The organism is Ruminococcus sp. (assembly GCF_024691275.1).
Taxonomy (GTDB): Bacteria; Bacillota; Clostridia; order Oscillospirales; family Ruminococcaceae; genus Ruminococcus.
In genome coordinates this window covers 1-89,355 of record NZ_JAILNU010000084.1, presented here as the reverse complement: position 1 = coordinate 89,355, position 89,355 = coordinate 1, and the positions used below count along the sequence as shown (strand labels likewise).

The window sequence follows — 89,355 nt, the reverse complement described above, 5'->3', positions numbered from 1 at the left end:
TTGTGTAACATCCATATCCTTGACTATATTGATTCTATGACGTCCGTCCAATTTATGCTCATAAAGCCATTTAGCATAATTAACAGCAAATTCTTCCACCTGATCTGCATTACAGATGTCTTCATTTACAAATATAATGTCAGAAACGCCGAGTTTCCACTGGAAATCTCCATCTACCACCTCATTTTTCTTAATATCGCAGGCGTTGACTTTGAAAAATGCAATGACCTGATCCGAATCAAAATAATCCTTCATAAAGTCGTTTGCCATTTCTTCAGCATAGTCAACGATCGACCTGTCGCTGTAATCATCGGTAAAACCGTCCTTTGTCGCCTTGACTGTAACGGTGTTTCTGCCGTAATCATTGCCTAATAAGCGAGGGTAGGCATACAGCGTTTCCGTCTGATTTGCCGCCGGCTCAAGGTATCCCGCATAGATGAACTCCTCGTCATACTTATCATTGAGGTAGGTTATCATCTCGTAGATACGCTGAATCGAGCGAAGCTGAGCGTCTGTCAGCTGGTCGGCTTCTGTGGGAAGTCCCTCTGCCGCAAGAACCTCTTTCTGCCAGTCGTTAAGTAGTTCCGTCTGTGTTGTCGGTGTGGTTTGTGTTGCTGTTTTTCCGCACGAACCAAAGCATACTACAGCAATGATCGTTGCGATAAATAGTGTGATTATTTTTTTCATGGTTGTTCCTCCTATATAATTATTCTTCTATATTATAAATGATTTTCACTTGAATGACAAGATGACAAATATAACTAAAATAGTGACATTTGTCACTAAATATCCAAAGTCATACAACAAACCAATATTTATTATTGACATCATCATACTTGACATTGACAGGGTTTTTGTGTATAATATACTCGTAAAATTGATATAGGGGGGCGGTATTATGCCAAAAACAAACAGAGACAAGGAACTGGACAAAATGTACAGGGATCTTCTTGAGACCCGTGACAGTATGCGTTCCGCAAACAAGAGCGACGGAAATCGTCTGCTGACTTTCTTCATAGGACTGCTCATGCTGGGCGGAGGCTTGTTCATGATATTCCAGAATATCTCCGTATCAAGTTCGTGGGGTTACGGCGGTCACTTTTTCAGTATCGGCGGATTTCACCTTTCAAACGGGCTCATTATGCTGCCGATAATCGTCGGCATAGGAATGCTTTTCCTGATGGATAAGAAGATATTCGGCTGGATAGTCCTTTCCATAGGAATAGTCATAGTGCTTCTGAGCGTTATGCTGACAACTCACCTTTCGTGGAGGACCACAAGCGCGTATGTCTTCATAATCATGTTCGGTATGACAGCAGCAGGCGGAGCACTTGTCCTCAAGGAACTTTTCAGAAAAGACTGAACAGGCTGCTCAGTATTATCACTAAGGAACTCCCATAAGAACCATACTCATAAAAAATATAGCCCCGAGGCATTGTCTCGGGGCTTTTCATTACATATGCTGTTTACTTATTATTTCAAGCAGTCTCTGCGGGACTGTTTATGTAATCCACTATAGGCTCGAGGTACTTCGGATCGGAACAATCGCAGGACTTTGAGATGTGTTCAAACATAGCTTTCTCATCAGGAGTTTTATTCTTTTTACCTTTGAGCATTGCGACAAAAGTCTTCATAAGGACCTTTGAGCCCATGGACATCTTACTATAGTCGATACCGCCCTCGCAGTAAAATGCCTTGACATATTTCCGCTGCTCATCGTTGAGTGCTCTCTTTAGGAGCCCATCAACTCCCGAATATGTTATAGGACTTGCTCCCACGCCGAAAATAGCGAGCTTCTTCCCCTCCCATTTACTGATCCTTTTAAGGAACCAGTCTGCTTTGTGTATTTTTTCAACAGCTACCCAACCGCCGTAGATTATAGCGTCATAAGGCTTGAAATAGGAATCATCTTTTTTATGAGCCTCTTTTACCGTCATAGTCTCAGCGCATAATTTTTCTGCAAGCCATTCAGTGTAGCGTTTAGTGAAACCTGTCTGTGATGAATAAATTATCAGTGTTTTCATAATTTTTTCCTCATATAAATCTCATGGCTTCTGTAATAATTATCAATCTATAGCAGCAAAAGCTCCCTTGAGATCATCAAGGATATCTTCTACATTTTCAAGACCGACAGAAAGTCTGATAAGTCCGCCGTTTATGCCGCAGGCAACGAGCTGCTCGTCTGTAAGCTGACGGTGTGTTGCACTTGCAGGGTGAAGGACGCAGGTACGGATATCGGCAACGTGAACTTCATTTGAAGCAAGCTTGAGTGAATCCATAAATTTAACGGCAGTATTTCTTCCGCCCTTGATAACGAACGAGATAACGCCGCTCGTACCGTCAGGGAGGTACTTCTTGGCAAGCTCGTGGTACTTATTGCCTTCAAGAGCAGGATAGTTTACAGATTCAACGTGCTCATTTGCCTCAAGGAACTTTGCAACAGTCAATGCATTTTCGCAGTACTGCTTCATACGGATATGAAGTGTTTCAAGTCCCAGGTTGAGGTAAAATGCGGACTGAGCTGAAGGATAGCAGCCGAAGTCACGCATAAGCTGCATTCTTGCTTTTATAATGTATGCAGCCTTGCCGTAAGTTTTGGTATAGATAGTGCCGTGATAGCTCTCATCAGGCTCTGTGAACTCAGGGAACTTGCCGTTTGTCCAGTCGAAGTTGCCTGAATCAACGATAACACCGCCGCCCTGGACAGCATGGCCGTCCATATACTTTGTAGTGGAGTGGATAACGATATCAGCGCCGTACTCGAAAGGTCTGCAAAGAATAGGTGTCGGGAAGGTATTGTCGATGATGAGCGGAACACCGTTCTCATGAGCTATCTTAGCGAATTTTTCGATATCAAAAACAGCAAGTGCAGGATTTGCGAGTGTCTCGCCGAAAACAGCCTTTGTATTAGGTTTGAAGGCAGCTCTTATCTCGTCCTCGGAAGCATCTGCATTGACGAAGATGCACTCGATACCGAGCTTTTTAAGGGTATACGCAAAGAGATTTACAGTTCCGCCGTAAATAGTAGCTGCTGAGATAAAGCTGTCTCCTGCTTTTAAGATGTTAAGGAGCGAAAGCAGTGAAGCCGCCTGTCCGCTGGAGGTACACATAGCACCGATACCGCCCTCGAGAGCAGCGATCTTATCCTCGACCGCCATAACAGTAGGGTTCTCGAAGCGTGAATAGATAAGGCTCTTGGTAGGATCATCGAATACAGCAGCAACGTCATCTGTAGAGTCGTACACATAAGTAGTACTCTGTACTATAGGCACAACTCTCGGCTCTGTATTCTTAGGTGTGTAACCTGCGTGCAGGCATTTGGTTTCGATCTTCATTGTTAAGATACCTCCTGAAATATATATTACCGCGTTTTCCCCGCAATGAACCTTTGCACTCTTGGTACACAGAATTCAAGGACGGCGCAGTATTTGTCGATAATGGTTATTATGTATGTCTCTTTGTATCTTGGCATAGGTCTTGTTGCAGGCCACATATGCTTTTCAATCATATCGCGTTCAAGGCAGGTGATATGTGTTAACTCAGCAGCATTCGCACACGCTTCCATAGAATGTTTTTTGCTGTGAGAAGCCTGACCTTTTATTTTAGAAGCGTTATACTCCTTGCGGTCATAGAAGAAAAGATCGTGGAGCAGTCCCGCTCTTGCGGCAGAACGAGCATTCAGTTTGAATTTTCTGCAAACAATATAACTATAATAGGATACGTTGACACAATGCTGAAAACGGGTAGTTGAAACATGATGAGTGATATTTTTCAGCTCCTGCACCTGCTCGCTTCCGATGAGATCGCTTACGCAGTCATAGTAGCTGTTATCCGTCAGTTCCTTTGAAGAACATATTGCTTTTAGCATCGGGCATACCTCCTCAGATAGGATATCTCCCTCATAATATATCAATTATACTATATATTGCCGAAAAAATCAATACAATAGCAGGCAAATTATACCAACTTTTTGCGCAAATTATCGGAAACAGCAAAAACTCAGCCAAACCTTACAACTTACTGCCGACATAATTATGAAAACATACAAAAACATCGTCAATATGGATAAAAATTCGACGCCGATTTGTGCAGCACTTACAAAAACGCAATTTTTTTTAAATTCACTGCAATAAAGTCTTGCAAAATCAATAATGTAGTGTTATAATCAAATGTGAACTGCGGTAAACGCAGAATTTTGTAAAGGAGGTTTTTTAACAATGGCGTTAAAAAATCAGTATCTTATCGACTTATTAGAGACAGTTAAGAAAAGAAATCCGGGTGAGCCTGAGTTTATCCAGGCTGTTACAGAAGTACTTGAAACTCTTCAGCCTGTTGCTGAAAAGAGACAGGATCTCATTGATGCAGGCGTTTTTGATCGTATCGTAGAGCCTGAGAGACAGATAATGTTCCGTGTTCCTTGGGTTGACGACAACGGCAAGGTACAGGTAAACAGAGGTTTCAGAGTACAGTTCAACTCTGCTATCGGACCTTACAAGGGCGGTATCAGACTTCACCCATCAGTATATCTCGGAATCATCAAGTTCCTCGGTTTCGAGCAGGTATTCAAGAACAGCCTTACAACACTCCCTATGGGCGGCGGTAAGGGCGGTTCCGACTTCGACCCTAAGGGCAAGAGCGACGGAGAGATCATGCGTTTCTGCCAGAGCTTCATGACAGAACTCTGCAAGCACATCGGCGCTGACTGCGACGTTCCTGCTGGTGATATCGGAACAGGCGGACGTGAGATCGGCTTCATGTTCGGTCAGTACAAGAGAATCCGCAACGAGTTCGTTGGCGTTCTCACAGGTAAGGGCCTTACATACGGCGGTTCACTCGCAAGAACAGAGGCTACAGGTTACGGTCTCTGCTACTTCACAAACGAAATGCTTCAGGCTAACGGCAAGAGCTTCGAGGGACAGACAGTTGTTATCTCAGGTTCAGGCAACGTTGCTATCTACGCTACAGAGAAGGCTACACAGTACGGCGCTAAGGTTGTTACTGTTTCCGATTCTAACGGCTACATCTACGATCCTGACGGAATTGATCTTGCTCTCGTTAAGCAGATCAAGGAGGTTGAGCGCGGCCGTATCAAGGAATACATCGGCAGAACAGCTCACAAGAACGCTGAGTACCACGAGGGCAGCGTTTGGACACTCAAGTGCAACGCAGGCGATATCAAGCTCGACATCGCTCTCCCATGCGCTACGCAGAACGAGATCAACCTCGACGGTGCAAAGGCTATCGTTGCTAACGGCGGTTACGCTGTAGCTGAGGGTGCTAATATGCCTTCAACTCCAGAGGCAATCGAGACATACCTTTCAAACGGCATTCTCTATGGTCCTGCTAAGGCTGCAAATGCTGGCGGCGTTGCTACATCAGGTCTCGAAATGAGCCAGAACAGCGAGAGACTCAGCTGGACATTTGAAGAAGTTGACGAGAAGCTCCACGGCATCATGAAGTCTATCTTCAAGGCTTGCGATGAGGCTGCTAAGGAGTACGGCATGGTTGGCAACTACATGGCTGGTGCTAACATTGCAGGCTTCCTCAAGGTTGCTGAGGCAATGAAGGCTCAGGGCTGCGTTTGATCATAAACAACTGATAGTGACTCATCAGTTAGAGCAGTAAAGTAAATATACCTCCCGTTGTGCTAACCAACGGGAGGTTTTTATTTTAAAATTGCACAATGCAGAACGGGATAAATTGGTCAAAACATAGAATTTTGCATAAATCACAATTATACTTTCGATTATTCTTGAAATATGTACATAATGTGGTATAATACTATTATATCTATATAATTATATCTTTAGCCTGGGGGTACCACATGAAAAAGAACATCATAACAATCGAACGACAATACGGAAGCGGCGGCAGCAACATCGGTAAACTTACTGCTGAAAAACTCGGCATAAACTTCTATAACCGCCAGATACTGGAAATGACTGCCGAAAGATGTGGGATATCTCCCGAATACCTTGAAAACGCAGAAGAAAATGTCCCCACAAGCTTCCTTTATTCGCTGCTCATCAATGCGAATCCAACAAGAGCAATGGAAGAAAATCTCCCGTTGTCCGATAAAGTCTTCCTCATGGAGAGCCGTATCATAAACGAGATAGCCGAAAAGGAAAAAAGCTTCGTGCTCGTCGGCAGATGCGGAAGCTATATACTCGAGGAAAAGGGCTGCTTCAGCGTCTACATCTACTCCGATACAAAGTCTCGCGTAAAACGAGCTATTGAGCAGTATAACGTCAAGGAGAACAAGGCGGAGTCCATTATGAAAAAGGCTGACAAACGCCGCGAGACATTCTACAATGTCAACACGGGCAGAGTATGGCAGGATAAAGATCAGTATGCTCTTTGTCTCAATAGTGCCGAACTGGGCGACGAGCTCTGCGCAGAGATCATCGTGAAAGCCTTCAAAGAATACAACAAAAACGCACAGGAATAATTACAGCCGCGCATTTGCGCGGCTTCTTGCATATATACGCTCTTTTGCGGTACAATAACTGCAAAGGAGCTGTTTTTATGTCTGTTATACTTATCCGTTCACTCATACTCTATCCGCTGGTCATATTCGCCGTAAGACTTATGGGAAAGCGTCAGCTTGGCGAATTACAGCCATCAGAGCTGGTAATAACCATACTTGTATCGAATATTGCAACACTCCCCCTCGAAGACGTAAATATCCCCGTTATCGTAGGAATAACACCGATATTGTCACTTGTCAGTTTTGAGGTGATAGTATCTTGGCTGAACCTGCACTTTCCTAAGCTGCGAAAGCTCATATCGGGCAGTCCTAAGATCATCGTCCGCGGCGGCAAGATAGAGCGCGATATTCTCCGCGAGCTGCGCTTTTCTGCGGACGATCTGCTCATGGCTCTGCGCAGCAAAGATATCTTCGACCTCAGCGACGTACAGTTCGCCATTGTCGAGACTACAGGCAGCGTTTCCGTCATGAAGAAGCAGACAGAGGATACTCCGACCCGAAGTGACATGAAGATAGCTGCCGACTGCACCGATCCGCCCGTGATGATAATATCCGACGGCAAATTTGTACCGCAAGCCCTTGAAACTCTGCGTACAGGCAGGGCATCTGTAGAAGCTCTGCTGAAAGCAAACGGGCTAACAGTCAATGAGGTTTTCATAATGACCGCAGACTGCGACGGAAACTGCTTTGTTGCCGACAAAAACGGAAAAGCTCCTAAACATCTCACACTTGGAGGTAATAACTGTGACAAGAGTTAAGATAAGCGCTTTTATCCTGGTAATGCTGATAGGACTAAGTACCCTGTCAGGCACATGGATAAACCAAAAATGCAGCAATATGCTGTCAGAGCTCTCCGCAGCGAACGAGCTTTTCGACAAGGGCGATATGGAAAGTGTAAAGGCAGCCGTCCAAAAGCTCAGGGGTCAATGGGAGCAATTCCGAAAAAAAGCCTCCGTGCTTCTGAAATACGAAAAGCTTGAGGAGATAGACCGCCTTTGCTCGCGGATAGGAGAGCTTGCAGGAAAAGACGATGCAGAGCTGACCGCTGAGTTTGCTGAGCTGCACGATATGCTTGAAATGCTGAAAAGCGGTGAAACGCCGCTTCTCACAAGTGTATTCTAACGAAAAAGGGACGGTCATTCCGTCCCTTTAAAATGTCTTATTCAAACAGAAGTAATACGTATTCCCTCAGACGGAATATCGTCAAAGTTGAAAGTATCGTCGATATCTATTTTATCTTCCCTTAAACCGTTCTCTTCAAGGCCTCTTTTCCAGCCAGTACATGATACTGTATTTTTTGCGGTGTCAACGCTGAATGAAAGCTCGAAATCTTCACAGTTCCAGCAGTTTGACTGACTGAAACAAAATGGTATTTCAACGCCGTCATGCTCAATAATAAACTCATAACAACCGTACTTGCCTGCACGTATCCTGATCTTACTGCCAAATACGTGTACTTTTTCGCTTCCGTCTGCTTTCTTGCAGCTGATATTGCAGTCCGAAAGCGGTACTTTTTTGCCGTCAATAGTTACAGAAACTTTTCCCTTTATTCTGCTGAAAGGGTAAACATACCCGAAGAATGCAGATGGAGCAAAAAACCTCAGTGCAGTCAATGCTATAACAACTACAGCAAAAATTGGAAGAAATTTTTTGATATACTTCTTCATTTTATCTTAACGACCCCCAACTCACAAATTACTTTTCAAGAGTTCCGTGTGAGAGCGACTTGAGGTAAGCATTGATAAATCCGTCAAGATCGCCGTCCATAACTGCCTGGATATTACCGTTTTCAAAGCCTGTGCGGTGATCCTTTACAAGTGTGTAAGGCATGAATACATAAGAACGTATCTGTGAACCCCATGCGATCTGGTTCTGAACGCCCTTGATATCCTCGATCTTTTCGAGGTGCTCACGCTCCTTGATCTCGATGAGCTTTGAACGGAGCATCTTCATAGCGTAGTCCTTATTCTGGTACTGGCTTCGCTGAGTCTGACATGAAACAACGATACCTGTAGGCTTGTGGATAAGACGTACAGCCGAGCTGGTCTTGTTGACCTTCTGTCCGCCTGCGCCGCTTGAACGGTAAACCTCCATCTCGATGTCCTCGGGACGGATATCAACTTCGATAGAATCGTCAATTTCAGGCATAACTTCGAGAGCTGCGAAAGAAGTATGTCTTCTGCCCGAAGCGTCGAAAGGTGAGATACGGACAAGTCTGTGAACGCCTGATTCCGACTTCATATAGCCGTAAGCGTTGTCGCCTTCAATAAGGATAGAAGCGGACTTCATACCTGCGTCATCGCCGTCGAGGTAATCAAGCAGCTCCACCTTGAAGTCGTGGCGCTCAGCCCAGTGATTGTACATACGGTAGAGCATTTCGGCCCAGTCCTGAGCCTCTGTTCCGCCTGCGCCTGCATGGAATGTGAGGATAGCATTGGAATTATCGTACTCGCCTGTAAGGAGAGTGGAAAGCTTCTCGTCTTCAAGCTTTGTCTTGAAGATCTCCGACTCGCTCTTTATTTCCTCGATGTCACTCTCATCATCAGCTTCGATAGAAAGCTCGATAAGGGTTATGAGATCTTCGAGGCTGTTATTGAGCTTGTTGAACTTCTCGATCTTTCGCTCAAGAGACTTCTGTTCCTTGAGGACTTTCTGGGAATTTTCGAGGTCATCCCAGAAACCTTCCTTTGCAGTCTCGTCGCCAAGCTCCGCAACTCGTTTCTTTGCGGCTTCTATATTCAGAACGTCTGCGAGCTCCGCCATTTCCTTGCGGTAGCCTGTCATTTCGACTCTGAGTTCATCAAGTATTATCATAGTTTCAATTCCTTTCAAACATAGATATATACATTATATCATATTTTTTTTCAGACTGCAAGAGGTGAAGCAATTATTTTTTTATTATTGTGAAGCAATTATTTTTTTATTATTGTGCAGTATCATGCCGAAAAAGCTTATCCTGACATTTTTATGAAATTAACGCTCCCCTATTGACATATCAGTTCAAATCAAGTATAATATGATTTGAAAATGATTATCAAATTCAAAAGGATAAAGGAGCGGATCTATGGAATTCACTCGCAGAAAGGCTGCACTGTCCGTTGCAGCAGTAATGTTTGCAGCTATGTTTACAGGCTGCGGCAGCACAAGTGCTGCTGAAAAAAAGGAAAAGCTGAGCATCGTATGCACCGATTTTTCCGAATACGACTGGACAAGGAATATTGTCGGAGAGAGCGGCAATACCGATATCACATATCTCCTTTCAAGCGGTATCGACATACACAACTATCAGCCAAGCGTTGACGATATGATGACGATCTCCAATTGCGATATGTTCATATATGTTGGAGGAGAGTCCGAAAGCTGGGTCGATGACGCACTAAAAAACTCCGCAAACAAGAATATGAAGGTCGTAAAGCTTTTTGACACTGTACGGGATCAGCTCAAAGAGGAAGAGCTGAAAGAAGGAATGGAGGGCGAACACGAGGAACACTCCCACACAGAAAGCGAGCCGGAATACGATGAACACGTATGGCTGTCGGTGCGCAATGCACAGACCATATGCAGCATAATATGCGATGATCTCTGCGAACTTGATGCGGCAAATGCAGACAAATACAGATCAAACCTTTCTGCCTACAGCGCAGAGCTGAGTTCTCTTGACAAAGCTTTCAGGGATATGGCTGACAATGCGTCAACAAAGACTGTACTTTTCGGGGATCGTTTTCCGTTCCGCTATCTCGTCGATGACTACGGCATTGATTACTATGCCGCTTTCGCAGGCTGTTCGGCAGAGTCGGAAGCCAGCTTCGAGACTGTGGCAAAACTTGCGGGAAAGCTTGATGACCTCAAACTGGATACTGTATTTATCATAGAGAATTCCGATGATTCACTTGCAAGATCAATAATCAACAACTCAAAAAATAAAAATGCTGCTGTCGAGAAGCTCAACTCCTTACAGTCCGTAACTGACAGCGATATTGCGGACGGAGCTGCATATATCTCGATAATGCAGGATAATCTCGATACTTTGAAGAAGGTGCTTGATTAATATGGGAGCATTACTGAAATGCGAAAACGTCTCTCTCGGATACGAGGGGGACGTTGTTACGAAAGGTCTTAATTTCACCGTTAACAGCGGTGATTATTTATGCATAGTCGGAGAAAACGGCTCCGGAAAGAGTACGCTCATAAAGGCTCTGCTCGGTCTGAAGCCTCAGCTCAGCGGCAATATCGAGCTGTGCGGCGAGGTCGGCAAGAACGAGATAGGCTATCTGCCTCAGCAGACTATGGTGCAGCGTGATTTTCCGGCCTCAGTCCGTGAGATAGTCCTGTCAGGCTGCATGAACCGCTGTGGACTGCGTCCGTTCTACAATAAAGAAGAAAAAAAACTTGCACACGATATGATGCACAGACTTGAGATAGAATCCCTTGCCAAACGCTGCTACAGAGAGCTTTCCGGCGGTCAGCAGCAGAGGGTGCTCCTTGCAAGAGCTTTATGTGCCGCAAGAAAAATGATACTTCTCGACGAACCTGTCACAGGACTTGACCCAAAAGCTACAAACGAGATGTATGAGCTCATCGGCAGTCTTAACAAAAAGGACGGCATCACCGTAATAATGGTATCCCACGATATGAACGCAGCCGTAAGATACGCTACGCATATACTCCACGTTGGCAGAAAGCAGCTGTTTTTCGGCACAAAAGATGACTACCTCACCAGCAAGACAGGACAGGCTTTCCTGACAGTAATGGGAGGTGATGACGATGAGTGAGATACTCGATAAACTCCACTCTTACTTCCAGCTCCCTGTTATACGCTATGCAATGATAGTCGGACTGCTTATAGCTCTCTGCTCGTCGCTTCTCGGCGTAACGCTGGTAATGAAGCGCTTTTCATTCATCGGAGACGGTCTTTCCCACGTTTCTTTCGGAGCTATGGCTGTTGCCACCGTGGCAGGTGTCACCAGTAATATGCTCATAATAATGCCTGTGACTATTGCTGCCGCGATACTCCTCCTGAGAACAGGCAGCAAGACAAAAATAAAAGGCGACGCTGCCATCGCTATGATATCTGTGGGAGCACTTGCTATCGGATATATGCTAATGAATATCGCTTCACAAAGCGGAAACAAACGTACATCGAGCAACGTCACAGCCGATGTATGCAGTACCCTCTTCGGTTCAGCGTCAATACTCACTCTCTCCATCACAGACGTATGGATATGTGTCGGAATGTCGGTTGTCGTAGTCGCAGTATTCCTTATCTTCTACAATAAGATATTCGCTGTAACATTCGATGAAAGCTTTGCCAAGGCAACAGGAGTGCGCTCGGATATGTACAACCTGCTCATAGCAGTTGTCATAGCGGTCATTATCGTATTCGCAATGAATTTCGTAGGCTCGCTGCTCATTTCCGCGCTCATTATCTTCCCTGCCCTTTCGGCAATGCGAATATTCAAGAGCTTCAGGAGCGTTATAATATGCTCTGTGATAATCTCACTTTTCTGCGCAGCAAGCGGTCTTATAATCGCAATACTTGTCGGAACACCTGTAGGTTCGACCATAGTTTCCGCAGATATCTGCATATTCTTCGCATTCTGTCTCGCATCATTCATAATGAAAAAAGGCAGATAAAAGCCTTAACGGCACTCCCGAAGCACCTCGGGAGTGCTTTTTATATAAAAAGTTCTGTTAATACAGTAATATATTCTATATCCCCGATTTTTCAAAAACTTGACAAATCCACTCGAAATATGTTATCATAAAAAATGTACACTCAGGCGAAAAGTGCCTGTCTGCGGCGAAAGCCAACGGCTTTGCGCTGTTTTATTTATATGTTATATAAAGGAGGTCACGCTATGGAAACCATTAACGAAATAGCAGCACGTATCCGTGAACTGCGCGAGGTCTGTGACTATTCACAGGAGAAGCTCGCAGAGGAGCTTAACCTGACCGTGGAACAGTATGCAGGCTATGAACAGAACGGTGATTTTCCTATCAGCGTCATCTATGAGATTGCAAATAAGTTCGGAGTCGATTTCAATGAGCTTGTAACAGGTGAGCCAAGCCGTATCGACACATTCCAGGTCGTCCGCCGCGGCAAGGGCAGAAGCATAAGCCGTTTCCCCGGATATCGCTTCAAGGATCTTGCTTTCCGCTATGCAGACAAGATCATGCAGCCTCTTCTCGTAACACTTGAACCATCAGACGAGCCCGCTAAGCTCGTTACACATACAGGTCAGGAATTCAACCTTGTTCTGAAGGGAACAGTCGCAGTTATATTCGAGGATAAGGAAATAATCCTCAACGAAGGCGACTCGATCTACTTCAACCCTACTTACCCGCACGGACAGCGCTGTGTAGGTGACAGCAAGGCAAGATTCCTCACTATGATCGCTGAATGATAAGTATATAATCCGTTAAAAAGGAGTATTCGTTACTATGCTTTTAGACCGTTACCTGCCTCGTATAGAGTTCGACTCGTATGAGGATTTTAAGGAAAATTACCGTGTTAATGTTCCTGAGAACTTTAATTTCGGCTGGGATATCGTTGATGAATGGGCAAAGCAGGAGCCTGATAAGAAGGCTCTTATATGGCTCAGCCATGACAAGAAGGAAAAGACCTTCACCTTTACCGATATTTCAAAGCTCTCAAACCAGACCTGTCACTATTTCAGAAGTCTCGGACTTAAAAAGGGCGATGTAGTTCTTCTTATACTTCGCCGCCGCTGGGAGTACTGGGTAATAGCTACAGCTCTCCATAAGCTGGGAGTTATCCTTATCCCTGGAAATCTTCTGTTTACAACACATGATATCGCTTACCGCGGCAATATGGCAGAGATATCCGCTATCATTGCCTGCGATGACGAGTATATCCGCGGACAGATAGACGCTGCCGCACCCGAGATAAAGACTCTCCGAAAGAAGATAGCAGTTGCCGAGCCTCGTGAAGGCTGGGACTTCTTCGAGGACGAGATTGCCAAGTATCCCGACACCTTTGAGCGTCCTACAGACGATCAGGCTACAAAGGCAACTGATACCATGCTGATATACTTCACATCAGGCTCTACAGGAATGCCGAAGATGGTATGCCATAACTTCGCGCACCCACTCGGACATATCGTTACCGCTAAATACTGGCATCAGGTACAGGAGAACAAGCTCCATATGTCTATTTCCGACTCAGGCTGGGCTAAGTTCGGCTGGGGAAAGATCTACGGACAGTGGATATGCGGCGCAATACAGTTCGCATACGACTTCACAGGCAGATTCAATGCCAAGGATATCCTTGAAGTTATCAGCCACTACAAGCTCACAACATTCTGCGCTCCGCCTACAATGTACAGATTTATGCTTCAGGAGGATATGACAAAGTACGATCTTTCGTCTATCCAGAACTTCTGCAACGCAGGCGAGCCCCTCAACCCCGAGGTATTCAACCGTATCTACGAGCTCACAGGCAAGAAGATGCGCGAGGGTTTCGGTCAGACAGAGGGTACCGTACTTATCGCAAACTTCCCGTGGATAGACCCTAAGCCTGGTTCAACAGGAAAGCCTTCCCCACTTTACAATATCCACCTTCTCCGTCCCGACGGAACAGAGGCTGACGACGGTGAAGAAGGCAGCATCATGGTATGCGGCATAGACAAGGAGCGTCCTACAGGTCTGTTCTGCGGCTATTACAAGAACCCCGAGCTCACAGAGGCTGTTCTCGGCGGTGAGAACTACGACACAGGCGACGTTGCATGGCGTGACTCCAAGGGCTATTACTGGTTCGTAGGAAGAAACGACGACGTTATCAAGTGCTCGGGCTACCGAATCGGACCATTCGAGGTAGAGAGCGCACTCCTCACCCACCCTGCTGTCGTTGAATCAGCTATCACAGGAGCTCCCGACCCTATCAGAGGACAGGTAGTAAAGGCTACAGTCGTTCTCGCTGAGGGATATACACCTTCACCCGAGCTCACAAAGGAGCTTCAGGATCACGTTAAGCATGAGACAGCTCCTTACAAGTATCCCCGTGTTATCGAGTACGTAAAGGAACTGCCGAAGACTCTCGGCGGCAAGATCAAACGTGCTCAGATACGTCATCAGGACGAGGAAAACACAGCAAAATAAATCATTAACTTTCAGCAGCCATAAAGAAGCACCCGCGACTTTATGGCTGTTTCTGAATTATAATAAATCAGTAATTATCAGAACGGGACTCTTGCTAATTACTATTCTCTGATTTCCGATCACTGCAAAAGGTTTTAAACTTTTTTTGTAATTACCCCACTTTTATAACATATCGTACGTAAACTATTTATACATGGGGGTGGCAAATATGACTTCTGATGCGCATCAAATCATATCCCGGGTCTACAAGGCTAAAACCGACAGCCACGCGGCAGACGAGCTTATCTCAGCTTATATGCCTTTTATAAAGTCGGAAACTGCCAAATTTCTCAATCGTCCTCCCAATCAGAGCGATGACGAGCTTAGTATCGCCATGTTCGCTTTTTACGAGTCGATACGTAATTACTCAAAACTGCGCGGTTCTTTCCTGAAATTTGCAGCTTTGCAGATAAAAAACCGCCTGATAGACAATTACCGAAAAGAAAAAAGGAACAAAGGGCAGATATCGCTCGATGTTTCCGAAGACGATAAAGCAGACCTGAAAGATACTATCCGTGATGAACACGATACATATGCCGAAAACGAGCTCCGCGAGGCTACTCAGCAGGAGATCTCGGAACTCTCCGCTCAGATGGAGAGCTTTGGCGTTTCAATGAGCGATGTTGCTGATAATTCTCCGCGTCAGCACAGAACTCTCGAAATCTGCCAAAAGGCTATCTCTTATGCGCGGAAAAATCCCGATATACTTGAGGAATTCCTCAGGACTAAGCGCGTCCCGATCGCAAAGCTCGCAGAGGGAGCAAAAGTCGAAAGAAAATCACTTGAAAGACACAGGCGTTATCTTGTGGCAGTTCTGCTCATATGTACGAACGGCTACGAGATCATGCGCGGACACATCATGCAGGTACTAAAAGGTGGTGAATAAATATGAAATATATCGTTATGGAATGTCACGAAGGATACGCAATACTAATGGACGAGGATTCACGTTTTGTCAATGCTGCCAATCTTCACTATAAAGTCGGGCAGTCCGTCACAAACCCGATAATCATGGACGAACAGCAGCGTTCAGGACGTATAAAAATATATGTGACCCGCTTCGCAGCAGCTGCTGCCTGTATCGGAGTGCTTGCAACAGCAGGTACTCTGTACTACACACATAACCTGAAACCGTATTCAACTATCCTTATCTCATCTGACGCAAAGATCAGAATGTCTATAAACCGAAATGGCAAGGTAATTGAAATAAAGAGCGATGACGAAGATGGAAAAGAACTCCTAAAGGACTACGACGGCAAAGGGAAGGATAAACTCACCGCAGCAAATGAGATAATCGAACTTGAAAAAGAAAAGGGCATGATATCCAGCGGCGACACGGTAAATATCTATGTTGATTCGGAGAAAAACGACGGCTACAACACGTTCAAATCCGACCTTGAAAAAGAGAATTCAGACATAAATGTCAAAGTCCGCGGACTTGATCCGCCTGCACCGTCCGCAAAGGAAAAAGTAACGATCGCAAAACCTGATCCTGCAAAGGAAGCAGTTGCTCCGGAACCGCCAAAGCCTGAAAAGGACAGCGTAAAGTCTCCCGAGCCACCTGCTCCCGCTGACGTAACACCACCTGCACCTGCTGATCCTCCATTACAGCATCAGCCTGTCACACCAAATCCAGACACTAAACATGAACCTCCTGCTCCACCATCTGATCCTGAGCCGCCAAAGGCTCCCGAAAAGCCTGCCGCACCTGAAAAGGGTGCAGGCCCCGAAGCTCCCAAGCCCGATGAAGCTGCCGAGCCTCCTAAGCCGCCGGCTCCTGCCGAAGGAGAAAAGCTGCCTGAGGAGCATAAAAAGCCGCTCTCGATCATAGAAGATGCGCTTAAAGATATACAGCAGAACAAACCCATCACACTTGAGGGAATGCGTCCTGCGTCTCTCCACAGCGAACCCGAACCAAAGCAAGACATCGAAGCTCCTGCCGATCCGCAGAAAGAAGCACACCCTCCGACAGATGCTCCGCTGCCATTGCACCCCCAGTTGCCTTCTCCGTAAGGAAACATGAATAAATATAGAGGAATTGTAAAAGAAGGTACTGAAAAGTGCCTTCTTTTTCTTTTCATGTTTCCTGTTAAAAACTCCGTATCAGGTATATTATCGTTAACGGTATGAAGCTTTCGCAAAAAATCCCCTAAAAAATATGGCTATATTTCGGCATTTGCGGCAACTGCAAAAAAAATTTCCGAAAAATTTTTCAGATTACCCCGTTTTTTGTGATCGTGCTCCGTAAACTGTTAACAAAAGGCAAACAAAACAATACAAAACACGCCTATAGGCTCCCACGAGGAGAAAAAATATATTTTAAAGGAGTAATTATTATGAGAAGTAAAAAGCACATTTTCGCTGCACTCGCTGCAATGTCAGTAATGGCTTCAGCAGCAAGCTTTAACGCATTCGCAGCAGAGACAGATGAAGCAGCAGTTACAACTGCTGCAACAACAACAAACGCTGTAGTTACAACAACTGCAATTGAAGTTGCAGCACCTGAGCTTCCTGTACCGCCTGTAGCTCCCGCTGAGCTTGACGACGCTGAGAAGCCTGAGGCTCCTGTTATTATTGACGTAACAGACTTTATCGACCAGATCCGCAGCTTCATCGAAGCAAATGATATTGATGTCCTCACAGATACTATCCTTGAAAACTGGGACGAAATCGAGAAGGTAGACGTTCACTTCCACGCTAACGCAAAGCCAGAGGCACCTGTAAAGGCTGACGAAGATGAAGATGCTGAGAAGCCGGAGGCACCTACAAAGGCTGATGAAGATGAAGATGCTGAGAAGCCTGCTAAGGCACTCAAGCCTGTTCACCTTGACCTTACAGACCTTTTCTTCCAGTTCCGTGATGTAATTGACGCAAGCAAGATCGACTTCGTTGACGATGCAACAAAGGAAAAGATACTGAATGCTAAGGACGTACACGCTGACGTTCACTTCAAGAAGGCTGAGCCTGAGAAGCCTGTACCGCCTGTAGCTCCTGTTATCGACGATAACGCTGAGAAGCCTGAGCCGCCGACAGCTCCTGCTATCGACGACAATGCTGAGAAGCCTGAGCTTCCTACACCTCCGGCTCCTCCTGTAGCTCCTGACGAGAACGAAAAGCCTGTTCCGCCAACACCTCCAACACCTCCAACACCACCTGTTGCTCCTGAAGCTCCTAAGGGACCAAAGCACGAGCACCTCGGACCTAAGGAGAGAGAGGCACTCAATGCAGCTGAGGCTCCTACAGAGGCTCCTACAGAAGCTGAGATCAGCGAATAATCGCTGCTTATATATAGGACTGTCTTACCTCTGAAGAGGTCCCCATAAGGCAGTTATCTTAGATCTATCCAATCCCAATCCCCTTTATCCCATACCCACTTGATAAACTGTATAACGGTAAGTACAGTGATACAAGTTCTAAAGTGCGCATCACAGGAGATACTCCTGTGATGCATTTTTTTGTCTTTATCTGACCGATACTTGCTGTATATCATGCTGAATGTTGCTATTTTAAATAATATATGTTATAATACTTTTATACATTTCCGACTATAGGAGGATAACCATGAAAGTAAGATTCCACCTGCCTGATTTTGCAAGGCTTTTTAAATTCAATGTAGTGTTTCTCACAATGCTGGAAAACAGCCCCGAATTCTTCCGCGACGGCATTGAGATAGCATCTGTATACGGCGTATTCCCACCGTCGCTCTGGAACGGCGGCAGAGTTATGCACGGTATGTGCCAGAAGGACTTCGTGAAGGGAGTTACCAACTATTTCAACCGTAAAGGCATACCGCTCCGCTTCACGTTCACTAACCCTGTTATCGAAAAGAAGCACCTCAGCGATGAATTCTGCAACATGGTCATGCACATTGCTGACAATGGTATGAACGAATGTATCGTCGTATCACCTATACTTGAGGACTACATACGCAAGAACTACCCCAATTTCAAGCTGACAAGCTCTACCTGCAAGCGCCTGACCGATCCCGAAGCACTGTACAGCGAGGTAGAAAAGGATTATCACTTAGTAGTGCTTGACTATGACCTGAACAACAAGTTCGATATTCTCGAAAAGATACCTAACAAGGAAAAGTGCGAGATACTGGTAAATGCCTGCTGCACCCCTGCCTGTGCGAACCGCTCGCTGCACTATCGGACTATCGGCACTGAGCAGATAGCCTACGCAAATCACGTCAGAAAGTACCCTAACGTGCCTTTCGATTCAAATAAGTTTGCTGCCGAACACCCCGAAGCCAAGGCTATATTCGAGTGTCAGTGCGAGCACAGGAGTCTTTTTGATATCAAGTCACTGAGTACGCATATCACTCCCGACGATATCTGGAACAAATACGTGCCTATGGGCTTCAATCAGTTCAAGATAGAGGGACGCACATTTGATATGTTCAATCTCATGGAGCACTACCTCTACTACATGGCAAAGCCTGAGTATATCGACAAGGCTCGTCTTACATTCCTGCGCAATCTCAGCCTGAACGGAGCAATAATCATTCCCGATCAGGTCTGATAACGGTAAAAAAATACAGTTTTACGCCTTCCATTCGGGAGGCGTTTGTACTTGATGAATGATTTTTGCAATTTACAGCAGTTGTTCACACATTTTTCACACTCCCCTGTTATAATAACAATGTATCTTATCCGTGTACTCGGAAAGGTAACATCTTTTAAGGAGAAAACTGAATATGAAGAACACTGTTTCAACTCTGCTGGAGCAGAAGCAATCGGGCGACAAGATCACGATGCTTACTGCCTATGACTACACCACAGCAAAGATCTTTGATGAATGCGGCGTAAATGCTATCCTCATCGGCGATTCACTGGGAATGGTGATGCTGGGTTATGAGAATACCCTCCCTGTAACTATGGAGGATATGATCCACCACACCGCAGCAGTATCAAGAGGTGCGGAAAATGCTTTTGTAGTTGCCGATATGCCTTTCATGTCCTATCAGGTAAGCGTTCAGGACGCTGTTGTCAACGCAGGACGGCTCATCAAGGCGGGCGGCGCAAACGCTGTAAAGCTTGAAGGCGGCGCTGAGGTCTGCGAGCAGATAAAGGCTATCGTAAATGCCTCTATCCCGGTCGTAGCTCACCTCGGTCTTACCCCACAGTCGGTAAACGCTTTCGGCGGCTTCAAAGTACAGGGCAAGAGCCTCGGCAAAGCAAGAAAGCTTGTTGATGACGCGCTGAAAATACAGGAAGCAGGTGCCTGTGCAGTAGTCCTTGAGGGTATCCCCGCAAAGATCGCGGATATCATCACAAAGAAGCTTTTTATCCCGACAATCGGCATCGGCGCAGGAAACGGCTGCGACGGACAGGTACTGGTATATCAGGATATGCTGGGACTTACCACAGGTCATACACCTAAATTCGTAAAGCGCTTTGCAGAAGCAGGGGCACTAATGCGTCAGGGAGTTTCGGACTACATCAGCGAAACTAAATCAGGAGCTTTTCCTGCGCAGGAACATACCTATGCTGTTGATGATGAAGTTATAAATGAGCTTATGAAGGAGTGTGACTGATATGAAGATAGTTAAAACTATAGATGAAGTACGCAGACAGGTGAAGGAATGGAGAGCACAGGGGCTCACAGTAGGTCTTGTTCCTACAATGGGCTATCTTCACGAGGGACACGCAAGTCTTATCGACGCTTCACACAGAGACAACGACAGAACAGTTGTATCGGATTTCGTAAATCCTATGCAGTTCGGTCCGACGGAGGATCTCGAAAGCTATCCCCGTGACATTGAGCACGATGCAAAGCTTGTGGAAGAACACGGCGGCGACCTTATATTCAATCCCGAGCCTGAGGAAATGTACCACGAAGGATTCTCTTCATTCGTTGATATGACCGTTCTCACACAAGAACTCTGCGGACTCAGCCGCCCCGTACATTTCAGAGGTGTCTGCACGGTAGTTTCAAAGCTTTTCAACATCGTTAAGCCTGACCGCGCTTACTTCGGCAAGAAGGACGCGCAGCAGCTTGCAGTTATCCGCCACATGGTGGACGACCTGAATATGGACATCGAGATAATCGGCTGTCCTATCGTCCGCGAATCTGACGGTCTTGCAAAAAGCTCAAGAAATACATACCTCAGTGAAGCTGAAAGAAAAGCTGCACTGGTACTCTCACAGGCAATATTCCTCGGCAAGGATATGGTAAAGAACGGCGAGAAGAACTGCTCCGTTATTATAGATGCTATGAAGAAGCATATCGAAGCCGAACCCCTTGCACGTATCGACTATGTAAAGATCGTAGACTGCGCAACTATGCAGCAGATAGGCGCTCTCGACCGCCCTGCTCTCTGCGCGATAGCTGTATATATCGGCAAGACCCGCCTTATCGACAACTTCTTCACTGAAGACGTATAAGGAGGCGGCAATGGAAATATCAATGCTCAAAAGCAAGATACACCGTGCTGTCATCACACAGGCTGAACTCAACTACGTGGGCAGCGTTACTATCGACGAAGACCTCATGGAGGCAGCAGGACTTTACGAATACGAACACGTTCACATCGTAAATGTCAACAGCGGCAGCCGTATCGAGACCTACGTCATCGCAGGTGAACGCGGAAGCGGTGTTATCTGTCTCAACGGTGCAGCTGCACGTTCGGGGCAAAAGGGCGATCTTGTAATAATAATGTCCTACGCAGCAATGACTCCCGACGAGATAAAAACTCATCGCCCGAAGGTAGTCTTTGTAGGCGATAAAAATGAGATAGTAAGAGTTGCCGATTACGAAAAACACGGCGAACTCGGCTGAAAAAGAATCCATATAGAAATATTGCCCTGAAGCAAATGGATATGCTTCGGGGCTTTATTATATTTGATCTAAGCCGTTAGCCTATAACCTATGCCACGCCTTACACTACAAATAGTATTCTGTTTAGCTGTTCCCTGAAAACTGTGAACAGCTGTCAGAGGTGACGGACCTGTTAAACCTGCCTACGGACTCTGCCGATAGAAAAAGCCATAGTGCTTCTGACCAAACATCAGAGATACTATGGCTTAAAACGTCTATATCTGAGCAGCTTGCTTCTTATTTAAGAAGTCTTTTCAGCTCGGAATAATCATTATCGGGATGCTTATTCTCAGCTATATCCACAAGCTTGCGTGAAACCGCCATATACATATTCCTGTCCACATCATTTTCCATGCAGCGGATATGCTTGAGCACTGTTTCCACGTCATTGCGCTCAACAGGTCCCGTAAGAGCCTCGGCAGGGCCTACTGCAAGTATGCGCTTGATATTATTCATAATTAGCGGCTCAAATGCAGATATAGCCTCTGATTCTGTAAAGCCGCATTTTTCCAGGAGCGAAAGACTTTTTGCTGCCAGAGCACATACAAGATTGCTTGAAATTGCACAGGCAGCATGATATTCGATCTTGTTCTCCCCTGAGATCACTCTTGTGCGGTTGCCGAATTTCCTGAAAAGCTCCGACCAGACATTCACATCATCATTGTTGCCTTCAATGCAAAAAAATGCCTTGTGAAGCTCCTTGAAGGAATCGTACTTGCTGCTTACGGGAAATAACGGGTGTATCGAACAGCAGCTCGCACCATATGACGAGATATCACGAAAAGCTTCCGAAGCCGAGATCGAACCGCTGCAGTGGCAAAGCTGCTTTCCCGCTATTCCCAGCACCTTCACGCGGTCATAAACTTCTTTTATCGCTCCGTCAGAAACGGTAATAAAAAGCACATCACTGTCGCCCACCAGTTCTGAAAGCTCCTCATAGCCCTTGCTTCCTGTGAATTTTGCTGCCTCCATAGCAGACTGGATACTACGGCTGTAATACCCTGTCAGGAAAATGCCGTTTTCCGAGAAATATCTTCCGAGAGAAAAACCGACCTTTCCGGCACCTATAAAACCTATCTTCATTTTAATATCCTCCTGTAACCATATATTGTTACTTTTCTAATTATAGCATGATTTCTTACAGGAATTCAAGCACTTCAGGTGGATTTTACGCATAATATTCGGCTTCACAGCGTTGAATTTCGCTTAAAAATATAATATAATAAAAAAGTGAAATTTCTTGTTACACTTTGACACGTTTGTGCAAGTATGTATTATGAAAGCACTTACAGCGCTCAGGCTTTTTTAAATAAACAAAGGAGTGGTTCTATGACTGATAATGAATACCGTAATATGTACAACAAAGATCCTCGTACAGCTCAGACTGCACTGTTTGACGAATACCTCAGCTATGTATACGCAATAGTTTACAATAAACTGAGAAGCTGCGGCAGCAGAGAGGATATAGAAGAATGTGTGGGAGATGTCTTTTCCGCAGTATTTATAAACTATGACCGCAATGGAAAATTCGACGGTGACCTTAAAGGCTTCATCGGAACTATAGCAAGCCGAAAAGCTATACAGATGTACCGAAACCTTACACGAAACAGCGGCACCGTTTATATCGAAGACGAAACCAACGAGATCGCCGATACCGAACGTGTGGAAGAAAACGCAGAGCGCAGCGATATGCGCAGCACACTGCTTCGTGCGATAAAAAGTCTCGGCGATCCTGATTCCACTATAATACTTCAAAAATACTATTACAATATGAACTCAAGTGAGATAGCCGACAAGCACTCTATGTCCCCTGCATCTGTCAGAATGAGATGCAGCAGGGCTATAAAAAAACTTAAAGAGTTTCTTGCAGCAGAAGGCTACGATATGAAGGAGGGTAATATATGAATAACAAGAAAATTGATTTCAATGTACTGGAAAATGCAGATATGAACACTGTTGAAAAGATAGGTGCTGATAATATGAATATAGACAAGGACGCTCGTGACAGAATGCTGAAAAATGCGATGAAAAAGTACGAAGACAGCAAAAAGCAGCTCAATGCGCTCAACAGCAGCAATTCTGAAACGTCCGATGATAATGATTCCGTTACAGGAGTTGAAACATACAACCGCAAAAAAATATCCCATGTAATATACACTGCTTTATGCTCGGCAGCAGCACTTGTTATCGTTGGAGGAAGCATTTTCATGCTCAACCGCAACAAGCCTTCGGGCCCGAATATCCCCGATCCTGTTACTACACCAACTACGACTGTATCGGCAACTTCGGAAGAAGAAAACACTACTGTAAACACAACTGCAAAAAATACTGCGAAAACTACTTCAAACGTTATTACAAAAACCACTGTGGCAACTTCTGCGGACAATGCAGCAGATACTACTACAGCTGCGGCAGATACCCCTGCTGTAACTACTGTTGCACCGATTGCAGCTTCCGATCTGAAGCCTTACAAAAACCCTCATCCCGACAGCAGCTATGTATCCGATGAGGAGATCGAAGCTGCAAGATCCCGTGCAATGAACAGGATCATGCATGAAAGCATCTGCTATACTATAAACGGCAAAGATGAAATGGAAGAGACTGCTATGTGGGATATCCAGACTGCATCATTTGATATCAACGACGACGGTATTCCTGAATTATTCGTAAGCAGTCAGACGATCTCCTCAAATATCACGCTCATGTTCGTTTATGACGGCAGCGAATATGTTCAGGCAAAAGTAAACCTTCACTTATGGACAGGTACTCCCGAAGTGTCATATATAATGACAGGTACCATCAAAGTATGCCACAGGGAGAATCTTATCAGCTTAGGTGCAAAAGAAGGATATGAATATCTCCAGACCGTCGAAGTATCAGCTGATAATACCTTCAATGTATTATCTGAATACAACTACTCAGGTTATTACAAAGACGGAATAATGGTAATAGAAAAAGGCGAGAAAAACTTTAGTGACAACTCAGCTTACGAAACCTACATCAATGAATACAACTCTCATGAATGGAGAAATCTCGAATATGAATTTTATGCCGAGAAAAACGATCATGCTGTAAAATTTGAGGAAGCAAACAGAGCTCCGTCAAATAACGAAGGTCAGTAAGCTGAGCAGTATCAGAATAAATAATAATCCAACTGCCGCCCTCCATTCGGAGGGCGTTTCTTTTGCCTTGACAAATACGTATTTTCACGCTATACTATATCCGCAAAGAGATTTAATGATTATTTAAGATTTTCCATGTTATTATAATATCACAGAAAGCGAGGGATAATATGTATCTGAGAATACTAAAAAAAGACCTTAAACGGAAAAAGACCATGAACACTATCCTGCTGCTGTTTGTGATACTCGCAACTATGTTCGCAGCAAGCAGCGTCAACAACATCATCACAGTAATGGGAGGTCTTGACAATTATTTCAGGAAAGCAAATATGAGCGATCATTTCATCATATCAACAAACGGCAATTCAGATGAAATATCAAAACAGCTTTCCGAAAAGCCAAACATCAAGGAGTTCCGAAGAGAAGACCAGCTGTTTTTCAACGATACTGCTCTGACCCAAAACGGCAAGAAGGTCGCTGAGCTCGGAAACAATCTTATGCTGCTCAGTATAGACAATGCCCAACTGAATTATTTCGATGAAAATAATGAGATAATAAAAGATGTTCCTGAGGGAAAGGCTTACTTCACAGGAGCACTCGTTGTAAATACCGATATCGGGATAGGCGATGAGTTTCAGCTGAAGATCGGAGATACCGTACTTACCCTTCAGTATGCAGGCATTGGCAAGGACGCTTTTCTCGGTTCTGTCATGATGAACAATCCGCGATTGATCGTCAGTGATGCCGATTATGAGAAATTTCTTTCCGACGCGAAAGCAAGAGAAAATAACAGCGGCTCTATCTTCTATATAAACGGATATGACAAAAAAACTCTTGAATCGGACCTCTCGGATATACAGGGAACTCTTTTCAACAAAGGCATAAACATTATAAAGACATCATACCTGATGAATACACTTATTGCAGGGATACTTCTCATAGTAAGTATTTGTCTCATACTTGTATCATTTGTTGTACTGAGCTTCACGATAAGCTTCACCGTTAACGAGGAATTCCGTGAGATAGGCGTTATGAAAGCTCTTGGTCTGAAAAACAGCTCGGTAAGAGCACTTTATCTTGTGAAATATCTGGGCATCTCCCTGATCGGAGCTGTTATCGGATATGCTCTGAGCGTACCTTTCGGAAATATGCTTCTCGACTCTGTAAGTGACAACATTGTGCTTGAAAGCGACAACTCGGTCATTATCGGTATCCTTTGCAGCATCACGGCAGTCCTTATAATAATACTTTTCTGCTGGCACTGTACAGCAAAGATAAAGAAACTTTCACCCATAGATGCCGTAAGGAGCGGTCAGACAGGCGAAAGATTCAAGAAGAAGGGAATTCTTGATCTTGGCAGAAGCAAACTCTGTACTACGGGCTTCATGGCTTTCAACGATGTTTTGAGCAGTCCGAAGCAGTTCGGTATAATGACAAGCGTTTTCACAGTATGCCTTCTCCTTATAATGTGCCTTGCAAATTCCGCAAACACACTTGCAAGTGAAAAGCTGCTGGCGCTTATGTGTTCTATTAAGAGCGATGCATATATGACCGACTCGGATATGCGCTCACAGATCATGTCAGGCGGAATGGGATACTCAGAGATGTGCAGCTACATAGAGGACACTCTTGCCGAGAACGGTATGCCCTGCAAAGTTCACGCAGAAGCCCTTCTCTATCCGACCATTGAAACATCAAAGGGCAAAAAAGCATCACCTATCTTTAATTACGACAGAGAAACAAAGGCTTCGGAATATACCTACAGCGAAGGGTATGCTCCAAAATACAAAAACGAGATAGCACTTACTTATACAATTGCCGATAAGCTTGAGGTCGGTATAGGTGATAAAGTTAATCTTACCATAAACGGGAAAACAGACGAATACATCATATCCGCTCTTTTCCAGAGCATGATGCAGCTTGGCGAATCGGGAAGATTCCACGAAAGTATGGATATCCCCGATGAACTTATCGCCCAGACGATGGGATTCCAGATAGACTTCGATGACTCCCCTGATAAAGATGAAGCCGAGCGCCGCATTGAAAAGATCAAGGATATCTTCGGAACAGAGTTCGTCTTTGACGCAGACGGATTCGTAATGCAGTGCATAGGCTCAGATGTGAGCGACATGATAGACAGCGTAAAATTACTGGTACTTTTAATTACTGTTGCTATAATCATAATGATATCCGTACTTATGGAGCGCTCTTTCATATCAAAGGAAAAATCCGAGATCGCTCTTATGAAGGCAATGGGATTCAGGTCAGGCTCGATCATAGCTCAGCACACTCTGAGATTCTTCATAGTCTCAGTTATCGCATCTGCACTTTCGATCGCGCTGTGCCTTCCTTTCACAAAGCTGTGCATAGATCCTATATTCGGTATAATGGGAGCTGTAAGCGGCGTTGAGTATAACTTCAGGTTCGCGGAAGTATGTGTGTTATATCCGATCATCGTGATCTCGGCAACTATCCTCGGAGCATTCCTGACAGCTCAGTATATGAAGACTGTCAAGGCATCCGATACAGCCGATATTGATTAAAAAGAATGAGGAGATCAGTATGAAAAATATTCTTGAGGTCACAGACCTTTGCAAAACATATATCATAAACAAACGCCAGAACAATGTTCTGAGGAACGTTTCGTTCACTATCCGTGAAGGAGAAATGGTGGCTATAATGGGACCTTCGGGCTCAGGAAAATCCACTCTTCTTTACACTGTCTCGGGCATGGACAAAATGACAGCAGGCAGCGTCAGATTCTGCGGCAGAGATATCTCCGAGATGAACGAAAATGCGCTCTCAAAGATGCGTCTGGACGATATGGGATTCATCTTCCAGCAGATGTACATGATGAAGAACCTTTCGGTGCTGGATAATATCATACTCCCCGCAGTAAAATCCGACAAGATCAAGGAGAGCCGCAAGGATACCATGGAGCGCGGTCAGGAGCTCATGCGCAAGCTGGGCATCATTGAGATAGCCGCCAATGATATCAATGAGGTGTCAGGAGGTCAGCTGCAACGCGCCTGCATCTGCCGCAGCATGATAAACAAGCCGCAGATGATATTCGCAGACGAACCTACAGGCGCTCTCAACCGCACATCTTCCGAGGAGGTCATGGACGAGCTTACAAAACTCAACAGTGAAGGAACTGCCATAATGCTCGTAACTCACGATGCAAAAGTTGCTGCAAAATGCTCCCGTGTGCTGTTTATAGTTGACGGGAATATCAAGTGCGAGTATAATATTAACAGAGCACTTCCGCTGCGCGACCGTGAGCGTGAGCTGAATAACTGGCTTCTGGAAATGGGTTGGTAATATGGTTGATATTCTCATAATCGAGGATAATAAGGAACTCTGCACATTGCTCTGCGATTTTCTTCGCGGAGAAAACTATACGGTAAGCACTGCTGACAGCGCTGAAAAGGCGATTTCGCTTTATGAGAAATACGGTGCAAAGCTTGTCCTGCTGGACATCAATCTGCCTGAGCTTGACGGCTTTGCAGTGTGCAAAAAAATACGCGAAAAGGACAATACTCCGATAATAATACTCACCGCAAGAGTGAGCAAGGAAGACAAGCTGAACGGTATACTCCTCGGAGCTGATGATTATATCGAAAAGCCCTACGATATCGACATACTTATCGCTAAGATCAAGGGCATTTTCAAGCGAAGGCTCGCCCTCGATGTCATAAGTGACGGCGATATCACCATTAACCTTGCGGACGGTATCGTAACCAAAGGCAATGTTCCGCTCAGCATGACCGCAAAGGAAACTGAGCTGCTCCATCTACTTATTGCAAATAAGGGACAAACACTCAGCAAAGAGTTTCTATTCAATAAGATATGGGGCTGTGACAGCGAATCAGAACTCCAGACACTTACTGTGCATATAAAATGGCTCAGACAAAAGGTGGAAAATGACCCCAAGTCCCCGAAAAAGATAATCACTGTATGGGGCAAGGGCTACCGCTGGGAGGGCTGAGATGAAACGCATCGACAAGCTCATCATAGGCGTTATGCTGGCAATGGCAGCGATCATTGCTGTTATCAATGTCATTATGCTGAGATCGGACACTTCTCATTCTCAGATCTACAAAGTCGAGCTTAACCGCATAGAACATGAACTCGCCGCCGGACAGAATGTCTCCGCAGACGATTACGAACATATCATCTCCATAAAACAGTACGACGGCAGCAGTGATTTCTATAACTCTGAAAACGAATACGTTATCCGCGAGATAAACAGCTCGTTATACCGCATAGAATACAGCAGCGATACGACAAAGAGCAGCTCTGCGCCGCTTACTGCGGTAAATATTTCCGCTGCCGCGATGTTCGTGCTGATACTCGGTACGCTGCTTTACATCAGACGCAGCATAGTCAGACCATTCTCGAATGTAAGCGAACTGCCGTATCAGCTGGCAAAGGGCACCTTAGCCGCTCCACTGAAAGAAAACAAAAGCCGATACTTCGGCAAATTCATCTGGGGACTGGATATGCTGCGCGAACAGCTTGAAAGCTCAAAGACGAAAGAGCTTGAACGCGCAAAAAAAGAAAAGACCTTTCTTCTCTCGCTCTCACATGATATCAAAACACCGCTGTCCGCCATAAAGCTGTACTCAAAGGCTCTGTCAAAGGGGTTATATACAGAGTCTGAAAAGCAGATCGAGGCAGCCGAGAATATCAACGAAAAAGCCGATGAGATAGAAGGTTATGTTAATGAGATCATAGGCAACCTCAACAATGACTTCATGAGCTTTGATGTAAACACTTCGGAGTTCTATCTTTCTTCCGTCATTGAAAACACCGTAAAGTATTACAGCGACAAGCTTTCCGTACTTGGTACGTCTTTCAATGTAGAAAAATACAGCAACTGCCTTATATCGGGAGATCCCGACCGTCTTGAGGAGGTATTGCAGAATATCATCGAAAATGCTGTAAAATACGGCGACGGAAAAAGTATTTCCATCAGCTTTTCCGATGAAGAAGACTGCCGACTTATATGCATCTCGAACAGCGGTTGTCAGCTTCCTGACAATGAACTGCCGCATATTTTCGACAGCTTCTGGCGCGGCTCAAATACTGGCTCTCAAAAGGGCAGCGGTCTCGGACTGTATATCTGCCGCAGGCTCATGGACTGCATGGGCGGCGATATCTTCGCAGAAACGTCGGACGGCTGCATGAATGTCACAGTTGTCTGCCGAAAACCACAATGATATAGTTTTATATAAAATACAAACTCCGCAGCTGATAAGCACGGTGCTGATACAGAATTTTTTACGTGAGATATTGAGGGAGAGCCTTTCCTCCGATAATTTCGTGTAAAGATTCTATATGAGTCCCCCGCATATCAGCCGCGGAGTTTATCACATTTCAGGCACAAATTCATCACAATGCAGACACGCTATAACATTATAATACATTAGAAAATCATGTTCATCAACAGACATTCTGCGCAATGTCTTTTTTTATTCTGAGTTCGGTCTTGTCCGAACATCAAGGAGTGTATTCAATGAAAAATATTACCCGTACAAAGAAAATAGCCCTTGCAGGGGTTCTCTGCGCCGTGGGAGTTGTGGGAAGCCTGTTTTCATTTCCTGTTTTCGGCAGTAAATGTGCTCCCGTGCAGCATATGGTAAATATCATCTGCGCAGTCCTTCTCGGACCTTTTTACGGCGTTGCAGTTGCCTTCACGACCAGTCTCATACGAAATCTTCTCGGTCTCGGCAGTCTCCTCGCCTTCCCGGGAAGTATGCTGGGAGCTCTTCTGTGCGGGATAGTGTTTCATATAACACGCAATACATGGCTGACATATATCGCAGAGGTATTGGGAACGGCTGTCCTCGGAGGTCTGTGTGCGTACCCTGTAGCTATACTATTAATGGGCGTAGAATCGGCTGATGTAGCTTTTTACGCTTACATTATCCCCTTCCTCATATCAACAGCAGCAGGCGCTGTGCTCTCAGCTGTAGTTGTGGAGTCTCTCAAAAAATCAAAAGTTCTCAAGGTGGATAGTGTATGACAACTTTCGGAACGATCCTCAGCTCAGTACACGTAAAAAAGCCGCGTATCCACTGCATAACCAATTACGTGACCGCAAATGACTGCGCAAATATACTCCTCGCCTGCGGAGCTTCCCCAATAATGGCTGATGCGCCCGAAGAGAGCTCAGAGATCACTGCTCTGTGCAGCGGACTTGTGATAAACCTCGGTACGCTCTCCGACAAGCGCATTGAAGCAATGCTGCTCTCAGGAAAAAAAGCAAACGAAATGGGCATACCCGTAGTTCTTGACCCTGTCGGCGCAGGAGCTTCAAAGTTCAGGACAAACGCCGCATCAAGGCTTCTCAGCGAAGTAAAATTCAGCGTTATCAGGGGCAATCTTTCGGAGATAAAAGTCCTCGCGGGTGAGAGATATACCTCTCACGGAGTTGACACTGCCGATACAATAGATCCTGAAAGTATGACAGGAGCTATTGAACTTGCCAAAAGCTTTTCACGGAAATTCAATGCAGTTACTGTGATAACGGGCGAAAAAGACATTGTCTCCGACACTGAACGCACCTTCATAATCAGCAACGGACACCCTATAATGAGCAGGATAACAGGCTGCGGATGTATGCTTTCGTCGCTTACTGCTGCATTTCTTGCCGCTGACGGGAATGAGCCCCTGACAGCTGCTGCCGCTGCGGTATGCACTATGGATATATGCGGAGAGATCGGGGCAAAGCTCATGAAGACTTCCGACGGCAACGCAGGCTGCCGCAGTCATATAATCGACGCTGTTTTCAATCTCCGCGGTCAGGAACTCGACAGACAAGCCAAGATCAATATAATATAAAAGCTGCCGATCTAATAAGCGAGGTACTTATACAGAAGTTTTTACGTGAGATATTGAGGAAAACCCTTTTGAAGAAGATTTTCTCTGTATTCCTTCAAGACCGTTATTTCATTTTTTCTATGATAAAGCCCATTAATAAACTGCCCCTTTGTATTAAAGTACAAAGGGGCTTTATCATAGAAAAAATCAGCTAAAAGTCTTTGGAAGGGGGGCTGGGGGGGAGAACCTTTCCTCAGAAAGGTTTCCCCCCCGATAATTTCGTGTAAAGTTTCTATATGAGTACGCTGCTTAAATGGTCGGCAGTTTTTTTGTAATATCATGATCTGCTTGCACGCTCAATCTGTAAAAACGCCGAATTTCAGCATCATTGTATGTGTAAAACTTACAAATCACATTACCTGTAAGGCAGTTTTATGGAAAAAGCGACTATATTACGGAACTTATGTTAATTTATCCCAAAGGAAATATGTGATATTTTTAGCATATTAAAATAAATTAAACTGGACATTTGCGAAAAAATATGATATAATATAACATATAAAACTCAGGCAAAATTCTCTTTTTATTTGAAAGGAGATACTATGAATTATCAGGAATTTGTTGATAAATTTGAAACCATGACCTGTATCCTTTCCGTCGAAAAGAAAGACGACGGCGGTTATGGAACTATCCGTATAGTTACGGGAAATAAAGCCTATATGGATTCTTTCGAGAATTTTAATGATGCGTCTGTTCCTTCAATGCTTGGCAATAAAATCGTACCCAATTCCCCATATGAACGATATATCCCAAAGGATATGAATTTTGAAGCTTTTTGTTATAAATGCGCGATTGGTAAAAAGCCTATGCATACATATGTCCACCCCGAAAGATATGATTTCTGGTTTGATATAGTTATGCTGCCGATCGAATCTGACGATCCAAACCTTGCATACTGCACTTATTCGCAGGAACTGAGCACAGAAGCTGATGTTGCTCTTATGACAGATTCTATATCTGCCGAAACGTCGTCCAAAGTACTCCAGACCTGCATAAAGCTCCGCGGCGCAACTAATTTTCAGGATTCTATCAACGAGGTAATAACCGATATCCGCGAGCTATGCAAAGCAAATATGTGCTGTATACTCCTTTTGGACTATAAAGCGCAGAACTGCTCGGTAATTGCCGAATCAATACTCGAAGGCGCTGACGAGCTCTCAATGAAAAAATACGTTGACAAGGAATTCTTTGAGATCGCCAACTCATGGGAAAACACTATCGACGGAAGCACCTGCCTTATAATACAGGGGCAGAATGACATGGAATACGTTAAGGAACGCAATCCCAAATGGTATTCCTCTCTCGCCTACGCCAACGTTGAAAGTCTGGTTCTTTTCCCATTGAAGTACAATAACGATATATTCGGCTATATCTGGGCGATAAACTTTGATACGGGAAACACCGTACACATCAAGGAAACTCTTGAACTGACTACGTTCTTTGTAGCATCTGAGATCGCAAATTATCAGCTTCTGAAACGCCTTGAAACGCTGAGTACGGTCGATCTTCTCACAGGCATCTACAACCGTAATGCCATGAACAACCAGATCTACCGCTTTACATCAGGCAAAGAAAGGCTTCCCGATCATTTCGGCATAATTTTTGCCGATCTTAACGGTCTGAAGCAGAAAAACGATGTTGAAGGCCACATAGCGGGTGATAATATGCTGAAAGCTGCCGCAAAACTGCTGACGGAACGTTTCAGCGAATGTGATATTTACCGTGCAGGCGGCGACGAATTTATGATAATAGCTCTCAACATGGAAAAAAATGATCTGGAAGAGCGCATTGAAAGGATACGAAAAGATTCTGAAGACCCGAATAATATAAGCTTCGCCATCGGAATGCACTATGATGACGACGGCGGAGATATACGTCAGGCTATGCGATGTGCAGACGAAAAAATGTACGAGGATAAAGAACGCTACTACGCTAAATACCCCGAAAGAAAAATGAGATAAAAAACAGCCCGTAAGTACGGAGCTAATATAGAAGTTTATAATGATCTGTCGGGGAAAACCTTTTTCAAAAGGGTTTTCCCCAATAACTTCTGTATAAGCACTGAGCTTACATGGGCTGTTTCTTTTTATTGAAGTTTTTTACCGCAGCGGCTGCTGCCACCAAAACCATCATTGCCAGACACAGAGCCTGATTTACCGATATTATGCATTCCTTATGTGAATCACGCAACACATCAAGTATAAATTTGGCTGCGGCAGATAACATAAAAACGGTAAATAATGTGTTTTTGCTGCGTTTTTTCGCCATTATCATTCCAACTATAAATATCATGAAAAAAACGACTGTTTCGGCAAGCTGCACGGGAAATACGCACATACCTTCCATGCCGTGCCCTGTATACTCAACGCAAAGCGGTCCGTGATAAGCCCTTCCATAGCAGCAGCCGCCAAGCAGACAGCCTACCTTTGCAACACTGTACATAAGCGGCAGTATAAGGGTGCAGTTTTCAAGCATAGCTCTTGCTCCGTATTTGTCTCTGCTAAGTGCTCCTATGACCAGAGCTGCAGCATACATTCCCGTAAGACCGCCTAACGAAGAAAGCCCGATGCTCTTTGAGGTGATATAAGTCAGCAGCAATGCACCTTCAATGCTCATCAATGGTCCGAGCGTTATCAGATACAATGCATAGCGTTTAATTACTCCGCGTTTTATATTAAGAAAGTACTGTAATACCAGTCCTGACGCGAACGACAGCAGAATCATCACCGAATACGGCGATATAACGCTGTATTCGGTATCAATATGTAATGACAGCATTGTTCCTCCTTAGTCTGTTACCCAGGGATATGGCAGTCATTGCATGACCGCGTCATCTCGCCGCAGGCTATCATAAGGGAGATTATTGTCAGAACAGCCAGTGCTACCAGTACAGAATGGACTATAATAAGCACAAGTGCAAATGTGCTCTTTGGATTTTTGGAACGTGCCACGATAGCCAATACATATGAAGCTATAAAGCACGGCACGGAAAACTGAGAAGCAAATCCGGTGACACAGAATGAAGCGATAAGCAGTGCAAGCGAAATGAAGCACAGAGTATTATCGGTCTCCTTCTGAGGGATATTCCCGCCTTGCATTCCGGGCATGAGCATCTGTTCTTCGTCTGATCTCCGCATAATAGGCTCTGCCGAACCGAAAACAGCCCTGCCCGTGTTCATATTATCCATAACGTAGTAATACTCGTCAGGAGTAAGAAAATGGCAGGCTCTTCCGTCATCAGCCCTGAAGAATCTGTATGTATACAACAAGTCCTCACTTGTTCCCTCGGGAGCAAAGATAACGTGCCTTCCCATAAAATATTCATACTGACAGTTCTTTATCTGATAAAAATCAACTACCATACAATGACCTCCTTAGCAACATCTCGTGCCTATGGTCATATTTTACATCAATATTCCCATTTAATCAAGATGACATATATAACTTTAACAGTGACAATTGTCACTATTTCAGTAATAAAGCCCGAACCATAATTCGGGCTTTACGAACATCATATCTTTACGAAACTGTAATTGCCGCAGTTTTCTGCAATTCTGTATTTTATTCCGCTTATAAGCAGGGTAAACCTGTTTTTACACAGCGGATAATTCTTTATAGTGACAGAATCTGATGTGCCCTTGACTTTTATGAGAAGATCATCGTGATCCGCCATAACCGCATCAAGCTGTTCAGGCGCTATATTCCTGAATTCCAGAACATTATCGCCCTCGTTGTCATATACCACGTCATTGCCGCAGTCTTTCATAAAAACGTAGGTATCATTTTCCGGACCGCCGCGCAATACATCATTGCCTTTGCCGCCGCTCAGTGTATCATTGCCCGATTCACCGAACAATACATCATTTCCGCTGTTGCCGAACAATTTATCATCGCCTGCTCCACCGTAAATTTCATCGTCGCCATCGCCGCCGTGTATATTATCGCCGCTGCTCAGACCGTATATTATATCATTGCCTGCCTCGCCGATTATATAGTCCACACCCTCAGTTCCGTTTATGACATTTTTGCCGTCAGACTTTTTATATCCGCAGAAATTATCCCAGTTTCCCTCAACAGTCTCGTTTTTAGAGGACTGATCTTCGCGTGAGCTGTTTCCTGCGAAATAATTATTGAAAGCAGAATCCACCTTATCCCTTGCATTATCAATCAGTCCTGCAACTCTCTCGGATACTTTGAGCTGAGCCCCGATAAATGAGAATATTTCAGCTCTGCCGCGGCTTGTCATCAATTTGCCGATGCCCGAGATAGCTGAACTGAACGTGCTCGCACAGCTGTCTATAGCCAGCGACGACACCAGACAGAACATTTTCGTGATATCGGAATCGGAGATGATATACTTTATCTTGCTTGAAGTTGATGACATTACCTTTTCGGTATCAGCGTTCTTATCGTTTGCAAGTATGAAATTCTTTAAGATCATATCCTCAAGAGTAGTCTTGCCCGCATAAGTTGTGACAGGACCAACGACTTCAAGTATATTCGACAGGAAGCCCACGCCCTCCTCAAGAGTTGCCATTTCGCCGTTTATGCCCTGCGGAGAGCCTGTACCGCCGAGGAACTTCTCGGCAAGGGTCATAGCCGTTTCGCAGATATCCTCACGGTTGTTCTGACTGAGCTCCATGATCTTCGCGCTTAGCTCCTTCGAGCATCTTGCCATATCACGCTGATCGAGGGTCTGTGTATTGAAACAGTCTGCGCTGAAATCGTAAAGGAAATCGCAATAGTGCTCCTGAACATCGGTGAAAAGCTTAGGCACTATGGAATGAGCGCCGTACATATCCTTCCACTCCGTTTTAGTCTTAATGTAGATCGTATGCATATTCGGGATAATTTTCATGCCAAGCACGTTTACGTAATCGTTATCGCCGCATATGGAATACATTTTGTCACAGATAGTATTCTTTTCGTCCTCAGTACAGTTGAGCTCACTGTAGAATTCAGGCGAGAAGCCCTGTCCGTCAAAGGAGATGCATCGGGTCACCAGCGATCTGTATTTTGATTTGAACGTAACATACTGCGCAAGATTTCCGCCCTTTGAATGGCCTGTAACTATCAGCTTTTCGGGTATTTTTTCATTGAGCCGCTTTATAACATCGTTGAAATACCAGACTGCAACCTTCTGATAGTCGCTGGAAACGCTTGCAAGTCCCTCACCGTTGTCATACCAGCGTCCGCTGCCTGTTCCGCGGAACACTACATATATCACAGAGCTGTCGCTGTTTTTGAATGCAGCCGCATAAGCGCCCTTGAACTGACCGCCCATATTTTCCGAAAAGCTTATAAGCTCCAGATCAGCCAGCTCGGTATTCTTTTCGAGAGTTTTCTTCATTATCCAGAGTGCAGACTTCTGGAAGTCCTCAAGTCCGTTGTAGCTCATCTGCTTTACGATGCTTCCGAGAGTGTTTCTGCCCTCAGTTTCGGGACATTTGTCTATATACATAAATGTATTGAGTATTATTGAAGCCCTCGCTTCATCGGTTATTCCGTATTTTTCAAAAAAATCAGCCATTTTTTACCCCCACTGTCGTTCAACTATATTGAATCCATCGTCCATGCCAAGGGTGCAGCAAGCTTTTATATGAGACTTGTCCACGCCTTCAAACGATTTCAATTCCTTGTAATATCCTGCATCATCAAAATATGCAATATAAAAGTAACAGTTTATCTTCTCGGTTTTCAGTTTATAGAACATTTTATCAAGCTTCTGATCCTTGTCTGCTGTACTCTGCGGCGGCAAAACCACATTGACGTACATTTTCGTGCTCCTTAGCACATCTTCCGCCGATGAAGACTTGTTTATACTTTCCGGCAGGAGAGACTTCTCATCAGGCTTGCAGAATGCCTTGCAGTCGCCATAGACACCGCTTGCCAGCTTTGTAAGGTAGTCAGCCTCCTCCTTACGCAAATAATACGCCATATAGTTATCCCTGTTCCCGCTCTTTCCGTCAAAGACACCGTGTACCGCGTATATCTTGTCATCGGGCAATTTATCCGACCCGACGAACAGGGCACAGTGTTCTGACATACCGCTGCCGCCGCCTGCATTTTCGAGGATCGTGAACTTATCCCCGTATTTTTCTTCCATTGTTGAGATAAGCTCCTGACTCAGGTTTCTTCTTTGGCTTGAAGCGCCCTGACAGCCCGTCACAAGCATTGCAGCTGTTAATAAAACTGTTACTGCTTTCAGCGCATTTTTCGTTTCAGTCTCCTCCTTTCACGTAATAATTTATAATACAATTATACACTATTGTTTAATGAAATGTCAATCATTATTGTAGCTCTTGCTACAATAAAAACTTTACAGTTCATAAAAACGGAAAAAAATATTGCTTTTTGGACAAAAAATGAATTGACAAGCGATATACTCTGATATATAATATAATAGTATTTTTTAATATCAAGGAGGATATAACCCAATGCTGAAAAAGATAACGGCTGCCGCTCTCAGCACAGCCATGTGTGCTACGGCTGTTTTTTCAGGCAGCTGCCCTGCTGCATCATATCAGCAATCCGCAGATGCTGCTCTTACTGAATACAACACATCTGTGGCTTACAAATATGCTGCTGACACAACCACCACATCTGTCCCGAGTCCGACTGTGAGTACAACAACGACTACCACTGCACCGATATCCAGTACCAGCCTTACTACTACATCTTCTGCTCCTAAATCCACAAAAAGTACAACTACTACAGCTGCTATTTCAACGACCACAACTTCGACAAACACCAACAACGGCTACGACGAACAAGATATACTGGAAGTCGGCAAAATAGGCAACACTGTTACATATACTCTCTATATGGACGGATATATGTATATCACAGGTCAAGGCAATATGAACAACTACACCAAGTGTCCGTTCAAGAAGCCACAGTTCGTAAAGAACGTTGTTATTGCAAACGATCCCGCAGCTCCCGACCAGAGCATCACAGACATCGGTTCGTACATTTTCTATGGTTGTTCAAACCTGAAAACTGTTACCATACCTGATACAGTTGCAAGCATCAAGAACCACACCTTTGAAAACTGTTCTTCCCTTGAAAGCATCATTTTAAGCGGCAAAGAAGCTCCAAAGGCAGGAAACATCGTTATCCCCGAGAGCGTACATTCCGTTGGCGCATACGCTTTCAGCGGCTGTAAGGCATTCAAGAGCATATCTATACCAAGCACGGTAAAAACTCTCGAAAACAGCGTCTTTGCTGATTGTAAAGGTCTTACCGAGATAACCGTTCCCGAAACAATTACTCAGATAAAGGACACTGTATTCGCAAATTGTACTGCCCTGAAAAAAGCAGTCATAAAGGGCGGAAGCCTCGGCATATCCGAGGGAATGTTCCAGGACTGTACTGCATTGGAGGAGCTCTCACTTCCGTTTGCAGGTCTCAGTCTCGAAAGTGTTGAAGAAGAAAAGAACAATTCGTTCAATTTCATTGCAAACTTCTTCAACAGATCCTCCAATGAAGTCATAGTGGACGGCGAAGTTAAGGAAGATCCGCTCATGTATCGTGTAAACAGCTACTACGGCGATATAAGATACGTACCGAGATCACTGACAAGCATCACTATCCTCGGCGGAAGCAAGATACCGGCATCTGCATTTTACAATCTCACAGGCGTAAAGAAGATCGTACTTGCCGATCCTGTCCAGAACATCGGAATCTATGCTTTCAACAACTGCGCATCTCTCACCAGCTGCCAGCTGTCACCAAATATCAAAACTCTCGGCGAACACGCTTTTGAAAACTGCACAGCTCTCACAAATACGGTATTATCTTCCGAGATAGAACATATCGGGGCATATGCCTTCAACGGCTGTACAGCTATCAAGGAGTTAACTATCCCTGAAAGTGTGCTTACTATCGGCAATTACGCATTCTCCGGCTGCACTTCCCTTACAAAGGCAGTCATCAACGGCGGCAGCGACGGTATAGGCAATTACGCATTCAACAAATGTACTGCCCTTGAAGAACTGACACTTCCGTTCGCAGGCACAAAAGAAGCTGACGTGAACGACGAAAAGACTGCTTCATATGTAGGCGATCTTTTCTATGACGAGGTGGAAGAAAAAACTTATACCGTAACAGGCTACCGCGGCGAAACTCACGGTATCCCGATCTCGCTCAAAACTATAAATATCACAGGCGGCAAGCGAATTTCCGTAAACGCTTTCTATAATCTCTCAGGCATTGAAACTATCAATATCCCTGATGATATCACAGCGATCGACAACCGTGCCTTCACAAACTGTACATCGCTCACAAGCTTCAAGATGCCGAGCAAGTGTACATATATAGGCTCGAATGCTTTCCAGAACTGCACAAATACTCCCGAACTAAAGATCAACGCTTCAACAACATACATAGGCGCATATGCTTTCGAGAATTGCAGCTCGATAACAGATCTGAATATCCCTGCTACTATTGAAACTATCGGCAATTATGCTTTCTCAGGCTGTACAGCTCTCAAAAAAGCTGTTATCAACGGAGATAAGGTCAGCATCGGCAACTACATCTTCAATAAGTGTACTTCTCTCGAAGCTCTTACTCTTCCATTTGCAGGCTTCAATGCAAAGGACGTTGCAGGCAACGTTGAAAGCGCATACCTTGGCAATCTCTTCCTTGATGAGGTTGAGGAAAAGACCTATGTTTCCAACAGCTATTACGATGACATAAGAAATATCCCGATCTCGCTCAAGAGCATCACCATTACAGGCGGCGAAAAGATACCTGATAATGCCTTCTACGAGCTCACAGGTGTCGAGACAATAAAGCTGCCTGAAACTGTAACATCTATCGGAAACCGTGCTTTCATGAACTGCAAGTCGCTCACAAGCATCAGTATACCTTCAAAAGTTACATTTATCGGCTCAAATGCATTTAAGGGCTGTGATAAGATAACAACCGCTTCTATCCCTGAGGGAGTTACATCTATCGGCAATGAAGCATTTGCAGACTGCACATCAATAACCGAGATAACTGTTCCGAGCTCTGTGCTCAATATCGGAACAAGAGCTTTCTCAGGCTGTTCTTCAATTAAAAAGGCTGTTATAAACGGCGGCAGCAAAAATATCGGCAAATATATACTTAGCGGCTGTTCATCACTGGAAGAGCTCACTCTCCCATTTGCAGGCTTCTCACTCGATGCGGTAAATGAAGAGAACGCATCTGCTCAGGTAATTGATTATTTCTTTGATCCTATAGAAGACGCAACTTATACAGCAGTCGGCTATTTCGGTGAGAGAAGAGATATCCCGACTTCTCTGAAAAAGATCAGCATTTCAGGCGGAAAGAGCATTCCAAGCAATGCATTCTATTCACTGGAAGGTGTTGAAACCATCTCTATCCCAAAAGAGGTCGAAACTATCGGAAGAAATGCTTTCAGAGGCTGTGATGCACTCATAAATGTATTGTATCAGGGCACTGAGGAAGAATGGAAAAATGTAAAGATCGGCGCAAACAACGGCATTATCGAAGATAAGGTCAAGTTTGCCGATCCGAGTAAAGTAACTACTGTTACTACATCGACAACCGCAAAAACTACTACAACCACAACAAAGCCTGCATCAACTTCTACAACAACTAAGGCAACATCTACCACAACAAAGCCTGTTTCAACTTCCACATCAACTAAGACAACATCAACTACAACAAAGCCTGTTTCAACTTCCACATCAACTAAGGCAACATCAACTACAACAAAGCCTGTTTCAACTTCCACATCAACAAGCACAACATCTACCACAACAAAGCGTGTTTCAACTTCTACATCAACTAAGGCAACATCAACTACAACAAAGCCTGTTTCAACTTCCACATCAACAAGCACAACATCTACCACAACAAAGCGTGTTTCAACTTCCACATCAACTACAACAAAGCCTGTATCAACTTCCACATCAACAAGCACAACATCAACTGCAACAAAGTCCGCGACAACTTCTACCCAGACTACAACTACAGCCGTTACTACTTCAACAGTTACTCAACCCACAGAAAACGCTCTCGGAGATGTAAACAATGACGGTCTTATAAACTCTGTTGATGCATCGCTTATCCTCAAGCATTACGCTATGATCTCCACAAATAAAAATTCAGACTTCACAGAAAGCCAGAAAAAGGCTGCTGATATCAACGAAGACGGTTTTATAAACTCTGTTGACGCTTCAAAAGCTTTAAAATACTACGCTTATGCTTCAACCTGCACAGGCGAGGTTCTTCCTATCAAGGAATATTACGCTCAGAAAGAGAAATAATTTCTCCTTAACGCGGTCCGATTAATTCGGACCGCGTTTTTGTACAATTATATAATAAGATTAATTTATCACCTCCCATTGCTTTTTTTACATTTATATGTTATACTATTACCTGTGCTGTAACACTACAGGTTACATTTTTCATATACAGCACTTATTCTATTACAAGGATACTGATGATAATGCAAGATATTCCACGCCCTAAATTAATAGCTTCGATATGTGCTATCGTTGCTTTATTGATATTTATTGCGGTGCTCATTATCACCGCTCCCGATCCCGAATCCGAACAAAAGCAGCCTCCTGCTCAGGAGACCACTGTATCTGAAACTACAGAGATCACCACAACCGATACTGCTACAACTACGATCGCAATAACCACTATTGCTCAAATAGAATCGCCTCAATGCAAGTCAGCTGCACTGTACTGTGTTGACGATAAACAGCTGCTGTACAACGACAATATCTACGGAAAAGCTGCTCCTGCAAGTATAACGAAGCTGCTGACGGCTTCTGTAGCGCTAAAGCACTTATCAGGCGATAAAGTTCTGACAGTTGGTTCTGAACAGTCGCTTGTTCAGCCGTATTCAAGTCTTTGCGGCTTCTCATTAGGCGACAGCATGACGCTGAAGGATATGATAACAGGTATGCTCATGGCTTCTGGAAATGATGCTGCATATACTATTGCTGTATCTGTGGCAAGAGAAATGCTCCCTGATGCAGGTATGAGTGACTCCGAAGCTGTTGATTTCTTCTGCGGACTGATGAACGTTTTTGCCAAGGATCTGGGCATGGAAAACAGCTCATTTGTAACTCCCGACGGCTGGGACGATGACGACCAGTACACATCAGCAGCCGATCTGCTGAAGCTTGCCGAGTACGTTCTCACAGTTCCCGAAATAACAGAAAGCACCAAAACACTTACAAAAAAAGTCAATATGACAGCCGGAGGTATACAGAGCTGGACAAACTCAAACTGTCTGCTCGATCCTGACAGCGAATACTACTGTAAGGAAGCTATCGGACTGAAAACAGGCACTACTCTCTCTGCGGGAAGCAGTCTAATAGCAGCATTCAAGATCAACGGCAAGACTTATATATCAGTTGTTCTCGGCTGTGAAGAGGATTACGAAAGATACGAGCTCACAAACGAACTGATAGATAAAATAAGATAAAAAATATCCCCGATACTTTAAAAGTATCGGGGATATCTCGTTATCAGAGCATATCAGCTATTTCGTATATCATTTTCTCGGTCTTTATCCAGCCTATGCACGGATCGGTGATAGACTTGCCGTAGATATGCTCATCGACCTTCTGAGAACCGTCCTCAATGTAGCTCTCAACCATGAAGCCCTTTACGATCCTGCGGATATGCTCGTTGTAACGGCAGCCGCTGAGGACTTCCTTGATTATTCTTGGCTGCTCCAGCGGACGCTTGCCCGAGTTGCAGTGATTGGAGTCGATAATAACAGCAGGATTGCTGAATCCCTTCTGCTCATACATATCAAAAAGAAGCTGGATATCCTCATAGTGATAGTTCGGCATACTCTGACCGTGGTTATTTTCGTAGCCTCTGAGGATAGCGTGTGCAAGAGGATTTCCCGATGTACTTACCTCCCAGCCGCGGTAGAGGAAGGTATGACCTGACTGAGCTGCTTCAATGGAATTCATAAGTACAGGCATACTTCCGCTGACAGGATTTTTAAGGCCTACAGGAACATTAAGTCCGCTGGCAGTAAGTCTGTGCTGCTGATTTTCAACTGAACGTGCACCTACTGCAACATATCCGAGAAGGTCATTGATGTAACGGTGATTCTCAGGATAGAGCATTTCATCTGCGCAGGTAAAGCCTGTTTCCTGTATCGCACGAAGGTGGAGCTCACGGATAGCAACTATGCCCTTGAACATATCAGGAGCTTTATCGGGATCAGGCTGGTGGAGCATACCTTTATAGCCTTTTCCGGTGCTTCTCGGCTTATTTGTATATATACGCGGTACGATGAGAATTTTATCGCTTACCTTCTCCTGAACTTCTCTGAGGCGGTGGATATAATCAAGCACACTGTCCTCGCGGTCAGCGGAGCATGGACCGATAATGAGCAGGAGCTTGTCGGAACTTCCGCTGATGACATCAGCGATCTCCTTATTTCTTGCGCTTATTATCTTTTGCAGCTCCTCAGAAACGGGATACTGTTCTTTTACCTCCTTAGGGATAGGCAATTTACATTTAAAATTCATATTCATGAACTTTTCTTCCTTTCATGGTAAACTATATTTACCGAACGGCAACCAACTGAACAACTGCGAAGAAACAAATGCCGCTTGTTTATTCTCTCGGTAACAGCTTATATTATATCACAGTTCAGATTAGAAATCAATAATAAATACTACAATATCAATATATAAAAAAGAAAGCCCCTCTCATTTTAAGTTGGTACTTATACAGAAGATTTTACGTGAGATATTGAGGAAACCCCTTTTTAAAAAAAGGGTCGGGAGAACCTTTCCTCAGAAAGGTTTCCCCCGACAGATCATTATAAACTTCTATATAAGCACCACTTTTACGAGTGGGAACGAAGGAGTGGCGATCAATACATAAATGGAACGTGCTGTGCAAGTACACCTGCAGGAGTGAATGTTTCGGAGCTGTCTCCGAAGGTATATGTTACAGCGCTGTTTGGTGAGTATGTCTTACCTGCAACGCTGAGGGACTCAGTTCCGAGGTTATACTTAACGCTGTCAGCAGCTGATGTGATGCCTACAGTTGCCTTGCCCTCATTATTTACCAGTGAGAAAGTATCGTCTGCGCTGTTGAAAGTGAGAGTAGAAGCTGTAGATGCATATGAAAGCTTGATAGAAGCGTTTCCAGCTGTCTGCTTATATGTTATACCGTTTGTGATCTGGTATCTTGCATTGAGAGTACCAGCCAACATATTCTTAGTCTTTCTTGGGAAATGAACTGTCTGGAACACAAGACCGTTAGGATCATACTGTGTATCGAACAGAGTAACAATCTCGTCACGATTTGCCATAGCTCTGTCAACCACGCCTTCCTTTGGATAGAAGTTGATAGTTGTAGCCATATCGTTAGGCTTGCTGTACTGGATAACAGTAGCCTCTGCGTCCTGGTCGAGCTTAACCTTTACGAGAGCAGCCATGCTTGCGGAATCCTTATCGTACATAAGACCGTATACAAGGCGGTTGCCTGGAGTATTTGTAACTACAGCGATCTCATCGTACTGTCCCACAGTCATTGTATGGATAAAGTCGATATCTTCATCAGCTATACCCTCAATTGTGAACTCTCCGTCGCTGTATGATATCTTAACATCGTCGATAGTTACATAATCGTCAGCCATGAATGAATAAACAGTATCAGTTGAAACGTGGTTGACGAACTCGATACCGCCGTCACGCTTTGTGACCTCTGCGTTCACAAGGTTCACTGTCTCGTCCATGCCATAGCCTGTCTGTGTGAAGACTTCGGAGCTCTTATTTGTCCAGTTAAAGAAATCGTAAGTCTTCTTCATGAATGGAGAAGTAACCTCTGCCATGCTGTCATGAACAGCATTAATAGTGCCCCACTTTGAAAGTGAGATGCCAACTGACTTTCCTGATTCAGCGTATACAGTCTTAGCTGAGGTGTTGTACTCATTTGAGCTGAATGCAAGTGAAGAATCAGCGTTATTATACTTGAGCTCTGAGTACCACGGATTGATAACTGCTGAAGAATCACCGTTTGCAGAAGTATATGAGAGGTAATGATTTGAAAGTGATAATGCAGATCCGTTTGCAGCATTGCTTATCTCAGCAAGATATGCGTCTGAAGAAACGCTGAGCTGCTCGTTATCGTTGATATACTCAGCAGCATTACCGTTTTCGTCGTAATTTACCTTTACTTCGCCTGATATCTTGTAAAGACCGCCGAGATGTGCTTTAAGAAGTGCAAGGTCGCTCAAATTAACGTGTCCGTCCTGATTGATATCAGCGGCTTTTTTCTGAGCATCCGAAAGATTGGATAACCAGAACACGCCTTTTTTCATCTCTGTCAGATCTTTGAGGTCGATAGTACCATTAAGATCTACATCGCCGAGTTTGTAAGTTTTCTGTGCAGCGGCTGCACTTGCCGGTAAAACGGATACAGATGCCATAACAGCGAGGCTGCTTACGAATGCGATGATCTTATTGGACTTTGTCATAAATATACTCCCTTTCAGTTAAACATTTGTCAAATGACCATTGGTCATTTTAACGTCATATAATTACCCTGATGTATCAGGGTCCGTGTGCGAATATGTAATTTAACGTGATCGTTGGAGAGACTGAAGTTCGGAACTGTTAATTTGTTTCATCCTTAACTCTGGGTTTATTATAGCACGGGTTCCAAAATTTGTCAAGTCCAAAAAGAAACTGAAATAATTGTTGAATATGTACAATTTGAACTATGATTTAAGCATTTTGATATGTCATCTATCATTTTGAGTAAAAAAACGATAACAGGCTGTAAAAACGGATTTTTTATTGAAATATCGTAATCCGCATTATTATATTTTTATATATGCCATATATGTCACAGTATGTCTCCACGTTACTATAAATAAAATTAAATTACTATATTGCCCTCACCACGAATATACGCAGAGTAATATTCATCGTTGTTACTCCCATTCATAATAAAAAAGGCGACTGTTTAAAGTCGCCTTTCAAAGAATAGGGAATTATTCAGGAAGCTTTTTGAGTAACCCGAGAAGATACTGCTGTATCGAAAGCGCATCTGCATTGGTAACGCCGTCGCCTGTCTTGTTGACATCAGCATTGTCGAGACCCTGCTTTGTGATATGATGCTCGTCTGTTCCGTTTATACCATACTTGTCAGGATTTGCAAGGGACTGCATAATGAGAACAACATCAGCCATATCGACCTGTTTATCGTTGTTTGCGTCACCGTATACCACATCCTTCGGTATATTTGAAACTGTTGATGTCGTAACAGTAGTTGTAGTTGTAGTTACAGTTGTAGTCGATGTGGTAGTTGTTACCAGCGGCTCAGAAGCAACTGTCTTCTCTGTAAGAGAGAGAAGGTATGTGAGCGGAGAGTTCCAGTAGATAGTGATCTCATTTGTAGAGTAGCTCTCGGAATTGTCGATATAGCACTTTGCAGCCGGAGACTCCTTGCAGTATGCCTTTGCAGCGCTGTCTTCGAGGTTCTCGTTAACGCCGCCTGCGAGCATACCCTTCATAGCATGGCCTACTGCCATTGAAGGACGGTGGTGAGGATGTTCAGGTGAAACTGTACCGTAGCCCGAAACGAAGCAGGTCGCAACAGGGTTTGTACCGAGGAGGTAATCAAGCTGAGCATTAGCAGCGTTCATATACTTGTGCTCACCTGTAAGCTGGTCTGCAAGACCGAGGATAATGCCGCTGTTAGCTACAGTCATGTTGCTGCCCCAGTTGTAGGTCGTGATAGACGAACCGTAGCTTGAAGCATTAACGTTCTTTACCATGCTGTCAGCCTGATCGAGAACAGCTTCCTTAGCCTTTTTATAAAGCTCAGATGTCTTATCTGCATCTTTCATAGTGAGAAGAGCGATATTGCCGTAATCTCCTACCGTTGACCAGTCAAGGCCCGTGCAGATTTTGCTCACATCGGAGATGTACTTATTCTCGCCTGTTGCGCGGTACATCTGAACAGCAGCCCAATAGCGCTCGTCCTTGTCGCTCCTGTCGCCGTAGTCACCTGTAACGATGTCCTTGGGATTGGTGAATATAAAGCTTGGATTCTTTTCGAGCCATGCCCATGACTTTTCAGCTGCGTCCAGACACTTCTTTGCGAAATCAGCATCGTACTTCTTGTAGAACTCGGAAGCAAGAGCCATTGAAGCGCAGAAATCAGCTGTAGCAGTAGAGCTGACAGGAGTTACGATAAGCTCGCCTGTTTCCTTTGTAGGCATAACATATGCAGGGAAAGTCGCGCAGGATACCTTATGATAAACTCCGCCGTCCTCAGCCTGCATTTTCAGCATCCACTCCAGCTCGAAACGAGCCTCGTCGAGAACATCGGGAGTACCGTTTCCACTCTCCGGGATACCGATACTGTCGCTGTAGAGCTCAGGTGCAGCATCGTAAGCGTAGAGAAGGTCTGCAACAGCCTTAGCAGCAGGCACAACATATCTTCCGTAGTCGCCTGCATCGTGCCAACCGCCGCTAACGTCGATCTTTTTATCTGTACCATAAATCGTTGCAAGCGAGGTATGGCAAGCCTCATGACCGAACTCCTTGTCCTCTACCTTAACGCCGCAGCGCTGTAAATAGAGCATTCTAACGCTGTCATCAAGAAGATTTGAATATACCTTGTTTCCGATCTCGAATGTATATGAATCATCAAGTCCCTCACAGGAGATGTAATACTTTCCTGCTGTTTTTACTGATGAAAAATCTCCTGTCCAGTTTATTTCATCAGCGCTTTTGTTATCATTTTTATTTGTCAGTTTTCCTGTGTAGACCGGTTCCTTTGTTTCAGCATTTACGACCTTGAACTCGGTCTGGTCTTTAACATCACGAAATACTGCGATCTTTTGGCTGTCAGGTCTGTAGCCTACCTGATTTATATTTATAGAAGGCGCATACGGACGGTCAGCGTTGTAGTCTACTTCGCTGTCGTCGATAAGCTCCAGTGAAACGTTGTCAATGAATATAGTATGCTCGGGAAGCTCTCCCTCATGCTTCTCCTGGATACCGCAGTTGAAAACGAGCTTAGCCATGATATCGGTATCCTGCTTCATTGTAAACTTGTAATCTACAGTCTGCGGAGTTGATGTGAGTTCAAGGCCCTTCCATGTATAAGCCTGGTAAGTACCGCCGTTCTGCTGGATCATACCCTCAATGTAGCGGTCAACAGAGCTTGAAATATCGTATTTCAGGCGATAAACACCGTTCTTGTAGAGCGGAACTATGTCATAGTATACCTGAACTGCATAATTCACCTTGCCCACATTGGATACTTTAAGTGCAAGCTGTCCGTCCTTTGTGCTGAGTGAACAAACACCGCCGCTTTCTTTGTAAGTGTCCCAGTCCTTTGTGCCGCTCTCAAATGTTGAATTGCTTATGAGATTCTTGGCAGCAAAAACAGGTGCGCTTGAAGCAGGTACAGCTGCTGCCATGACTGTACACGCTGCTAAAACAGCAGCGTAACGCTTTAGTGTTTTTTTGTTCATATTATTTCCCTCTCATTTTTTGTTTTTGTCAAGTAACATTATGTGCTATATAGGTAACTGCGTACAGTGCAGATACGGTGTTTTTACCACCGTGTTCGCAGACACTTACATTCCGCATAACATAGCCGCTTGACTGGTTGGTTTATATTTTACAGTTATATTTTAGCAGAACTCGTACTTAATTTCAATAACATTTTGTCTTTATTGTATATCATTTTGTGCAAAAATGAGCAGCACAAAATATCATATCACAATACCTGCAAAACTTAACACAAAATGATCCCGAAGAACGCTATTTCATAACATCCTTCGGGATCATTCACATATCTGTTCATTCTATCATAAATGCCAGCAGGTCCCAGTACATATGAAGTGCTATAGGAACTACTATACTCTTGCTTTTTAAAAACGCAAGCGCAAAAATAAGACTAAGTATCATAAGGAAAATAAAGTTCAGCGATGCAAAATACGGAATAAACAGTCCCTCCCTTATCCATATTGGAAAATGTATCGAAAGAAACATGACCATATTCAGCGCTATCGGTTTCCAGTCTTTTTCATCCTTGACAGTCGCATTGAGAAGCCAGCCGCGGAAAACCATTTCTTCTGTCAGCCCCACAAAAAGCACTGTTATTAATGTGCCTATCCCAAATTCACTGCTTATTTCAAACTTTCCTTTTCTTAGTATCAAAAAAAGCATATACGCGGTAAAAGCTATAAACACAAGCAGATACTTCAGCCAGTTCACCTTTTCCGTAAACATATTCTTCAGGCTGATATGCATTTCCGATGAATAATGCTTTATCAGTATCGCAGCAGGAACTGTCCACACAAGGTTTTTGATAACGCCGTCCTTCAGCAATTTACCGATCACATCGTTCGTTATTGCATCGTCCAGTATCGGGATCAATAGCAGTTCATACACAGCCCATACTGCATAAAAAATTATGAAATGAATTACTATAGCTTTTGTTAATGATGATTTTTTTACATTGTTTTCCATTTTGTTCACCTCAGAAATATGCCATATCTCAAATTAACTTTGTACAAATGCCGTAACAAAGCCTTTTTTATTATATCACTGTATATGCACTGTGTCAATGCAGATCATTCTTTTCAACTTTTATTTCACAGCACATTACATATTATTTTTTAGCAGCTCCCGCCAAAAAACAGCAGCAATTTATTTAATATCTGTTGCTATTTGAAAAAAAATATGTTATAATGTAACAAAATGCAGAAAATTCACAATTTATTTACATTTTGTTTGCTCAAACACCTTTTCTGAAACGTTAATCATATTGAAAGGAGGTCGTATCGTGTCAGAAGATCTGAAAGATCAGTACGAAAAGATTTTCCGATATTGTTTTTTTAAAGTTCATGACCGTTCAGCGGCTGAAGATCTGACGCAGGAGACCTTCCTTCGTTTTTTGGAAAGCTCGAACTACAAAGACATGAACAAGAAATTAAGATATCTGTATACTATAGCCGGCAATCTGTGTGCGGATCATTTCCGTAAAAAAACATCGGACGAACTGACCGAAAATATCCCTGACGATAACGATTATGAGGATTGTATCCTTACGAATGTGGCGCTCGGAAACGCAATAAAAGCGCTTTCACAAGACGACAGAGAGCTCGTTGTACTTCGTTACATAAACGATGTCCCTGTCGGAGTACTTGCGGAAATATACGGTATTTCAAGGTTTAAAATGGGTCGCAGGATAAAAAGAATACTTGACGAACTCAAGAAAAGTTTTATTGGATAGGAGGCGAACGGCTTGAATAAAAAAATAGAAAATGCTATCAGGGATTCATTCAATTTCCCCGGATCACAGCATAAAGAAGATTTTTTCAGACAGGTCGGAGAGTCCTATACAGAAAAGCGCAAAAGAACTGTGCCTGTTATATACAGAATATCCGCAGCGGCTGCCGCTATAGTAGCCGGGGTTGGTATATTCGGAGCATTGAAGATACAGACTGGAGCTAATGTTAACGATACAGTTGATAATACGTCGGCTGTCAAAACATCTGTATCGGACAACAGAACACCTCAGCCTGCTGTAACAACAAATAGCGTAGCTGCCCACAATGCTAATGTTACCACGTCATTATCTGAAGTGACTTCTGTAGGTATCACACTCTCCGCAGCTGAAACAGCGCAAGACCACACGGATACAGCTTCACCTTCACAGTACAATAATACTGTGAAAAACGTCACGACCTCTATTGTTACTGCTGATGTCAGTACCTCAGCCAATAACGGGGTATCTGCACCTGACATCAGCAGCATAACAACTTCACCGCCCGCTTCCACGAAGCCCCACGACGAAAGAAGCTTTTCAATGAAGAAGATATCGGCATTTGCCGCTTCCCTTGTAACAGCTTCGCACACATCGTCTATCCCGGGCAGCGCAGTAACCGATCTCAGCGGATTTCTTGAACAGAAGCATAATGAATATTTCAGCGGTGAACCTTCAAGCAATACCGAAAAAATGGAATGGCTGCACAGGAATGAGCGTATCCTCGACCTTAACAGTGACGGGAAATACGACATTTTTGACGTTTATGCATATTACCGTTCCTTTATGACATATACAAGCGAAAAAGACGCAGCTGCTCAGATACCTGACAGCATAATGAAGAATTACGAAAAATACGGTGATCTTGACCTCGACGGAGTTCTTGGCGGCGATCACGACGATCTTTTCCTCGCAACAGACTATTTCTTCACCTATTATACACTCGAACCCGAATATTTCTCTCCGTGCTGCTATTATTGCAGCTGTCCCGATAAATATACGGATAACAGCGATACGAACGTATCAGAAAGCGACAGCTATGCTGCCGATTTCATATCCATACTTTCCGACAGAAGCATGAGAGCCTACAGAAGCTATTCCCTCTTCTTTGACCTCATAGACGACGGAACGCTGATAACCGATACCAACGGCGACGGAAAATATACCATAGAAGACCTCTATGACCTGATAACGTTCTATGAGCTCCAAAAATCAGGCTCATCTGATACAAGCAGCTTTACCGCAAAGGAATGGGAAAAGCTGAATGCAAACGATGAGAAAGCAAGCCTTTACTTCTCATCTAACGGTCTGTACCTCGACTACTACTGCACATATTTCTTTGAGCACAACGCTTTTGAATACTGTTATGCAGACAAAATGTTCTACTCCGATATGCGAAACGGTATCGGCGCAGACGATATCGTCAGGTACGTTAAAGAATATATGCACTACTACAGCCCCGATGTGTACGATCCGCGTTACAACTTCACAAAGGACGATATCAGCGAACAATTCACTGAGTATTACCGCAATGTAAAGAACGGTCTTCTCCCCGAACCCGATATCGACATGAACGGCAGGATAGACTTCGAGGATTACATATACGCAGACCTTATGCTGAATCTCAGCTACGCAGAGTCTGTTCTCAGTCCTGATGCTATAGATCAGGATATAAAGAAGAATTTCTATCAGAACTGCGACTTCAACAACAACCGCATGAGCGGCGACCTTGCAGATACTGTATGTGTGGAGCTTTACGTAGTAAAGGAACTCGGCATACAGGAGGACGAAGTTGTCAACGAGATCGCAAGATACTACAAGGCTCACCCCGAAGTTGATGTATACGACTACGCTCACTATGTACTTCCTGAAGAATTAGCGGCAGCCGATGCTATCGCCGATGACGGAGACGAGAACGCAAGTACAGGCATCAGAGCGATCAAGCAGTTCGTGAGCAAGATCGCTATATTTAAACCGAGAAGCGGCGATGCAAACTGCGACGGCATAGTTGATATGAGTGATGTAATAACTATCATTCAATACATTGCCTACCCTGACAGGTATACGCTGACAAAGGAAGGATTATATAACGCTGATATATGCTATACAGGCGACGGCATCACGATCATTGACGCATTCATGATCGAGAAAAAGATCATTGAGTCATTATAACAAAGCCAATAGAAAACATTTAAATATATAGAAGGGAAACACCCCTCGTCATGACCTTGCAATCAAGGCTGACCGAGGGGTGCTTCCTTTTGTAACAGGCATATCTGCCCGAATTATTTTTCGTATCATGCTATTCGGTGCGATTAGATTTCATCTTCACCTTATATGCATACATATTTTCATCTGCACGTTTAAATACATCATCAACTCTTTCGTTTTGAGCTCCTGTGTATTCACTCATTCCCACAGCAGCCGAAAAGCGCTTCCACGGATCGCTTCCCTCACGAGTACCTGATTTCAGAAAAGCATTCCTTGCCATTTCGAGAAGTTCACCGCGCACATCATACGAATCCCCTGTAAGAACGACTACAAATTCATCTCCGCCGAACCTGTAAACAGGAGAATGTTTGAACAGGTCACATATCATTTTACACGAGCCCTTGATATAAAAGTCACCCTTCTCATGACCGTAAGTATCGTTTACGTATTTTAAACGGTTAAGATCGACCATAACGATAGCGAATTTTGCCGTACCTTCATCTATCTCATACTCAAGCTGCTGACGCATTTTCTGGTAAGCAGCTTTATTCTTGACACCTGTAAGAGAGTCTGTATACGCCGTAACACTTATCTGCGTCACCTGCTCCGCCATAGTCATAACCTGATTCTTGGCACGTCTAAGATTTTCCACAAAATACATACTGTCCTCGACAGTCTTGCGAAAAGCGTTATACAGGTTTTCGACTTCATCTCCTGTGCGGATATTCAAATCTCTTATACGTTCTATATTCCTATGCCTGTCTTTCTCGCTGTTATAAGCAAAAGAATTTGCGCAGTATGACATTGCGTTTATCGGCGAAACTATATTCATATCCATAAGCTTGATAAACATTGCGAAAATAAGCAAAACAAAGCCTATAAACATCGTAACGATGCGTATAATAAACTCTATAATGTAGCGATTGAGAACGTCCATGGAAAAATCCACACACGCATAACACGCAACATTTCCTTTTCGGTCGAAGATAGGCTCATATACCGACAAAAGGAAACCGTACCTATCATTTGATATCGTTGGTTCGATCTCCCTGCCTGCAAGGAAATCGTTCTTGTACTTTTTCATAACAGGCTCATACTCGATAAAATCACCCGGTTCATCGGCTTCTACCTCGTCTGTATCAATATCAAAGACTACGAGTATTCCTGTGTGCTTCATCTTGTATATATATATATACTCCGCATCAGGAAGATTATCACGAAGGTCATACAAATAATTTTCAACGCTGTAATATCCTACAGCCATATATCCATGTTCGATAAAGTCATCAACCCTGTCAGGGTCGAGCTTTTCTCTTATAAGCTGAATAGCGCCGCGTCCCAGCCTGATATGATCCTGGATAACCTCGTCGCGGTACTGCATATAGCTTATTGATGTTATAGCAGTTGCAATAAGCACACAAACAAGGCTGAGCATAATAAGTATCTTTCCTCTTATGGACAAGACTCTGCTCTTGCCCTTGTTGACATAATTATATTCAGCAGTTTTTTCATTTATATATGCTTCAGGCGGCAATACCTTCAAGGCAATGAATACAACGATCGCCACAATGCTCTTATCAACTAATTCCCAAAGGACAGTGACAACAAATCCGTCTTCTTTCATTCCGATTATCAACGAAACTGCATACCTAATCACACCCGTTATGAAAACAAGTACAGGTATAGTCAATAATGCCTTATAAAATTTTTCAAAGAAGCCTTTTTTTATAAGCAGGTTGGAGATCAATGCGACCAGCATATCCAGGAAACCGTATGACAGAATATTATAATCATGCACACTTCTCACTAAATTAGTCACAAATCCGGCAAGTACTCCAGGAAAATAACCGCCCAAAGCAGTAGACAGCACTGTTCCGATCGTACTCAGCGCAAACGGTGCTCTAAAGCTTTGGGTGAAGTAATAACCGACAAGATTCAAAGCTACGCCGACAGCGAAAATAATAGTTCCATGCCGCATCTGTGAAACCATATTTGTAAATCGCTTTGATTTTGCTTCAGCCATTCTTTCACCTCACTTTTGTTCCCCCACAATTCAAAAGCGGATCTATAAAACCATACATATTATACCATATTATTCCAAATTAGTCAATAGTTTTAGTAAAACTACAAAAATATCCTAATTGTAAAATCCTTCTCCACAAAGAAAAGCTGCCCCGTACCAAACGGAGCAGCTTTGATCTTTATGCGATTATCAGAGAGTAATCAGCTAAAAATATTTGTTACGATAAAATATGCTATAACCAGTGTAAGTATTGAAACCGCCATAGTTATAAACGTAACAAGAGCACCATGCCTTTCGGAAAATCTGAGAGCGCGAACCTTTTTGCTCGTATTTCCGTCATCATTCGTACCGTCATACCATTCACCGGGTTCTATCCAGTATTCGCCGTCAGGAGAATAATGTACACTGACGCTGTTACCGCTTATAAAAGCTCGCGGATCACGGGCATAGGGCTCAGATGTTACCATTTTCTCACTATCGCTCTCAGAATCATGAAAAGCTGCGATTATACGATAAACATAATGATTGTATCTTTTATTATCCTGCACTTCGATCTCTTTCCCCAGAACATGGCCAAAGCGTTTGATCTCCTTGATCTCTCCCTTGACAGCAGGACACTCAAGCATATCATTCATATGAGATATTTTCTTCTGATTTTTCAAGTTTGTTGTAAGATCAGATAAACCGAAAAAAGCTGCCAGTACAACTCCGCCTATGACAAGGTATTTTGCATCAGATGCAGATGCGCCGCCCTTGACCAGCAAAGTCATAATAACTATTGCTATGATTATGATAAATATTGAAAAACCTGTTCCAACACTTGTTTTTGAATACCCGATCGGTGCTACTTTTTTCATAATTACTCCAGTTTTATCTGCGATACCGCACATTAACGTGCGGCATCGCCATATTTACTTATGTCAGCAATAAGCATTATTCATCTTCGTATTTTTTTCTTGTCATTAAGCAGATACCAACGATTGCAAATGCTGCTGCGAGAACTGCTGATACAGTCTTAACGCCATCGTCGCCTGACTTTGGTGAATTTGTATCATCTTTCTTTGCAGTAGTTGTGGTCGTAGTGGTAGTTGTAGTAGTTGTAGTAGTCGTCGTAGTAGTTGCTGCTTCTGAGCCGCCGTTATTTTCTTCTTCGGGAGCAGTAACGTCTTTTGTCTCAAGCTTACTGTCATCAGTATCCTCAGGCGCTTCAGACTTATAAACAGCAACTATAGCTTTATTATTGCCCATAGTGAGCTCATTGCTGAGTGACTCGATATTGATGAAGAAATACTTTACGCCGTCCTCATTGAACTCGATATCATTGAGGTTTATCTGCTCAAGGAGGATATAGTCCTCATCATTTGTGATAACTCCTGCATTTTTCATATCAAGAGCGATTCCGTCTTCGCTGTCCTCACGGATCTTTATAGCAGCCTGTGCAGGTGTTTTTGTAAGGTTAGAACCTGTTATTGCAAGAACGACCTGATCGTCGAGGTAGTATGACTCAACGCTGAGTGCAAGATCAGGCTTGCCGAGAGTAACAGTCTTTGAATCGGTAAATCTGCCGTCAGTAACCTTCAGATCATAATCAGTTATGTCGCTGATACCCTCTGAATTTACAGGATATGTGAATACAGCTGACTGACCTGGTTCAAGCTGAGCGCTTATACCGTTTACGCTTAAAAGGCTGCCCGATTCATTAGAAAGCTCTGCATTTACAGATGTTATCGGAGTCTTTTCATTATTTGTCACCTTGAAGATGATCTTCTGCTCACCTGTCTCATAATCTGTGAGAATATCAGCATAATCAACAGTGAGTTTTTCAACGAACTCTGCTTCGATGTATACAAGAGAAGCCTCATTGTTTTCATTTTTGCCGTTCATTACGATAGAATACTTTCCGTCCTCATATGAGCCGCTGTAATTATCTACAGTAAATCCTTCAGGAACAGCAACTTCCATCTCTCTGCTCCAAGCACCGTTTCTGTTTACTGAAACATAGAACTTATTTCCGTCAGAGAAGAGCATCTCTGTTCCGTCATCTGAAAGAACGAATGAAGGAGAAAGAGTAGCAAGCTTGCCTGCCTCAGCACTCATGACTGCATCATCAGCTGCACAGCTGTAAAGCTTGCCGTTTGATGCGCCGTAGAGTTTGCCGTCAGCAAATCTGATGCCTGTGATAGTATTGCCGTCAGAGATGATCTTATCAGCTCCGCCGATTACCATATGAACTTCAGGAGCAGCTTCCTCAGTCATTTTCTGTGATAAATATGCAGCATGGAGCTCACCGCCGATATAAGCTGCTGCCAGCTCGGGAACATAATCATCTGTAGATGAAAGCTTATAAGGTGTGCCCCACTTGCCGTCAGCATAATCAGCTGCCATAATATCGCTGCCTGCGCCGCTGAGAACATTTCCTTCGCTCTTAGCCCATACAGCTGTGATCTTATCGCCGTCGAAAGCAAGTACAGGGAGCATATCAAGTGTTTCATCGTCTATAACGCAGCCGAGGCTGTCGAAGCCTGTGCCGTTCCATTTAGCAGCAAAGATATCTGTTGAAGCCATTGCCTTTTCAGCAGCCTCTGTAATATCATCACTGTCAATGATCTCGTTCTGCTTCTGCCATACAAGGAAGATATCATCGTCGTTTTTGGAAAGCTCTGCAAAGAGGTCAGCGCCTTCTGTCTCAGTTACCAGTACAGGATCAGACCATGCACCGTTGTTGAAATATGAAGCCCAGAGTCTTGTGCTGTTAATAAGAGATGCATCTGAAACAGTATCCTGCCATACCATTACCTTATTGCCGCCTGCTTCGATTATCTGCGGGATAGTACTCGGCAGTACGCCTGTTTTAAGGATAACCGCACCCGGCTGAACATTTCCGTTCCATGCCGACACATTATTAAGGTAGCCCTGATCTATATATCCCATTTCTGTATTTGCATCCGGAGCGTTCATCGGCATACCAGGTGCAAAATAAGATTTATCCCAAAGATTCCATGTTTTCTTTGCGAAGTCATATGAGTAATCAATAACAAACAGCAGATATGCTTCAATGAAAGCTCTGAGTGTTATCGCACCTGTAAATCGAGGAGCAACACCGATCTTGAACTCAAATCCGCCGCCTGCACCTACTGACACGATGCCATTGATACCTACGCCTGCACTGACAGAAAGTGATACTGTTATGCTTGCTTCACCGCTGTATGCAGCTTTGCCTTCATTCACAAGGTAATTCATACCCATATTTGCATCAAAAGCAACTCCGCCTTTGATTGTAAGATAGATCGGAATAACAGCTATAAGGAATTGCTGTGTATATGAAGCTTCACAGCCTAAAGTAACAGCAATTCCGCCGCCTCTTGATACAACATTTCCATTTGCATCATAGGTCATTTCATAATAACCGAGGAGTTGGATAGTTGGCTCAAGCTGAGGCCCGAGAGAACCTGTCTGGAAAAGTTTTCCTGTTGAATTGATCTTATCGCAAAGACCGTTTATAAGCTTATCAGCATCTTCAACCTTTTCAAGAGCATCAGCAAACGAATTCTTAAAGTAATCCGCAATACCTTTTGATTTATCCGCTGTTGGACCGTCAATACCTATCATGAACTTAACTGTGCAAGTACCTTCATCATCATTTCTTTCGCTCTGGATAGCTACAGGAACAACAGGATTCTTGAACTGGAAATTATCTCCGACAATATTTTCAACATCTTCGCTTCCTGTTTCGGCACTCTTGTCCTCTGTAAACTTAAAGTTGTTATTAAACTGACTGAGGTCGATATCAGGAGCTTTTTCCTTGGCAACAATTCTTATCTGAAGCTTTTTCTTTTCTGACAAAGTACCGTCCTTGCTTCTGAGAACAAGGTATACGTCCTTTTCAGGAGTCAGGTCTTTTCCAGGGTATAAGAAGAATGAACCTGTAGAGCTTGTCAGTCTTCTTCCGCCTGTACCATACTGTAAGATCTCATATGTACCTGCTTCATGACCGTTCCACTCAGCCTCGACCTTGATCCTGCATGAATCATTATCGCCCTCTGTAAATGAAACAGCTCTTGTGAACAGGTCTTTTCCCGAGCTTGTTTCAGTTGCCATGAGCGGGTATGGCTTTCCGTCGGAAGTATCGGTCTTCAGGTAGATTATACGTGTTTTTCTTTTAGCTGCCGTATACTCAGCTGTAGAAGTGAGGTATCCGTCAGCAGTAACTTTCAATCTTACCTTAATTCCGCCGTCTATGTTTATAAGCCCCGTATCATCTGTAACGATCGTATTGCCGTTGATATCCACTTTTGCGTTTTTGACGGGTTTCTTAGTAGCAGAATCGCATATAAGGATATGATGCTTATTTACATTAGCACGATACGCAGCAAGCTGAGCAGCATCATCCTTGTCAAAGTCGCTGACTCTCAGCGCATAGAGGTAAATATCATCGAAGATCTTATGTGAATAGTTATTTGTCTTATGAGCATAAGCATACTCAGTAGTAAGACCGGATGCAATGACACGTCCGTTGCCGAGAGGATACTCGACGAAGGTAGGTCTGTCGGTATCACTTGAACGAACGATAACGTTAGCACCTGCGGGAAGGGTCGATTCATCGAATTCGGTATGGCTGCAATAGTTGCTGTACCATAATTGGTTCTGTTTACCTTCAACAGCAGCACCGTCACCGTCGGAAAGTGCAGCCTGAATGATAGGGTGATTCATGTCAGCAACGTAGTTATAGTAAGTATATTTGTTGATTTTCTTTACATCGCCCGGAAGATCGCCTGTAAGGCTGCCGCTTGCCCAGCCCTGATCGCAGGCACCGAATACTATAACACCGCCCAGTGAAGCATACGTCTCCATATACTGTTTAAAGTCAAGGTAATTGTTATAGGTACTGAACGCCTGATCGTTTGCAAAGATAACAACAGCATAATCCTCAAGCTTCACATCAAGGAACTGGTTTGTAGTCACCTTCTGGTAATCAATTCCGATCTTTGCGAGCATATCTGTATTTGCCCTCGAATTCCATGGTTGGTTGTCTTCGATCAGAAGAACCTTTTTACCGCCGTCTCCATCAGCAGCATTAACATCAGACCAAGGAATAATATTGATCTGAGTTGTGACCATAAGAGTCAAAGCTGAGGCTGCTGCGGTAATACGTTTGAGTAATCCCTTCATTAGCACTCTTTCCTTTCATTTTGCGTTCAAAATGGTATGCCCTCCATATGAACACCATCTCATAAAATACCCCATGCTCCGTAAAAAATTCAGAGCAAAGATACACAGTGGAATAACTCAACGCATAATATTCCACTATGCTTCCACATTATAGCATAAAAGCACAAATTTGTCAATTATTTATGTGTAATTTTCCTCACAAAACGAGCACTTTCACAAAGCTATCACTTGTATGAATTAGACAAAAAGCAAGCCATACTCCCCTTTGTTACTTGGTTTATAGCTGTTAACGGCTTGTCAAACTGATGCAAAATGTTTTACTTAACAACATTTGTCGGGCTTAAATTATGACTTCATTCAATTAAATTTCAACAAATACTTCCTGCAATGTCCACGTCCGCTGTTCCGAGCGTTCCCCACCGCATATTATCGCAGTAACTTCAAAAGATACGCTGTCAAACAAAAAACTCGGGGACCAGCCCCGAGTTCATCATTACTTATTGTATCCGTCAGGATTATTTTTCTGCCAGTTCCATGTATCGCGGCACATATCCTCAAGTGTCTTTTCGGTCTTCCAGCCAAGCACTTTAAGAGCCTTGTCCGCATTTGCATAGCACTCTGCAAGGTCGCCCGCACGTCTTGCTCCGTACACATGATTGACCTTGATATTGTTCACCTTTTCAAAAGTATCAACAATCTCCGTTACGCTGTAAGGAGTACCTGTTCCGAGGTTGAATATCTCAACGCAGTTATTGGCGAGGATATAGTCGATAGCCTTTACGTGACCCTTTGCCAGATCAACAACATGGATATAATCGCGTGTGCAGGTTCCGTCAGGTGTAGGATAGTCGTTGCCGAAGATAGTAAGGCACTCGCGCTTGCCGACAGCTACCTGTGAGACATACGGCATAAGGTTATTTGGTATGCCCTGCGGATCTTCTCCGATCATACCCGACTCATGAGCGCCGATAGGATTGAAGTAACGGAGAAGTATTACGGAGAGCTCCTTATCAGCCTTTGCAGCGTCCTCAAAGATCTGCTCCATCATAGATTTTGTCCAGCCGTAAGGATTTGTGCAAGCGCCGCGCTTCATAGTCTCGAAGTACGGCACAGGATTCTCCTCACCGTAGACTGTAGCGCTTGAAGAGAAAATGATATTCTTGACACCGAACTCGTTCATAGTCTCAAGCAAAGACAAAGTTGTATCAATATTATTGCGGTAGTACAAAACAGGCTTCTGAACGGATTCGCCAACAGCTTTAAGACCTGCAAAGTGAATAACAGCGTCTATCTTATTCTCCTTAAAGACCTCTGCAAGCTTTGCGTTGTCCTTTATATCGAGCTCATAGAGCTTTACCTTTTTGCCGGTGATCTTTTCAACTCTCCTGATAGCCTCAGGTGAACTGTTAGAATAGTTATCGGCAACAACAACGTCATATCCTGCATTGAGAAGCTCCACTGCTGTATGTGAGCCTATATATCCTGCTCCGCCTGCTAAAAATACTGTTGACATATCAATCTCTCCTTATTATAAAAAGTATATAATGTGTAATGCTGAAATAATATCTTGCCCCTGCATCTTATCTCAGCTCATAGTGTCAGTTTTCCTTGCCGTGCCACGGCTCATAGGTACCTGTTTCGAGGATATCAGCAATTCTCTTGCAAGCATTTCCGTCACCGTAAGGATTGCAGGCTCTGCTCATCTTCTGATATTCCTCCTCATTTTCGAGAAGCTCCTTGAAGTTCCTGTATATAGTCTCCTCGTCTGTGCCGACAAGTCTGAGAGTACCTGCTGTAACGCCCTCGGGACGCTCGGTAGTATCGCGCATAACGAGAACAGGCTTTCCGTAGCTTGGGCACTCCTCCTGGATTCCGCCCGAATCGGTAAGGCAGAGGTGGCATCTTGCCTCAAAGTTATGGCAGTCGAACACCTCGATAGGCTCTATAATATGGATCTGCTTGCAGTCGCCCAGTTCCTCCTCGGCAGCCTTTCTTACAACAGGGTTCATGTGTATAGGGTATACAGCCTTGCACTCAGGGTGCTCATCGAGAACACGTCTGATAGCGCGGAACATATTATGCATTGGCTGACCTAAGTTCTCGCGGCGGTGAGCAGTAATGAATATGAGCTTACCGTCACCTACCCAGTCGAGCTCGGGGTGGGTATAGTCATCTCTTACCGTATGCTGCATAGCGTCAATAACGGTATTACCGGTTATATAGATAGTTGACTTATCCTTGCCCTCGCGGAGGAGGTTATCGGCAGCGAGCTGTGTTGGTGAGAAGTTATACTTGCTCACGATACCTACAGCCTGTCTGTTGAATTCCTCTGGATACGGGCTGTAGATGTTGTATGTTCTCAGACCTGCTTCAACGTGACCTACAGGGATCTGAAGGTAGAAGCAGGCAAGCGCTGTTACGAATGTAGTGGAGGTATCGCCGTGAACCAATACTACATCAGGCTTTTCCTTTTCGAGGATCTCCTTTATAGAAGTGAGGATATTAGTAGTGATATCGAACAGCGTCTGCTGGTTTTTCATGATATTAAGATCATAATCAGGAACGACACCGAATGTGTTCAGCACCTGGTCGAGCATCTGGCGATGCTGAGCTGTTACGCAGACAACAGTCTGCAAACCTGATCTTGTTTTCAATTCGTTTACTAACGGACACATTTTGATTGCCTCAGGCCGTGTTCCGAAAACTAACATTACCTTTTTCATCTTTCCACTCCTATAAATATTGGATTTACTTGCTTTATCAAAGCTCGCCGTACATCTGATCCATCATAGCATATCTTATTTTGCCTGTATCATTTCTTATGATCTCAGGAACTTTTATCACCTTGAACTGATTTTTGAACAGACCGGTCTTAGTAGTTATAAAATCAACTATCTCCTTCTGCTTGGAATCATCAGTAACATAGATGTTCATTCTCTTGTCTGTACCTGCACAGGCACATTCTATGCCGAACTCCTGCGCTATAAGTCTTTCGCACTGGTCAAGGCTGACTCTGTAGCTGAGGAGCTTGAGGAATCTTGAAAGTCTTCCTGTAACATAATAGCAGCCGTCCTCATCGCGTCTTGCGAGGTCGCCTGTGCGGTAAACTCCGCCGAACTCATCGCCCTTCATGAGGTCTTCCCTGCAAACGGCATAACCCATAGTTACGTTAGGGCCTTTATAACACATCTCACCTTCAGCGACCTTGTCGGTAAGGACATCTCCGTTTTCGTTCACGAGGAAAAGCTCACCCTCAGGGATAGCGCGTCCGATACTGCCTGTCTTTGTCAGTGCAAGCTCGGCAGGGAGACAAGCGAGGCGGGCAGAAGTTTCCGTAGTACCGAATGAAGCGATGAAACGCTTGCCGTTATCAGCCGCATACTTTGCAAGCTCCTCAAAGCGAGCATCTGTAAGCTTGCCGCCGCCCTGTGAGAGGGTATGGAGATCAGGGAGATCCATTCTCTCGAAGTGCAGTCTTTTCATTATCTCATAGCTGAAAGGCACACCTGTAAAGTTGGTACCCTTTTCCTCTCTGACATACTTCCAGAACTCACCGCTCATAAGGTTATAAGTGGTAAGGAGAAGAACAGCGCCGACATAAAGGTGGGTATTTATAACATTAAGACCCATTGTGTACTGCATACCGAGGTCGCAGACAGCGCGTTCATTCTCTGTCCAGCCGAAAGCAGCCGCAACGTTCTTTGCATTAGCTTCAAGATTGCCCTTCTTGTAGCGTACCAGCTTAGGACTTCCTGTAGAGCCCGAAGTAGTCATACAAAGCTGGAGCATATCATTAAGAGGATAAATATCATTTCCTGTTTTCAGCAGAGCATATCCCAGTGTCTCGAACACTTTCTCATAGCCAAACCGCTCTGTCTCCTCAACAGGGCACCAAATATATGCAGGTGTATAGATATCAAGGAGATTGCCCAGCAGTTCAGGGTCTATCTTGCTGTTCAGAGTAACGGGAACAGCCTCGTGCTCGATGAAGCCGAGATACCCCGCAACCGAGCCCGCAGTATTTTTGCAGAGCTGGAACACCAGTGAACGCGACTGTACCTTTTCACCAATGGTATCCATAAGAACTGCCAGTTCACCGTAAGTGATACGATTGCCCTCATTATCTATCAATGCCAGGTTTGTCTTTTCTTTCCTGTCAATATTAAGAAACATATCCTATCCTCCAATTTACATTATCGTACAGCCATCTACAGGAAGAACCTGTCCCGAGATGTAAGACGAATAATCAGAAGCCAGCAGCAGACAGCCGCCTGCTATATCCTTTGGGTTAGCGATGCGCTTCATGCAGATATTATTGATCCTGCCCTGAAGCTTTTCAAGATCAGCCTGCTCCATCATCTCAGTCTGAGTAAGACCGGGGGCAATGGAATTCACGCGGATCTTCTTCGCAGCGAGTTCTTTTGCAGCTGACTTTGTAAGTGCGATAACTGCGCCCTTTGTTGCAGAGTACACAAGCTGACCGGCGTTTCCGCGGATACCGACCATAGATGATATATTGATGATGCTTCCGCCGTTTTCATTTCTTGACATAACGCGGCTGACAGCCTGTATCATCTCGATAGTTCCGTAGACATTGACGCGGAACATCTTATCCATATTATCACGGGAGATCATTCCGATAAGTTCATTGAACTCAACGCCTGCATTATTGACTAACACATCAATATGTCCGAACGTCTTTTTAATATCAAGGACATTCTGTCTGACAGATTCAGGATCGGTGATATCAAAATAGTAAGGATGCAGTCTTTCGCTGTATTCGCTTGCACCTATCCATTCGTCGGCAGCACCTGTCATCTTATCGTTCACGATGACTTCGCCGCCCTCGGAGGCAAACAGTTCCGCGATAGCCTTACCTATACCGCGTGCTGAACCTGTTACTATACAAATCTTATCTTGAAGCAAATTTGTCATTTCTTGACCTCTCTTCCATGTATTGAACAATAGTGCAGTTATCTTGCAGGCACATCAGCCTTCAAAATCAACGCCGTATCTTGCAAGAATTGCCATACCGTTTTCATAGCCGCCGAAATTAAGGATATCGTCTGTTTCAAACATAACATCGAAACGAGCCTCAAGTTCGCTGATAAGCACCATATGTGTCATTGAATCCCACTTATCAACGGCAGCGAATGTGAAATCGGAATTGAGTTCAGAACCGTCAACTTCAAATATTTCCTCAAAAACCTTTTTATATGTTTCCTTATTAGTCATGATATATCTCTCCTTTTTGTATTATAATCACTTATTATGTTTTACGAAGTACTTCTTGCCTCTGTACTTCTTATATCCGTTTTTAGTATCCACAAAGAGTACAGGGTGGAACACTCTGTCCTTTTCGGGAGGCGGTGTCATATAATCGCCGTAGAACTTTTTAAGGTAGCTGTCGTATCCTACAGGTACAGGCATTTCCGTATCTTCATACGGGACCATGACAGCTCTTGAAAAAGCCTTTTCATTAACGTATTTCTTCAGAGCTCTCATAGAACCGAGGAAGCGGATATAGCCGCTTTTTCTCTTTGGCACCTTAAACACCTGTTTTTCCGCAAATCTCCATATTTTGCAGCGCATCTTGTACGAAGGAACGAGTGCCAGCATCAGGCTTGCGAGCATTTTTACGTACTTACTGCCGTTATTTGGTTTTCTCTGAGTCCTGTATATCATATACACGCAGGTATGAAAGATCTGCAAATAGTTACCCAGCTTTGATGCAGCAACGTACTCATATCTTCCTATCTCGATCATCATGCCGTGATTTGTGTCAAGGTCAACGTCAGCCTCTCTGATATAGGTAGTTTCGTCATCGCGTATAGTAAGTGCGAGATGGCGGTCGCAGTAGTTCTCATCGGTATTGCAAAGGGTATATTTTCCCTTGCTTGTCAGATTTGGCCAGAGCTTCAGCAAGCGGTCGTAATCATCGGGCGGCATAAGGATATCAATGTCATCGTCCCAAGGAATGAAGCCTTTATGTCTTATCGCACCGATACAGGTTCCGTATGCAAGGAAAAAAGTAAGATTATTCTCCTCGCAGAATTTTTTGAAAAACTTCAGCATATCAAGAAGGATACCCTGCATTTCTCCAAGCTGTTCATTGACATCATAACTCATTGTAAAAACCCTCTTTTCAAACATTTGCGTTCTGCTTTGATCTGGTGAATTTAGATATGAACTTCTGTATGATCGCTTTCTCGAAGCTGTTCATTCCAAGGAAGTACATTGAAATAAAGTATACTGCCGCATAGCCTAAGCCATAGATCATTATAGTCGGATACGAATTGATCGTAACAAACAGCTTGCATACCACGCCGACTGCTGCCGGTGGGATAAAAGCGGGCAGGATCTTCAGTACAGACTTCCAGAACATTGGAATATTAAGTCCCATTTTTTTGTAGTAATACCAGTTGAGGAACAAGCCGTGTCCGCAGACTGTTGTAATAGCTGTTGCCATAGCGCAGCCCACCGCACCGTACATTCTGCACAGTGGGAAGCTGAGGATAGCATTTGAAGAAGCGACCACAAGGAAGCAGTAGGTTATAGGCTTGTGGAGGTATTTTGCTCTGCTTATGTGAGTGCCGATATTCTGGATAAGGTCAACAGTAATTGGTATCATGAGCCATAAGCCGATAAAGTATGCTTTTCTGTAGCCATAGCCTGACCAGCGAATAATAAACTGCTGACCGAAGAAGATATAGCCGCTGAGTACAAGACCTACCACCATGAACTGGATACGACCGATCTTTATCATAAGATTAGAAAGCTGCTCGTTCTGAACTTTCTCGTCCTTTATTTCAACTGCCATGCGGTTTACCTGCGGGATAAACACAGAAGCGATTGTAGTTGATATACGCATATAGTAGGTATTTAACTGTGCAGCGATACCGTATACTGCGATACCGGCTGTTCCCACCTCGATACCGAGCACGACCTTGTCGATACCCCAGTTGAGCTGATTGATGATATCATAAAGAAGAATAAATACTGAAAAAGCGAATATAGGCTTTAATTCAGCGAAAGAAATATTCCTTACGGAGATCTTGTAGTTAAGCTTGAATTTACAGAACAGGAACTGCAAAGTAATGCTGGTAGCTGTCAGTGCCAGTGATACCACTGTAAGAGCGACAGATTTACCGCCCAGAAGTAAAACGACGACACAAATAGCTCCGTGAAGGACATACGAACCGATCATAATAAGACGGTAGAATATGAACCTCTCATTAGCATTGATAAACGACGTATACGGTGTAGTTGCCAGTGAAAGAGCAACATTGAACGTCAGTACAAGGACCAGTGTTTTTCCTATCTGAAGTTCTTCAGGAGTAAGGTTCTTTTTGAAAATAAACGAAACATTCATTGAAAGGATAATACCCACAAGTACTGCTGTAGCCGAGATGACTGCAAACATTACAAAGAACATTCCGTTGAGTCGTTTAAGACCCTCTTCATCTTTTTCAGCATCGACCTTTGCAAAGAACTTGTTGTATGTTCCTGTCAGACCGAGGCTGAGCAGTGTCAGATATCCTGTTACGGAAAGTGCAAGTGTATACAGTCCGTACTCGCTTTTGCCGAGCTTATCGAGCATCAGCGGCGTATAGAACAGCTGTATCAGAGTATTCAGCAGCAGTGCTGTATACGACAAAATAACACCGACTTGTTTTTGTTTCTTCGGATTTACCATTAATCCTAACTCCTTCAGTCAATAAAATATAATAAACATCTGTGATGAGTTTTTTCAGCGGCTCATCTTGTGATACGGAAACGTCCCAAAAAGCTTCTTACTCTCGGATAGAAGATCAATTCGTCAAGTGAATGGCTCTTACGTCTTTCCGCCTTATCCGACATTACGCTGCAATTCTGTATAACATTGATGAACATGAAATACATTATCAGCGCCTGAGGCAGGAAAAAAGCCGATTCACTGAGAGCCATCATAACATAGAAAGCCTGCATTACAAGAGCTGTGAACGCAAAAAAGCCTATCTCTGTTTTATTTTCGCGCAAACAAGTCACAGCGATCCTGAGAGATTTCACGCCCATAAATACTATAAAGAAAACATACATGACCGTTCCAACAATACCGAACTCAGCCAGCATCTGAATATAGCAGTTATGTGCGCCTGCGAACTGAAGGTCTCTCTGTGTCATGGCAATGTAATAAAAGTCAAAGCTTCGCGGACCTTGACCGAAAAGAGGATCCTTTCTGAAAATCTTAAATGCGAGGTCCCAGTAAATTTCTCTTTTACTAAGCTGTATTCCTTTTCCGCCCTGTGTGAGTATCTTCATAATAATAGGAAGGAACACAAAATACATCATGACCAGTCCCAACATTATTATAGCAAGAGCGATAAGTTTCTTTTTGTTTTCCTTATCTCTGAGCATAAAGTATATCCATATAGCTCCGAGAACAGCGGGGACAGAAAGAATGAACGCACGGCGGTTAGTAAGGATAATGCTTACATACATTATGCCGAGCATGAAAATTTTAAGCGAAAGATTTCTTTTGCTGCTTTTATAGAAGAATAAGCTTACGAAAGTACAGCTTATAGCCGTTGCAACACAGAGGCAAGCCCAGGCAGATTCTCCGACAAAGCCTGTGAAAGCTCTTTCGGAAGCCACATAAGCCTTAGCTCGCTCCAAAGACATACTTGTTGCGATAAGCCTATAGAATTTATAGTATATTCCCGGTGTGATACGCTGCCAGATAATACTCAGCGAAAAGATCGTTCCTGCGACCGAGATACACTTGAACAGTTTTTCCATTGACCGCATTGACAGCCTTATCGTCAATATAAGCGTACAGGTTAAGAACAGTATCAGGTAATCCTTAGACCTCGAAAGATCATGAACTGCCGAAGTCCATATCATATACGCAGCAATAGGTACAACAGGCCACGGCAGTGACAGGCGATCATGCAGTTTAAAGAAATACGTGCATAACAGTACAGCAAAAAGACCGTATACATACAGCATGATAGTATGATAGAAATAGATCCTGCTGATATATCCGAATGCACCTATAAATACCAGACCGATCAATATCGCGCCTACATGAACTGAATACCTCGCGCCCTCATTGGAAAGTACGATACGTTTCATTAATTAACTCCAAATCCATATTGATGCAGCTCAGCGCAATATCTTGTTGATGATGATGTCATCAAGATTTGTCTCCTCATAGAAATCGCTGCATTTTTTCCTGTATGATTCCTTATTGGTGCAGATAGTCTTTATTTTCTCTGCAATATCCTTATAATCGGTGATATCGCATATCTCGCCGATCTTATAGCAGTCAAACGGGATACGCAGTCCTGGTATCTCATTACCTATCATAGGAACCGAGAAGCCTGCATATTCATATATTTTGTTTGGTGCGCAGTAAAGCGGATTGAATTCAGAAGAATTCACATTATTTTTATCTATCTGATATGTCAGAACGCCTACATCAGCAAGACCTGTTACTTTCAGGTGATCCGGCGGAGTAATGAACGGTATATAGTAAACACACGGGAATTTGCTTTCCAGTTCTCTTGCAGCTGCTTCGTTATCGCCCATAACGATGAAGCGATAATCGTCGCCAAGGCTCTGAACAGCCTTTGCGAACGGCGTAAGAGGTCTTTCCTTGCGTATGATGCCCTGATAGAGAACGAGGTTCTTGCCGCTTTCCTTCATAGCCTTGAGCTCGGCGATGATATCCTTTGCGGTATCATTCTCGGCAAGCTTCAGTGACGAAGGCTTATTCGGAAGAACGACAGGCAGCTTCGGGAGATCCCACCATACTGACTGGATATGGGCACGGTTGTACTCAGGCACAACGACCTTATATGCTTTCTGAGCATATTTTCCGAGGTGAGCCATGAAAATATGCTGCTTCGGGAAAAGCGGGTAATCGGAAATGAGCTCCATGAGCTGCATGATATGCTTGTGCTGATAAACGGTCGAGCCGAGCTCTCTTACGGTACGGTCCGTAGTAGTCCACAGATAGTCATGAGACTTCATCAGGCTGTTAACGAGATTCCTGAGCTTTGATTTACGGGTAATAAAGCCTGTAAGCTTGTTACTATCGGTTTTGAGTATGTGGAAGTTCACCTTTCCCTCATACTTTTTACGAATGTTGTTTTTATCGAAAGTGATGACTGATACCTTGACATTGTTCCTGAGCAGAACATCCATGAGGTTGAGCACAGGCGGCAGTCTTTTCAGGTCATCAAAATTAACTATAAGCACACGCATATTTTTTTCCATATAATTATCTTCCCATTAATTCACTTTAAAACGTCTTTAACTTTTGTAATAACAGCCTGCTGTGAGAAGATCTCACTTGCCTTTTCGGAAATTGCTTTTCCGTCAAAGGAACTGCATTTTTCGTACATTGTAAGCAGAGCAGTTTTCAGCGACTCAACGTCATCTGTCTTAAATGATATGCCATTCTTCATTTCTTCGAGGTATGGCAGTATCGGAGAGTTATCCGCGCATATTACAGGTCTGCCGCACATCCACGCCTCAGCAAACGGAACGCCGAAGGTCTCAAGTGCACTTGCGGACACATAGATATCGGCTTTTCTGTAAAGCTCGCTCATTTTTTCGCGCTTGACGAAGCCCTTGAAGACTATCCTGCTGTCGTGATACTCTTCTTTAAGCTTTTCGAGAGCCTCGCGCTCAAGACCGTCGCCGGCAATGATGAGCTCGACCTTTTCATTCTTATTCGGGAACGCCTTTTCAAAAGCCTTAATAAGGAGATCGCATCTCTTAGGCTTTCTGAGCCTGCCCGAATACAGAAATACGAACTTACCGTCGCTGTTTTTATTCTCATGATACGAGAAGCACTCAGCGACCATATTTGGGATAACAATGAGCTTATCGCAGTTTTTCGGGTCAATATAATCCGCAACGCTGTTTTTCAGATCTTCGCTGACGCATATGATGCTGTCAGCCTCCTCCGCGATATCCTTCAGGGTCTTAGCCTGAGCGTCGGTTATCCTCTTTTCGAGAATCCTTGTCCAGTGCTCGGTAACTACGACCTTGCAGCCAAGGCTCTTGACATACTTTATAAATTCAGTATCAACCGTAAGCAGCGGGAAATGGATATGCACCACATCGGGAGTACCTGCTGCGATCATAGCGTCCTTGAAGGCTTTTTTCAGCAGGAACATCTGTATGCGGTGAAGTATCTTTGCGCTTATGCCGCCGATAGGGAGGTTATAACCCACCAGTCTGATACCGTTTTCCACTTTTTCGGTCTTTTTTATCTTCTTCTGATATTTGATAGAACGGACATCGCTCCAGATATATGAAACGTTGAGCTTCATTTTTCTCAGACCGCTTGCCTGTTCGTACTCAAATATACCGTTCATACCTGTTGAAACTTCAGGATATGCTCTACCGATAACTAAAACTTTCATTTCAAAAACACCTTAATTGTCTTTCCTTCCGACAACTCTTGCAGGATAGCCGAATACCTGCTCATTTGGCTTAACGTCCTTCAGAACGATGCTTCCGACGCTTACGAAAGCGCCGTCGCCGACAGTAATGTTCTCAACGAGGACAGCATGGCTTCCCACGTAGACCTCCTTGCCGATCTTGGCATTAGTAAGGTTAGCAAAGCCTGCTGTAGTCGAATAATCGCCGATAACTCCGTCAAGAGCGATAGTAGAACCGAGAAGGGTAACGAATCTGCCGATCTTGGCACCGCTTTCAACGTTATAAGGAGTAAGGATAACGCTTCCCTCACCTATCTCGACATAATCTCCCATAATTACTTCAGGAGAAACGATAGTCTCAAATTTTGCGCCCTTTGCAAGCATCATGTCCGATATCTTGTGCTTGAGCTTAGGGTCAGAGATCCCCATTACAAAGACCTGATCCTCAGTTGGCTGCCAGTCGGAAATAGTTCCGATGATGCCGAGGTCAAACTTAACGCCGTCCAGAGCGTTCTGATTATCATCAATACAGCCGATGATATTCCATTTTTTTTCGCTCTCATTCAATCTGCGCAGAAAAGTGAAGACCTTTCTTGCCATTCCGCCTGCGCCTACGATAATCAAATCCTTCATATAATATTACTCCTCTATTGTAATAGTTATAGCCTTGATAGCCTTTTCGCAGATACTTACTGCTTCTTCGCTCGTTTCAGCCTGAGCGATAACGAATCCGACGCGATCCGTGCTGCTGTCGATACTGCCGACCTTATCGCCGACATTCTTGACGAATGATATTTCTTTTATGCCTTCTATCTTTTCGGCAGTCTCAGCGCCCTCGATGCTCTTTATAGTACCCGCAGGAACATTGAAGTATCTTATCGCGCTGCCCTTGTCGAACTTCTTGGTTATATCGGCAGGTTCACCGCAGGCGATCTGAAGCGTAGCCTTTACCATGTCAATGCCTGTTGACAGCGGAACGAGGTGTGTAGTGATGCAGTCGCCGCCCATTCTCGCACCGAGCTCTATCATTTTCGGACCGGTCTTTGTCACCATTATCTCAACGTGTGCAGGGCCGTCCTGAATACCGACAGCCTTTGCCGCTCTTGAAGCGAGGTCGCGGATAGCTGCCTGAGTATCGGCAGGCAGGCGGCTCGGCTGGCTGTGACCCATTTCAACAAAATGCGGAGCACCTGTGGTAAGCTTGTCAGTTATCTGGAGCACGGTAGGTTCACCGCTTACCACCATGACCTCGACACTGACCTCATTGCCTTCAAGATACTCCTCGATTATGACACCGCCGCCGCGAGAGGAGCTCTTTGAGTAGCCGTACTCGGCTTTCAGTTCCTCCTCATTATGTGCAAGGACAACACCGCGGCTGCCTGAATTATCTGTAGGCTTCATGATGCAAGGGTAAGAGATGCTGCTGATATTTTTCTCGAACTCAGCCTCATCGCCGATGATGAAGAACCACGGGTGTTCAACATTATTTTCCTCGAAGGCGCGTATCATCTCGCCCTTATCCGTAGATTTTACGGCAGTATCGAAAGATATGCCGTGCAGGCCCAGCTTTTCGCAGGCTGCTGCGATAGAGCGCATAGGCATATCGGTCGCAAGGGTCATGATGCCGTCGGGCTTGAACGAAGCAGCGACCTCAGCAACGCCTTCGATATCTATTGTACTTACGTTAAAGAATTCGTCTGCGAACTTTATGCCGACAGCTTCGGGATTATAGTCAACAACGCCGACATACGCGCCCATCTCCTTAGCCTTTTTGATGGCAGGGAGCTGAAGGATGGACGCACCTATAATAAGAACTTTTTTCATTTGCTTATCTCCGTCAAACTTTATTACTTTGAATTGTTATTGCCGTTTTTTATCTCGGGTGTAACATAGATGTTTTCCTGATGGAGCACAGAATCAATGGTCTTGAACAGGATCTTGACATCAAGTGCCAGCGAGATATGATCCACATAATAGTTATCGTTGTCGATCTTCTGCTCAGCGGAGACAGTATTTCTGTAGTATGCCTGATTATATCCTGTAATACCGGGACGAACGCGGAGTCTCTTGCGCTCCTTTGGAGTGAGTGACTTCATGCCCTTGAATTTAGTTGTCAGATGAGCACGGGGACCGATGATGCTCATATCGCCGCAGAGAACGTTAAGGAACTGAGGCACCTCATCAAGGCTTGTCTTTCTGAGGATACGTCCCATTCTTGTTACACGCGGATCGTTTTCGCCGTTATATGTAGAACCGTCGCTGTTTCTGATATCAGGAGAATTTACCTTCATGCTCCTGAACTTATACATCTTGAAGATCTTGCCGTTTTTGCCAAGTCTCGGAGCATTGTAGAATATCGGACCGGGATCGTCAATAAATATCAGCGGCGCGATCACGATAAACACAAGGCAGAAAATCGGAAGTGCCAGAATGCTAAAAAACAGATCCAAACATCTTTTCAGATACTTCTCATACATAGTACAGTCTCAACCTCTTACTTTAATATTGTTTTATAGCAGTTTATAACGTATTCCACATCTTCATCTGTAAGGCAGGTATGAAGCGGGAGGGTTATCTCATTTGCAAACATATTATAAGAATTCGGGTAATCATTGATATCGAAGCCCATATTCTTATAAGCGGTATGCATCGGGAGCGGTTTGTAATGAACATTGCAGGAAACGCCCTGTTCAGCCATTTTAATGATGATATCGGAACGCTTTTCGGCGTTGATGCCGGGGATCCTTGTAAGGTAAAGATGACCCGATGACTGATGATCGTCAGAATAGTGATTGAGAGTTTCAACACCGAGCGGCTTCAGAGCTGCATCATATCTGCCGATGATCTCTTTTCTTCTTTCGAGCATAGCGGGATAGCGCTTCATCTGTGCAAGACCCATAGCAGCAGCCACATCTGTCATGTTGCACTTATACCATGTACCTATGATATCGTACTCCCATGCACCGAGCTGAGTCTTTGCAAGAGCGTCCTTGCTCTGACCGTGGAGACTGAGGAGCTGAAGCTGGTGGTAGATCTCCTCATTGTCGATGCCGCTGATATTATTCCATGTGAGAGCGCCGCCCTCAGCAGTGGTGAAGTTCTTTACCGCATGGAAGGAGAAGGACGAGAAATCAGCGATAGAACCTACTTTTTTTTCATGCCATGAAGCACCGAAAGCGTGAGCTGTATCTGCGCATACAGCGATCCTGCCGATAGCTTCCTGGATCTTGTTTGCAGGCTTGAACAGGTTCTTTTCAGCCTCAACGATGCTGAATATCCTGTCATAATCGCAAGGGATACCTGCAAGGTCAACAGGGATAATAGCCTTTGTCTTTTCGGTTATAGCCTTCTCAAGAGCGTCATAATCCATTTCAAGGCGGTCCTTCTGCACATCAACAAGGACAAGCTTTGCGCCCACATGACATACAACAGAAGCAGATGCGGTGTAGGTATACGCAGGAACAATGACCTCATCGCCCTCGCCGATACCGAGGGTACGCAGTGCCATTTCAGCACAGGCAGTCTGGGAATTAAGGCATACAGCTCTCTCCACGCCTGTGAACTCAGCTATTTCTCTTTCGAGCTGCTTTGTTCTCGGGCCTGTAGTTATCCAGCCTGAACGAAGGGCTTCACAAACCTCATTTACCTCAGCCTCACTGATATCGGGGGGACTGAACGGGATTGCTCTCTTTTGTGTTGAACTCATTAAATTACATCTCCTAAATATTAATTAAGAAATCACTCTTTGCTTACGCTTATAAAAAGCGTTCATAATAAACGACAATACCCCGGATATGCCTGTAAAAACGCACAGACAGAATACTGCCGCCCGTATATTCAGCATCATTACTGCCAAATACGCAGACGACCGATGTTTTCAATAATAATAAATTGGTCTGCTGAACAAGCCGTTACGATCGGAGCGGTCAAAGTGGATACCGCGCGGTATAAAGCCGTGACTTCGGGGGACGTGCTTCATAGACATACCGTAAAACAAATGCAGGCAGATCTTATTGAACAAAATTTTTTATTAATTTTAAATGTATATGGTCAAGCCCTATACGATTCAATTATAACCTTTATAAATAAAAAAAGCAAGCGGAAAAATCGGGTAAATATAGCCCTCTAATTATTTTTGGCATTTTTCACAAAATTATCACTTAGTTCATTGTTAAAATAGCACGAGCACTTATACAATATGGATAATAATACATATGAATAAATATATGTATATACAGATAATTTACCTTAAATACGTTTATTTATTAATCCTCTTGCCGATCAGTCGAAAAAATGATATAATATAACAAACGATGGCAAGGCATCTGCGGGCAGCAACTCAAGCAAATGCCGATAAAATACGCTCTGCCGAGCTTCTTTAAGTTTCGGGCAGATTAATTACCTGCCTATTACTTTTTATAAACAAATTTTATAGCAAAAATACTTGAAATAATTCAGCTTTTATGTTATACTTATTATACTGATAGGAATTATAAAAATAAAGGAGCTGAATAAAATGAGAGTATCATCAAAGGTCGAATGTGGAATTATTGCTCTTATAGATATTGCCGTTAATTCAAAAGGCAATAATATAGTAAAGCTTAACGCAGTGTCCAAGCGCAATAATATTTCAGCAAAATACCTTGAACAGATCGTCCCGCTTCTGAAACACGCTGATTTTCTGAAAAGTGTCAAAGGTTCAGGCGGCGGTTATGCTCTTGCCCGTGATCCTGCCGATATAACTATCAACGAGATCGTAAATGCCCTCGATGATACGATATTTGCGCCTTCTGTATTCAACGATCAGCTTGAGCCGACGGCAACTGAAACAATATCCGAATGTCTTTGGACGCCTGTCAACGAATATCTTCAGAAGTTCTCACTGAACCTTACCCTGAAAGATCTTGCGGATAGATTTACAGAAAAGCAGATCGGTCAGATCGAACCAATGTACTATATATAAATAAGAAGTATCCCGAAGATATCAAAAAATCTTCGGGAATTTTTCTGCACATACAAATACAAAACAGCTCAGACCTATGAAGTCTGAGCTGTTAATGCTTATCAGTCGTTGAAAAGAGGTGTTGAATAGTATCTGTCACCGCTGTCAGGAAGAAGTGCAACGATAGTCTTGCCCTTGTTCTCAGGTCTCTTTGCGAGCTCTAATGCTGCATAGTAAGCAGCACCTGATGAGATACCAACAAGAACGCCCTCCTGCTTTGCGATGAGCTTTGAAGTCTCAAATGAATCCTCATTGGAAACTGCGATAACCTCGTCGTAAACGTCTGTATTGAGAGTCTTTGGAACAAATCCTGCACCGATACCCTGTATCTTGTGCGGACCTGCTGTTCCCTTTGAAAGAACAGGAGAATCTTCAGGCTCAACTGCAACGACCTTAACATTCGGGTTCTTGGACTTGAGGTATTCACCTGTACCTGTTACAGTACCGCCTGTACCTACACCTGCAATAAAGATATCTACCTTTCCGTCGGTATCGTTCCATACCTCAGGACCTGTTGTAAGTCTGTGTATCTCAGGGTTTGCAGGATTCTCGAACTGCTCAGGAACAAAGCTGTTCGGAGTTTCCTTTGCAAGCTCCTCAGCCTTAGCGATAGCGCCCTTCATGCCCTTTGAGCCTTCAGTAAGAACGATCTCTGCGCCATAAGCCTTTAAGATATTTCTTCTCTCAACGCTCATGGTCTCAGGCATTGTAAGGATTATCTTATAGCCCTTTGCGGCAGCTATTGAAGCAAGACCGATACCTGTATTACCTGACGTAGGCTCAATGATAGTTGCGCCCTTCTTGAGAACTCCTCTTTTTTCAGCGTCCTCGATCATAGCAAGAGCGATCCTGTCCTTAACGCTTCCTGCGGGATTGAAGTATTCGAGCTTAGCGAGCACAGTTGCTTCAATGCCCTGAGACTTTTCAATATTTGTGAACTCCACAAGAGGAGTATTACCGATAAGGCCGGTTGCACCTTTATAAATTTTTGACATAATAATTTCCTCCTTCTGATAGTAAACTATAATTCCTATCTGTTAAGTATATTATATACCATGCCATGTAAAAATGCAATACCTTTTTTAATTGTATTTATTTATCCTGAGTTATAGGTTGCGTCTATAACTCAGGAAACAAAAATGCACAGACCTCACAGCCTGTGCATACAGAATTATTTGCTGATATAGTCCAATGCCGATACTACGGCATTTGCACCGTCTGCGGCAGCTGTTATGACCTGACGGACAGTCTTTGTACGCACATCACCTGCTGCAAATAAGCCTTCAGCCGAAGTGATGCAGCTTTCACCTGCGATGATATAGCCGCTTTCATCAAGCTCGGCAATACTTCTGAGCAATGCTGTATTAGGCAGCGATCCCACAGCGGCGAACACTCCGTCTGTACTGAGCAGTTTTTCCGAACCGTTCTGAGAATACTTAATTCCCGTTACCGAATCTTCCCCTTTTATCTCAGTCGGGAGAGCTTCGAGGACGAACTCGATATTCGCAGTTTCTTCCGCCTTTTTCACAAGTGCAGCATTGGCTCTGAACTTTCCGCGGCGGTGCATGATATAGACCTTTTCCGCGGTTTTCGAGAGATACAGAGCATCTCCCAGCGCAGTATCTCCGCCGCCTATGACAGTGACGGTCTTTTCCGCAAAGAAAGCTCCGTCGCAGATGGCACAATAGGAAACGCCCCTGCCTGAGAGTTTTTCTTCGCCAGCAATGCCGAGCTTCTTAGGTGAAGCGCCGAGAGCATATATCACAGTCTTTGACTCGAAGGAATTTCCGTTGGCAAGCCTGATCTTCCAGACGTTTTCATTTTTCGACAGCTCAGTAACTTCGCCGTCGATGAATGCGGTACCCAAAGCCTCTGCGTGTTCGCGGAATTTTTCACCGAGAGAGAAACCGTCAATCCCGAAATATCCGAGGTAGTTATCCACCTGTTCGGTATAGGCGATCTGTCCCGTACCCATGTACTCCTTTTCGACAACCGCAAAGCTCAGTCCTGCGCGGCTCGCGTAAACAGCAGCAGACAGTCCCGCAGGGCCGCTGCCGAGAATAATCACATCATACAACATACCATCAGTCCTGTACTATAACAAGCTCTTCCTTCTCGGACTTATCGCCCTCGATATGGAAGGAATTGAGAACAGGCTCCTCGTCCATAAGCGAGAGTATAAGGTAGCTCGCACTGCTGTCGTAGGCAAGTCTTTTGTCCTCATCGGAAGGGCGTGACGGCGAAACAGGGTGAGAGTGCCAGTTGCCGAGAGGAGTGAGCCCGTTTGCTCTCATATCCTTAACGGCAAAGAGCTGCTCTTTCGGGTCAAGGGTAAAATGCTCATCTGCATGATCGACATTTGTGAGGATATAGACCTTTTTCACTATCTTGTCATCGCCGTTCAGCTCGCCTGCAATAAGTCCGCAGGCTTCTACGGGAGCTTCGCTTTTTGCGTGAGCAACTATTTTATCGTAATCGCTTTGATTGAGTTTAATCATAGACCAACACCGTCACATTCTGCCTGTTCGTAGTCGATGAGCTCTGTTATTGTGGGGTTATCGCCGCATACAGCGCAGTTATGGGTATCGCTGGGGAGCTTTACCTTTCTGAACTGCATTTTGAGAGCATCATAAGTGAGGAGATAACCTGTGAGGAGATCGCCTACTCCGAGGATATACTTAACAGCCTCCATAGCCTGAAGACTGCCGATAACGCCGCCCATTGCACCGATAACGCCAGCCTGCTTGCAGGTAGGTACAGCGTCCTTCGGAGGTGGTTCTTTGAATACACAGCGGTAGCACGGACCCTGACCGGGGACATATGTCATGAGCTGTCCCTGAAAACGGATTATACCTGCGTGTGAGAAAGGCTTCTTAGCCATTACGCAAGCGTCATTGATGAGGAACTTTGCAGGGAAATTATCGGTACCGTCGATAATGAAGTCATAGTCCTTGATGATATCGAGGATATTCTCGCTGGTGATGAACTCGTGGTAAGTTATGACCTTGACATCAGGGTTCATAGCCTCCATAGTTTCCTTTGCGGACTGTACCTTCGGCTTACCAACGTCCTTTGTCTGGTGGATGATCTGTCTCTGGAGATTAGAGAGATCTACCTCATCAGCGTCCGCAATACCTATAGTGCCGATACCTGCTGCTGCAAGATACATAGCAACAGGAGCGCCGAGACCGCCTGCTCCGATCACGAGGACTTTCGCGTTAAGGAGCTTCTTCTGTCCCTTTGCTCCGACCTCTTTAAGGATTATGTGACGTGAATAGCGTTCGATCTGTTCATTTGTAAATGCCATTACTGACCGCCTCCCATAAAGTATAAGAATTCTACTGTATCGCCGTCCTTGAGAACAGTACCCTCGAACTGACCGTGATCCACGAAATCATCGTTGATAGTGACAGTTACGTATTCAGGTGTTTCCACCTTTTCGTCAATTACGAGCTGTGCAACGGTAAGTCCGTCTGCAACTTCCTTTTTTACTCCTGCAACTGTTATATTCATATTTATACGCTCCTTAAATAGTCTGATCTATAAGAGTTATTATATCGTCTTTTTTTGCCGCACCTCTGATACGTGAAACTTCCTCACCGTTCTTGAAGAGGATAAGCGTCGGAGCGGCTAATATACTGTATTTTTCCACAAGCTCCTTCTCGAAGTTTGTGTTTATTTTCACAATTTTGATCTTGTCTGCATATTCTGCTTCAAGCTGGCTCAGTATAGGCGACATACGCTTGCAGGGTATGCAGCTGTCCGAATAGAAATCAGCAAGTACGGGCAGCTCTGAGCCCAGGACCTCGCTGTCGAATTCGGCATTGCTAATCATTGCAGGCATATCAGTCACCGACCTTCTGCACGATAAGTTCAAATGTACCGTCGCCGTTATCTGAAAGGCTGAGCACCTTGTGTCCTTCTTCCTTGATGCTCTTAGGGACGTTCTGAACGGGCTCACCATCGTTGAGTTTAATGGAGAGGATATCTCCGTCATCGAGCTCCTCAAGAGCGATCTTTGCCTTAACAAAAGTTATAGGGCAATTGACATCAGTGATGTCGATCGAATCAGTAATATTGAAATCAGCCATATTTATCCTCCTTTACAGGCGCTCTGTCGCCTGTCTGAAATCTTCGATAAGATCGTCTATATCTTCTATACCAACGCTTATGCGTATAGTATCGTCATATACTCCCGCACTTATACGCTGCTGCTCGGTATTGTGAGTATAGATGGTGCTTGCAGGGTGTATCACAAGGGTTCGGACATCACCTATATTGGTGGCTACAGAAGCAAATTCAATACTGTCCATAAGCTTGAAGGCTTTTTCCTTGCTGCCTGCTCTGATAGTAACGATAGCTCCGCCTTTTCCCGAAAGCTCTCTCTGCACAAGCTCATAATAAGGAGAAGACGTAAGCGCAGGATAGTTCACCTGTATATTGTCAAGGGACTCAAAAAATTCCGCGAGCTTCAGTGCGTTGTCGCAGCAGCGCTCCATACGCAGACCGAGGGTTTCGAGTCCGACTATATTCATATATGCATTGAACGGCGAAAGACAGCCGCCTGTATTGCGCCATAAGCCGTTCCTCAGCTTTGAAAGGAACGCAAACGGTCCGAATTTCACATAATTCTCAAATCCCGGATACCTTTCCGTATCCCATTTGAATCTGCCGCTGTCAACGATGATGCCGCTGATGGAATTTCCGCTGCCGTTGATATACTTTGACGATGAATGAACGACTATATCAGCGCCGTGCTTCAGCGGATTTATGATGTAGGGAGTTACCGTAGTGCTGTCAACTATAAGAGGGATCCTTTTCTCACTGCAAGCCTTTGAAACGCTGTCAAGGTCAACAACATCGAGTTTAGGGTTGCCGATAAGCTCAGTAAAAACAGCCTTAGTATTCTCATTTGCCGCAGCTGTCACGGTATCATAGGTTATAGCTTCAAGGAAATGAGCTGTAATGCCGAAAGCTTTAAGGTCATTGAAAAGGTCGATAGTACCGCCGAAGAGTCCCGTGCTGACTATGACCTCGTCCCCTGAACGAAGTATATTTAGAAGGACTGCGGTTATTGCAGCCATTCCCGATGAACAGGCAACTGCTCCTATACCGCCTTCGAGTGCGGCTATACGGTTCTCAAAGGCGCTGACTGTGGGATTTCCCACTCTTGTATACGAAAAGCCTGCCGCTTTGTTGTTGAACACCTTTTCAAGCTGTTCTGCCGATTCACAGGCAAATGCACTGACCTGATAAAGCGGAGGGAGAGTTGCTCCTTTATCTTCGCCGTTGAATTTTGAATTGTGAAGCAAAGATGTATTGAATTTCATTGTATCACCACGCTTTGTCAATATAAATGTTTTACAGGACGGTATAATGCCGTCCTGTAAATATGAGAACAAGTTCTGAATTACGCAAGTGTTCTTATTCCCTGAACAAGTCTGTCAATATCATTGAATGAATTATAAAGTGCAAGTGTTGGACGTACAGTTCCTTCAAGTCCGAAATGGCGGAGTATAGGCTGAGCACAGTGATGACCCGTGCGTACAGCTATGCCCAGCTCGTTAAGACGCTGACCGACAGCTTCGTTGCCAACGCCATCAAGCACGAATGAAAGTACGCTTGCCTTGTTTGTAGCTGTGCCTATGAGGTGCAGACCGTTTATCTTCTGCATTTCCTTCATAGCGTATACCAGGAGCTCATGCTCATGGCGGTTGACCTCTGTCATACCGATAGCGTTGAGGTATTCGAGAGCTGCACCGAGACCAACTGCGTCTGCGATGCTTCCTGTACCTGCCTCAAACTTGTTCGGAGCTGGATTGTAGATAGTACGCTCGAAAGTAACGTCCTTTATCATATTTCCGCCGCCGTGGTAAGGTCTTGCAGCTTCGAGAACATCGGACTTGCCGTATACAGCACCGATGCCTGTAGGAGCAAATATCTTATGTCCCGAGAATACGAAGAAATCCGTATCCAGAGCAGTAACATTAACAGGGATATGAGCCACAGACTGCGCACCGTCGATGAGTATGCGTACACCGTGAGCGTGAGCGATAGCAACAAGCTCCTCGATAGGAGTAACAGTACCCAGCGCATTGGAAACGTGAGTTGCTGAAACGAATTTAGTCCTTCTTGTAAAGAGCTTTTCGTACTCTGATATAATGAGCTGACCGCTCTTGTCAACAGGAACTACCTTGATGACAGCGCCTGTTTCCTCGCATATGATCTGCCATGGAACGATATTCGCATGATGCTCCAGCATTGTGAGGATTATCTCGTCGCCTGGCTGAAGAAGAGGTTTTACATATGCATTGGCAACAAGATTTATAGCCTCAGTTGTACCTCTTACGAAAACGATATTGTCCTTTGAAGGCGCACCGAGGAAGTCGGCAGTGATCTGTCTTGCATTCTCGTATGCGTCGGTGGAACGAGCAGCGAGTTCATGAGCACCTCTGTGAACATTGGAGTTCTCATGAGTATAATAATAGCTCAGTCTGTCGATGACCTGCTGTGGACGCTGTGTGGTAGCGCCGTTGTCGAGCCATACGAGGTCGTGACCGTTTATCTTTTCGCTAAGTATAGGGAAATCATTTCTGATCTGAGCGAGAGTCTTTGTTCCTACGATTATCTGGCTGTCAGACTTTACTGTAGGAACGCTTGGAGCAGCTGCCTGATGAGTATTTTTTGGAACGTAGCTGTCAGCCTGTCCCTGAGAGAGAACGACAGGAGCATAGCCGCCCGATGTGGGCTGCTCCTGAGGAGCAGAATATGTATCGAAAGTGCTGTACTGCTGAGCAGCTCCTACTACAGGTGAAGCACCGTAGCTGTCTGCTGCCTGCTCGTACTCAGAAGCACTGCCGTAGCCGCCGTTATACTCATTGGCTATCTGCTCAAACTCTGAAATACTGCCATAGCCGCTGAAAACCTGTTCTGCGGACGAAGCGTAGTTAGTACCGCCGCCATATGAAGCTGCCTTGTTCACAGCGTCATTGATAACGGAGGTATCGCCGCTTGCTGCAAGTGCAGCGATCCCGCCTGCACAGCGCTCTGCGTCGAAATCGGGAAACAGTGAATTTGCGAGGTTCTCAAGCTCTGACTCAGAAGGTATGCCGTAATTAGTCGTAGTCATAGTATTCACCTACCTCGACATCCTCGAGAACAGCGATAGCGTCGTCTGAGAGAATAGCTGCCGAGCAGTAGAGTGAAAGCAGATAAGAAGCAACGCCCTTATCGTCAATACCTCTGAAACGAACAGAAAGTCCTCTTGACTGTTCATTTTTCAGATTACGCTGGAAAAGACCGATAACGCCTCTCTTAGCCTCACCTGTACGAACGAGAAGGATATTTGTTTTGCCGCTCTTGCTCTTTGGATTCTTGAGACCGTCAACGAGGAGCTTGTCTGTAGGAATGATCGGGATACCTCTCCAGCAGATGAATGTGCCGCCTGCGATATTAGTTGTAACGGGCGGTACGCCTCTCTTTGTACATTCTCTCTCAAATGCAGCGATAGCTCTTGGGTGAGCAAGGAAGAATGAAGGCTCTTTCCATACCTTTGTGATGAGCTCGTCGAGGTCATCAGGTGTAGGAGCGCCGTTTCTTGTCTGGATACGCTGTGAATCAGGAACATTCTTGAGGAGACCGTAATCATCGTTATTGATGAGCTGGCTCTCCTGACGCTCACGAAGGCTTTCGATAGCGAGGTCGAGCTGTTCCTTTACCTGATCGTATGGTGAACCGTATACATCAGCAACAGCTGTGTTTACGTTGATGATAGTTGAGATAGAAGCGAGCTGAAGCTCTCTCGGATCTTCCTCATACTCAACATAGCCCTGAGGGATTATGTCAGACTTCTTCTCAACGCTGCAAAGAACGTCAAGAGGAGTTTCTCCCTCTTTAACCTTATTTATTCTGTAAATACCTGAATCAAGGCCCTTGAATTCGAGGACCTTTGTGATCCACTTCGGAGTGAGAGCACCGTACTGTGGTCTTGTTTTGTTAACGTCGGCAAGGTTATAAGCAGCCTTTTTGCCGAGAGCAACTATGGTGTCATTTTTGGGTTCTTTAGACATAATGTCTACCTCCATTAATGTAGATTTGAATTGTCCCGCACATACGCTCACTTACGTTTGCTCTGTGCAAAACAATAAATAGTAAACGTATTCTGTCATTCACTATTATACATATATTACAGACAGATTTAGTAAGTTTTTGTATGGCAAAATATACGACCGAAAGGTATTCGATCGTATATTTTCAAAGGCTCATCTGTCTTATAATCAATATATAGGGAAATCCTTATCGACTTCCCTTGCCCATGCGTTCGTGCCGCCCTTCATATTGTAAAGGGGCCCCGTATAGCCTGCCTCGCGCAGAGTATTCACAGCGAGTATGCTTCTCTTGCCCTCTTTGCATACAAAGACAGTATCAACAGAAGTATCCAGCTCCTTCTGTCGTCTTTCAAGCTGACCGATTGGGATAACTATAGCCTCGGGAAACTTTGCGATAGCTCTTTCATGAGGTTCGCGGACATCGACAATGGTTATCTTTTCACCCTCATCAATGCGGCGTTTAAGCTCTTTCGGCTCAATGCCCTCGACTGCTGCTTCTTTCTCCTTTTGCTGAGTAAGACCGCAGAAATCCTCATAATCAAAATCCTCTATCTCGGTAATGGAATGATTTTTTCCGCATATAGGGCAGCTGTCATTCTTATGTATTTTCAGTTCACGCCATTTAAGGTTCCAAGCGTCGAAGGTGACAACTCTGCCTATGAGGTTCTTGCCGCCGCCAACGATGAGTTTTATAACCTCATTAGCCTGCAAGGTACCGATAACGCCTGGAAGAACGCCGACAACTCCGCCCATTGCACACGAGGGAACAAGTCCTGCCGGGGGCGGTGCAGGGTACATACATCTGTAGCACGGGCCCTCCTTAGCATAGTAGACCGAGACCTGTCCTTCAAACTGGTACATTGCGCCGAAAACATCGGGCTTTCCCAGAAGTACGCAGGTATCATTTACAAGATAGCGTGTAGGATAGTTGTCCGAAGCATCAGCAACAACGTCGTATTCGGAAATGATGCTCTCAGCATTTTCGGCTGTAAGGCGCATATTATATGTTTCAACTTTTACAAGCGGATTGATCTGGCGAATACTGTCCTTAGCGGAAGCGACCTTTGGTCTGCCGATATCTCTTGTGCCGTGCATTACCTGACGCTGGAGATTTGACTCCTCGACCTCATCGTTGTCGATGATACCGATAGTACCGACACCTGCTGCTGCAAGGTACTGAGCGAGTGGAGTTCCGAGACCGCCTGCACCAACGATAAGGACCTTTGCAGCTTTAAGTCTTTTCTGACCTTTTACGCCGATCTCCTGCAAAAGAAGGTGGCGGCTGTAGCGGTTTATCTCATCATTTGTGAGCTTTTCTCCCTTTCTGTCGCCGAGAACGCTCTCAACGCCCGAACCTCCTGCAATAGCGGGGATAAGGATAATTTCGTCGCCGTCCTTGACTTCTGTATCGAACTCATTAAGGTCTCTGATATTCTCATCATTTACAAATACATTAATAAACGCTCTGAGCTGACCCTCTTCGTCATAAAGTGCCTTTTTTGTTTCCGGATATTCTTCTGAGAGGAGAGTAAGTATCTCGCCCACTGTTTTTCCTTTGAGTTCTATTTCAGATCTGTGCTCGGTAAAGAGCCTGAGAGTTGTTGGTATAACTACTGTAACTGCCATTTGTTACCCTCCATTGATTTATTTATCAGGTAAATAACATATTATTCATATTTATTTACTATGGTTTTTATGTACAATATCAATGTCTGTATTATAGCATAATGTGACAAAGAAATCAATAGCTGGGGCTGACAAATAACTTAGTATCAGTTATAGTTGTTTTCTATAGCTGAAATATTTTCGAGTTCAGATGATGTAGAACCAGCTGTCATCGTCCACGATTTCAACTCTTTCAACAGGCTTTGAAGCGTCATAATTGTATCTCAGCTCCTGATTTTTAACGCTTACCTTTGCACCATCGGGGACAGAATGAGTGATGAATGCATTTCCGCCGATAACAACATTCTTTCCGATGACAGTATCTCCGCCGAGTATAGAAGCTCCCGAATAAATAGTAACATTGTCCTCAATAGTTGGGTGACGCTTTTTGCTTTTCAGAGCCTGTCCGCCTCTTGTAGACAGAGCGCCGAGTGTCACGCCCTGATATATTTTCACGTTATCGCCAATAACAGTGGTTTCGCCAATAACTATACCTGTTCCGTGATCTATGAAAAAGTATTTTCCTATGGTAGCACCTGGGTGTATATCCACACCTGTCTCACTGTGAGCATATTCCGTCATCATACGCGGTATTACGGGTACACCGAGGATAAACAGTTCATGCGCTATCCTGTTTATGAGTATCGCAAAAAGGCCGGGATAAGAATAGATTATCTCGTCCTTGCTGTAAGCTGCGGGGTCTCCGTCGAAAGCCGCCTGAACATCTGTCTCGATGAATTCTCTGATTTTGCGGAGTCTTCTTACGAATTCGAGACTTATACTCTCAGCTTTTTCAGTTATGCCGTCATCATTTTTAATATCGCCGCCGAGAACGATCGTTATCTGTTTGGTCAGCTTGAAAATAACGTCCTCGATAAGCATTGAGAGGTTGTTTCTGAGTGTATATACCTTTATAGAGCCATTTCTGAAATAGCCCGGGAAGATCACCTTTCTGAGGCTTGAAAGAATGTCAATTATCACTTCTTTGTCGGGGTGATTGAATATTCTGACCTTATCTATAGCCTTTCCCTTCTCGTAGTCATCGAGCAGGTCATTGACAACGCCATTAACATTTTCTTCTACTATTCCCAATTTTCATTTCTCCTTTCGCCAAAATCGTTATAAAGTATAGATCATAGCATCAAGCAATCCATACTATAATTATATGATTACGAAATAATAAAGTCAATACAGATCAATATACTGCTTTTTTATTATTGGTTATAAACCTCATCAATTGCCGCTGCTGATTTCCGACACTTTTTTGACTTGATGAATTAGAAGGATTATGGTATAATTGTATGGAACGAAAAAGAAGGCGGGGTTAATCTATGGGACATATGATCAGAACAATCATTGGAAAAACACATATCATTCAACCGATTGTAGACGGCTGGGTATATGCTGAGATGATATGCCTTCCTCAAGACTATGCGCTCATATTTCTGAATGACAATTTGTTTGATGATATAGAAGAACTTGTGGATATAGAGAATACCAGCAACTATCCGCATTTGAACTACCTTACGGATTCCGTTATCTGCTTCTTAAAAGAAAAATCGCTCAAAGGTCAGCTTCTTTATATGGAAACAGATTACTTTGGCGGATACGGAACGCAAGCAGGTGTGATTTTTGAAAATGGTGAGATGAAAGGCGAACCTATGGACGGAGACGGAACAGTCAATCGTTTGTTAGGGCTTTTAGGCGTCAGGAAGCACTTGCAAAAAGACGAATTTGACTCTTTGAAACTATATAAATATAGACGTATGGATTAAGTGTAAAGAATACTACTCAAAATCCTTAGTAGTAAAACACCCCGATTTTTACTACTATTTTACTAATAACGGTGTCCGCAGTTTGCAAAATCTTGCCCGATTTTGCCATTTTCGCCACTTTCTGCCAAATTGGTAGTAAGCCCGGAAAAGCCCCAAGAACTGCGCAAATCACGGCAAAATACGGAGGTTTAGACCTATGATAAAGGTTATGTTTGTTTGCCACGGCAGCCCAATCAGCGATGCCACGTTTTCGCCGATATATCGCCGTTTCGGGCGATGAATAAAACGATTTTTCCACAGATTTTCCACACTTGATTTGACCCGAACTTGTACATATTTTTCAACATTATTTCCCTGTTTTAAGAGCCCGATATCATTTTTTTATCATTTTATTGATTATCATAGCCTCCCAGTGGAGGCTTCTCTTTTTTAAACGCATAAACTTATCTCTTAACAGATAATATTATTTAGGAATAATCTGTCTGATCCCTTGACATTCTCCTAAAGCTTCTATAATGTCGAAAGTTCAGATTACTTTTAAGACTTTTTTCTTCTATACCGAAAAAACGTCTTGACACTTGCAACTATTTATGGTATATTGATAAAAAGGAAGTGATACTATGATACTCAGACCTGATTATATTAACGCAATAGAGCCGTTTATAGACTCTCCAATTGTTAAGATACTCGCCTGAGTTCGTCGCTGCGGTAAATCCACTATACTTGAAATGGTAGCTGATGAGCTCATAAAGCACGGATCTTCAAAAGAAAACATCATTGAACGCAGATACAACGAAATCATGTATGAAGATTTTTCAGCAAAGGATATGTATTCTGACCTGAAAAATGATATATCCGGCAAAGGACGATGCTATCTGCTTCTTGATGAATTACAGGAAATTAAAGGTTGGGAGAAGGTCATTAACGACCTTCTTGAAAACAGCGATGTTGATATATATGTCACCGGTTCAAACAGCAAGCTGATGTCGAGTGAGATATCTACATACCTCACTGGAAGATATGTGACGATCCCTGTATATACTCTTTCGCTTCGTGAGTACCTGACTTTCAAGAATAAAGATGTGTCTCAGGCAAGAGACGTATTTGATGAATATGTTCAGTACGGCGGTTTTCCTATTGTTGGTATCAGCAGCTTCGATACAAAGGCTGCGTATCAGATCGTTGACGGTATATACGC

General features: G+C 44.1%; 77 protein-coding genes. 33 read left to right on the top strand and 44 right to left on the bottom strand.

Going from position 1 to position 89,355, the window contains the following annotated elements:
* Positions 1 to 687: hypothetical protein (locus tag K6G33_RS10075; RefSeq protein WP_296779009.1), on the bottom strand; the 687-nt coding region annotated here is incomplete at its 3' end.
* 211 nt (positions 688 to 898) lie between these two features.
* Here K6G33_RS10075 and K6G33_RS10070 point away from each other — a divergent pair.
* On the top strand, positions 899 to 1,363 hold the full coding sequence (locus tag K6G33_RS10070) for a hypothetical protein (protein WP_173449376.1): 465 nt from the start codon (positions 899 to 901) through the stop codon (positions 1,361 to 1,363).
* Positions 1,364 to 1,478: 115 nt separating this feature from the next.
* Here K6G33_RS10070 and K6G33_RS10065 read toward each other — a convergent pair whose 3' ends face one another.
* Genes K6G33_RS10065 through K6G33_RS10055 form a run of 3 tightly spaced genes read right to left on the bottom strand, consistent with a single transcriptional unit; the run spans position 1,479 to position 3,868 of the window.
* Positions 1,479 to 2,024, bottom strand: a complete 546-nt coding sequence (locus tag K6G33_RS10065) for a flavodoxin domain-containing protein (protein ID WP_296779005.1) — start codon at positions 2,022 to 2,024, stop codon at positions 1,479 to 1,481.
* 42 nt (positions 2,025 to 2,066) lie between these two features.
* The gene (locus K6G33_RS10060) at positions 2,067 to 3,335 is read right to left on the bottom strand and encodes an O-acetylhomoserine aminocarboxypropyltransferase/cysteine synthase family protein (RefSeq protein WP_173449374.1); all 1,269 of its coding nucleotides are present in this window, start codon (positions 3,333 to 3,335) and stop codon (positions 2,067 to 2,069) included.
* Positions 3,336 to 3,361: 26 nt separating this feature from the next.
* Positions 3,362 to 3,868 (bottom strand): HD domain-containing protein, encoded by a 507-nt coding sequence (locus tag K6G33_RS10055; RefSeq protein WP_296779001.1) that lies wholly within the window; start codon positions 3,866 to 3,868, stop codon positions 3,362 to 3,364.
* 349 nt (positions 3,869 to 4,217) lie between these two features.
* Between K6G33_RS10055 and gdhA the strand changes: the two genes are divergently transcribed.
* The 4 genes from gdhA (at position 4,218) to K6G33_RS10035 (ending at position 7,609) form a co-directional block, all read left to right on the top strand.
* Positions 4,218 to 5,585: an NADP-specific glutamate dehydrogenase gene (gene gdhA / locus K6G33_RS10050; RefSeq protein WP_296778998.1), complete on the top strand. Its 1,368-nt coding sequence runs from the start codon at positions 4,218 to 4,220 to the stop codon at positions 5,583 to 5,585.
* Positions 5,586 to 5,824: 239 nt separating this feature from the next.
* A complete protein-coding gene (locus tag K6G33_RS10045) occupies positions 5,825 to 6,448 on the top strand; it encodes an AAA family ATPase (protein ID WP_296778997.1) in 624 nt (207 codons plus the stop codon).
* A gap of 77 nt (positions 6,449 to 6,525) precedes the next feature.
* Complete coding sequence (locus tag K6G33_RS10040) at positions 6,526 to 7,245, top strand: DUF421 domain-containing protein (RefSeq protein WP_296778994.1); 720 nt, start codon at positions 6,526 to 6,528, stop codon at positions 7,243 to 7,245.
* A complete protein-coding gene (locus tag K6G33_RS10035; protein ID WP_296778992.1) occupies positions 7,232 to 7,609 on the top strand; it encodes a DUF4363 family protein in 378 nt (125 codons plus the stop codon). Before K6G33_RS10040 ends, K6G33_RS10035 begins: the two co-directional genes overlap by 14 nt.
* A 41-nt stretch (positions 7,610 to 7,650) precedes the next feature.
* Here the strand turns inward: K6G33_RS10035 and K6G33_RS10030 are convergent, their stop codons facing one another.
* Positions 7,651 to 8,154 carry a hypothetical protein gene (locus tag K6G33_RS10030; RefSeq protein ID WP_296778989.1) on the bottom strand — a complete coding sequence of 168 codons (504 nt, stop codon included), beginning with the start codon at positions 8,152 to 8,154 and terminating at the stop codon, positions 7,651 to 7,653.
* 28 nt (positions 8,155 to 8,182) lie between these two features.
* On the bottom strand, positions 8,183 to 9,301 hold the full coding sequence (gene prfB, locus K6G33_RS10025) for a peptide chain release factor 2 (RefSeq protein ID WP_296778987.1): 1,119 nt from the start codon (positions 9,299 to 9,301) through the stop codon (positions 8,183 to 8,185).
* Between the two features lie 250 nt (positions 9,302 to 9,551).
* On the opposite strand from prfB, the gene K6G33_RS10020 reads away from it, so the two are divergent.
* From K6G33_RS10020 to panD, 12 genes are all read left to right on the top strand, one after another.
* A complete protein-coding gene (locus tag K6G33_RS10020) occupies positions 9,552 to 10,535 on the top strand; it encodes a metal ABC transporter substrate-binding protein (RefSeq protein WP_296778984.1) in 984 nt (327 codons plus the stop codon).
* A gap of 1 nt (position 10,536) precedes the next feature.
* Positions 10,537 to 11,259 carry an ABC transporter ATP-binding protein gene (locus K6G33_RS10015; protein WP_296778982.1) on the top strand — a complete coding sequence of 241 codons (723 nt, stop codon included), beginning with the start codon at positions 10,537 to 10,539 and terminating at the stop codon, positions 11,257 to 11,259.
* Positions 11,252 to 12,121, top strand: coding sequence for a metal ABC transporter permease (locus K6G33_RS10010; protein WP_296778980.1), 870 nt, complete (start codon positions 11,252 to 11,254; stop codon positions 12,119 to 12,121). The genes K6G33_RS10015 and K6G33_RS10010 overlap by 8 nt, the downstream gene beginning before the upstream one ends.
* A 224-nt stretch (positions 12,122 to 12,345) precedes the next feature.
* Entirely contained in the window at positions 12,346 to 12,891 is a 546-nt protein-coding gene (locus K6G33_RS10005; RefSeq protein WP_296778979.1) for a helix-turn-helix domain-containing protein, read from the top strand.
* Positions 12,892 to 12,928: 37 nt separating this feature from the next.
* On the top strand, positions 12,929 to 14,605 hold the full coding sequence (locus K6G33_RS10000; RefSeq protein ID WP_296778978.1) for an AMP-binding protein: 1,677 nt from the start codon (positions 12,929 to 12,931) through the stop codon (positions 14,603 to 14,605).
* Between the two features lie 208 nt (positions 14,606 to 14,813).
* Positions 14,814 to 15,530, top strand: coding sequence for a sigma-70 family RNA polymerase sigma factor (locus tag K6G33_RS09995; RefSeq protein ID WP_296778976.1), 717 nt, complete (start codon positions 14,814 to 14,816; stop codon positions 15,528 to 15,530).
* A gap of 2 nt (positions 15,531 to 15,532) precedes the next feature.
* Entirely contained in the window at positions 15,533 to 16,657 is a 1,125-nt protein-coding gene (locus K6G33_RS09990) for a hypothetical protein (RefSeq protein WP_296778975.1), read from the top strand.
* A gap of 323 nt (positions 16,658 to 16,980) precedes the next feature.
* Complete coding sequence (locus K6G33_RS09985; RefSeq protein ID WP_296778972.1) at positions 16,981 to 17,919, top strand: hypothetical protein; 939 nt, start codon at positions 16,981 to 16,983, stop codon at positions 17,917 to 17,919.
* A 286-nt stretch (positions 17,920 to 18,205) separates the two neighbouring features.
* Positions 18,206 to 19,168 carry a hypothetical protein gene (locus tag K6G33_RS09980; protein WP_296778969.1) on the top strand — a complete coding sequence of 321 codons (963 nt, stop codon included), beginning with the start codon at positions 18,206 to 18,208 and terminating at the stop codon, positions 19,166 to 19,168.
* Positions 19,169 to 19,343: 175 nt separating this feature from the next.
* The gene (gene panB / locus K6G33_RS09975; RefSeq protein WP_296778967.1) at positions 19,344 to 20,183 is read left to right on the top strand and encodes a 3-methyl-2-oxobutanoate hydroxymethyltransferase; all 840 of its coding nucleotides are present in this window, start codon (positions 19,344 to 19,346) and stop codon (positions 20,181 to 20,183) included.
* A 1-nt stretch (position 20,184) separates the two neighbouring features.
* Positions 20,185 to 21,033, top strand: a complete 849-nt coding sequence (gene panC, locus K6G33_RS09970) for a pantoate--beta-alanine ligase (RefSeq protein ID WP_296778965.1) — start codon at positions 20,185 to 20,187, stop codon at positions 21,031 to 21,033.
* A gap of 10 nt (positions 21,034 to 21,043) precedes the next feature.
* Positions 21,044 to 21,427, top strand: a complete 384-nt coding sequence (panD, locus tag K6G33_RS09965) for an aspartate 1-decarboxylase (RefSeq protein WP_296778963.1) — start codon at positions 21,044 to 21,046, stop codon at positions 21,425 to 21,427.
* Positions 21,428 to 21,703: 276 nt separating this feature from the next.
* Here panD and K6G33_RS09960 read toward each other — a convergent pair whose 3' ends face one another.
* On the bottom strand, positions 21,704 to 22,549 hold the full coding sequence (locus K6G33_RS09960; protein ID WP_296778962.1) for a Rossmann-like and DUF2520 domain-containing protein: 846 nt from the start codon (positions 22,547 to 22,549) through the stop codon (positions 21,704 to 21,706).
* Between the two features lie 246 nt (positions 22,550 to 22,795).
* Here K6G33_RS09960 and K6G33_RS09955 point away from each other — a divergent pair, with 246 nt between their 5' ends.
* The 9 genes from K6G33_RS09955 (at position 22,796) to K6G33_RS09915 (ending at position 33,434) form a co-directional block, all read left to right on the top strand.
* On the top strand, positions 22,796 to 23,371 hold the full coding sequence (locus tag K6G33_RS09955; protein WP_296778960.1) for a sigma-70 family RNA polymerase sigma factor: 576 nt from the start codon (positions 22,796 to 22,798) through the stop codon (positions 23,369 to 23,371).
* Positions 23,368 to 24,588: a hypothetical protein gene (locus tag K6G33_RS09950; protein WP_296778958.1), complete on the top strand. Its 1,221-nt coding sequence runs from the start codon at positions 23,368 to 23,370 to the stop codon at positions 24,586 to 24,588. Before K6G33_RS09955 ends, K6G33_RS09950 begins: the two co-directional genes overlap by 4 nt.
* A gap of 170 nt (positions 24,589 to 24,758) precedes the next feature.
* On the top strand, positions 24,759 to 27,131 hold the full coding sequence (locus tag K6G33_RS09945) for an FtsX-like permease family protein (protein WP_296778955.1): 2,373 nt from the start codon (positions 24,759 to 24,761) through the stop codon (positions 27,129 to 27,131).
* A gap of 19 nt (positions 27,132 to 27,150) precedes the next feature.
* Positions 27,151 to 27,909, top strand: a complete 759-nt coding sequence (locus K6G33_RS09940) for an ABC transporter ATP-binding protein (RefSeq protein WP_296778953.1) — start codon at positions 27,151 to 27,153, stop codon at positions 27,907 to 27,909.
* 1 nt (position 27,910) lies between these two features.
* Positions 27,911 to 28,576, top strand: a complete 666-nt coding sequence (locus K6G33_RS09935) for a response regulator transcription factor (RefSeq protein WP_296778951.1) — start codon at positions 27,911 to 27,913, stop codon at positions 28,574 to 28,576.
* A 1-nt stretch (position 28,577) separates the two neighbouring features.
* Positions 28,578 to 29,810: a HAMP domain-containing sensor histidine kinase gene (locus K6G33_RS09930; RefSeq protein ID WP_296778949.1), complete on the top strand. Its 1,233-nt coding sequence runs from the start codon at positions 28,578 to 28,580 to the stop codon at positions 29,808 to 29,810.
* Positions 29,811 to 30,106: 296 nt separating this feature from the next.
* Entirely contained in the window at positions 30,107 to 30,616 is a 510-nt protein-coding gene (thiW, locus tag K6G33_RS09925; protein WP_296778945.1) for an energy coupling factor transporter S component ThiW, read from the top strand.
* Positions 30,613 to 31,434, top strand: a complete 822-nt coding sequence (gene thiM, locus K6G33_RS09920) for a hydroxyethylthiazole kinase (RefSeq protein ID WP_296778943.1) — start codon at positions 30,613 to 30,615, stop codon at positions 31,432 to 31,434. The genes thiW and thiM overlap by 4 nt, the downstream gene beginning before the upstream one ends.
* A 581-nt stretch (positions 31,435 to 32,015) precedes the next feature.
* Positions 32,016 to 33,434, top strand: coding sequence for a GGDEF domain-containing protein (locus tag K6G33_RS09915; protein ID WP_296778940.1), 1,419 nt, complete (start codon positions 32,016 to 32,018; stop codon positions 33,432 to 33,434).
* A gap of 106 nt (positions 33,435 to 33,540) precedes the next feature.
* On the opposite strand, the gene K6G33_RS09910 is transcribed toward K6G33_RS09915, so the two are convergent.
* The 4 genes from K6G33_RS09910 to K6G33_RS09895 form a co-directional block, all read right to left on the bottom strand.
* Complete coding sequence (locus K6G33_RS09910; protein ID WP_296778938.1) at positions 33,541 to 34,251, bottom strand: prolipoprotein diacylglyceryl transferase family protein; 711 nt, start codon at positions 34,249 to 34,251, stop codon at positions 33,541 to 33,543.
* Between the two features lie 17 nt (positions 34,252 to 34,268).
* Positions 34,269 to 34,835, bottom strand: coding sequence for a hypothetical protein (locus K6G33_RS09905; RefSeq protein WP_296778935.1), 567 nt, complete (start codon positions 34,833 to 34,835; stop codon positions 34,269 to 34,271).
* 149 nt (positions 34,836 to 34,984) lie between these two features.
* Positions 34,985 to 37,003, bottom strand: coding sequence for an Mbeg1-like protein (locus K6G33_RS09900; protein ID WP_296778934.1), 2,019 nt, complete (start codon positions 37,001 to 37,003; stop codon positions 34,985 to 34,987).
* A gap of 3 nt (positions 37,004 to 37,006) precedes the next feature.
* Positions 37,007 to 37,579 (bottom strand): hypothetical protein, encoded by a 573-nt coding sequence (locus K6G33_RS09895; RefSeq protein WP_296778931.1) that lies wholly within the window; start codon positions 37,577 to 37,579, stop codon positions 37,007 to 37,009.
* A gap of 331 nt (positions 37,580 to 37,910) precedes the next feature.
* Between K6G33_RS09895 and K6G33_RS09890 the strand changes: the two genes are divergently transcribed.
* Positions 37,911 to 41,750 (top strand): leucine-rich repeat protein, encoded by a 3,840-nt coding sequence (locus tag K6G33_RS09890; RefSeq protein WP_296778930.1) that lies wholly within the window; start codon positions 37,911 to 37,913, stop codon positions 41,748 to 41,750.
* Between the two features lie 182 nt (positions 41,751 to 41,932).
* Positions 41,933 to 42,925, top strand: a complete 993-nt coding sequence (locus K6G33_RS09885; RefSeq protein ID WP_296778927.1) for a hypothetical protein — start codon at positions 41,933 to 41,935, stop codon at positions 42,923 to 42,925.
* Between the two features lie 43 nt (positions 42,926 to 42,968).
* On the opposite strand, the gene K6G33_RS09880 is transcribed toward K6G33_RS09885, so the two are convergent.
* The 4 genes from K6G33_RS09880 to K6G33_RS09865 all read right to left on the bottom strand — a co-directional run bounded on the left by K6G33_RS09880 (position 42,969) and on the right by K6G33_RS09865 (position 49,970).
* Complete coding sequence (locus K6G33_RS09880; RefSeq protein ID WP_296778925.1) at positions 42,969 to 43,997, bottom strand: 3-deoxy-7-phosphoheptulonate synthase; 1,029 nt, start codon at positions 43,995 to 43,997, stop codon at positions 42,969 to 42,971.
* 344 nt (positions 43,998 to 44,341) lie between these two features.
* Entirely contained in the window at positions 44,342 to 45,952 is a 1,611-nt protein-coding gene (locus K6G33_RS09875; protein ID WP_296778923.1) for a dockerin type I repeat-containing protein, read from the bottom strand.
* A gap of 519 nt (positions 45,953 to 46,471) precedes the next feature.
* A complete protein-coding gene (locus K6G33_RS09870; protein ID WP_296778922.1) occupies positions 46,472 to 48,967 on the bottom strand; it encodes a glycoside hydrolase family 9 protein in 2,496 nt (831 codons plus the stop codon).
* A gap of 331 nt (positions 48,968 to 49,298) precedes the next feature.
* Positions 49,299 to 49,970 (bottom strand): CPBP family intramembrane glutamic endopeptidase, encoded by a 672-nt coding sequence (locus K6G33_RS09865; RefSeq protein WP_296778921.1) that lies wholly within the window; start codon positions 49,968 to 49,970, stop codon positions 49,299 to 49,301.
* Positions 49,971 to 50,286: 316 nt separating this feature from the next.
* Between K6G33_RS09865 and K6G33_RS09860 the strand changes: the two genes are divergently transcribed.
* Together K6G33_RS09860 and K6G33_RS09855 are read left to right on the top strand one after the other, a co-directional pair.
* The gene (locus tag K6G33_RS09860; RefSeq protein WP_296778920.1) at positions 50,287 to 50,736 is read left to right on the top strand and encodes a sigma-70 family RNA polymerase sigma factor; all 450 of its coding nucleotides are present in this window, start codon (positions 50,287 to 50,289) and stop codon (positions 50,734 to 50,736) included.
* A 12-nt stretch (positions 50,737 to 50,748) separates the two neighbouring features.
* Entirely contained in the window at positions 50,749 to 52,941 is a 2,193-nt protein-coding gene (locus tag K6G33_RS09855; RefSeq protein WP_296778919.1) for a dockerin type I repeat-containing protein, read from the top strand.
* 130 nt (positions 52,942 to 53,071) lie between these two features.
* On the opposite strand, the gene K6G33_RS09850 is transcribed toward K6G33_RS09855, so the two are convergent.
* From K6G33_RS09850 to K6G33_RS09770, 17 genes are all read right to left on the bottom strand, one after another.
* Positions 53,072 to 55,003: a diguanylate cyclase gene (locus tag K6G33_RS09850; RefSeq protein WP_296778916.1), complete on the bottom strand. Its 1,932-nt coding sequence runs from the start codon at positions 55,001 to 55,003 to the stop codon at positions 53,072 to 53,074.
* Positions 55,004 to 55,203: 200 nt separating this feature from the next.
* The gene (locus tag K6G33_RS09845; RefSeq protein WP_296778915.1) at positions 55,204 to 55,860 is read right to left on the bottom strand and encodes a hypothetical protein; all 657 of its coding nucleotides are present in this window, start codon (positions 55,858 to 55,860) and stop codon (positions 55,204 to 55,206) included.
* A gap of 76 nt (positions 55,861 to 55,936) precedes the next feature.
* Positions 55,937 to 60,172: a hypothetical protein gene (locus K6G33_RS09840; protein WP_296778912.1), complete on the bottom strand. Its 4,236-nt coding sequence runs from the start codon at positions 60,170 to 60,172 to the stop codon at positions 55,937 to 55,939.
* Positions 60,173 to 60,665: 493 nt separating this feature from the next.
* Positions 60,666 to 61,685, bottom strand: coding sequence for a UDP-glucose 4-epimerase GalE (galE, locus tag K6G33_RS09835; RefSeq protein WP_296778911.1), 1,020 nt, complete (start codon positions 61,683 to 61,685; stop codon positions 60,666 to 60,668).
* Positions 61,686 to 61,770: 85 nt separating this feature from the next.
* Entirely contained in the window at positions 61,771 to 62,895 is a 1,125-nt protein-coding gene (gene wecB / locus K6G33_RS09830; RefSeq protein ID WP_296778909.1) for a non-hydrolyzing UDP-N-acetylglucosamine 2-epimerase, read from the bottom strand.
* A gap of 37 nt (positions 62,896 to 62,932) precedes the next feature.
* Entirely contained in the window at positions 62,933 to 64,345 is a 1,413-nt protein-coding gene (locus K6G33_RS09825) for an AMP-binding protein (RefSeq protein WP_296778906.1), read from the bottom strand.
* 15 nt (positions 64,346 to 64,360) lie between these two features.
* Positions 64,361 to 65,107 (bottom strand): SDR family NAD(P)-dependent oxidoreductase, encoded by a 747-nt coding sequence (locus K6G33_RS09820; protein WP_296778904.1) that lies wholly within the window; start codon positions 65,105 to 65,107, stop codon positions 64,361 to 64,363.
* Between the two features lie 54 nt (positions 65,108 to 65,161).
* Positions 65,162 to 65,407, bottom strand: a complete 246-nt coding sequence (locus tag K6G33_RS09815) for an acyl carrier protein (protein WP_296778902.1) — start codon at positions 65,405 to 65,407, stop codon at positions 65,162 to 65,164.
* A 27-nt stretch (positions 65,408 to 65,434) separates the two neighbouring features.
* A complete protein-coding gene (locus K6G33_RS09810; protein ID WP_296778899.1) occupies positions 65,435 to 66,301 on the bottom strand; it encodes a LicD family protein in 867 nt (288 codons plus the stop codon).
* 16 nt (positions 66,302 to 66,317) lie between these two features.
* A complete protein-coding gene (locus tag K6G33_RS09805) occupies positions 66,318 to 67,868 on the bottom strand; it encodes a lipopolysaccharide biosynthesis protein (RefSeq protein WP_296778895.1) in 1,551 nt (516 codons plus the stop codon).
* Positions 67,869 to 67,930: 62 nt separating this feature from the next.
* A complete protein-coding gene (locus tag K6G33_RS09800; protein ID WP_296778893.1) occupies positions 67,931 to 69,286 on the bottom strand; it encodes an O-antigen ligase family protein in 1,356 nt (451 codons plus the stop codon).
* Between the two features lie 30 nt (positions 69,287 to 69,316).
* On the bottom strand, positions 69,317 to 70,432 hold the full coding sequence (locus K6G33_RS09795; protein ID WP_296778891.1) for a hypothetical protein: 1,116 nt from the start codon (positions 70,430 to 70,432) through the stop codon (positions 69,317 to 69,319).
* A 20-nt stretch (positions 70,433 to 70,452) separates the two neighbouring features.
* The gene (locus K6G33_RS09790) at positions 70,453 to 71,589 is read right to left on the bottom strand and encodes a glycosyltransferase family 4 protein (protein ID WP_296778889.1); all 1,137 of its coding nucleotides are present in this window, start codon (positions 71,587 to 71,589) and stop codon (positions 70,453 to 70,455) included.
* Positions 71,590 to 71,601: 12 nt separating this feature from the next.
* Positions 71,602 to 72,240: an acetyltransferase gene (locus K6G33_RS09785; RefSeq protein ID WP_173450321.1), complete on the bottom strand. Its 639-nt coding sequence runs from the start codon at positions 72,238 to 72,240 to the stop codon at positions 71,602 to 71,604.
* 6 nt (positions 72,241 to 72,246) lie between these two features.
* Complete coding sequence (locus K6G33_RS09780; protein ID WP_296778886.1) at positions 72,247 to 73,431, bottom strand: ATP-grasp domain-containing protein; 1,185 nt, start codon at positions 73,429 to 73,431, stop codon at positions 72,247 to 72,249.
* Positions 73,432 to 73,454: 23 nt separating this feature from the next.
* Positions 73,455 to 74,084: a sugar transferase gene (locus K6G33_RS09775; RefSeq protein ID WP_296778883.1), complete on the bottom strand. Its 630-nt coding sequence runs from the start codon at positions 74,082 to 74,084 to the stop codon at positions 73,455 to 73,457.
* A 17-nt stretch (positions 74,085 to 74,101) separates the two neighbouring features.
* Complete coding sequence (locus tag K6G33_RS09770; RefSeq protein ID WP_296778881.1) at positions 74,102 to 75,313, bottom strand: DegT/DnrJ/EryC1/StrS aminotransferase family protein; 1,212 nt, start codon at positions 75,311 to 75,313, stop codon at positions 74,102 to 74,104.
* An 810-nt stretch (positions 75,314 to 76,123) separates the two neighbouring features.
* On the opposite strand from K6G33_RS09770, the gene K6G33_RS09765 reads away from it, so the two are divergent.
* A complete protein-coding gene (locus K6G33_RS09765; protein ID WP_296778878.1) occupies positions 76,124 to 76,570 on the top strand; it encodes an Rrf2 family transcriptional regulator in 447 nt (148 codons plus the stop codon).
* Positions 76,571 to 76,671: 101 nt separating this feature from the next.
* Here K6G33_RS09765 and cysK read toward each other — a convergent pair whose 3' ends face one another.
* From cysK to K6G33_RS09705, 12 genes are all read right to left on the bottom strand, one after another.
* Positions 76,672 to 77,604 (bottom strand): cysteine synthase A, encoded by a 933-nt coding sequence (gene cysK / locus K6G33_RS09760; RefSeq protein WP_296778876.1) that lies wholly within the window; start codon positions 77,602 to 77,604, stop codon positions 76,672 to 76,674.
* 176 nt (positions 77,605 to 77,780) lie between these two features.
* Positions 77,781 to 78,689 carry an FAD-dependent oxidoreductase gene (locus K6G33_RS09755; protein WP_296778874.1) on the bottom strand — a complete coding sequence of 303 codons (909 nt, stop codon included), beginning with the start codon at positions 78,687 to 78,689 and terminating at the stop codon, positions 77,781 to 77,783.
* Positions 78,690 to 78,693: 4 nt separating this feature from the next.
* Positions 78,694 to 79,107 carry a M67 family metallopeptidase gene (locus tag K6G33_RS09750; RefSeq protein ID WP_296778870.1) on the bottom strand — a complete coding sequence of 138 codons (414 nt, stop codon included), beginning with the start codon at positions 79,105 to 79,107 and terminating at the stop codon, positions 78,694 to 78,696.
* Positions 79,104 to 79,916: a molybdopterin-synthase adenylyltransferase MoeB gene (locus K6G33_RS09745; protein ID WP_296581585.1), complete on the bottom strand. Its 813-nt coding sequence runs from the start codon at positions 79,914 to 79,916 to the stop codon at positions 79,104 to 79,106. Before K6G33_RS09745 ends, K6G33_RS09750 begins: the two co-directional genes overlap by 4 nt.
* On the bottom strand, positions 79,916 to 80,122 hold the full coding sequence (thiS, locus tag K6G33_RS09740) for a sulfur carrier protein ThiS (RefSeq protein WP_173450369.1): 207 nt from the start codon (positions 80,120 to 80,122) through the stop codon (positions 79,916 to 79,918). The genes K6G33_RS09745 and thiS overlap by 1 nt, the downstream gene beginning before the upstream one ends.
* A gap of 13 nt (positions 80,123 to 80,135) precedes the next feature.
* Entirely contained in the window at positions 80,136 to 80,453 is a 318-nt protein-coding gene (locus K6G33_RS09735) for a thioredoxin domain-containing protein (RefSeq protein WP_296778867.1), read from the bottom strand.
* 1 nt (position 80,454) lies between these two features.
* Positions 80,455 to 80,700: a sulfurtransferase TusA family protein gene (locus K6G33_RS09730; RefSeq protein WP_173450367.1), complete on the bottom strand. Its 246-nt coding sequence runs from the start codon at positions 80,698 to 80,700 to the stop codon at positions 80,455 to 80,457.
* A 12-nt stretch (positions 80,701 to 80,712) separates the two neighbouring features.
* Positions 80,713 to 81,939 carry an O-acetylhomoserine aminocarboxypropyltransferase/cysteine synthase family protein gene (locus tag K6G33_RS09725; protein WP_296778863.1) on the bottom strand — a complete coding sequence of 409 codons (1,227 nt, stop codon included), beginning with the start codon at positions 81,937 to 81,939 and terminating at the stop codon, positions 80,713 to 80,715.
* An 80-nt stretch (positions 81,940 to 82,019) separates the two neighbouring features.
* The gene (locus tag K6G33_RS09720) at positions 82,020 to 83,738 is read right to left on the bottom strand and encodes a cysteine desulfurase (RefSeq protein ID WP_296778860.1); all 1,719 of its coding nucleotides are present in this window, start codon (positions 83,736 to 83,738) and stop codon (positions 82,020 to 82,022) included.
* Positions 83,725 to 84,678: a family 2A encapsulin nanocompartment shell protein gene (locus tag K6G33_RS09715; protein WP_296778859.1), complete on the bottom strand. Its 954-nt coding sequence runs from the start codon at positions 84,676 to 84,678 to the stop codon at positions 83,725 to 83,727. Before K6G33_RS09715 ends, K6G33_RS09720 begins: the two co-directional genes overlap by 14 nt.
* A gap of 207 nt (positions 84,679 to 84,885) precedes the next feature.
* Positions 84,886 to 86,343, bottom strand: coding sequence for a molybdopterin-synthase adenylyltransferase MoeB (gene moeB, locus K6G33_RS09710; RefSeq protein ID WP_296778857.1), 1,458 nt, complete (start codon positions 86,341 to 86,343; stop codon positions 84,886 to 84,888).
* Between the two features lie 186 nt (positions 86,344 to 86,529).
* A complete protein-coding gene (locus K6G33_RS09705; RefSeq protein ID WP_296778856.1) occupies positions 86,530 to 87,474 on the bottom strand; it encodes a serine acetyltransferase in 945 nt (314 codons plus the stop codon).
* 239 nt (positions 87,475 to 87,713) lie between these two features.
* On the opposite strand from K6G33_RS09705, the gene K6G33_RS09700 reads away from it, so the two are divergent.
* Together K6G33_RS09700 and K6G33_RS09695 are read left to right on the top strand one after the other, a co-directional pair.
* Positions 87,714 to 88,157, top strand: a complete 444-nt coding sequence (locus tag K6G33_RS09700; RefSeq protein ID WP_296778853.1) for a hypothetical protein — start codon at positions 87,714 to 87,716, stop codon at positions 88,155 to 88,157.
* Positions 88,158 to 88,885: 728 nt separating this feature from the next.
* A partial coding sequence (locus K6G33_RS09695) for an AAA family ATPase (RefSeq protein WP_296778850.1) occupies positions 88,886 to 89,355 on the top strand: 470 nt, incomplete at its 3' end.

What these genes read in the sequence shown, in the direction of transcription:
- K6G33_RS09850 (WP_296778916.1), bottom strand. Translation starts at nt 55,003, where the DNA reads ATGGCTGAAGCAAAATCAAAGCGATTTACAAATATGGTTTCACAGATG.
- K6G33_RS09865 (WP_296778921.1), bottom strand. Translation starts at nt 49,970, where the DNA reads ATGGAAAACAATGTAAAAAAATCATCATTAACAAAAGCTATAGTAATT.
- K6G33_RS10000 (WP_296778978.1), top strand. Translation starts at nt 12,929, where the DNA reads ATGCTTTTAGACCGTTACCTGCCTCGTATAGAGTTCGACTCGTATGAG.
- K6G33_RS09910 (WP_296778938.1), bottom strand. Translation starts at nt 34,251, where the DNA reads ATGCTGTCATTACATATTGATACCGAATACAGCGTTATATCGCCGTAT.
- K6G33_RS09775 (WP_296778883.1), bottom strand. Translation starts at nt 74,084, where the DNA reads ATGTATGAGAAGTATCTGAAAAGATGTTTGGATCTGTTTTTTAGCATT.
- K6G33_RS09770 (WP_296778881.1), bottom strand. Translation starts at nt 75,313, where the DNA reads ATGAGTTCAACACAAAAGAGAGCAATCCCGTTCAGTCCCCCCGATATC.
- K6G33_RS09735 (WP_296778867.1), bottom strand. Translation starts at nt 80,453, where the DNA reads ATGCCTGCAATGATTAGCAATGCCGAATTCGACAGCGAGGTCCTGGGC.
- K6G33_RS09750 (WP_296778870.1), bottom strand. Translation starts at nt 79,107, where the DNA reads ATGATTAAACTCAATCAAAGCGATTACGATAAAATAGTTGCTCACGCA.
- K6G33_RS09985 (WP_296778972.1), top strand. Translation starts at nt 16,981, where the DNA reads ATGAGAAGTAAAAAGCACATTTTCGCTGCACTCGCTGCAATGTCAGTA.
- K6G33_RS10020 (WP_296778984.1), top strand. Translation starts at nt 9,552, where the DNA reads ATGGAATTCACTCGCAGAAAGGCTGCACTGTCCGTTGCAGCAGTAATG.
- K6G33_RS10040 (WP_296778994.1), top strand. Translation starts at nt 6,526, where the DNA reads ATGTCTGTTATACTTATCCGTTCACTCATACTCTATCCGCTGGTCATA.
- K6G33_RS09730 (WP_173450367.1), bottom strand. Translation starts at nt 80,700, where the DNA reads ATGGCTGATTTCAATATTACTGATTCGATCGACATCACTGATGTCAAT.
- moeB (WP_296778857.1), bottom strand. Translation starts at nt 86,343, where the DNA reads ATGGCAGTTACAGTAGTTATACCAACAACTCTCAGGCTCTTTACCGAG.
- K6G33_RS09870 (WP_296778922.1), bottom strand. Translation starts at nt 48,967, where the DNA reads ATGAACAAAAAAACACTAAAGCGTTACGCTGCTGTTTTAGCAGCGTGT.
- K6G33_RS09980 (WP_296778969.1), top strand. Translation starts at nt 18,206, where the DNA reads ATGAAAGTAAGATTCCACCTGCCTGATTTTGCAAGGCTTTTTAAATTC.
- K6G33_RS09780 (WP_296778886.1), bottom strand. Translation starts at nt 73,431, where the DNA reads ATGAAAAAAGTTCTTATTATAGGTGCGTCCATCCTTCAGCTCCCTGCC.
- K6G33_RS09810 (WP_296778899.1), bottom strand. Translation starts at nt 66,301, where the DNA reads ATGAGTTATGATGTCAATGAACAGCTTGGAGAAATGCAGGGTATCCTT.
- K6G33_RS10055 (WP_296779001.1), bottom strand. Translation starts at nt 3,868, where the DNA reads ATGCTAAAAGCAATATGTTCTTCAAAGGAACTGACGGATAACAGCTAC.
- K6G33_RS09840 (WP_296778912.1), bottom strand. Translation starts at nt 60,172, where the DNA reads ATGAAGGGATTACTCAAACGTATTACCGCAGCAGCCTCAGCTTTGACT.
- K6G33_RS09815 (WP_296778902.1), bottom strand. Translation starts at nt 65,407, where the DNA reads ATGACTAATAAGGAAACATATAAAAAGGTTTTTGAGGAAATATTTGAA.
- K6G33_RS10065 (WP_296779005.1), bottom strand. Translation starts at nt 2,024, where the DNA reads ATGAAAACACTGATAATTTATTCATCACAGACAGGTTTCACTAAACGC.
- K6G33_RS09940 (WP_296778953.1), top strand. Translation starts at nt 27,151, where the DNA reads ATGAAAAATATTCTTGAGGTCACAGACCTTTGCAAAACATATATCATA.
- panB (WP_296778967.1), top strand. Translation starts at nt 19,344, where the DNA reads ATGAAGAACACTGTTTCAACTCTGCTGGAGCAGAAGCAATCGGGCGAC.
- K6G33_RS09755 (WP_296778874.1), bottom strand. Translation starts at nt 78,689, where the DNA reads ATGTTGTATGATGTGATTATTCTCGGCAGCGGCCCTGCGGGACTGTCT.
- K6G33_RS09930 (WP_296778949.1), top strand. Translation starts at nt 28,578, where the DNA reads ATGAAACGCATCGACAAGCTCATCATAGGCGTTATGCTGGCAATGGCA.
- K6G33_RS09905 (WP_296778935.1), bottom strand. Translation starts at nt 34,835, where the DNA reads ATGGTAGTTGATTTTTATCAGATAAAGAACTGTCAGTATGAATATTTT.
- K6G33_RS09900 (WP_296778934.1), bottom strand. Translation starts at nt 37,003, where the DNA reads ATGGCTGATTTTTTTGAAAAATACGGAATAACCGATGAAGCGAGGGCT.
- K6G33_RS09945 (WP_296778955.1), top strand. Translation starts at nt 24,759, where the DNA reads ATGTATCTGAGAATACTAAAAAAAGACCTTAAACGGAAAAAGACCATG.
- K6G33_RS10070 (WP_173449376.1), top strand. Translation starts at nt 899, where the DNA reads ATGCCAAAAACAAACAGAGACAAGGAACTGGACAAAATGTACAGGGAT.
- K6G33_RS10005 (WP_296778979.1), top strand. Translation starts at nt 12,346, where the DNA reads ATGGAAACCATTAACGAAATAGCAGCACGTATCCGTGAACTGCGCGAG.
- panD (WP_296778963.1), top strand. Translation starts at nt 21,044, where the DNA reads ATGGAAATATCAATGCTCAAAAGCAAGATACACCGTGCTGTCATCACA.
- K6G33_RS10060 (WP_173449374.1), bottom strand. Translation starts at nt 3,335, where the DNA reads ATGAAGATCGAAACCAAATGCCTGCACGCAGGTTACACACCTAAGAAT.
- K6G33_RS10030 (WP_296778989.1), bottom strand. Translation starts at nt 8,154, where the DNA reads ATGAAGAAGTATATCAAAAAATTTCTTCCAATTTTTGCTGTAGTTGTT.
- K6G33_RS09820 (WP_296778904.1), bottom strand. Translation starts at nt 65,107, where the DNA reads ATGACAAATTTGCTTCAAGATAAGATTTGTATAGTAACAGGTTCAGCA.
- K6G33_RS09875 (WP_296778923.1), bottom strand. Translation starts at nt 45,952, where the DNA reads ATGACAAAGTCCAATAAGATCATCGCATTCGTAAGCAGCCTCGCTGTT.
- K6G33_RS09700 (WP_296778853.1), top strand. Translation starts at nt 87,714, where the DNA reads ATGGGACATATGATCAGAACAATCATTGGAAAAACACATATCATTCAA.
- K6G33_RS09885 (WP_296778927.1), top strand. Translation starts at nt 41,933, where the DNA reads ATGCAAGATATTCCACGCCCTAAATTAATAGCTTCGATATGTGCTATC.
- K6G33_RS09955 (WP_296778960.1), top strand. Translation starts at nt 22,796, where the DNA reads ATGACTGATAATGAATACCGTAATATGTACAACAAAGATCCTCGTACA.
- K6G33_RS10015 (WP_296778982.1), top strand. Translation starts at nt 10,537, where the DNA reads ATGGGAGCATTACTGAAATGCGAAAACGTCTCTCTCGGATACGAGGGG.
- panC (WP_296778965.1), top strand. Translation starts at nt 20,185, where the DNA reads ATGAAGATAGTTAAAACTATAGATGAAGTACGCAGACAGGTGAAGGAA.
- K6G33_RS10010 (WP_296778980.1), top strand. Translation starts at nt 11,252, where the DNA reads ATGAGTGAGATACTCGATAAACTCCACTCTTACTTCCAGCTCCCTGTT.
- K6G33_RS09935 (WP_296778951.1), top strand. Translation starts at nt 27,911, where the DNA reads ATGGTTGATATTCTCATAATCGAGGATAATAAGGAACTCTGCACATTG.
- K6G33_RS09715 (WP_296778859.1), bottom strand. Translation starts at nt 84,678, where the DNA reads ATGTCTAAAGAACCCAAAAATGACACCATAGTTGCTCTCGGCAAAAAG.
- K6G33_RS09960 (WP_296778962.1), bottom strand. Translation starts at nt 22,549, where the DNA reads ATGAAGATAGGTTTTATAGGTGCCGGAAAGGTCGGTTTTTCTCTCGGA.
- galE (WP_296778911.1), bottom strand. Translation starts at nt 61,685, where the DNA reads ATGTCAACAGTATTTTTAGCAGGCGGAGCAGGATATATAGGCTCACAT.
- K6G33_RS09995 (WP_296778976.1), top strand. Translation starts at nt 14,814, where the DNA reads ATGACTTCTGATGCGCATCAAATCATATCCCGGGTCTACAAGGCTAAA.
- K6G33_RS09895 (WP_296778931.1), bottom strand. Translation starts at nt 37,579, where the DNA reads ATGGAAGAAAAATACGGGGATAAGTTCACGATCCTCGAAAATGCAGGC.
- cysK (WP_296778876.1), bottom strand. Translation starts at nt 77,604, where the DNA reads ATGTCAAAAATTTATAAAGGTGCAACCGGCCTTATCGGTAATACTCCT.
- K6G33_RS09990 (WP_296778975.1), top strand. Translation starts at nt 15,533, where the DNA reads ATGAAATATATCGTTATGGAATGTCACGAAGGATACGCAATACTAATG.
- K6G33_RS09745 (WP_296581585.1), bottom strand. Translation starts at nt 79,916, where the DNA reads ATGGCATTTACAAATGAACAGATCGAACGCTATTCACGTCACATAATC.
- K6G33_RS09880 (WP_296778925.1), bottom strand. Translation starts at nt 43,997, where the DNA reads ATGAATATGAATTTTAAATGTAAATTGCCTATCCCTAAGGAGGTAAAA.
- K6G33_RS10045 (WP_296778997.1), top strand. Translation starts at nt 5,825, where the DNA reads ATGAAAAAGAACATCATAACAATCGAACGACAATACGGAAGCGGCGGC.
- K6G33_RS09790 (WP_296778889.1), bottom strand. Translation starts at nt 71,589, where the DNA reads ATGAAAGTTTTAGTTATCGGTAGAGCATATCCTGAAGTTTCAACAGGT.
- K6G33_RS09845 (WP_296778915.1), bottom strand. Translation starts at nt 55,860, where the DNA reads ATGAAAAAAGTAGCACCGATCGGGTATTCAAAAACAAGTGTTGGAACA.
- K6G33_RS09825 (WP_296778906.1), bottom strand. Translation starts at nt 64,345, where the DNA reads ATGTTTCTTAATATTGACAGGAAAGAAAAGACAAACCTGGCATTGATA.
- thiW (WP_296778945.1), top strand. Translation starts at nt 30,107, where the DNA reads ATGAAAAATATTACCCGTACAAAGAAAATAGCCCTTGCAGGGGTTCTC.
- thiS (WP_173450369.1), bottom strand. Translation starts at nt 80,122, where the DNA reads ATGAATATAACAGTTGCAGGAGTAAAAAAGGAAGTTGCAGACGGACTT.
- K6G33_RS09725 (WP_296778863.1), bottom strand. Translation starts at nt 81,939, where the DNA reads ATGAAATTCAATACATCTTTGCTTCACAATTCAAAATTCAACGGCGAA.
- K6G33_RS09915 (WP_296778940.1), top strand. Translation starts at nt 32,016, where the DNA reads ATGAATTATCAGGAATTTGTTGATAAATTTGAAACCATGACCTGTATC.
- prfB (WP_296778987.1), bottom strand. Translation starts at nt 9,301, where the DNA reads ATGATAATACTTGATGAACTCAGAGTCGAAATGACAGGCTACCGCAAG.
- wecB (WP_296778909.1), bottom strand. Translation starts at nt 62,895, where the DNA reads ATGAAAAAGGTAATGTTAGTTTTCGGAACACGGCCTGAGGCAATCAAA.
- K6G33_RS09720 (WP_296778860.1), bottom strand. Translation starts at nt 83,738, where the DNA reads ATGACTACGACTAATTACGGCATACCTTCTGAGTCAGAGCTTGAGAAC.
- K6G33_RS09765 (WP_296778878.1), top strand. Translation starts at nt 76,124, where the DNA reads ATGAGAGTATCATCAAAGGTCGAATGTGGAATTATTGCTCTTATAGAT.
- K6G33_RS09890 (WP_296778930.1), top strand. Translation starts at nt 37,911, where the DNA reads ATGCTGAAAAAGATAACGGCTGCCGCTCTCAGCACAGCCATGTGTGCT.
- thiM (WP_296778943.1), top strand. Translation starts at nt 30,613, where the DNA reads ATGACAACTTTCGGAACGATCCTCAGCTCAGTACACGTAAAAAAGCCG.
- K6G33_RS09795 (WP_296778891.1), bottom strand. Translation starts at nt 70,432, where the DNA reads ATGGAAAAAAATATGCGTGTGCTTATAGTTAATTTTGATGACCTGAAA.
- K6G33_RS09800 (WP_296778893.1), bottom strand. Translation starts at nt 69,286, where the DNA reads ATGAAACGTATCGTACTTTCCAATGAGGGCGCGAGGTATTCAGTTCAT.
- gdhA (WP_296778998.1), top strand. Translation starts at nt 4,218, where the DNA reads ATGGCGTTAAAAAATCAGTATCTTATCGACTTATTAGAGACAGTTAAG.
- K6G33_RS09805 (WP_296778895.1), bottom strand. Translation starts at nt 67,868, where the DNA reads ATGGTAAATCCGAAGAAACAAAAACAAGTCGGTGTTATTTTGTCGTAT.
- K6G33_RS09950 (WP_296778958.1), top strand. Translation starts at nt 23,368, where the DNA reads ATGAATAACAAGAAAATTGATTTCAATGTACTGGAAAATGCAGATATG.
- K6G33_RS09785 (WP_173450321.1), bottom strand. Translation starts at nt 72,240, where the DNA reads ATGAAGGATTTGATTATCGTAGGCGCAGGCGGAATGGCAAGAAAGGTC.